The sequence below is a fragment of the Streptomyces sp. NBC_00273 genome (genome assembly GCF_036178145.1).
Classification (GTDB): Bacteria; Actinomycetota; Actinomycetes; order Streptomycetales; family Streptomycetaceae; genus Streptomyces.
On sequence record NZ_CP108067.1, the window covers coordinates 6,595,678 to 6,706,689 of the forward strand.

Annotated in this window: 115 protein-coding genes, 1 tRNA gene, 1 other RNA gene and 1 riboswitch (2 of these 118 cut by a window edge); of the genes, 55 read left to right on the top strand and 62 right to left on the bottom strand. The window is 71.8% G+C overall.

Annotation, left to right across the window (positions count from 1 at the left end):
- Positions 1-249: the 5' end (the start) of a TetR/AcrR family transcriptional regulator gene (locus OG386_RS29260; protein ID WP_405787112.1), read on the bottom strand. 417 nt of this gene lie to the left of the window's left edge; the window shows 249 of its 666 coding nt (coding positions 1-249); its start codon is at positions 247-249; its stop codon lies off the left edge, out of view.
- Between the two features lie 384 nt (positions 250-633).
- On the opposite strand from OG386_RS29260, the gene OG386_RS29265 reads away from it, so the two are divergent.
- Entirely contained in the window at positions 634-1,035 is a 402-nt protein-coding gene (locus OG386_RS29265) for a peptidase inhibitor family I36 protein (protein WP_327385638.1), read from the top strand.
- On the opposite strand, the gene OG386_RS29270 is transcribed toward OG386_RS29265, so the two are convergent.
- Both OG386_RS29270 and aceE read right to left on the bottom strand, forming a co-directional pair.
- Positions 1,016-1,810, bottom strand: coding sequence for a potassium channel family protein (locus tag OG386_RS29270; RefSeq protein WP_327385639.1), 795 nt, complete (start codon positions 1,808-1,810; stop codon positions 1,016-1,018). The genes OG386_RS29265 and OG386_RS29270 overlap by 20 nt on opposite strands.
- 82 nt (positions 1,811-1,892) lie before the next feature.
- On the bottom strand, positions 1,893-4,625 hold the full coding sequence (gene aceE / locus OG386_RS29275; protein WP_266596793.1) for a pyruvate dehydrogenase (acetyl-transferring), homodimeric type: 2,733 nt from the start codon (positions 4,623-4,625) through the stop codon (positions 1,893-1,895).
- 472 nt (positions 4,626-5,097) lie between these two features.
- Here aceE and OG386_RS29280 point away from each other — a divergent pair, with 472 nt between their 5' ends.
- The 6 genes from OG386_RS29280 (at position 5,098) to OG386_RS29305 (ending at position 9,669) form a co-directional block, all read left to right on the top strand.
- Complete coding sequence (locus OG386_RS29280) at positions 5,098-5,523, top strand: DUF3052 domain-containing protein (RefSeq protein WP_189736701.1); 426 nt, start codon at positions 5,098-5,100, stop codon at positions 5,521-5,523.
- Between the two features lie 161 nt (positions 5,524-5,684).
- The gene (locus tag OG386_RS29285) at positions 5,685-6,143 is read left to right on the top strand and encodes a peroxiredoxin (protein WP_328790580.1); all 459 of its coding nucleotides are present in this window, start codon (positions 5,685-5,687) and stop codon (positions 6,141-6,143) included.
- Between the two features lie 166 nt (positions 6,144-6,309).
- Positions 6,310-6,885, top strand: coding sequence for a TerD family protein (locus OG386_RS29290; protein WP_030009302.1), 576 nt, complete (start codon positions 6,310-6,312; stop codon positions 6,883-6,885).
- Between the two features lie 205 nt (positions 6,886-7,090).
- The gene (locus OG386_RS29295; protein WP_030715379.1) at positions 7,091-7,666 is read left to right on the top strand and encodes a TerD family protein; all 576 of its coding nucleotides are present in this window, start codon (positions 7,091-7,093) and stop codon (positions 7,664-7,666) included.
- A 25-nt stretch (positions 7,667-7,691) separates the two neighbouring features.
- Complete coding sequence (locus tag OG386_RS29300) at positions 7,692-8,807, top strand: DUF475 domain-containing protein (RefSeq protein ID WP_328790581.1); 1,116 nt, start codon at positions 7,692-7,694, stop codon at positions 8,805-8,807.
- A gap of 121 nt (positions 8,808-8,928) precedes the next feature.
- Positions 8,929-9,669 (top strand): TerD family protein, encoded by a 741-nt coding sequence (locus OG386_RS29305; protein WP_030009305.1) that lies wholly within the window; start codon positions 8,929-8,931, stop codon positions 9,667-9,669.
- Positions 9,670-9,730: 61 nt separating this feature from the next.
- Here OG386_RS29305 and OG386_RS29310 read toward each other — a convergent pair whose 3' ends face one another.
- A complete protein-coding gene (locus OG386_RS29310; RefSeq protein WP_328790582.1) occupies positions 9,731-10,489 on the bottom strand; it encodes a TerD family protein in 759 nt (252 codons plus the stop codon).
- 195 nt (positions 10,490-10,684) lie between these two features.
- Between OG386_RS29310 and OG386_RS29315 the strand changes: the two genes are divergently transcribed.
- Genes OG386_RS29315 through OG386_RS29330 form a run of 4 tightly spaced genes read left to right on the top strand, consistent with a single transcriptional unit; the run spans position 10,685 to position 15,934 of the window.
- Positions 10,685-11,851 carry an HpcH/HpaI aldolase/citrate lyase family protein gene (locus OG386_RS29315; RefSeq protein ID WP_328790583.1) on the top strand — a complete coding sequence of 389 codons (1,167 nt, stop codon included), beginning with the start codon at positions 10,685-10,687 and terminating at the stop codon, positions 11,849-11,851.
- A 41-nt stretch (positions 11,852-11,892) separates the two neighbouring features.
- Positions 11,893-14,451 (top strand): phosphoribosyltransferase, encoded by a 2,559-nt coding sequence (locus tag OG386_RS29320; protein WP_443053218.1) that lies wholly within the window; start codon positions 11,893-11,895, stop codon positions 14,449-14,451.
- Positions 14,448-15,278: an HAD family hydrolase gene (locus OG386_RS29325; RefSeq protein ID WP_327385647.1), complete on the top strand. Its 831-nt coding sequence runs from the start codon at positions 14,448-14,450 to the stop codon at positions 15,276-15,278. The genes OG386_RS29320 and OG386_RS29325 overlap by 4 nt, the downstream gene beginning before the upstream one ends.
- Positions 15,275-15,934, top strand: coding sequence for an O-methyltransferase (locus OG386_RS29330; protein WP_328790584.1), 660 nt, complete (start codon positions 15,275-15,277; stop codon positions 15,932-15,934). Before OG386_RS29325 ends, OG386_RS29330 begins: the two co-directional genes overlap by 4 nt.
- Before the next feature lie 16 nt (positions 15,935-15,950).
- Here the strand turns inward: OG386_RS29330 and OG386_RS29335 are convergent, their stop codons facing one another.
- The 3 genes from OG386_RS29335 to OG386_RS29345 form a co-directional block, all read right to left on the bottom strand.
- Entirely contained in the window at positions 15,951-16,163 is a 213-nt protein-coding gene (locus tag OG386_RS29335) for an FmdB family zinc ribbon protein (protein WP_094744670.1), read from the bottom strand.
- Positions 16,164-16,211: 48 nt separating this feature from the next.
- Positions 16,212-16,946 (bottom strand): DUF4383 domain-containing protein, encoded by a 735-nt coding sequence (locus tag OG386_RS29340; protein WP_405787100.1) that lies wholly within the window; start codon positions 16,944-16,946, stop codon positions 16,212-16,214.
- An 87-nt stretch (positions 16,947-17,033) separates the two neighbouring features.
- Positions 17,034-18,278 carry a hypothetical protein gene (locus OG386_RS29345; RefSeq protein WP_328790585.1) on the bottom strand — a complete coding sequence of 415 codons (1,245 nt, stop codon included), beginning with the start codon at positions 18,276-18,278 and terminating at the stop codon, positions 17,034-17,036.
- A gap of 105 nt (positions 18,279-18,383) precedes the next feature.
- Here OG386_RS29345 and OG386_RS29350 point away from each other — a divergent pair.
- Positions 18,384-18,458: transfer RNA gene (locus OG386_RS29350), tRNA-Val, on the top strand.
- A gap of 145 nt (positions 18,459-18,603) precedes the next feature.
- Here the strand turns inward: OG386_RS29350 and OG386_RS29355 are convergent.
- The gene (locus OG386_RS29355) at positions 18,604-18,729 is read right to left on the bottom strand and encodes a hypothetical protein (RefSeq protein WP_328793587.1); all 126 of its coding nucleotides are present in this window, start codon (positions 18,727-18,729) and stop codon (positions 18,604-18,606) included.
- A gap of 777 nt (positions 18,730-19,506) precedes the next feature.
- Here OG386_RS29355 and OG386_RS29360 point away from each other — a divergent pair.
- Together OG386_RS29360 and OG386_RS29365 are read left to right on the top strand one after the other, a co-directional pair.
- Positions 19,507-19,635, top strand: a complete 129-nt coding sequence (locus OG386_RS29360; protein WP_328790586.1) for a hypothetical protein — start codon at positions 19,507-19,509, stop codon at positions 19,633-19,635.
- 1,974 nt (positions 19,636-21,609) lie between these two features.
- Positions 21,610-21,786, top strand: coding sequence for an HGGxSTG domain-containing protein (locus tag OG386_RS29365; RefSeq protein WP_328790587.1), 177 nt, complete (start codon positions 21,610-21,612; stop codon positions 21,784-21,786).
- A gap of 192 nt (positions 21,787-21,978) precedes the next feature.
- Here the strand turns inward: OG386_RS29365 and OG386_RS46995 are convergent, their stop codons facing one another.
- Positions 21,979-22,647, bottom strand: a complete 669-nt coding sequence (locus OG386_RS46995) for a tyrosine-type recombinase/integrase (RefSeq protein ID WP_443053219.1) — start codon at positions 22,645-22,647, stop codon at positions 21,979-21,981.
- Here OG386_RS46995 and OG386_RS29375 point away from each other — a divergent pair.
- Together OG386_RS29375 and OG386_RS29385 are read left to right on the top strand one after the other, a co-directional pair.
- Positions 22,632-23,210, top strand: a complete 579-nt coding sequence (locus tag OG386_RS29375; protein WP_328790588.1) for a hypothetical protein — start codon at positions 22,632-22,634, stop codon at positions 23,208-23,210. The two genes, OG386_RS46995 and OG386_RS29375, sit on opposite strands and share 16 nt — an antisense overlap.
- A 403-nt stretch (positions 23,211-23,613) precedes the next feature.
- Entirely contained in the window at positions 23,614-24,054 is a 441-nt protein-coding gene (locus tag OG386_RS29385; protein WP_328790589.1) for a hypothetical protein, read from the top strand.
- A gap of 27 nt (positions 24,055-24,081) precedes the next feature.
- On the opposite strand, the gene OG386_RS29390 is transcribed toward OG386_RS29385, so the two are convergent.
- The 3 genes from OG386_RS29390 to OG386_RS29400 are packed head-to-tail and all read right to left on the bottom strand — an operon-like array spanning position 24,082 to position 25,703.
- A complete protein-coding gene (locus tag OG386_RS29390; RefSeq protein WP_328790590.1) occupies positions 24,082-24,498 on the bottom strand; it encodes an arsenate reductase ArsC in 417 nt (138 codons plus the stop codon).
- A 27-nt stretch (positions 24,499-24,525) separates the two neighbouring features.
- A complete protein-coding gene (locus OG386_RS29395) occupies positions 24,526-25,266 on the bottom strand; it encodes an MIP/aquaporin family protein (protein WP_328790591.1) in 741 nt (246 codons plus the stop codon).
- Positions 25,263-25,703: an ArsR/SmtB family transcription factor gene (locus OG386_RS29400; RefSeq protein WP_328793403.1), complete on the bottom strand. Its 441-nt coding sequence runs from the start codon at positions 25,701-25,703 to the stop codon at positions 25,263-25,265. The genes OG386_RS29395 and OG386_RS29400 overlap by 4 nt, the downstream gene beginning before the upstream one ends.
- Positions 25,704-25,814: 111 nt before the next feature.
- On the opposite strand from OG386_RS29400, the gene OG386_RS29405 reads away from it, so the two are divergent.
- Positions 25,815-26,282: an ArsI/CadI family heavy metal resistance metalloenzyme gene (locus OG386_RS29405; RefSeq protein ID WP_328790592.1), complete on the top strand. Its 468-nt coding sequence runs from the start codon at positions 25,815-25,817 to the stop codon at positions 26,280-26,282.
- A 153-nt stretch (positions 26,283-26,435) separates the two neighbouring features.
- Here OG386_RS29405 and OG386_RS47000 read toward each other — a convergent pair whose 3' ends face one another.
- Complete coding sequence (locus OG386_RS47000; protein ID WP_100661309.1) at positions 26,436-26,510, bottom strand: 50S ribosomal protein bL37; 75 nt, start codon at positions 26,508-26,510, stop codon at positions 26,436-26,438.
- Positions 26,511-26,636: 126 nt separating this feature from the next.
- On the opposite strand from OG386_RS47000, the gene OG386_RS29410 reads away from it, so the two are divergent.
- Both OG386_RS29410 and OG386_RS29415 read left to right on the top strand, forming a co-directional pair.
- Positions 26,637-27,302, top strand: coding sequence for a TRADD-N-associated membrane domain-containing protein (locus tag OG386_RS29410; protein ID WP_328790593.1), 666 nt, complete (start codon positions 26,637-26,639; stop codon positions 27,300-27,302).
- A 15-nt stretch (positions 27,303-27,317) separates the two neighbouring features.
- A complete protein-coding gene (locus tag OG386_RS29415) occupies positions 27,318-27,542 on the top strand; it encodes a DUF2277 domain-containing protein (RefSeq protein WP_030009517.1) in 225 nt (74 codons plus the stop codon).
- Positions 27,543-27,602: 60 nt separating this feature from the next.
- On the opposite strand, the gene OG386_RS29420 is transcribed toward OG386_RS29415, so the two are convergent.
- From OG386_RS29420 to OG386_RS29435, 4 genes are all read right to left on the bottom strand, one after another.
- Positions 27,603-28,127: a hypothetical protein gene (locus tag OG386_RS29420; RefSeq protein ID WP_328790594.1), complete on the bottom strand. Its 525-nt coding sequence runs from the start codon at positions 28,125-28,127 to the stop codon at positions 27,603-27,605.
- 173 nt (positions 28,128-28,300) lie between these two features.
- Positions 28,301-28,927 (bottom strand): DedA family protein, encoded by a 627-nt coding sequence (locus OG386_RS29425; protein ID WP_328790595.1) that lies wholly within the window; start codon positions 28,925-28,927, stop codon positions 28,301-28,303.
- A 247-nt stretch (positions 28,928-29,174) separates the two neighbouring features.
- On the bottom strand, positions 29,175-30,830 hold the full coding sequence (locus OG386_RS29430) for an alkaline phosphatase D family protein (protein ID WP_328790596.1): 1,656 nt from the start codon (positions 30,828-30,830) through the stop codon (positions 29,175-29,177).
- A gap of 95 nt (positions 30,831-30,925) precedes the next feature.
- On the bottom strand, positions 30,926-31,579 hold the full coding sequence (locus OG386_RS29435; RefSeq protein WP_328790597.1) for an HNH endonuclease family protein: 654 nt from the start codon (positions 31,577-31,579) through the stop codon (positions 30,926-30,928).
- A gap of 721 nt (positions 31,580-32,300) precedes the next feature.
- Between OG386_RS29435 and OG386_RS29440 the strand changes: the two genes are divergently transcribed.
- Together OG386_RS29440 and OG386_RS29445 are read left to right on the top strand one after the other, a co-directional pair.
- Positions 32,301-32,918 carry a TMEM165/GDT1 family protein gene (locus OG386_RS29440; protein ID WP_443053220.1) on the top strand — a complete coding sequence of 206 codons (618 nt, stop codon included), beginning with the start codon at positions 32,301-32,303 and terminating at the stop codon, positions 32,916-32,918.
- A gap of 185 nt (positions 32,919-33,103) precedes the next feature.
- Positions 33,104-33,631 (top strand): DinB family protein, encoded by a 528-nt coding sequence (locus OG386_RS29445; protein WP_328793404.1) that lies wholly within the window; start codon positions 33,104-33,106, stop codon positions 33,629-33,631.
- A 95-nt stretch (positions 33,632-33,726) separates the two neighbouring features.
- Here OG386_RS29445 and OG386_RS29450 read toward each other — a convergent pair whose 3' ends face one another.
- Positions 33,727-34,410, bottom strand: a complete 684-nt coding sequence (locus OG386_RS29450; RefSeq protein ID WP_328790599.1) for an HAD-IA family hydrolase — start codon at positions 34,408-34,410, stop codon at positions 33,727-33,729.
- 133 nt (positions 34,411-34,543) lie between these two features.
- The gene (locus OG386_RS29455; RefSeq protein WP_328790600.1) at positions 34,544-35,488 is read right to left on the bottom strand and encodes a peptidoglycan-binding domain-containing protein; all 945 of its coding nucleotides are present in this window, start codon (positions 35,486-35,488) and stop codon (positions 34,544-34,546) included.
- Between the two features lie 126 nt (positions 35,489-35,614).
- Between OG386_RS29455 and OG386_RS29460 the strand changes: the two genes are divergently transcribed.
- Positions 35,615-37,684 carry an MDR family MFS transporter gene (locus tag OG386_RS29460; RefSeq protein ID WP_328790601.1) on the top strand — a complete coding sequence of 690 codons (2,070 nt, stop codon included), beginning with the start codon at positions 35,615-35,617 and terminating at the stop codon, positions 37,682-37,684.
- 22 nt (positions 37,685-37,706) lie between these two features.
- Here OG386_RS29460 and OG386_RS29465 read toward each other — a convergent pair whose 3' ends face one another.
- The gene (locus tag OG386_RS29465; RefSeq protein ID WP_328788620.1) at positions 37,707-38,600 is read right to left on the bottom strand and encodes an IS982 family transposase; all 894 of its coding nucleotides are present in this window, start codon (positions 38,598-38,600) and stop codon (positions 37,707-37,709) included.
- A 113-nt stretch (positions 38,601-38,713) separates the two neighbouring features.
- The gene (locus tag OG386_RS29470; RefSeq protein WP_328790602.1) at positions 38,714-39,226 is read right to left on the bottom strand and encodes a GNAT family N-acetyltransferase; all 513 of its coding nucleotides are present in this window, start codon (positions 39,224-39,226) and stop codon (positions 38,714-38,716) included.
- Positions 39,227-39,333: 107 nt separating this feature from the next.
- Between OG386_RS29470 and OG386_RS29475 the strand changes: the two genes are divergently transcribed.
- Positions 39,334-39,729, top strand: coding sequence for a nuclear transport factor 2 family protein (locus OG386_RS29475; protein ID WP_328790603.1), 396 nt, complete (start codon positions 39,334-39,336; stop codon positions 39,727-39,729).
- A gap of 79 nt (positions 39,730-39,808) precedes the next feature.
- Here OG386_RS29475 and OG386_RS29480 read toward each other — a convergent pair whose 3' ends face one another.
- Positions 39,809-40,162, bottom strand: coding sequence for an antibiotic biosynthesis monooxygenase family protein (locus tag OG386_RS29480; RefSeq protein ID WP_328790604.1), 354 nt, complete (start codon positions 40,160-40,162; stop codon positions 39,809-39,811).
- 208 nt (positions 40,163-40,370) lie between these two features.
- Complete coding sequence (locus OG386_RS29485; RefSeq protein ID WP_328790605.1) at positions 40,371-40,574, bottom strand: antitoxin; 204 nt, start codon at positions 40,572-40,574, stop codon at positions 40,371-40,373.
- A 255-nt stretch (positions 40,575-40,829) separates the two neighbouring features.
- Here OG386_RS29485 and OG386_RS29490 point away from each other — a divergent pair, with 255 nt between their 5' ends.
- Positions 40,830-42,857 (top strand): bifunctional glycosyltransferase 87/phosphatase PAP2 family protein, encoded by a 2,028-nt coding sequence (locus tag OG386_RS29490; RefSeq protein WP_443053222.1) that lies wholly within the window; start codon positions 40,830-40,832, stop codon positions 42,855-42,857.
- 74 nt (positions 42,858-42,931) lie between these two features.
- Here OG386_RS29490 and OG386_RS29495 read toward each other — a convergent pair whose 3' ends face one another.
- A complete protein-coding gene (locus OG386_RS29495) occupies positions 42,932-43,873 on the bottom strand; it encodes a GlxA family transcriptional regulator (RefSeq protein ID WP_328790606.1) in 942 nt (313 codons plus the stop codon).
- Between the two features lie 107 nt (positions 43,874-43,980).
- Between OG386_RS29495 and OG386_RS29500 the strand changes: the two genes are divergently transcribed.
- The gene (locus OG386_RS29500) at positions 43,981-44,538 is read left to right on the top strand and encodes a PaaI family thioesterase (RefSeq protein ID WP_328790607.1); all 558 of its coding nucleotides are present in this window, start codon (positions 43,981-43,983) and stop codon (positions 44,536-44,538) included.
- Positions 44,539-44,970: 432 nt separating this feature from the next.
- On the opposite strand, the gene OG386_RS29505 is transcribed toward OG386_RS29500, so the two are convergent.
- Positions 44,971-46,215 (bottom strand): cytochrome P450, encoded by a 1,245-nt coding sequence (locus OG386_RS29505; RefSeq protein WP_328790608.1) that lies wholly within the window; start codon positions 46,213-46,215, stop codon positions 44,971-44,973.
- A gap of 242 nt (positions 46,216-46,457) precedes the next feature.
- On the opposite strand from OG386_RS29505, the gene OG386_RS29510 reads away from it, so the two are divergent.
- Complete coding sequence (locus OG386_RS29510; RefSeq protein ID WP_030390693.1) at positions 46,458-47,627, top strand: steroid 3-ketoacyl-CoA thiolase; 1,170 nt, start codon at positions 46,458-46,460, stop codon at positions 47,625-47,627.
- Between the two features lie 113 nt (positions 47,628-47,740).
- Here the strand turns inward: OG386_RS29510 and OG386_RS29515 are convergent, their stop codons facing one another.
- The 7 genes from OG386_RS29515 to OG386_RS29545 form a co-directional block, all read right to left on the bottom strand.
- Positions 47,741-48,145: a transglycosylase SLT domain-containing protein gene (locus tag OG386_RS29515; protein ID WP_327385712.1), complete on the bottom strand. Its 405-nt coding sequence runs from the start codon at positions 48,143-48,145 to the stop codon at positions 47,741-47,743.
- Positions 48,146-48,453: 308 nt separating this feature from the next.
- A complete protein-coding gene (locus OG386_RS29520) occupies positions 48,454-49,353 on the bottom strand; it encodes an ECF transporter S component (RefSeq protein ID WP_328790609.1) in 900 nt (299 codons plus the stop codon).
- Positions 49,350-51,146, bottom strand: coding sequence for an ABC transporter ATP-binding protein (locus OG386_RS29525; RefSeq protein WP_328790610.1), 1,797 nt, complete (start codon positions 51,144-51,146; stop codon positions 49,350-49,352). Before OG386_RS29525 ends, OG386_RS29520 begins: the two co-directional genes overlap by 4 nt.
- Positions 51,143-52,567, bottom strand: coding sequence for an energy-coupling factor transporter transmembrane component T (locus tag OG386_RS29530; protein WP_328790611.1), 1,425 nt, complete (start codon positions 52,565-52,567; stop codon positions 51,143-51,145). The genes OG386_RS29525 and OG386_RS29530 overlap by 4 nt, the downstream gene beginning before the upstream one ends.
- The gene (locus tag OG386_RS29535; protein WP_328790612.1) at positions 52,564-53,223 is read right to left on the bottom strand and encodes an SCO2322 family protein; all 660 of its coding nucleotides are present in this window, start codon (positions 53,221-53,223) and stop codon (positions 52,564-52,566) included. The genes OG386_RS29530 and OG386_RS29535 overlap by 4 nt, the downstream gene beginning before the upstream one ends.
- Complete coding sequence (locus OG386_RS29540; RefSeq protein ID WP_328790613.1) at positions 53,223-54,476, bottom strand: prenyltransferase/squalene oxidase repeat-containing protein; 1,254 nt, start codon at positions 54,474-54,476, stop codon at positions 53,223-53,225. The genes OG386_RS29535 and OG386_RS29540 overlap by 1 nt, the downstream gene beginning before the upstream one ends.
- Before the next feature lie 139 nt (positions 54,477-54,615).
- Positions 54,616-54,684, bottom strand: a riboswitch (cobalamin riboswitch).
- Between the two features lie 81 nt (positions 54,685-54,765).
- Complete coding sequence (locus OG386_RS29545) at positions 54,766-55,920, bottom strand: MBL fold metallo-hydrolase (RefSeq protein WP_328790614.1); 1,155 nt, start codon at positions 55,918-55,920, stop codon at positions 54,766-54,768.
- A 194-nt stretch (positions 55,921-56,114) separates the two neighbouring features.
- On the opposite strand from OG386_RS29545, the gene OG386_RS29550 reads away from it, so the two are divergent.
- Together OG386_RS29550 and OG386_RS29555 are read left to right on the top strand one after the other, a co-directional pair.
- Positions 56,115-57,593 carry an aldehyde dehydrogenase gene (locus OG386_RS29550; RefSeq protein WP_328790615.1) on the top strand — a complete coding sequence of 493 codons (1,479 nt, stop codon included), beginning with the start codon at positions 56,115-56,117 and terminating at the stop codon, positions 57,591-57,593.
- On the top strand, positions 57,593-57,826 hold the full coding sequence (locus OG386_RS29555; protein WP_328790616.1) for a ferredoxin: 234 nt from the start codon (positions 57,593-57,595) through the stop codon (positions 57,824-57,826). Before OG386_RS29550 ends, OG386_RS29555 begins: the two co-directional genes overlap by 1 nt.
- Positions 57,827-57,984: 158 nt before the next feature.
- On the opposite strand, the gene OG386_RS29560 is transcribed toward OG386_RS29555, so the two are convergent.
- Positions 57,985-59,445 (bottom strand): MFS transporter, encoded by a 1,461-nt coding sequence (locus tag OG386_RS29560; RefSeq protein WP_328790617.1) that lies wholly within the window; start codon positions 59,443-59,445, stop codon positions 57,985-57,987.
- 121 nt (positions 59,446-59,566) lie between these two features.
- Here OG386_RS29560 and OG386_RS29565 point away from each other — a divergent pair, with 121 nt between their 5' ends.
- Positions 59,567-59,992 carry a MarR family winged helix-turn-helix transcriptional regulator gene (locus OG386_RS29565; protein WP_328790618.1) on the top strand — a complete coding sequence of 142 codons (426 nt, stop codon included), beginning with the start codon at positions 59,567-59,569 and terminating at the stop codon, positions 59,990-59,992.
- A gap of 90 nt (positions 59,993-60,082) precedes the next feature.
- On the opposite strand, the gene OG386_RS29570 is transcribed toward OG386_RS29565, so the two are convergent.
- Positions 60,083-60,538 (bottom strand): winged helix-turn-helix transcriptional regulator, encoded by a 456-nt coding sequence (locus OG386_RS29570; protein ID WP_328790619.1) that lies wholly within the window; start codon positions 60,536-60,538, stop codon positions 60,083-60,085.
- Between the two features lie 96 nt (positions 60,539-60,634).
- Between OG386_RS29570 and OG386_RS29575 the strand changes: the two genes are divergently transcribed.
- Positions 60,635-61,486: an alpha/beta fold hydrolase gene (locus OG386_RS29575; protein ID WP_328790620.1), complete on the top strand. Its 852-nt coding sequence runs from the start codon at positions 60,635-60,637 to the stop codon at positions 61,484-61,486.
- Between the two features lie 39 nt (positions 61,487-61,525).
- Here OG386_RS29575 and OG386_RS29580 read toward each other — a convergent pair whose 3' ends face one another.
- Positions 61,526-62,149 (bottom strand): TetR family transcriptional regulator, encoded by a 624-nt coding sequence (locus OG386_RS29580; protein ID WP_030012830.1) that lies wholly within the window; start codon positions 62,147-62,149, stop codon positions 61,526-61,528.
- Positions 62,150-62,377: 228 nt separating this feature from the next.
- On the opposite strand from OG386_RS29580, the gene OG386_RS29585 reads away from it, so the two are divergent.
- The 3 genes from OG386_RS29585 to OG386_RS29595 all read left to right on the top strand — a co-directional run bounded on the left by OG386_RS29585 (position 62,378) and on the right by OG386_RS29595 (position 65,585).
- Complete coding sequence (locus OG386_RS29585) at positions 62,378-63,697, top strand: glycosyltransferase family 4 protein (RefSeq protein WP_328790621.1); 1,320 nt, start codon at positions 62,378-62,380, stop codon at positions 63,695-63,697.
- A gap of 74 nt (positions 63,698-63,771) precedes the next feature.
- Positions 63,772-64,506 (top strand): class I SAM-dependent methyltransferase, encoded by a 735-nt coding sequence (locus OG386_RS29590; RefSeq protein ID WP_030012203.1) that lies wholly within the window; start codon positions 63,772-63,774, stop codon positions 64,504-64,506.
- Positions 64,503-65,585, top strand: a complete 1,083-nt coding sequence (locus OG386_RS29595) for a prenyltransferase (RefSeq protein WP_328790622.1) — start codon at positions 64,503-64,505, stop codon at positions 65,583-65,585. Before OG386_RS29590 ends, OG386_RS29595 begins: the two co-directional genes overlap by 4 nt.
- Positions 65,586-65,598: 13 nt before the next feature.
- Here the strand turns inward: OG386_RS29595 and OG386_RS29600 are convergent, their stop codons facing one another.
- The gene (locus OG386_RS29600) at positions 65,599-65,901 is read right to left on the bottom strand and encodes a hypothetical protein (protein ID WP_328790623.1); all 303 of its coding nucleotides are present in this window, start codon (positions 65,899-65,901) and stop codon (positions 65,599-65,601) included.
- A 178-nt stretch (positions 65,902-66,079) separates the two neighbouring features.
- Between OG386_RS29600 and OG386_RS29605 the strand changes: the two genes are divergently transcribed.
- Together OG386_RS29605 and OG386_RS29610 are read left to right on the top strand one after the other, a co-directional pair.
- Positions 66,080-66,649, top strand: a complete 570-nt coding sequence (locus tag OG386_RS29605) for a hypothetical protein (RefSeq protein WP_328793407.1) — start codon at positions 66,080-66,082, stop codon at positions 66,647-66,649.
- A gap of 932 nt (positions 66,650-67,581) precedes the next feature.
- On the top strand, positions 67,582-67,968 hold the full coding sequence (locus tag OG386_RS29610) for a hypothetical protein (protein ID WP_328790624.1): 387 nt from the start codon (positions 67,582-67,584) through the stop codon (positions 67,966-67,968).
- A gap of 9 nt (positions 67,969-67,977) precedes the next feature.
- Here OG386_RS29610 and OG386_RS29615 read toward each other — a convergent pair whose 3' ends face one another.
- From OG386_RS29615 to OG386_RS29645, 7 genes are all read right to left on the bottom strand, one after another.
- Positions 67,978-68,988, bottom strand: a complete 1,011-nt coding sequence (locus OG386_RS29615; protein ID WP_328790625.1) for an LLM class F420-dependent oxidoreductase — start codon at positions 68,986-68,988, stop codon at positions 67,978-67,980.
- Positions 68,989-69,088: 100 nt separating this feature from the next.
- Complete coding sequence (locus OG386_RS29620) at positions 69,089-69,925, bottom strand: hypothetical protein (protein WP_328790626.1); 837 nt, start codon at positions 69,923-69,925, stop codon at positions 69,089-69,091.
- 153 nt (positions 69,926-70,078) lie between these two features.
- Complete coding sequence (locus OG386_RS29625; RefSeq protein ID WP_328790627.1) at positions 70,079-71,074, bottom strand: N-acetylmuramoyl-L-alanine amidase; 996 nt, start codon at positions 71,072-71,074, stop codon at positions 70,079-70,081.
- A 94-nt stretch (positions 71,075-71,168) separates the two neighbouring features.
- Positions 71,169-71,783, bottom strand: coding sequence for a hypothetical protein (locus OG386_RS29630; protein ID WP_328790628.1), 615 nt, complete (start codon positions 71,781-71,783; stop codon positions 71,169-71,171).
- A 161-nt stretch (positions 71,784-71,944) separates the two neighbouring features.
- Entirely contained in the window at positions 71,945-72,337 is a 393-nt protein-coding gene (locus OG386_RS29635) for a hypothetical protein (RefSeq protein WP_328790629.1), read from the bottom strand.
- 160 nt (positions 72,338-72,497) lie between these two features.
- Positions 72,498-73,139, bottom strand: a complete 642-nt coding sequence (locus OG386_RS29640) for a class I SAM-dependent methyltransferase (RefSeq protein WP_327385736.1) — start codon at positions 73,137-73,139, stop codon at positions 72,498-72,500.
- A 94-nt stretch (positions 73,140-73,233) separates the two neighbouring features.
- Positions 73,234-75,057, bottom strand: coding sequence for a serine/threonine-protein kinase (locus tag OG386_RS29645; RefSeq protein WP_328790630.1), 1,824 nt, complete (start codon positions 75,055-75,057; stop codon positions 73,234-73,236).
- Positions 75,058-75,264: 207 nt separating this feature from the next.
- On the opposite strand from OG386_RS29645, the gene OG386_RS29650 reads away from it, so the two are divergent.
- From OG386_RS29650 to OG386_RS29665, 4 genes are read left to right on the top strand one after another with little or no spacing between them, the layout of a single operon-like run.
- On the top strand, positions 75,265-76,113 hold the full coding sequence (locus OG386_RS29650) for a helix-turn-helix domain-containing protein (protein ID WP_328790631.1): 849 nt from the start codon (positions 75,265-75,267) through the stop codon (positions 76,111-76,113).
- On the top strand, positions 76,073-76,339 hold the full coding sequence (locus tag OG386_RS29655; RefSeq protein WP_328790632.1) for a DUF397 domain-containing protein: 267 nt from the start codon (positions 76,073-76,075) through the stop codon (positions 76,337-76,339). Before OG386_RS29650 ends, OG386_RS29655 begins: the two co-directional genes overlap by 41 nt.
- A gap of 34 nt (positions 76,340-76,373) precedes the next feature.
- Positions 76,374-77,972: a serine/threonine-protein kinase gene (locus OG386_RS29660; RefSeq protein WP_328790633.1), complete on the top strand. Its 1,599-nt coding sequence runs from the start codon at positions 76,374-76,376 to the stop codon at positions 77,970-77,972.
- A 46-nt stretch (positions 77,973-78,018) separates the two neighbouring features.
- A complete protein-coding gene (locus tag OG386_RS29665; protein ID WP_328790634.1) occupies positions 78,019-78,495 on the top strand; it encodes a hypothetical protein in 477 nt (158 codons plus the stop codon).
- A gap of 218 nt (positions 78,496-78,713) precedes the next feature.
- Here the strand turns inward: OG386_RS29665 and OG386_RS29670 are convergent, their stop codons facing one another.
- From OG386_RS29670 to OG386_RS29685, 4 genes are all read right to left on the bottom strand, one after another.
- On the bottom strand, positions 78,714-79,541 hold the full coding sequence (locus OG386_RS29670; RefSeq protein WP_328790635.1) for a hypothetical protein: 828 nt from the start codon (positions 79,539-79,541) through the stop codon (positions 78,714-78,716).
- A gap of 126 nt (positions 79,542-79,667) precedes the next feature.
- On the bottom strand, positions 79,668-80,027 hold the full coding sequence (locus tag OG386_RS29675) for a peptidase inhibitor family I36 protein (RefSeq protein WP_328790636.1): 360 nt from the start codon (positions 80,025-80,027) through the stop codon (positions 79,668-79,670).
- Between the two features lie 224 nt (positions 80,028-80,251).
- A complete protein-coding gene (locus tag OG386_RS29680) occupies positions 80,252-80,875 on the bottom strand; it encodes a histidine phosphatase family protein (RefSeq protein ID WP_328790637.1) in 624 nt (207 codons plus the stop codon).
- A gap of 117 nt (positions 80,876-80,992) precedes the next feature.
- Positions 80,993-81,730 carry a VOC family protein gene (locus OG386_RS29685; RefSeq protein ID WP_328790638.1) on the bottom strand — a complete coding sequence of 246 codons (738 nt, stop codon included), beginning with the start codon at positions 81,728-81,730 and terminating at the stop codon, positions 80,993-80,995.
- Between the two features lie 108 nt (positions 81,731-81,838).
- Between OG386_RS29685 and OG386_RS29690 the strand changes: the two genes are divergently transcribed.
- From OG386_RS29690 to OG386_RS29700, 3 genes are all read left to right on the top strand, one after another.
- Positions 81,839-83,971, top strand: a complete 2,133-nt coding sequence (locus OG386_RS29690; protein ID WP_328790639.1) for an acyl-CoA dehydrogenase — start codon at positions 81,839-81,841, stop codon at positions 83,969-83,971.
- A 12-nt stretch (positions 83,972-83,983) separates the two neighbouring features.
- Complete coding sequence (locus OG386_RS29695) at positions 83,984-85,171, top strand: lipid-transfer protein (protein ID WP_328790640.1); 1,188 nt, start codon at positions 83,984-83,986, stop codon at positions 85,169-85,171.
- A gap of 162 nt (positions 85,172-85,333) precedes the next feature.
- Complete coding sequence (locus OG386_RS29700; RefSeq protein WP_328790641.1) at positions 85,334-85,849, top strand: YcxB family protein; 516 nt, start codon at positions 85,334-85,336, stop codon at positions 85,847-85,849.
- A gap of 34 nt (positions 85,850-85,883) precedes the next feature.
- On the opposite strand, the gene OG386_RS29705 is transcribed toward OG386_RS29700, so the two are convergent.
- The 4 genes from OG386_RS29705 to OG386_RS29720 all read right to left on the bottom strand — a co-directional run bounded on the left by OG386_RS29705 (position 85,884) and on the right by OG386_RS29720 (position 87,812).
- The gene (locus tag OG386_RS29705; RefSeq protein ID WP_328790642.1) at positions 85,884-86,312 is read right to left on the bottom strand and encodes a hypothetical protein; all 429 of its coding nucleotides are present in this window, start codon (positions 86,310-86,312) and stop codon (positions 85,884-85,886) included.
- 161 nt (positions 86,313-86,473) lie between these two features.
- Complete coding sequence (locus tag OG386_RS29710; RefSeq protein WP_328790643.1) at positions 86,474-86,758, bottom strand: hypothetical protein; 285 nt, start codon at positions 86,756-86,758, stop codon at positions 86,474-86,476.
- Entirely contained in the window at positions 86,745-87,299 is a 555-nt protein-coding gene (locus OG386_RS29715; RefSeq protein ID WP_328790644.1) for an RNA polymerase sigma factor, read from the bottom strand. Before OG386_RS29715 ends, OG386_RS29710 begins: the two co-directional genes overlap by 14 nt.
- Before the next feature lie 159 nt (positions 87,300-87,458).
- Complete coding sequence (locus OG386_RS29720; protein WP_328793408.1) at positions 87,459-87,812, bottom strand: DNA-binding response regulator; 354 nt, start codon at positions 87,810-87,812, stop codon at positions 87,459-87,461.
- 253 nt (positions 87,813-88,065) lie between these two features.
- Between OG386_RS29720 and OG386_RS29725 the strand changes: the two genes are divergently transcribed.
- From OG386_RS29725 to OG386_RS29735, 3 genes are read left to right on the top strand one after another with little or no spacing between them, the layout of a single operon-like run.
- Entirely contained in the window at positions 88,066-88,920 is an 855-nt protein-coding gene (locus tag OG386_RS29725; RefSeq protein WP_328790645.1) for a MaoC/PaaZ C-terminal domain-containing protein, read from the top strand.
- Between the two features lie 59 nt (positions 88,921-88,979).
- Complete coding sequence (locus OG386_RS29730) at positions 88,980-90,056, top strand: Zn-dependent alcohol dehydrogenase (protein ID WP_328790646.1); 1,077 nt, start codon at positions 88,980-88,982, stop codon at positions 90,054-90,056.
- 24 nt (positions 90,057-90,080) lie between these two features.
- Positions 90,081-91,022 (top strand): 3-oxoacyl-ACP reductase, encoded by a 942-nt coding sequence (locus OG386_RS29735; RefSeq protein WP_327385754.1) that lies wholly within the window; start codon positions 90,081-90,083, stop codon positions 91,020-91,022.
- 27 nt (positions 91,023-91,049) lie between these two features.
- Here OG386_RS29735 and OG386_RS29740 read toward each other — a convergent pair whose 3' ends face one another.
- Positions 91,050-92,126: a hypothetical protein gene (locus OG386_RS29740; RefSeq protein WP_328790647.1), complete on the bottom strand. Its 1,077-nt coding sequence runs from the start codon at positions 92,124-92,126 to the stop codon at positions 91,050-91,052.
- Positions 92,127-92,397: 271 nt separating this feature from the next.
- On the opposite strand from OG386_RS29740, the gene OG386_RS29745 reads away from it, so the two are divergent.
- From OG386_RS29745 to OG386_RS29755, 3 genes are read left to right on the top strand one after another with little or no spacing between them, the layout of a single operon-like run.
- The gene (locus tag OG386_RS29745) at positions 92,398-93,258 is read left to right on the top strand and encodes a Nif3-like dinuclear metal center hexameric protein (protein ID WP_327385756.1); all 861 of its coding nucleotides are present in this window, start codon (positions 92,398-92,400) and stop codon (positions 93,256-93,258) included.
- Positions 93,255-93,998, top strand: coding sequence for a zinc ribbon domain-containing protein (locus OG386_RS29750; protein WP_328793409.1), 744 nt, complete (start codon positions 93,255-93,257; stop codon positions 93,996-93,998). The genes OG386_RS29745 and OG386_RS29750 overlap by 4 nt, the downstream gene beginning before the upstream one ends.
- Complete coding sequence (locus tag OG386_RS29755) at positions 93,998-95,326, top strand: bifunctional RNase H/acid phosphatase (protein WP_328790648.1); 1,329 nt, start codon at positions 93,998-94,000, stop codon at positions 95,324-95,326. Before OG386_RS29750 ends, OG386_RS29755 begins: the two co-directional genes overlap by 1 nt.
- An 8-nt stretch (positions 95,327-95,334) precedes the next feature.
- Here the strand turns inward: OG386_RS29755 and OG386_RS29760 are convergent, their stop codons facing one another.
- Both OG386_RS29760 and rnpB read right to left on the bottom strand, forming a co-directional pair.
- The gene (locus OG386_RS29760; RefSeq protein WP_328790649.1) at positions 95,335-95,682 is read right to left on the bottom strand and encodes a hypothetical protein; all 348 of its coding nucleotides are present in this window, start codon (positions 95,680-95,682) and stop codon (positions 95,335-95,337) included.
- Positions 95,683-95,820: 138 nt separating this feature from the next.
- Positions 95,821-96,222, bottom strand: an RNA gene (gene rnpB / locus OG386_RS29765) — RNase P RNA component class A.
- Positions 96,223-96,309: 87 nt separating this feature from the next.
- Here rnpB and OG386_RS29770 point away from each other — a divergent pair.
- Both OG386_RS29770 and OG386_RS29775 read left to right on the top strand, forming a co-directional pair.
- Positions 96,310-97,044, top strand: coding sequence for a MerR family transcriptional regulator (locus OG386_RS29770; RefSeq protein ID WP_328790650.1), 735 nt, complete (start codon positions 96,310-96,312; stop codon positions 97,042-97,044).
- Positions 97,041-97,874: a hypothetical protein gene (locus OG386_RS29775; protein WP_328790651.1), complete on the top strand. Its 834-nt coding sequence runs from the start codon at positions 97,041-97,043 to the stop codon at positions 97,872-97,874. The genes OG386_RS29770 and OG386_RS29775 overlap by 4 nt, the downstream gene beginning before the upstream one ends.
- Here the strand turns inward: OG386_RS29775 and OG386_RS29780 are convergent.
- Positions 97,871-99,313 (bottom strand): RNB domain-containing ribonuclease, encoded by a 1,443-nt coding sequence (locus tag OG386_RS29780; protein WP_328790652.1) that lies wholly within the window; start codon positions 99,311-99,313, stop codon positions 97,871-97,873. The genes OG386_RS29775 and OG386_RS29780 overlap by 4 nt on opposite strands.
- Positions 99,314-99,425: 112 nt before the next feature.
- Here OG386_RS29780 and yaaA point away from each other — a divergent pair, with 112 nt between their 5' ends.
- Complete coding sequence (gene yaaA, locus OG386_RS29785; protein WP_328790653.1) at positions 99,426-100,229, top strand: peroxide stress protein YaaA; 804 nt, start codon at positions 99,426-99,428, stop codon at positions 100,227-100,229.
- Between the two features lie 173 nt (positions 100,230-100,402).
- Here the strand turns inward: yaaA and OG386_RS29790 are convergent, their stop codons facing one another.
- Together OG386_RS29790 and OG386_RS29795 are read right to left on the bottom strand one after the other, a co-directional pair.
- The gene (locus OG386_RS29790; RefSeq protein WP_328790654.1) at positions 100,403-101,152 is read right to left on the bottom strand and encodes a bifunctional DNA primase/polymerase; all 750 of its coding nucleotides are present in this window, start codon (positions 101,150-101,152) and stop codon (positions 100,403-100,405) included.
- 236 nt (positions 101,153-101,388) lie between these two features.
- Positions 101,389-102,000 carry a TetR/AcrR family transcriptional regulator gene (locus OG386_RS29795; protein WP_328790655.1) on the bottom strand — a complete coding sequence of 204 codons (612 nt, stop codon included), beginning with the start codon at positions 101,998-102,000 and terminating at the stop codon, positions 101,389-101,391.
- Between the two features lie 95 nt (positions 102,001-102,095).
- Between OG386_RS29795 and ddaH the strand changes: the two genes are divergently transcribed.
- On the top strand, positions 102,096-102,953 hold the full coding sequence (gene ddaH, locus OG386_RS29800) for a dimethylargininase (RefSeq protein ID WP_443053322.1): 858 nt from the start codon (positions 102,096-102,098) through the stop codon (positions 102,951-102,953).
- A gap of 6 nt (positions 102,954-102,959) precedes the next feature.
- Here ddaH and OG386_RS29805 read toward each other — a convergent pair whose 3' ends face one another.
- Together OG386_RS29805 and OG386_RS29810 are read right to left on the bottom strand one after the other, a co-directional pair.
- Positions 102,960-103,958: a small ribosomal subunit Rsm22 family protein gene (locus OG386_RS29805; protein WP_328790657.1), complete on the bottom strand. Its 999-nt coding sequence runs from the start codon at positions 103,956-103,958 to the stop codon at positions 102,960-102,962.
- A gap of 67 nt (positions 103,959-104,025) precedes the next feature.
- Complete coding sequence (locus OG386_RS29810) at positions 104,026-105,348, bottom strand: Bcr/CflA family multidrug efflux MFS transporter (protein ID WP_328790658.1); 1,323 nt, start codon at positions 105,346-105,348, stop codon at positions 104,026-104,028.
- A 109-nt stretch (positions 105,349-105,457) separates the two neighbouring features.
- Here OG386_RS29810 and OG386_RS29815 point away from each other — a divergent pair, with 109 nt between their 5' ends.
- The 3 genes from OG386_RS29815 (at position 105,458) to OG386_RS29825 (ending at position 107,830) form a co-directional block, all read left to right on the top strand.
- Complete coding sequence (locus OG386_RS29815; RefSeq protein ID WP_328790659.1) at positions 105,458-106,219, top strand: SDR family oxidoreductase; 762 nt, start codon at positions 105,458-105,460, stop codon at positions 106,217-106,219.
- 65 nt (positions 106,220-106,284) lie between these two features.
- On the top strand, positions 106,285-107,148 hold the full coding sequence (locus OG386_RS29820; protein ID WP_328790660.1) for a PhzF family phenazine biosynthesis protein: 864 nt from the start codon (positions 106,285-106,287) through the stop codon (positions 107,146-107,148).
- A 118-nt stretch (positions 107,149-107,266) separates the two neighbouring features.
- A complete protein-coding gene (locus OG386_RS29825; protein ID WP_328790661.1) occupies positions 107,267-107,830 on the top strand; it encodes a GNAT family N-acetyltransferase in 564 nt (187 codons plus the stop codon).
- 57 nt (positions 107,831-107,887) lie between these two features.
- Here the strand turns inward: OG386_RS29825 and efeU are convergent, their stop codons facing one another.
- The 3 genes in view from efeU to efeO are tightly spaced (at most 32 nt apart) and all read right to left on the bottom strand, a layout consistent with a single transcriptional unit that may run on beyond the window.
- On the bottom strand, positions 107,888-108,745 hold the full coding sequence (efeU, locus tag OG386_RS29830; protein WP_328790662.1) for an iron uptake transporter permease EfeU: 858 nt from the start codon (positions 108,743-108,745) through the stop codon (positions 107,888-107,890).
- Between the two features lie 25 nt (positions 108,746-108,770).
- On the bottom strand, positions 108,771-110,072 hold the full coding sequence (efeB, locus tag OG386_RS29835) for an iron uptake transporter deferrochelatase/peroxidase subunit (protein WP_328790663.1): 1,302 nt from the start codon (positions 110,070-110,072) through the stop codon (positions 108,771-108,773).
- 32 nt (positions 110,073-110,104) lie between these two features.
- Positions 110,105-111,012, bottom strand: the 3' portion of a protein-coding gene (efeO, locus tag OG386_RS29840; protein WP_328790664.1) for an iron uptake system protein EfeO. 247 nt of this gene lie beyond the right edge of the window; 908 of the gene's 1,155 nt are visible here — the last part of the coding sequence; its start codon lies off the right edge, out of view; its stop codon occupies positions 110,105-110,107.

Sequence of the window (111,012 nt, forward strand, 5' to 3'; positions counted from 1 at the left end):
GACGAACCGCGACTCGACCAGCTCCTGGAGGGCGAAGACGACCTCCTCCTTGTTGGCGAAGTAGCGGAAGAAGGTGCGCTGGGACACGTTCACGGCGTCGGTGATCTCGTCGACGGTGGTGCGCTCGTACCCCTGGGACAGGAACAGCACGAGGGCGGCGCGCAGCAGCGCGTTCCGCGTGCGCCGTTTCTTGCGTTCGCGCAGTCCGGTCACCGGCGCGGCCGTCGGCGACCGCTCGTCGGTCAGCACCGCGGGGCTCCCTTCTGACGCCGAGTGGGCGGTCAGCGTACCGGTGACCGACGGGGTCGCGACTGCTGCGTTAAGCCGTTTGCGACGTGCCGTCCGAGGTCCTCCGCCGGCCGGTATGAGCGCCCGCGCACGACACGTTCGGGTGCGGGTCCGGCCGGCTCCACACCTCGGCCAGGGCGGTTGTGGGCCCGGCCCCGCGACTCCCGGAAGCGTCAACTCCGTACGTACGAAGGCCATGCCGACGGGTTCCGCCGGGGCTGTCGCCTATCCGGGTGGACCCGCCCCGGGCCTCTTCCGCCCGCCCGTCGCCGCAGGTCAGCGTGGTGTCGGCGGAGCTTTCGGAAACGGTCCGGGTGCCCGCCGTCCACAAGGAGTTGACCCGTCATGCGTACGTGTCGAAGCAATCGCGCCACCATCACGACCACCCTCGCCGCGACCGTCCTGGCCCTCACCGCCCTCCTCCCGAGTACGGCGACCACGGCGCACGCCGCGGGCCCGCCCACCCTCGGGGCCTGCGCGACCGGGCAGCTGTGCCTGTGGGCTAAACCGGAGTTCAAGGGAGCGCGGCAGACGCACGAGCTCAGCAACCTGGACGTCAACAGCTGCACCGCGCTGCCGGCCGGGACCAGCGCCCAGTCGCTCACCAACCGCACCGGGCGCCCGGTGACCACCTACCAGTCGGCCGAGTGCGCGGAGACGGGCGAGTTCCAGACCTATCCGGGTGACGGGGTCTGGCTGCCCCAGTCGCCCTACCAGGTGCGGGCGTTCAAGGTGTGGGAGAGGTAGCTTCCCGCTGCGCCGGGGCGTTCGGCGGGTCGGCCGCGGCCACCTCGGCCGTCGTGCCGCCCAGCCGGGCGACCTCGCCGCGCAGCGCCCGTACCTCGTCCTGCAGCTCCCGGATGGCCGCCAGCTGGAGCATGTCCGCCCGGTCGTCGCGTTCGAAGCGGGAGATGAACCACGCGGCGATGTTGGCGGTCACCACACCGAGCAGGGCGATCCCGGACAGCATCAGACCGACGGCCAGGACCCGGCCGAGGCCGGTGGTCGGCGAATGGTCCCCGTAGCCGACCGTCGTCATCGTGGTGAAGGACCACCACACGGCGTCGCCCAGGTTCTTGATGTTCCCGTCGGGGGCGTCCCGCTCCACGCTGAGCACCGCCAGCGAGCCGAACATCAGCAGCCCCACGACGGCACCGGCCACGTACGTCGTCAGCTGGATCTGCGGGGCCATCCGGGCCCGCCGGCCCACCAGCATCAAGGTGGCGACCAGCCGCAGCAGGCGCAGCGGCTGCACGAGCGGCAGCACCACGGCGGCCAGGTCCAGCCAGTGGGTCCGGACGAAGTGCTTGCGGTCCGCCGCGAGGGCCAGGCGGACCAGGTAGTCGACGGCGAAGGCGCCCCACACCACCCATTCGACGTGCGTGCAGGCCCGGTGCACCTCCGCGCGCGCGTCGGGGGCGACGATGGGCACGGCGTACGCCACGGCGAACGCCACGGCGAGCAGGAGCAGCGGGGTCTGGCTCCGCCGCTCCCACACCAGCTGGCGGGAGGGTTCCTTCATGCCGAGCATCGTAAGGAATCCATAAAGGTGGGCGGGCCCCGGCCGGAGCCGGGACCCGCCCACCACGCCTACCGCGCAGCGACTACGCGTCGCCGCCCGCCGCGCCCGGGTCCGCCGCCGTCACGTCCAGCAGCTGGTACCGGTCGACCGCCTGCTTCAGCACCGAGCGGTCGACCTTCCCCGCCCGGGCGAGCTCGGTGAGCGTCGCCAGGACCACCGACTGGGCGTCGATGTGGAAGAAGCGCCGCGCGGCACCACGGGTGTCCGCGAAGCCGAAGCCGTCCGCGCCCAGCGAGGTGTACGCGCCCGGCACCCACCGCGAGATCTGGTCCGGAACCGCCCGCATCCAGTCCGAGACCGCCACGAACGGCCCCTCCGCACCCGACAGCTTCCGCGTCACGTACGGGACGCGCTGCTCCTCCTCCGGGTGGAGCAGGTTGTGCTCCTCGACCTCGACCGCCTCGCGCCGCAGCTCGTTCCAGGAGGTCGCCGACCAGACGTCCGCCCGGACGCCCCAGTCGGCCGCCAGGATCCGCTGCGCCTCCAGCGCCCACGGCACCGCCACGCCCGAGGCCATCAGCTGCGCCCCGATCGTGCCCTCGGTGCCCTGCGACACCCGGTGGATGCCGCCCAGGATGCCGTCCACGTCGACGTCCGCCGGCTCGGCCGGGTGCTGGATCGGCTCGTTGTAGACGGTCAGGTAGTAGAAGACGTCCTCCGCCTCCGGGCCGTACATCCGCCGCAGACCGTCCTTGACGATGTGCGCGATCTCGTAGCCGTAGGCCGGGTCGTACGCCACGCAGCCCGGGTTCGTCGAGGCCAGCAGCTGCGAATGGCCGTCGGCGTGCTGGAGGCCCTCACCCGTGAGGGTGGTCCGTCCGGCGGTCGCACCGAGCACGAAACCGCGTGCGAGCTGGTCGGCCATCTGCCAGAACTGGTCACCCGTGCGCTGGAACCCGAACATCGAGTAGAAGACGTAGACCGGGATCAGCGGCTCGCCGTGCGTCGCGTACGCCGAACCCGCGGCGATCAGCGAGGCCGTGCAGCCCGCTTCCGAGATGCCGTCGTGCAGCATCTGGCCCGTCGGGGACTCCTTGTACGCGAGCAGCAGGTCGCGGTCGACCGCTTCGTACTGCTGGCCCAGCGGGTTGTAGATCTTGGCGCTCGGGAAGAAGGCGTCCATGCCGAAGGTGCGGTACTCGTCGGGCGCGATCAGCACGAAGCGCTTGCCGATCTCCTTGTCCCGCATCAGGTCCTTCAGGATGCGCACGAAGGCCATGGTCGTGGCGATCGACTGCTGCCCGGAGCCCTTCTTGGCGGCCGCGTACGTCTTGTCGTCCGGCAGCTGCAGCGGCTTCGCGCGCACCACGCGGGTCGGCACGTACCCGCCCAGCGCGCTGCGCTGGTCGTGCATGTACTGGATCTCGGGGGACTTCGGGCCCGGGTGGTAGTACGGCGGGGCCCCGCCCTCCAGCTGCGCGTCCGTGATCGGGATGTGCAGACGGTCGCGGAAGCGCTTGAGGTCGTCGACCGTCAGCTTCTTCATCTGGTGCGTCGCGTTGCGGCCCTCGAAGTTCGGGCCGAGCGTCCAGCCCTTGACCGTCTGGGCCAAGATCACCGTCGGCTGGCCCTTGTGGGCCTTGGCCGCCGCGTACGCCGCGTAGACCTTCTTGTGGTCGTGACCGCCGCGGCCCAGGTGCTGGATCTGCTGGTCGGACATGTTCTCGACCATCGAGCGCAGCCGCTGGTCGCCGCCGAAGAAGTGCTCGCGGATGTACGCGCCCGACTCGGTGGCGTACGTCTGGAACTGCCCGTCGGGGGTGGAGTTCATCTTGTTGACGAGGATGCCGTCGCGGTCCTGGGCCAGCAGCGGGTCCCACGAGCGGTCCCAGATCAGCTTGATGACGTTCCAGCCGGCGCCCCGGAAGATCGACTCCAACTCCTGGATGATCTTGCCGTTGCCGCGCACCGGGCCGTCGAGGCGCTGCAGGTTGCAGTTGACGACGAAGGTCAGGTTGTCCAGACCCTCGCGCGCCGCGATCGACAGCTGGCCCAGCGACTCCGGCTCGTCCATCTCGCCGTCGCCGAGATACGCCCAAACGTGGGACTTGGAGGTGTCGGCGATACCGCGCGCCTCCATGTACCGGTTCATCCGCGCCTGGTAGATCGCACCGAGCGGACCGAGGCCCATCGAGACGGTCGGGAACTCCCAGAAGTCCGGCATCAGCCGCGGGTGCGGGTAGCTCGAAAGGCCGTACGGGGCCTTCGACTTCTCCTGGCGGAACGAGTCGAGCTGCTGCTCGGTGAGTCGGTCCAGGAGGTAGGCGCGGGCGTAGATACCGGGGGAGGCGTGCCCCTGGAAGAAGATCTGGTCGCCGCCGTCGCCCTCGTCCTTGCCCCGGAAGAAGTGGTTGAAGCCCACGTCGTAGAGGGAGGCGGAGGAGGCGAACGTGGCGATGTGGCCGCCGACGCCGATCCCGGGACGCTGGGCGCGCGAGACCATGACGGCCGCGTTCCACCGGGTGGCGTTGAGGACCTTGCGCTCGATCTCCTCGTTGCCGGGGAAGAACGGCTCGTCCCGGGTGGCGATCGTGTTGACGTAGTCCGTGCTGCGCATCTCCGGCACGGCCACGCGCTTCTCGCGGGCCCGCTCGATCAGCCGCAGCATCAGGTAGCGGGCGCGTTCACGGCCCCGCTCGTCGACTGCGGCGTCGAGCGAGTCGAGCCACTCCTGGGTCTCCTCCGGATCGAAGTCCGGGACCTGACTCGGGAGGCCGCCAATGATGATCGGATTGCGATCGGGTGCGGAAGCCACGCTGTTCCTTCGCTGTCGGGGGGAGTCGTGCCTTGGGGGTTCGCCGCCTCCCATGCTCTTACGCCGGGCCGAAATCTTCATCTTTACCACCGGGTAATCCCTGGAAACCGCAGGGAACCCGGTGGAACCGGTGGGGGAAGGGTCGGCGGGGATCCGTAGCGAGTCGGGTCAAACCGCAACCTTGCATCCAAGTCGGGCGCTCGCTTCGTACGACCGTTCGTCCCTCAAACAGGTAGGAAAGTCCTCAAGCGTCGACGATGATGCCGAATGAGCTGGAATGGTGTGGGATGAATCACGAGAGGTGCACACGGGAAGGCTGAAAGTTGCGGCGAGACGGCCGCAATCGTCACCGTTTCGACGGTCTCGACGGCCGGGTACTTGCGCGATCCGCCGCGCCCGTGTGGACTACGCCCAATGCTGCGCGTACGCGCGCCGCCGAAGACATTCACCGAACATGAGCAGGAGGCACCCCGTGAGCGCGACCGCGGACCACGCGGAGAGCCTGGCCGCCCGGCTGGGTTTCCAGTCCGAACAGGTGGTCCAGGAGATCGGCTACGACGAAGACGTCGATCAGGAATTCCGTGACGCCGTCGAGAAGCTCGTCAGCGAGCTCGCCGACGAGGACTACGACGACGTCGCGGACGCGGTGCTGTTGTGGTTCCGCGACGAGGACGGCGACCTGACGGACGCCCTGGTCGACGCGACCGAGCTGGTCGAGGACGGCGCACTGATCCTGCTGCTGACCCCCAAGACGGGCCGTGACGGCTACGTCGAGGCCAGTGACATCAGCGAGGCCGCCGAGACGGCCGGCCTCTCCCTGGCCAAGGGCCTGCCCGTCGGCAAGGAGTGGACGTCCACCAAGCTGGTGACGCCGAAGGCGGCCAAGGCCAAGCGCTGAGCCGCAACCGCAGCCGAGCGGACACGCAACCGCACCCCGCCGACCAGGTGACCCCGGTCGGCGGGGTGCGTGCGTTCCGTGCCCGTGCCGCGATCAGGACCTAGTCTGTGACTCACCCGAACAGCCCAACGCGGGGATGCGGGAACGAAGGGATGCGAGAAATGGCGATCGAGGTCGGCGACAAGGCCCCGGACTTCGAGCTCAAGGACAACCACGGCCGGGCCGTTCGGCTCTCCGACTTCCGGGGCGAGAAGGCAGTGGTGCTGCTCTTCTACCCGTTCGCCTTCACCGGCGTCTGCACCGGCGAGCTGTGCGAGCTGCGCGACCAGCTCCCGCGCTTCCAGAACGACGACGTGCAGCTCCTCGCCGTCTCCAACGACTCCGTGCCCACCCTGCGGGTCTTCGGCGAGCAGGAGGGCCTGGAGTACCCGCTGCTGTCGGACTTCTGGCCGCACGGGCAGACCTCGCGCGCCTACGGCGTCTTCGACGAGGACAAGGGATGCGCGGTCCGCGGCACCTTCATCATCGACACGGACGGCATCGTGCGCTGGACTGTCGTCAACGGACTGCCCGACGCGCGTGACCTGAACGAGTACATCAAGGCGCTCGACAGTCTCTGAGCGCACGCGAGCGGGCCGTACACGCATTTTCCCTGCGAAAACCGCTTACAGGCGGGAACCCGTCACTAGGATCGAAACGTTGATCCGGTAGCTCCCCCGGTCACGACCGGGAGGGCCCCCTGCACGACGGGGCACCGCCCCACACACAGAACCCAATGGAGGACCCGTGGGAGTCAGCCTCAGCAAGGGCGGCAACGTCTCGCTGACCAAGGCCGCGCCTAACCTGACGGCGGTCATCGTCGGTCTGGGCTGGGATGCTCGCACCACCACCGGTGTCGACTTCGACCTCGACGCCAGCGCGATCCTGACCAGCGACCAGGGCAAGGTCACCAGCGACGCGAACTTCGTCTTCTTCAACAACCTCAAGAGCCCCGACGGCTCGGTGGAGCACACCGGTGACAACACCACCGGTGAGGGCGAGGGCGACGACGAGGCGATCAAGGTCAACCTGGCCGGCGTCCCGGCCGACGTCGCCAAGATCGTCTTCCCGGTCTCGATCTACGAGGCCGAGAGCCGTCAGCAGAGCTTCGGCCAGGTCCGCAACGCGTACATCCGCGTGGTGAACCAGGCCGACAACACCGAGCTCGCGCGTTACGACCTCTCCGAGGACGCCTCGACCGAGACCGCCATGGTCTTCGGCGAGCTGTACCGCAACGGTGCGGAGTGGAAGTTCCGCGCCATCGGCCAGGGCTACGCATCGGGCCTGCGCGGCATCGCGCAGGACTTCGGCGTCAACGTCTGAGCCCGAGAGCAGTTCGTCCGTCCGGCGCCGTGCACTGTGTGTACGGCGCCGGACCGGCTTTACCTGCGGACACCACCGCAGGCGGCACACCGCACCACCGGCTACACCGCACCGCCCGCACCACCGGCTACACCGCACCGCCCGCTGCACCGGCACATCGCCATACCGCCATACCGCCACACCGTCGTCCGGGGAGGACCACAACATGGGCGTCACACTCGCCAAGGGGGGCAATGTCTCACTCTCCAAGGCCGCACCGAACCTCACCAGGGTTCTGATCGGTCTCGGATGGGACGCGCGCTCGACCACGGGAGCCGACTTCGACCTCGACGCCAGCGCGCTGCTGTGCAACAGCGGCCGGGTGCTGGGGGACGAGTACTTCGTCTTCTACAACAACCTGAAGAGCCCCGACGGCTCCGTCGAACACACCGGGGACAACCTCACCGGCGAGGGTGAAGGCGACGACGAGTCGATCATCATCGACCTGACCAAGGTGCCGGCGGCCGTGGACAAGATCGTCTTCCCGGTCTCGATCCACGACGCGGACTCCCGCCGGCAGAGCTTCGGCCAGGTCAGCAACGCCTTCATCCGTGTCGTGAACCAGGCTGACGGACAGGAACTGGCCCGCTACGACCTGTCCGAGGACGCGTCCAGCGAAACCGCGATGATCTTCGGCGAGGTCTACCGGTACGGGGGTGAATGGAAGTTCCGTGCGGTGGGGCAGGGGTACGCGTCGGGGCTCCGAGGCATCGCTCTAGACTTCGGGGTCAACGTTTCGTAAAGCCGTACAAGACGATGGGGTGCCAGTGGTTCTGAAAACCTTCGGCTGGTCGTTCGCAATCACTGCGCTCGGTCTAGTCGCAGCGGTGTTCTACGGGGGGTGGCAGGCCTTCGGTATCGTCGCGATCCTGTCGGTCCTCGAGATCTCGCTGTCCTTCGACAACGCGGTGGTCAACGCCGGAATCCTGAAGAAGATGAATGCCTTCTGGCAGAAGATCTTCCTCACCGTCGGCGTCCTCATCGCGGTCTTCGGCATGCGCCTGGTCTTCCCCGTTGTGATCGTCGCGATCAGCGCCAAGATCGGCCCCATCGAGGCCGTCGACCTCGCCCTCTCCGACAAGGAGATGTACGAGCAGCTGGTGACGGACGCCCACCCGTCCATCGCCGCCTTCGGCGGCATGTTCCTGCTGATGATCTTCCTCGACTTCATCTTCGAGGACCGTGACATCAAGTGGCTCGCGTGGCTGGAGCGCCCGCTCGCCAAGCTCGGCAAGATCGACATGCTGTCCGCCTGCATCGCGCTGATCGTCCTGGTCATCGCCTCGATGACGGTCGGGGCCAATGCCCACCAGCACGGTGGCGTCCACGTGGACAAGGCGCAGACCGTCCTGATCTCCGGCGTCCTCGGCCTGATCACCTACATGATCGTCGGCGGTCTCTCCGGTTACTTCGAGAACAAGCTGGAGGAAGAGGAGGAAGCCGAGCACGAGGCCGAGGAAGAGGCCAAGCGGAGCGGCAAGCCCGTCTCGGCCGTCGCCATGGCCGGCAAGGCCGCCTTCTTCATGTTCCTCTACCTCGAAGTGCTCGACGCCTCCTTCTCCTTCGACGGGGTCATCGGCGCCTTCGCCATCACCAACGACATCGTGCTGATGGCCCTCGGCCTCGGCATCGGTGCCATGTACGTGCGTTCGCTGACGGTCTACCTGGTCCGCCAGGGCACCCTCGACGACTACGTCTACCTGGAGCACGGCGCGCACTACGCCATCGGCGCGCTCGCCGTGATCCTGCTCGTCACCATCCAGTACGAGATCAACGAGATCATCACCGGTCTCGTCGGCGTGCTGCTCATCGGATGGTCCTTCTGGTCCTCGGTGCGCCGCAACAAGCGCCTGGAACTGGAGGGTTCCACCGCCGAGGCATGACGGCGGCGGTAATGCGGAACGCTCCATTGCGGGGCGGTCCACCAGGTCCACGGACCCGGCGGGCCGCCCCGCTTCCGTAGGCTCAGGCCGATCAGGGGATCAGGGGACCAGGGGGTAGGGGATGGGCTTCTTCGACGGCATCATGGGCAGCCGGGCCGTGCAGTTCCAGTCGGGCAGTGCCTCGTCGAACGCGATCGAGCTGACCAAACGACATTCGACGGTGTCGCTCACCAAACAGGGGGCCGTCCACGGCAATCTGCGCGTGAACCTGTCCTGGCGCATGCGGACCTCGGACATCGGCGGCCGCTCCGGCCAGAGCGGCCAGCTGTTCCGGCATCCGTTCAAGCTGTTCAAGCCGGACATGGTGCAGGCGCACACCCAGGGCATGGTCAATGTCGACCTCGACATGGGCTGCCTGTACGAGTTGACGGACGGCACCCGCGGGGCCGTGCAGCCGCTGGGGAACCTGCTGGGCGACCTCAACGATCCGCCGTACGTCAAGCTCAGCGGGGACGACCGGTTCGGCTCGGCGTCGGGGGAGACCCTCTACGTCAACCTCGACCACGCCGACGAGATCAAGCGCCTGCTGGTCTTCGTCTACATCTACGACCAGACGCCGGCCTTTGACCGGACGCACGCCATGGTGACCCTCTACCCCGTCACGGGGCCGCGGATCGAGATCCCGCTGGACGAGCGGCACCCGCAGGCCCGGTCCTGCGCGGTCGTCTCCCTGGAGAAGGTCAAGGGCGAGCTCGTGGTGCGGCGCGAGGTGAAGTTCGTCTACGGGTTCCAGGCCGAGCTGGACCGGCTGTACGGCTGGGGGCTCCAGTGGGGGCGGGGCTACAAGAGCGCCAAGAACTGACCGGGGCCCCGGGACGGGTGACCGTCCTCGGGGCCCTCGGCGGCGTCGGCCGTCAGCTGCGTCAGCGGCGGATGAACTGCGGGCCCTGCACCGGCAGCCGGAACGACGGATCGCCGCCCGGACCCGGCACCGGGGCCGGGGAGACCGGCTGCGGGTACCCGTAGGCGGGCTGGACGGGCGGCGGGGCCTGCGTGGGCGGGGCCATCATCGCCGTCTGCTCGGAGGCGGGCCCGGAGGCAGGGCCGGCCGCGGGAGCCGCTTCGGACGCGGCCGCGTTCTCGTCGACCGAGATCCCGTGGTCGGTCGCGAGCCCCACCAGTCCGTCCGAGTAGCCCTCGCCGAGCGCCCGGAACTTCCACCCCTCGCCCCGCCGGTACAGCTCCCCGCAGATCAGCGCCGTCTCGGCGCCGGTCTCGGGCCGTACGTCGAAGTAGGCCAGCGGTTCGGAGCCGCCGGTCGCGGTGGCGTCGTAGAGGAGGATCCGCAGGTCGCTGACCCGGCGGAACGGGACGTCCTCGGCGGAGGCGACCACCAGGATCCGGTCCACCGTGGGCGTCACCGTGCGCAGGTCCGCCTGCACGGCATCGGTGATCGCGTCACCGATCTGCTTCTTGCCGAGTCGCCAGACGGCGCCCGAGGGGTGCCGGGGCTGGTTGTAGAAGACGAAGTCCTCGTCCGAACGCACCCGGCCGTCCGGGCCGACGAGCAGTGCCGAGGCGTCCACGTCCGGCACCTCGGGGCCGGCGGTCCAGCGCAGCACCGCCCGGACCGCCACGGGGGTCACCGGGATGTTCGAGCCCTTCTGCATCGCGTGCGTCATGCACGTCATCCTGCCCTCCCGGGGTGGACAGGGACAATGCGGCCCCCCGTAGGGCCTTGTCTCGAACGCGAGACCTGGGCATGGTGCAAGAGGGTTACCTGAACTTCATGTGCTTGAGGAACTCTTGACTCACGTTCGTACGTACTATTACCGGCCATGCCAGTTGGGCCGCCGAGGCAGTACGGGGGATAGCACATGCGTCACTTTGGGCACATATCGCCCACCGTCCGTAAGGACCTCTTCCACCAGGAACCGGCGGAATTCACCGGAGCCTCGCCCGCCCGCGTCCTCGCGGCGGCGCTGGGAGCCACGCTCTACAGCCCGGCCACCCGGCCCACGCTCGCGGCCGACATCCGCAAGCAGGCCGGCCGCGGGGTCGTCTCGATGGTCCTCTGCCTGGAGGATTCCATCAGCGACGGCGATGTCGCCGGAGCCGAGGAGAACCTCATCCGGCACTTCTGCGAGCTCGACGTCGACGGCGCGGAGCTCCCGCTGCTCTTCATCCGCGTCCGCACGCCCGAGCAGATACCCGACCTGGTGCGCCGGCTGGGCGGCTCCGTGCGGCGACTGGCCGGATTCGTACTCCCGAAGTTCGACGAGAACCGCGGGGTCGCCTTCCTCGAGGCCGTCGCCGACGCGGAGGCGGTCAGCGGACTGCCCCGCCTGTACGCCATGCCGGTCCTGGAGACCCCGGGCCTCCTCCACCTCGAAACCCGCGTCGAGGCCCTCGCCGGCATCTCCCGCACGGTCAACAGCCACCGCGAGCGCGTCCTGGCGCTGCGGCTGGGCGTGACCGACTTCTGCTCGGCCTACGGCCTGCGGCGCACGCCCGACATGACCGCCTACGACGTCCAGATCGTGGCGGGCGTCATCGCGGACGTCGTCAACGTCCTCAGTCGGGCCGACGGCACCGGCTTCACGGTGACCGGGCCCGTCTGGGAGTACTTCCGCAGCCAGCAGCGCCTCTTCAAGCCCCAGCTGCGCCGCAGCCCCTTCCTGGAGGAGGGCGTGGAGGAACTGCGCACCGCCCTGATCGAGCACGACCTGGACGGACTGCTGCGCGAGATCGAGCTGGACCGGGCCAACGGGCTGCTCGGCAAGACCTGCATCCACCCCGCCCACGTCACGCCCGTGCACGCGCTGTCAGTGGTCTCGCACGAGGAGTTCTGCGATGCGCAGGACATCCTGCGGCCCGAGCGTGGCGGCGGCGGCGTGATGCGTTCCGCCTACACGAACAAGATGAACGAGGTGAAGCCCCACCGGGCCTGGGCCGAGCGCACCATGCTGCGTGCCGAGGTCTTCGGGGTGGCGAAGGAGGAGGTCGGCTTCGTCGACCTGCTCACGGCCGGGCTCCAGGTGTGAACGCGCCCGCGCGGACGCAGGCCCAGGCCCAGGCGATGACGATGACGATGACGAAGAAAGGCAAGACGATCGAAGAGGTGTGGTCGGGTACCTGGGTCGCGGACCGGCTGGGCGTGGGCCTGGAGGACTCCGGTGACGGTCCGCGGCTGACGGAGCTGCTCGGACTGGCCCTGCGGCGCAACCCCAAGCGCGCACACCTGCTGGTCTCGCAGGTACTCGGCAAGCACGTCCCGCAGTCCCCGACCGTCGTCCACGCCGCCGGTTTCGACCTCGGCGCACGCGTACGGGCGCTGCTCGGCGAGGACGGCGCCGCGGCCGCCGTGGTCCTCGGCTACGCCGAGACCGCCACCGGCCTCGGCCACTGCGTGGCCGACGGCCTCGGCCCGGCCCCCTACCTGCACTCCACCCGTCGGCCCGTGCCGGGCGTGCGGGCGGCCGGCGGCTTCGAGGAGGCGCACTCGCACGCCACCTCGCACCTGCTGCTGCCCGAGGACCCGCAGCTGCTCGCCGGCAACGGGCCCCTGGTCCTCGTCGACGACGAGTTCTCCACCGGCAACACGGTCCTGAACACCATCCGCGACCTGCACGCCCGCCACCCCCGCTCGCACTACGTCGTCGTCGCCCTCGTCGACATGCGGTCGGCGGCCGACCGCGACCGGCTCACCGCCTTCGCCGCCGAGCTGGGCGCGCGCGTGGACCTGATCGCCCTCGCCTCGGGCACCGTCTCCCTCCCGGACGGCGTCCTGGCCAAGGGCCAGGCGCTGGTCGAGGAGTACGAGGCGCGCACCGCCGCGCCCGAGCGGGACCGGGGCGGCCCCGCCGACGCGGCGGACGCCCCGCGGCCGGTCACCCGCGTGGACCTGGACTGGCCGGCGGGCGTCCCCGACGGCGGCCGCCACGGCTTCACCGCGGCGCACCGCACCCGCCTGGAGGCGGCCCTGCCCGAGCTCGCGGGCCGGCTCGCCGCCGCGCTGGGCGAGAACCCCGGGCGGGTCCTCGTACTCGGCAACGAGGAGCTGATGTACGCGCCGCTGCGCCTCGCCAAAGCCCTGGAGGACGCGGGGGCGGCCCGCGAGGTCCGCTTCTCGACCACCACCCGCTCACCCGTGCTCGCCGTCGACGACCCCGGATACGCCATCCGCACCCGGCTGGTCTTCCCGGCCCACGACGCCCCGGCCGACGGCCCCGGCGACCGCTACGCCTACAACGTCCACAGCACGGACGGTGCCGGTTTCGACGCCGTCGTCGCCGTCGTGGACTCGGCCGGGGACACCCCCGAACTGCACACGGGACTGCTGGCGGCCCTCGCCCCGCACACCGGCCACGTCGTCCTGGCCGTCGTCCCGTCCTACACCCCCGACCGGCGGGAGCCGAAGCCGATCATGACCGAGCTGACCGAGCCGACCTCGCTGTCCGAGCTGACCGCGCTGTCCGACCCGACCGAGCTGTCCGACCCGACCCTGCGCGAGCCCCTGCGCGGCCCCGCCTTCTCCTCGTACGCCCCCGAGGACGTCGGCTGGCTGCTCCAGGACTTCTCCGACGTCGAGCTGGAGGCGCCGACGGAGGAGCGCGAGGAGGCGATACAGGCGGGCGGCGCACACTACGCCGAGTCCCTGCCCGTCGAGTACCAGCCGTCCCCCCAGTACCAGGAGCTGTACCAGAGCGCGCTGGCCGCCTCCGCCGTCCGCGTGGCCCGGGCCGTCGGCACGGTCACCGAGACCGTCCTCGCCGAGCGCTCCCCGTCCCCGGTCCTGGTCTCCCTGGCCCGAGCCGGCACCCCCGTCGGCGTACTGATGCGCCGCTGGGCCCGCGCCCGCCACGGGCTGGACCTGCCCCACTACGCCGTCTCCATCGTGCGCGGCCGCGGCATCGACGCCAACGCCCTGCGCTGGCTGGCCGCCCACCACGATCCGGCCGACGTCGTCTTCGTCGACGGCTGGACCGGCAAGGGCGCCATCACCCGCGAGCTGCGCGACGCCCTCGCCGAGTTCCCGGGCTTCGACCCGGAGATCGTCGTCCTCGCCGACCCCGGCTCCTGCGTGCCCACGTACGGCACCCGGGAGGACTTCCTGATCCCCTCCGCCTGCCTCAATTCCACCGTCTCCGGTCTCATCTCGCGTACGGTGCTGAGGTCCGACCTCGTCGGTCCCGCCGACTTCCACGGCGCGAAGTTCTACCGCGAGCTCGCCGGAGCCGACGTCTCCGTCGCATTCGTCGACACCGTCGCCGCCCACTTCGACGCGGTGGCCGACGCCGTCGACGAGGAGGTCAAGGAGCTGCTCGCGGCCGACCGGACCCCCACCTGGGAGGGCTGGGCGGCGGTCGAGCGGATCAGCGAGGAGTACGGCATCCACGACGTGAACCTCGTCAAGCCCGGCGTCGGCGAGACCACCCGCGTCCTGCTGCGCCGGGTGCCGTGGAAGATCCTGGCGCAGCGCGGCGCCGGGGCCGACCTGGACCACGTACGGCTGCTCGCCGAGCAGCGCGGTGTCCCGGTGGAAGAAGTCGACGGACTGCCCTACACGTGCGTAGGACTCATCCACCCCCGATTCACGCGCGGCGCCACGGGCGCCGACGGAAAGGCTGTGGCCTCGAAGTGACTGTCCTCGTAGCCAGTGATCTCGACCGTACGCTCATCTACTCGACGGCCGCCCTCGGCCTGACCATGCCCGATCCGGTGGCCCCGCGGCTGCTGTGCGTCGAGGTCCACGAGAGCAAGCCGCTGTCCTACATGACGGAGACGGCGGCGGGACTGCTGGCGGAGCTGACGGCCGACCCTTCGGTGGTCTTCGTCCCCACCACCACCCGGACCCGCAAGCAGTACCAGCGCATCCGCTTCCCCGGCCGCCCGGCCCCGTACGCCATCTGCGCCAACGGCGGGCAGCTGCTCGTCGACGGGGTACCGGACCGGGACTGGCGGCGGCAGGTCGCGGCGCGCCTGGCCGAGGAGTGCGCCCCCCTGGAGGAGGTGCACCAGCACCTGCTGGCCACGGCCGACCCGGTGTGGCTGCGCAAGGCGCGCCTGGCGGAGGACCTCTTCGCGTACCTCGTCGTCGAGCGGGCCCTGGTCCCGGACGAATGGCTCAAGTCCCTGACCCGGTGGGCCGAGGACCGCGGCTGGACGGTCTCCCTCCAGGGCCGGAAGATCTACGCGGTCCCGCGCCCGCTCACCAAGAGCGCGGCGATGCGCGAGGTCGCCCGACGTACGGGCGCATCCACCACCCTCGCGGCCGGCGACTCGCTGCTGGACGCGGACCTGCTGCTGGCGGCGGACGCGGCCTGGCGCCCGGGCCACGGCGAACTGGCCGACGCGGCCTGGACGGCGCCGACGGTGACCGCCCTGGCCACGGCGGGCGTCCTCGCGGGAGAGGAAATCGTGCGCGCATTCGCCCAGGAGGCGGCCCGACTGGGCAGACTGGACGCATGACCAAGGGCAACAGCACCAAGATCACGGACGAGCTCTACCGGTACATGCTCGACCACAACCCCCCGCTGGACCGGGTCCAGCGGGGGCTGGTGGCGACGACGTACACCAAATTCCCGGACGTGGCCGGGATGCAGTCGGCGGAGGAGCAGGGGCCGCTGCTGGCCTTCCTGGTGCGGCTGACGGGCGCCCGCCACATCGTGGAGGTCGGCACCTTCACCGGCTTCTCGGCCCTGTCGATGGCCCAGGCGCTGCCCGCCGACGGCCGCCTCATCGCCTGCGACGTCTCCGAGGAGTGGACGCGGTACGGCCAGCAGGCCTGGGAGGACGCGGGCGTCGCGGACCGCATCGAGCTGCGCATCGCACCGGCCCTGGAGACCCTGCGCGCGATGCCGACCGAACCGCACATCGACATGGCCTACGTGGACGCGGACAAGCAGAGCCAGATCTCCTACTGGGAGGAGCTCGTCCCGCGACTGCGCCCGGGCGGCCTGATCGTCACCGACAACACGCTGTTCCACGGCACGGTCCTCGACGAGTCGGCCACGGGCGCGGCGGCCGGCGTCCGCGCCTTCAACGACCACGTGTCGGCGGACCCGCGCATGGAATCCGTCCTGCTCGCCATCTCGGACGGCCTGACCCTGTCACGCAAGCGCTAGGCCGTCCTTCCCGGGATCAGCCGCAGCCGCCGCCACCACAGCAGCCGCCCCCGCCGCCCATCGCGGGCGCGGGAGCGCTGCTCGTGCCGCCCACGGCGACGGCTGACAACAGCTTCACGGTGTCGGAGTGCCCTGCCGGGCAGTCGGCGGGCGCGGAGGACTCGGCCATGGGCCGGCTGACCTCAAAGGTGTCGTCGCAGGTCCGGCAGCGGTAATCGTATCGAGGCATGCGCACAGGCTAAGCGCGGCCGACGCCCGGGCGCTACGTACGCCGCGGCTAGGGGCAGCGGCCGTGCATGACGGGGGTCGCGGGGGCCCGCCCCTGAACGCGCCGCGTCCGGTCCTCCCGGGCCGCCTGCTCGGGGTGGCGGGCCCGCCAGTACGGATTGTCGTGCGGCAGGGCGCTGCCCACCCGCCCGTACATCCCGAACCACATCAGCATCACGCCGACGACGAAACTGAACAGCACGTTCTGGATCTTGAAGGCCAGGAAGTTCAGCTCCGTGTCCAGCAGCGCGAGATTCACGAAGCCACTCGCGATGAACAGCACGCCCAGCACGATGTTCAGGGTCGAGGCGAAGGTGCCGCCCACCACCATCCCGTAGATCAGCAGCGCGCCGATGCAGATCGACAGGACACTCAGCGCCCCGTTGGTGTTCAGGGCGAGCACCGTGTCCCCGCCGGTGTCGAAGAACCCGATCTGATTGACAAGCCCCAGGATCCCGAACACCACCAGCAGCAGGCCCATCAGCCCCGCTCCGACCCGATACACCTGGCCGAGCTTGTGGTCGGTGGGCAGATGATCGTCGAGCTGCGCGTTGACGGGATGCAGCACGCGTGCCATGCGCCGCGAGACCGTGTCGGCGAAGCGCGGCGGGACGGGCGCGTTGGGATCGGGCTCGTGGGCGACGTAGGGCGCGTAGTGCTCGTGCGGCTCGGTGCACCCGTAGGCCGCGTGAGCCACGTAGGGCTCATGGGCCGCGGGAGGCTCGTGGGTGGTGTGGGCAGCCATGGTGCCCTCCTCTGTTCCGTTCCCGGCACCTCCCAGCATCCGCCGCGGACCGCCCAGAAACAACCGGGTGCCCGCCGGGGCAGTGGCCTAGGCGTGCCCGCGCTCGGCCCGGATCCCGCTCACCACCCGGTTCACGGCAGCCCGTACGTCCGCCATCTCCAGCAGGAACGCCCAGTAGTCCGGGTGCCGCCCCTCCAGTGCCGAAAGCGCCCGGGTCACCCGGGCCACCGCATCGTCCAGCGGCTGCGCGTGCCGCGGATCCGGCACACTGCGCCCCGCCATCGCCAGCCGCTGCGCGTCCCGGATCGCGAACCGGGTCCGCTCCACCTCCGCCTGCGGATCCCGCGCCACCGCCTCCAGCCGCGTCAGCCGGTCCTGCGCCGCCGACACCGCCTCGTCCGTCGCGTCCAGCGAGCCGCGGACCGCCTCGATCAGCGCCCCCACATCGGCCCAGCGCTGCTCGTCCCGGGCCCGGCCGGCCTCCAGCAGCTGCTCCTCGGCCCGCGCCACGTCCCGTACCGCCTGGTCCGGCACGTGCTGCAGGTCCTGCCAACAGGCCGCACTGAACCGCCGCCGCAGCTCACTGAGCACCGGATCCACCCGGTCCGCCCGGTTGCGCAACGCCTGTGCCCGCGTCCGCAGACTCACCAGCCGCCGGTCGATCTCCGCCGCCCGCTCGGGCAGCCGCGCCGCCTCGGCCCGTACGGCCTCCGCATCCCGCAGGATCCGGTCGGCGCGCTGCACCGTCTCCTGCACGCCGTGCTGGCCCGCGCCCTGGTTCAGCTTGGTCAGTTCCGGGCCGAGCGCCGCCAGCCGCGCCGCGAGGTCATCGGCCCGTATCCCCTTGGCCCGTACGGCGTCCAGCGCGTCACTCGCCCCGAGCAGCGCGGCCCTGGCCCGCTCCCGGGCCGGCGCCACCCGCGCGAGCTGTGTCTCGGCCTTGTCCAGCAGCGGCTGCAACCCCTGCGCGAACCGCTCCAGCTCCCCCTGGACCCGCACCAGCTCGTCCCGCGCCCGGGTCAGCTGCTCCCGCGCGCGCATGGCGACCGAGGCATCCAACTCGGCCCGGTCCAGGTCGTGCGCGTCGACCGCCTCGATGTAGACGTGACTGACCTCGTCGATCCGCCGCCCCAGCGCGGCGAACCCCTCGGTCGCCTGCCGCGCGGCGGGCGACCCGTCCGCCGCGGCGATCGTCTCGATCGAGATCCGCAGGTCCCGCTGCGCCGTGTCCAGCTCGTAGAACGCGGCCGCGGCGGCATCCTTCGCCGCCTGCGCATCCGCCCGCCGACTCTCGTCCCGCCCGCCGAACCACCGCCGGGATGCCGTCGTCACAATCCCTCTCCCGTACCGCGTCCGCCATGCCCCGGTCCATTCTCTCCCACGCGAACGGGTTTGCGTGGGGGGCGTGCGCGCCATGTAGGCTGTCCACTCATCCACGGGTGCGTAGCTCAGGGGTAGAGCGCTGCTCTTACAAAGCAGATGTCGGCGGTTCGAAACCGTCCGCGCCCACCAGCACGAAGGCCCCCAACCGATCATGGTTGGGGGCTTTCGCACGCCACATCGACGCCACATGACATCCACGATCGACATCCAAGGGGCGAGCCAGAGGTGGGCGCGTCGACACGGGCCCGCGGGCGTCTGCCGCGGCCCCTGCGTCTCATACGGCCTCGATGTCGTCGACGGCGGTTGAGATTTCCCGGCCGGACGGTCCTCGGATGTAGGAGAGTTCCACCCAGTGCTCGTGAAGCTCGGATGCCGACACGTTCTCGTTGACGACAGCCATCAACTCACCTTCGAGGCCCGAGACAATGTCTCGGACGCGCTTGCGGAGCAGGCGATGGGTGGCCTCTTGCGCACGGCCGGCCGACTGCCGGGCCTGAGTTGGGCCGGGCGCCGTACCCCCGCCGTCACGGATGACGGGTGCGTGAGGCGACCGCACCACCGGAAATGGGCGGACGGGGAGCAGCTGCTGCCGCGCCGTGGCCACGGCTGGTGTGGTCGCTCCGCGTCGGTACCGGTCTCGTCGTGGCTGATGAGCGCGTCGTCCAGGGGAGATCTGATGCAGGCCCTTCCCTGTCCGCGCTGATGGGGAAGGGCCTCCGGGCTATCGGCCCGCTGCTACAGACCCCGGTCCCTGTTCCAGCGGCTCACATGCATCGCGTAGAAGACGTTTCCGATGCCCGCTGTGAACATAAACAGCCAGAAATGGACGCCAAATGACTGCCGTCGACGCCTCATTCCTGCCCCACCGATGACTGCGGCAGCCGATGCCGCTGCGGAGCTGCTGTTGTTGATGATGATGGTAGGAGGCTGCCCGTAATAAGCCTGGGCAGGCTGTTGGTCTGGCGATGTCGTCATGCTGCGTTTACTCCTCGGTGCGCCACGTGTGCAAGAGAGCGAGACGCACCATAGATGCGCGTATGTGCTCACTGAGGTGAAACCACCCGTGTGTCACCCGGCCGGGGGTCCGAGAAGTCCCTCGCTCTCGGCCCCTCCCAGAACCGTGCAGGTCGGTGCCCATCAGGACAACGGCACCGACCTCGAAGGAGCACGCCATGGCGTGCACCGACCCCAGTGCGACAGCGGCATCATCCCCAACCCGCACTCCGACGACCCCGAGGGCCTCACCCTCTGCCCCACCTGTAACCGCGGCTACGATCCCCGCGACCACCACGACTACGCCGGCTGACCATCCCAGGGCCCCGGCGCGAGTCGGGGTCCGCAGGGCTGGCGGTACAGCAGCGGCGGATCGCCAACGCTCCTGGAGTAGTAGTACGGCTCCGGCGGTCGCTCAGACGCGGCAACCGTCACATGGCATGCGTGGCCGGGAGCGTTGCCCACTGTGGCCGGGACGGGTACCAAAAGACGGCCAGCGGCGAGGGAGGGGTGGCCTCTTGCGCAAGGCTGGCCGACTGTCAGGCCTGAGTTGGGCCGGGCGCCGTACCCCCGACGTCACGGATGACGGGAGCGTGAGGCGACCGCACCAACGCGGATGGGCTGGCGGGGGGAGCAGCTGCTGCCGCGGCGTGGTGCCGGCCGGTGTGGTCGCTCCGCGTCGGTACCAGCCTCGCTGTGGCCGATGAGCGTGTCGTCATGCTGGCTGGCGTGAGCCACTGAGGCTCCGTCGATCCCGTGGTCACGTGCCACTCTCGTTTGCTCTGCCACCCCAGGTGGGAGGGCCTCAGCCATAGGCTCTGACCTGGGCAGATGCGTGTCTCTATGGCATCCCTACAAGATTTCGCCCGCTGAGTCCACGAACGTTACCATTCACGCCAAAGTGCTCAATATCGCATGGTTTCGTTAACGCCAACGAGGCGCAGCGGATGGATTGCCAACCCAAAGGCAACTCATGCCGCCCCACGAACGGGAGCAGTCATGGTCGATCGAGACTTTCGTCGCGACCTCCTCTATCCGCTCATTGTGGCGCTAGCCACCGCAGCACTGACATGGGGCACGGGTGCGATTTCGGGCCATTCGGAGCATGTCGACATTGCTAGCGTCATTGCGTCGCAGATCGAGCTGGGGTGGATCCCGTGCGTGGGATGACGGGTCAGATGCCTCCACCGGTCGGCATTCATTGCCCGTGGGCTTGAGCAGATATGGCCACCATCGACCGAGTGGGAGTACCTCGGAGCGTGCTGTCGTACAGCAGCGAAATGCAGCAGCCACAGCAACCGACTACGGGCCGCAGCGCCCGTCAGACCCTTCCGGGCGGCCTGCATGACGGTCAACGCCCGATCTAGATAGTGTTACGGATCGGAAGGTCGGCCGTGCCAGACGCGTGCCAGGTACGGCGGGGAACAGCAGTCAACGGCGGGTGCCGGGGCGAGCCCTAAGGTCCTCCCTGGCACCCGTTTCGGCTGGTTACGAGCCGGATCGGGCGGGAAGATCGGTGATTCCCAAGCTCAGAGCGCACTGCCGCCCTCACGTAGGTCCTCTCGCATACGGAGGCGCAGTGCGGCAAGGGCGTCATCGTAGCCGCGGCGCCCCTCCAAGTAGGCCGGCTCGGTGACCAATACACCCTCCATCACGAGGTCGCGGAGGCGACGTAGCTGACGGAACGCACTTTCAGAGGCCTCTACGACCCGGGTAGGTGCTGTGATGGTCATCTGGTAGCGCAATCCGATACATGGTCCGAACGCTGCACGGGCGGTGGTGCGCCGCACAGGAAGAGGCATGTCCGGATCCCGAGCCACGTTGCCAGAGGTGTGACGGGCCTCAGAGAGGCATGCCAGGTACTCCCCATACAAGGTGCGACGCGTCTGGGTTTCACGGTCCAGTCGCTCTCGCTGCCATCGGCGCCTGTCGAGCAGCATGGCGGATCCGGTGGCGATCGCAGCGCCAACTATGGTGCTGATCAGGGTGACCCACTGCATGGGTCGACGGTATCCATGGCCGTGTGCACCCGACTAGGCATCCTTGAGGCAGAGTGGCAGCACGAAGTGGGCGGCCCAGCCTATTGCGGCCTATGCATGGACTGGCGTCGCTACGGATGGCACCCCTAGACCATCTGACCTGGTGATACGCGTGAGACACGCGCGCCCTGCGGAGCCGTGTGCCGGCGGTGCTCCTGTCCGCCTTGCCTGCGCCTTCCCACTGGTTCTCCTTGGCGAGACCATCCCGGGGTCCGATTGTCGATGACGCTGGAAGCAGGTGGGGGCGGATGACGCAGCCCAGGTGTGGGGCGCAGACAAGCAAGGGGCGGCCGTGTACCAAGCCCGCGATCATGAACAGCTCTCGGTGTCAGTTACACCAGGGCGGCTGGTCGAGCTATGGAGTGGCGCAGCGGAAGAAGAAGGAAGCCGAAGCCAAGATGCGGAAGCTTCGGAAGAGGAAGTGAGCCGGTGGGCGGCTTGCCTCTGACATCCACGGGTGACATCAACGGGGGTGGACACCGACAGTGCAGGGCGGTCGTGGAGAGGCGTCGCCGCCTGGGCTGAGTGGGCTATGGGCGAGGGCCGGGCGAGCTTACAAAGCAGATGTCGGCGGTTAGAAACCGTCCGCGCCCACCAGTACGAAGGCCCCCAACCGATCATGGTTGGGGGCCCTCGAAGTTCCAAGTGACGGCAGTGGCCCGCCCGGTCGGCGGCCGACGGTGCAGCATCCGGTTCACGTGCCGGATGTCCGCGCGCTGCGCGTCCTGGAAGAGGTGCGCGCACTTGTTCATCGTGACGGCGATCTGCGCGTGCCCGGGGATCTCCATCACGACCCGGGGCGGTACCCCAGCGGTGGTCAGCAAAGTGGCTGTCCCGTGCCGCACGTCGTGCAATCGGGCCACCCGATCGAGGGCGTCCTCGGTCGCCCGGGTGAAGGATCGGTACACGTTCCGCGGCTCTATGGGCCGACCGGTCCGGGTGGTGAACACATAGCCGGTCTTTTCCCGCGCGTAGGGACCCCTCGTGCATGGCGGCGCGAGGCCGGGTGTCACACAGGCGCGGCCCATTGGTGGACAGTTGAGCCCCTTCTGGCATCGGAGGCAGGCGTTTGCTCGTGCTTGCCGGCGGCCGCTCACCCGCCCCCGGAGCCGGGCGCTCCGCTTTCTCTCCCGCTGGATGCCGGACAACCGGCTTTGCTCGCCTATGGTTTGAAGTTGATCATCAGGCGGTGTGAGCAGCGAGGGGGCGCGAACGTGCGCGGATTGAAGGGCGTCATGGGGGCCGTCGGACTGGCTCTGCTGCTTGCGGGGTGGGCGGTGACGCATCGGAGCCGGAGTCGGAGCCGCTCGGCAAGGACACCGGGATCCGGTACGAGAAGTCCCAGGTGCCGACGGTCCAGAACATGACCTGTGACCGCAAGCGCGGCTCGATCCGGTACGGGCTCAACGCCCACAAGGACGATTCCCTGCCCGAGCACAAGGGGGAGAACGACTCCGAGGACTACGTCTGCCACGGGCCCGACCGGATCAGTCTCGCCGTCGAAGGGCGGACGGTAACGGCACCGCACATCGCGGCCGAGTACGACCTCTACGGAGCCGTTCCGGACCCGCTCAAGACCGTCAAGACCGTGTACACCGAATCCTTGGCGGAGGACCACGAACGCACCCTGGTCGGCGAGGCGGAGACGGTCACCACCAAGACGGCGGCGATCACCTGCCAGAAGAACGTCTTGGAGACCTTCCCCATGACCACGTGCCTGTGGGCGAACCACGGCGCGGTCGGCGCGGTCGACTTCTACCCGCCTGCCGGCCGGCACCCTGAGATCGCGGAAGCAGTCGCCCGGACCAAGGAACTCATCGCGACCGGCCTGGTCGAATCCCCGCGCTGACCTCGTGGGCCGGTCCTCGCCGCGCGGCCGCAGCGGCCGGGACGTCGCTCCAGCAGCCGGTCCACGTGCCCGCTGTCCGCGCGCCGCGCGTGCCCGAGGATCGCCATCAGGACCCGCGCGGCAACATGGGTACGGGCTCTGCGAGGACGGCCGGCTCCCGGCGAGCCGTCGTGCGGACAGCGGGACTTGGGGACTTCCGGGCGGCGGAGTCATCGAACTCGCCGGGTCCCCGGAGGCCGGTGTACGCCGCGAGGGCCGGCAAGGGGAGGGCGTCGACGTCGAGTGACCTCGCCCTCTGCACAGGCAGCGTCCATGGCCTGGCGACCTGCACCGGCCAAGCGGGCGCTGTTGTCTCGGCTGTTACCGGCCCGGCTTCCGCTGCGCGCCGCTCATTGGCACGTTCGTGAGCCTCCTGCGTGAGCGGCCGGAGCCGGAAGGTACGGGCACGGGCCCCGTGTACGGGGCCGGCCGCGCCGCGGTCGCCCTGTCCGTCGTCGCACTGGCGGTCTCGATGTTCTCGGGGGCGGGCGCGGAGGACGTCGACTACTCCGGTACCTGGACCACCCGCGAGCGCGACGTCATCCTCACGCTGAGCGGCTCGCCCGGCGGGCGGGGGAGCTACACCCTGAGGTCGGCAACGTGTTCGGAGGAAGCCGACTGGACCCTCGACCACCCGCAGATGTCGACGTCGGTCCAGGTCTGGCTGCTCCGGGGCAACGGGACCGCACGCTGCGTACCCGGCCCCGACAACGTCATGCTGCACGTTGCCGGCGGCACCGTGGCCAAGCCCGTCCTCAGTGCGGCCGGCCCGAACGGCGCCGTCTGGTTCCTCGCCCGGCAGTGACGGGAGGCGCGCCCCGTACGACGGCGCTCACGCCCGGACCTCGATGCCCAGCTCGGCGAGCAGGCCGCGGATTCGCTCCTCGATCGAGTCGCGGATCGGCCGGACCGCGTCCACGCCCTGGCCGGCGGGGTCGTCCAACGTCCAGTCGAGGTACCGCTTGCCCGGGAAGTAGGGGCACGCGTCGCCGCACCCCATGGTGATCACGACGTCGGACGTCTCAACCGCGCGGGCCGTCAGCATCTTGGGGGTTTCGGCGGAGATGTCGATGCCGACCTCGCGCATCGCCTCGACCACGGCCGGGTTCACGGCGTCGGCGGGGGCGGAACCGGCCGATCGGACGGCGACCCGGTCGCCGCCCAGGTGGGTGAGAAAGGCTGCGGCCATCTGGGACCGGCCCGCGTTGTGGACGCAGACGAACAGCACGGACGGGGCGGTGGTGGTCATGGTCGGGGCTTCCTGTGTGGAGGTGGATCAGCGGCCGGTGGCGGTGAGTTCGTGCTCACCGGTGGAGACGTGCGCGCGGTCCTTCGGTGCCGGGAAGCGGCCGAAGAGGGCGGCGAGGAGGAGGACGCCGAAGGCGGCGCCGAGGAACTGGGCGGCGACGAACGGCGGTACGGAGGCCGGGGCGATGCCTGCGAAAGAGTCGGAGAAGGCGCGCGCGACGGTCACGGCCGGGTTGGCGAAGCTGGTGGAGGAGGTGAACCAGTACGCCGCGCCGAGGTAGGACGCCACCACGAGCGGACCGAGTCGCTGCTGACCGGTGCGGGCCAGTCCGAGGGCGAGCAGGACCAGGCCGGCGGTCGCGACGACCTCGCCGAGCAAGAGGTGACCGGCTGACCGGTCGTGGGTGGAGAGCCGGGCGAGGGGTTCGCCGAACATCGCGTTGGCCAGGATCGCGCCGCTGACGCCTCCGACCATCTGCGCGGGTACGTACGCCGCCACGTCGCGCAGGTCGGGTCCGTCCTCGCCGCGGCGCCCCGCCCACCACGCGGCCAGGGTCACGGCCGGATTGAAGTGGGCGCCGGAGAGCGGGCCGAGCAGGGCGATCAGCACGCCGAGGCCGAAGACCGTCGCCAGGGAGTTGGCCAACAGTTGCAGGGCCACGTCGTCGGTCAGCTCGGTGGCCTGGATGCCGGAGCCGACCACGACCGCGACCAGGGCGGCCGTCCCGACCAGCTCGCCCAGTGCGCGACGCCGTAGGGGGGCGGTCATCGGGCCACTCCGGCCACTCCGGCCACACCCGCCACACCGGCAGCTCCGGCAGCTCCGCCAGTTCTGGCCGCTCCGGCCTCGTCGGTGGCCTGGAGGAGTGAGGAGAGCTGGGCGAGGGCGGCCGGTAGCACCCAGTAGTAGACCCAGGTGCCCCGTCGCTCCGAGCCCACCAGGCCCGCTTCCCTCAGCACCTTCAGGTGGTGGGAAATCGTCGGCTGCGAAACGTCGAACGGGCCGATGAGGTCGCAGACGCACGCCTCGCCGCCCTCGTGCGAGGCGATCAGCGAGAGCAGGCGCAGTCGTACCGGGTCCGACAGGGCCTTGAACATCCTCGCCAGAGCGGCGGCGGCCTCCTCGTCCAGCGGCTTGCGGACCATCGGCGAGCAGCATGCGGCCTGATCGTCCTGGCCGATCACGGGGAGCCCTGATTTCGACATCGACATCTGTCTATGTTGACAGTCATCTATTTCAGAGGCAACCTCGAAGGCATCAGCCTGTATCGATGAATGTCGAAACAGGATCGGATCGTGAAGATCAGGGAGACCGCCATGTCCCGTGTTCAGCTCGCCCTGCGCGTCGCCGACCTCGAAGGATCCATCGCCTTCTACTCGAAGCTCTTCGGCATCGAACCCGCGAAGATCCGCCCCGGATACGCGAACTTCGCCGTCGCCGAGCCGCCGCTCAAGCTCGTCCTGATCGAAGGGGAGGCCGGCGAGGAGACCCGACTCGACCACCTCGGTGTGGAGGTGGAGGCCACCGAACAGGTCACCGCAGCCACCACCCGGCTGAAGGACGCGGGGTTGGCGACCTTCGAAGAGAACGACACCTCGTGCTGCTACGCCGTCCAGGACAAGGTCTGGGTCACCGGCCCCGGCAAGGAGCCCTGGGAGGTCTACGTGGTGAAGGGAGACGCCGACGTCCTCGACAAGGGCGTCGAGGGTGCGCCGGACGCCTGCTGCACCGCCGGGACGCAGAACCTCGCCCCGGCCGCCGCCGGTTGCTCCTGCGGCGCCTGACGGGTCCGGCGCCTGACGGGTCCGGCGTCTGACGGGTCCCGGCGCCGCGCCGACGTGTGTCGGGGGTGCCTCCGTCCCCGTGTGCAGCGGAAGGGGGAGTGACCCGCGAAGACCCCCGGCCGGTCGCGGTCGGGGGTCTTTCGGGTGGTTCGCTCAGGCGTTGGGGCGCTTGCCGTGGTTCGCCTTCTTCTTCTTGCGGGCCCGACGCTTGTTGCCTCGCTTGGCCATGGTCGTGGTCTCCCTCGTAGGCGACTGGTTCATGCCTCGGTCAGTCTAGGTTCGGTGTGGTTCATCCGCATTTGGTGAGGTGGACGCTCTCTTGGCCGCCGGTTCGGGGCGTGGGATCGTCGGAGGATGGGCGAGCTCGCGTGGGGTGGGTTGGTCGTGGCTGCGGTCGCCGTGGCATTGGCGCTGATGGAGCGGTCCCTGGGGGCGGGCTTCGAACGGAAGCGGGACGAGGAGCGGGTGCGGCTGCTCGCGCACCTCGCCGAACCGGGCGAGGCGGAGGCCGAGGCCGAGGCCGACAGGCCGTCCGTCGTCGTGGCCGGCAGGGGGAAGTTCCAGGACGTCGGCGGGATCCCACATCCCGCGGCGCAGCTCGGCGACCGGCGGGACGACTTCACGCCGATCCTCGTGGAGTACTACGCCTACGGACTGACCCAGGCGCGGAGCAGCTTCGCGACCAGCCAGCGGTTCGCCGGGGTCGGCGCGGCGATCCTGCTCTTCGGGATCGGGCTGGCCGTCTGGAAGGCCGAGGGCGGCGGGGAGCTCTACCTGGGGATCGTCACGAGCTCGGCGGGACTGGTCACCACCCTGATCGGACAGCTCTTCCACCGGCGGGCCGACATCGCGCTCAAGCACATGGCCGACCAGACCGCCTCGCTGCGCGACGACCGGCGGGCCGCCGAGACGACCCAGCAGGCCATCGAACTGCTCGACACGGTCGAGGACCCGGGGCTCAGGGCCCGCCTACAAGCCGGTTTGATCATGAAACTTTCCGGGGCCGAGCTCCCCCGGTAGCGGGATAGTAGGGGTATGTGCCGTTCCATTAAGACCCTGCGCCCGCCCGCCATCCCCGAGAAGGCGACCGAGGACGAGATCCGCGCCGCCGCCCTGCAATACGTACGGAAGGTGTCCGGGTTCCGGGCGCCCGCCGCGCACAACCGCGAGGTGTTCGAGGCGGCCGTGGACGCCGTTGCCGAGGCCACCGCGGCGCTGCTCGACGGGGTGCACGTACGGGGGCAGGCCACCCCGGCGTGACCCGGCCGGTCGGACCCGGGCGGTCGGACCCGGTCGGATCCGGTCGGACCCGGTCGGCGCCTACGAGGCCGCCGCGCGGCGACGCATCACCCACACTCCGGCACCCAGCGCGCCCGCGGTGAGGGCGCTGCCCAAGGCGATCTGTCCGGGGCTCATCGAACCGATGCTGCCCCCCGTGCCACCGCGAGCCGCACCCGAGCTGACCTGCAGGGACAGGGTGACGCGCTCGCCACCGGGGCCGCCGCACTCGAAGACGACGCGGTGCGTGCCCGAGCTCGCGTTGCTGAAGACGGTGGCGCTCCCGATGAGGCTGGCGGCGGTCTGGCTGCCCGGGGTCAGCCGGGCCTCGCCGAAGGCGGTCGACGTCACCCTGGCGACCTGCGTTCCGCAGCCCGAGACGTTCAGCGCGACCCGCCCGCCCGGGGCGACGGCGGTGGGGGAGACGGTGGCGGAGGGGGCCGCGTACGCGAGGGTGGCGGGAGCGGCGGCAGCGACGATGAGGGTCGCGGCCGCAACGGTCATCAGGCGGCGGTGGGCCGTGGCGGGCGCGGTGGCAGGCGGTGCGGCGGGCGGTTTGGCGGGCATGGAGAGGACTCCTCGGCTCGTCGAAACGGCGCGGCCAGGCCACTGATGTGACGCGGATTCGGTTGCGCACCGTGCTGTGGACGCTAGGAGCCCAGCCCTGGGGCGGCGATCGGGGCCGGGTGAACGGGTGAGCCCACTGCTCCGCCCGGGGGAGCCGGGTCGCGCCGGACGGCCTACGCCGTCGCCGCGGCCGCTTCCGGTCGGCGCACCAGGAAGGCCGCCAGCGCGCCCGCGGCGAAGAGGGCGACGACGGACAGGGCGGTGCCGAGCCACTGGGTGCCCAGCCACTGCGTACCGAAGTAGCCGAGGGCCACGCTGTAACCGGCCCAGGCCATGCCCGCCAGGACCGACCAGGGCAGGAACTCCGCCACCTTGCGCTGGGTCTTGCCCGCACCCAAGGACACCACCGAGCGTCCCGCCGGGGCGAAGCGGGCGATGACCACCAGAGCGCCGCCACCGCGCGCCAGAGCCGTGCCGAGGCGCTCGTGGGCCCGGGTCAGCCGGCGGGAGCGGGCGATGGCCCGGTCCAACCGGGCTCCGCCGCGCCGGCCCAGCCGGTACGCGGCCATGTCACCCAACACCGAGGCGGTCGTGGCGATCACGAGCAGGAGCAGGATGTCCGGGACCTGTTCGGGTACCGGTACCGGGCCCGTTGCCCCGGCCGCCGCCGCAGCCGCCGCCGCGGTGATCACCAGAACTCCGCTCGGAAGGACAGGGAGGAAGACGTCGAGCACGATGGAGACCGCCACGAGGGCGTAGATCCATGGGCTCGCGGTCAGCGATCCCAGCGTCTCAAACAAAACGGGACTCCCCAGTCCGGTTGACGTGCTGCGACACGAAGCGCCGCGACGTCGCGGGGAGCGGCAGGAGCGGCCTGACAGCGAGACAGCGTACGCCCGGCGTTCGCGCCCCGGATGCCCGGGGCGCCTGCCCGGCACGACCGCCGGGAACCGACCCCTCCCGAGGGCACACCCCCGCCAAGGACGACCCCCGCACCGCCGCCACGCCAACTCCGCCGCCCCGCACCGCTAGGGCCTGCCACATCCCCTACTCCGCCGTGAGATCCCGGTCCAGCACCGTCACCAACACGGCCCCCTCGCGCTTCTTGCGCGCCTGGTCCAGTCGCAGCCGCGCCGTCCGCCCCGACAGAGCCAGCGTCATCAGCTGGTTCCCGAACCAGGGCCCACCCGTACGCCGCCAGTTCAGCGGCGGCCGCCCCGTCCGTCCGTGCAGGGAGAAGCCGCGCCCCAGCCACCGCCCCGTCCGGGACCAGCCCAGCCGGAAACCCCACTTCACCGCGGTATGGATGGAATTGTGAACCGGCGAGCACGTCAGCTGGAACACCCGTGCCGTACTCGGTATTCGAGGCTCGGCCACATACGCGTGATGCACGTCCCCGGACAGCACGCACACCGTCGCCGGCGCCCGCGGCCCCGTGCCCACTTCCTCGATCAGATCCGTCAGGGCCGCGAACGAAGCCGGGAACGCCGCCCAGTGCTCCAGATCGCTGCGCCGGCGCAGATCCTCCCCGATCCGCGCCCATCGCGGCCCCCGCTCCCCGCGGCACAGCGCGGCATTCCACGTCTCGGCATCGTGGATCAGGGGTGGCATCAGCCAGGGCAGCGAGGACCCGATCAACAGATGGTCGTAGCCACCGTGCCCGGCCAGTGCGTTTTCCCGCAGCCACTGCTGCTCCGCCGGATCGAGCATCGCCCGCCCGTCCTCGGCCAACACCCGTGCTGCCCGGGTGTCCACCATCAGCAGCCGCGTCCGGCCGAAGTCGCGCCGATAGCTCCAGCGCACCGTCCCCGGATCGGCATCCGCCGCGGACGCGAAGGCCTGGAGCACGTCCGTACCGTCGGGGGTCTGCCGTACCGCCCCGTACACCGCGTCGGCTTCCAGCTCGGCGGGGGAGAGGTTACCCAGGTGCTGGTACACCCAGTACGACATCAGCCCGCTCAGCACGCGCTCGCGCCACCACGGCGTCGCCCGCATCTCCGCCAGCCACGCCGCGCTCGTGTTCCAGTCGTCGATGACGTCGTGGTCGTCGAATATGTGCAGGCTGGGGACCGTCGACAGCAGCCAACGGATCTCCGGGTCGAGCCAGGACTCGTAGTAGAGCCGGGTGTACTCCTCGTAGTCCGCGACCTGGGCGCCCGGCGGCTCCCGCAGGTCCCGCCGGGCCGCGAGCCACTGCCGGGTCTCCCGGGACAGCGCGTCCGCGTACACCTGGTCGCCGAGGAGCAGCAGGACGTCCGGACGCACCGCCTCCGGGTCGGCGGCCAGCCGCGCCGCGAGGGTGTCCAGCGCGTCCGCGCCGTGCGGCCCGTGCCGGCCGGCGGGCGGCGCGGCCTGTCGGCAGGAACCGAAGGTCACGCGCAGCCCGGGCGAGGGCCGGCCGGGGCCCGTCACGGCCGGAGCGGTGATCGTGCTCGGCGGGAAACCGCTCTCCGGCAGCGGCCACACCGGCCGGCCGTCGAGCAGCACCTCGTACGTCGTGGTCGCGCCCGGGGTCAGGCCGGTCACCGGCACCAGTGCGTAGTGGTGACCGGCTATCTGGAACGTCGGCGCGCTGCCGCCCGCCCCGTCCGCGCACCGCACCTCGGCCGTGCACGGGCGGTCCGCCTCGACCCATATCGTGGCCGACCGGCCCGTGTCCCAGTCGACGTGGCGCAGCAGCGGCCCCAGACGCAGTCCGGCCATGCAACTCCCCCTCCTCCGTAGCCCCTTCGATCACGGTACGACGGGTGGGGGGAGCCACGCCTCCCCCTGGCGGGGGAAAGATCGGCCGGCTTGGGTCAGCAGCCGTTCAGGATGTTGACCAGGGCCGTCTTCTCGCCGGAGTCCATGCTCAGACCGTAGTACTGCTTCACGTTGACCCACATCCGTGCGTAGGTACAACGGTAGGACGTCCGCGAGGGCAGCCACTTGCCGGGGTCGAGGTCGCCCTTGGCCTGGTTGACGTTGTCGGTGACCGCGATGAGCTGCGGGCGCGTGAGGTCGTTGGCGAACTGCTGGCGCTTGCTCGTGGTCCAGGAATTGGCACCGGAACGCCAGGCCTCGGCGAGCGGGACGACGTGGTCGATGTCGAGGTCGGTGGCGACGGTCCAGGTGGCGCCGTCGTACTCGGAGTACCAGCTTCCGCTCACCGCGGCGCAGGAGGAGTTCTGGACGACATTGACGCCGTCGCGCTTGAGGACGGTCTCGCGGGTGTTGCAGCTGCCGGAGACGGTGCTCCAGTGCGGGAAGAGGTCGCGGCTGTAGCCGCTGGTGGACCCCTCGGTCTTCGGGGTGACCGTCGCCAGGTAGGCGCGGGCGGCCGCGGCGCTGATGGGTGCGGGCGGGGCGGCCTGGGCGGCCGGGGCGTTGAGGAGGGAGGTCAGTGCGGCCAGGGCGGCTGCTGACGCGAGCACGCCAATTCGACGCGCGTAGATGCTGGGTATGAGTGCCATGAGGGGCTCCCTGGGTGCGGGGGGTGTGGCCGTGCGGCCCCGGCGGGGCGTGGCCATCGTGGCGGCGCCGGGTATCGCAGGGATGGGCGCCAGGTGACAGCCTGGCGACATGAGCACGTCACATCAAGTCGCCAACGCACCTGATTTAAACGGAGTTTGATATTCCGGAGAGGGCGGAAGGGCTTGTGCGCCGCCCGGGGCGGACTCGCCTCGCCCTCCGGTCCTCCCGCCCTCCGGTCCTCCCGCCTCCCTGTCCTTCCTTTCGGCCGTCTGCCGGACTCGCCCGACCGTCTGCCGGCCAGCCCACTGACGCCCGCCGGTCCGATCGCGGCCCGCCGGTTCCGGCTACCGCCCGCCGGTCCGGCCGCCGCTCGCACCGCCTCGCACCGCCTCGCACCGGCCCGGACCTCGTGCCGCGCCCCGTCCTGCGTGGCGCCCCCGTCCTGAACCGTCCGGCCGGGACCAAAGGCCTATTCCGGCCCGTCGCGGGCGTCGCGTACTCTGTTCGGAGCAGAAGGGGAGTAGCTCTTCGCCGGACCGTCGACATACTGCTGGGTCACACCAGCCGGCGCCCGGAGGCAGGCCGCGGACAGCGGCAGGCCAGCGAGACCTTCGGCCGCAGTGTCCTGTTCAGCGCAGGTGCGTTTCGTACGCGCACGCGCAAGTCAGGGCGCCGCCGAGCCGAAGCGACTCCTGACACACCCCAGGTCTCTCGGTCCCGATGGCGCCCTGCCCGACCGATCGAGGTTTCACCCCCGTGTTCAGCTTCAGCATCACGGCGATCGCCTTCGGCGTCGTCTTCCTTGCCGAACTCCCCGACAAGACGGCCCTCGCCGGCCTGATGCTCGGCACGCGCTACCGCGCCTCCTACGTCTTCGCGGGCGTCGCCGCCGCCTTCGCCGTACACGTCTCACTCGCCATCGCCGCAGGCAGCGTCCTCACGCTGCTCCCGCACCGGCTCGTCCAGGCCGTCGTCGGCATCCTCTTCCTGCTGGGTGCGGCCATGCTGCTCCTGAAGAAGGACGACGGGGAGGAGGAGGTCAAGCCGCCCGCCGACCAGTCCTTCTGGAAGGTCTCCGGGGCGGGCTTCATGCTGATCCTGGTGGCGGAGTTCGGCGACCTGACCCAGATCATGACCGCCAACCTCGCCGCCCGGTACGACAACCCCGTCTCGGTCGGCATCGGCGCCGTGCTCGCCCTGTGGGCGGTCGCGGGCATCGGCATCCTGGGCGGGCGCACCCTGATGAAGTACGTGCCGCTGCGGCTGATCACCAAGATCGCGGCTGCCGTGATGGCCGCACTGGCCGCGTTCTCGCTCTACGAGGCGATCGCGGGCTGACGCGTCGCAGGCGCGGGCCGGCGGCGGCGGATATCTCCTTGCGGGGAAGGGACGTGCAGGTCACGCTCGTGCACGTGACAGACACCACCGCCTCCACCGCCTCCGCCGGCCCCGCCGTCGAGCCCGCATCCCGATCCGCGTCCGCGCCGGTGTCCGCCGAGGACCGGCAGTTCGGCTGGTCCAACATGTTCGTCCACCCCGACGAGGACACCCGGACCGACGGCGGGTTCCAGGGCGAGCGCGCCGTACTCGCCGGCTACCTGCGCGACCAGCGCCTGACGCTGGAGCTCAAGTGCGCGGGCCTCGACGCGGAGGCCATGGCGCGGCGCTCGGTGGAACCGTCCAACCTGTCCCTCCTGGGTCTCGTGCGCCACCTCGCGGGCGTCGAGCAGTACTGGTTCCGGCAGGTCATGGCGGGCCAGGAGATACGTCGGCACTACCGCACGGAGGAGGACCGCGTGGGGGAGTTCACCGGCGCGGTGGCCGACCCCGAGGTGGTTGCGGACGCGTGGGCCACCTGGCGCGCCGAAGTCGCCTTCGCGGAACAACTGGTCGCGGAGGCCGCCGACCTGGGCGTCACGGGTGACAGCGGACACGGCGACGAGCCGATGGAGCTCCGCGAGGTCCTGGTCCACATGATCGAGGAATACGCCCGCCACAACGGCCACGCGGACTTCCTACGGGAACGCATCGACGGGCGAGTGGGGCAGTGAGGGCGGGGGCGGGGTCGGGGTCGGGGGCGGGGACCCAGGTCCCGGCCCCGCCCGACCTGGCCTCGTAGGTCCCGCGGCGTCCTGTGGTTCGGGTGTTAGGCCGCCGGGTGGAGGGTGATGGTGATCGAGCCGTCCGGGGTGGTCGTGACGTGGAGTGCCGTCAGGTCCGGGACGTGGGCCGTCGGGGCGTGGGCGGCTGCGCGGGGGCCCACGCCGATCACGCGCATGCCCGCCGCCCGGCCCGCGGTGATGCCCGCGGCCGAGTCCTCGAAGACGATGCAGTCGGCCGGATCCACGCCCAGCGCGGCGGCGCCCATGAGGAAGCCCTCGGGGTCGGGCTTGCTGGCCTGGACGGACTCGGCCGTGACCCGTACCTCGGGCATCGGCAGGGCAGCGGCGGTCATCCGCGCCGTGGCCAGGGCGGTGTCGGCGGAGGTGACCAGGGCGTGCGGCAGCCCGTCGATCGCGGCCATGAACTCCGGGGCGCCCGGGACCGGGACCACTCCGTCGGTGTCGGCCGTTTCGCGGGCCAGCATCACCGCGTTCTCGGCGTGGTTGACCTCCATGGGGCGGTCCGGCAGGAGTACGGCCATGGTGGCGTAGCCCTGGCGGCCGTGGACCACCTTCATGGCCTCCTGCGGGTCCAGCCCGTGGGAGACCGCCCAGTCGCGCCAGCAGCGCTCGACCACCGCGTCGGAGTTGACGATCGTGCCGTCCATGTCCAGGAGCAGGGCCTTGGCGGTGAGGGCGACGGGTGCGGTGGTGGTGCTGGCCGGCATCGGGGGACTCCAGACGGGGCGGGAAAGAGAACAAGTGGTTCCGTCCACCGGTCAGGGAGTGAGGACGGAACCACTTTGTTCCCTCACGATACAAAACAAAGGGCAGTGCTCGCCACCAGCGGACATGTGACGCTCATCCCTCCAGGGCCTTGCGGGTCACCGGACCGTAGAAGCCCCACTCCTGATCGTCGATGCCCCTGTCGTACTGGAACTCCGACACGGCCTCCTCCACCCGCCAGTCGAACCGACCGTTGATCCGCCCCCGGTACAGGCCCTGCGCCGCCAGCAGCCGCTGGAGCTTCTCCACCTCCGAACCCGAATCCCCGTGCCGCAGGGTCGGGGCCTGCTTGGGCGGCGGACTGGCGGAGCGGCTCGCGCTCGGAGACGGGCTGGGGGACGGGGGCGCCGATGTGCGGGAGGCGCTCGGCGACGGGGACGGCGACGGCGACGCCGACTTCGAGGCGCTCGGTGACGGGGAGGCCGAGGGGGAATGGCTGCCCTTGCTCGGGGACGGGCTCGCGGAGGGCGCGGCGGGGGCGGCGCTCGTCACGGGCGTCGACGCCTTCGCGTCCAGCAGCACGGCCTCGTTGTTCTCGGTGGAACCCGGGAGCGCCCACACCGCCACGGCCGTCCCGCTGAGGGCGACCGCCGCCGCGGCGCCGATCAACAGGGCGAGTGGCTTGCGGGCGGCCGGGCCGGTTCGCTTCTCCGGGCCCCCGCCCCCGCCCCCACCCCTTCCCGCTTTGCTGTCGTGCGTGTGGCCTGCTGACGGGATCGTCCGGAGCCGGACCGTCTCGGCCGGGTGCGAGGCGTGCGCAGGTCCGGCAGGCCCCGCAGGCCACGGCCCGTCCTGCGGCGGCACGGGTATCCCGTACGCAGGGGTGTCGTCCGGCGCCGGCGCCGGCGGCTCCGGGGCCACCACGCCGGACACGGGTTGCGGGGCCACCGGGGTGTCCGGCTCGGCGGGGTCGGACAGCGTCACGTACGGGCGGATGCGCAGGGGGTTGAAACCCGCACCCGGCACGCACCCGCAGCCGGCGCCGGCGGCACCGCATTCTGGACAGTGCTGACGGCTCACTGGACTCCCTCCCTGGTTATTGCCTGCGATTATGCAGACCCGCAGGGGACCTCCCAACCGTCCGAGAGGCCATAACCGGACACACCGCTCAGGATGGAGATGTTGATCCGGCCCCAGGAGGTACCGATGGCCCAGGACGTGAGTGCGCAGGGCCCGGGCCCCGTTTTCGACCCGGAGAAGACCGGCCCCGCCGCCGAGCACGCCTCCCGCGACGTCCTCGTCTCCATCGGAGCCCTGCTGCTGGGCCTGCTGATCGCCGCCCTCGACCAGACCATCGTCTCCACCGCCCTGCCGACCATCGTCAGCGACCTCGGCGGCATGGCGCACCTGTCCTGGGTCGTCACCGCCTACATGCTCGCCTCCACCGCCGCCACCCCCCTGTGGGGCAAGCTCGGCGACCAGTACGGACGCAAGAAGCTCTTCCAGTACGCCATCGTCCTCTTCCTCATCGGGTCGGCGCTGTGCGGGATCGCCCAGGACATGCCCCAGCTCATCGGCTTCCGCGCCCTGCAAGGCTTGGGCGGCGGCGGACTGATCGTGCTGTCGATGGCGATCGTCGGCGACATCGTCCCGCCGCGCGAACGCGGCAAGTACCAAGGCCTCTTCGGTGCCGTCTTCGGCGCGACCAGCGTGCTGGGCCCGCTGCTGGGCGGCCTGTTCGTGGACAACCTGTCGTGGCGCTGGGTCTTCTACATCAACCTCCCGATCGGTCTCGTCGCGCTCGTCGTCATCGCTGCCGTCCTGCACATTCCGGCGCGCTCCTCGCAGCACACCATCGACTACCTCGGTACGTTCCTCATCGCCTGCGTCGCCACGTGTCTCGTGCTCGTCGCCTCCCTCGGCGGTACCTGGGGCTGGGGTTCGGCCCAGATCATCGGCGTCGCCGTCCTCGGCGCCGTACTGCTCGTCTGCTTCCTCCTCGTGGAGCGCAAGGCCGCCGAACCCGTCCTGCCGCTGGGTCTGTTCCGCATCCGCACCTTCACCCTCTGCTCGGCGATCAGCTTCGTCGTCGGCTTCGCGATGTTCGGCGCGATGGTCTACCTGCCGACCTTCCTCCAGATCGTCCAGGGCGTCTCACCGACCATGTCCGGCGTCCACATGCTGCCGATGGTGATCGGCATGCTGCTCACCTCCACCGTCTCCGGCCAGATCGTCAGCCGTACCGGCCGCTGGAAGGTCTTCCCGATCGCGGGCACGGCCGTGACCGCGCTCGGTCTGCTCCTCCTGCACCAGTTGCACCGCACCAGCTCCACCTGGGAGATGAGCGTCTACTTCTTCGTCTTCGGCGCCGGACTGGGCCTGGTCATGCAGGTGCTCGTCCTGGTGGTGCAGAACGCCGTCAGCTACGCCGACCTCGGCGTCGCCACCTCCGGTGCCACCTTCTTCCGCTCCATCGGCGCCTCCTTCGGCGTCGCCATCTTCGGCACGGTCTTCACCAACCAGCTCGATGACAAGCTGGCCGCCTCCCTCGCGGGAGTCACGCTGCCGGCCGGTGCCAGCGTCGCGCAGCTGGAGGCCGACCCGCGGGCCATCGGCGCACTCCCCGCCGAGCTCCAGCCGCAGGTGCTCGACGCCTACGCGACCGCCATCACCGACGTGTTCCTCTACGCGGTGCCGATCGTCCTGATCGCCTTCGTGATCGCCTGGTTCCTGAAGGAGGACAAGCTCCGCGGTTCGGTCACCGCCCCGGACGTGACGGAGACCCTGGCTTCCAACCCGGTCCAGCGCTCCTCCCACGACGAGGTCGCCCGTGCCCTGTCGGTCCTCGGCACCCGTGAGGGACGCCGACACGTCTACGAGAAGATCACCGAGAAGGCGGGTTACGACCTGCTGCCCGCCTCCAGCTGGCTGCTGCTGCGGATCAAGAGGTACGGCTCCGCGGAGCCCGCGGTGCTCGCCGAGCGCGTCAACGTGCCGCTGAAGGTCGTCACGGACGCCGCCCGCCAGATCGAGGAGCGCGGGCTCGCCGTCCGGGAAGGGCTGCCCCTGGTCCTGACCGGCCAGGGGCGCGCGTGCGCCACGAAGCTCGCGGAGGCACGGCAGGAGTCCCTCGCCGAGCTCCTCGGCGACTGGTGGGGTCCGGACCGTCCGACGGACCTGGTGAAACTGGTGCGGCAGATCAACATGGAGCTGTGCGGTTCCGACGCCGAGGAGCCCTACGACGCCCTGCCCCGCCGGGACCACGCCGCCCCCTAGACGAGTAAGTCCGAAGTGCTGGTCAGTGGTCGTAGGCGATCAGTGATCGTGCGACCGGTGTTTCGTTGGATCGGTTGTGCCAGATGGCTGCGGTGAGGGCGAGGATGCGTTGTCCGACGCGGGCCAGGACTCCGGCTGGGGTTCTGGCCCCGTGTCGTTCGAGGTCGAGCTGGCCTTTGAGGGTGTCGTTGACCGACTCGATGAGCTGCCGGATCGGCTTGAGGAGGTGCTCACCCGGCCGGGGCTTCTTGTTGCGGTAGCTGGGCCGCAGCAGGGTCAGGCCGTGGTCGGCCATGAAGGCGTCCAGGTGCTTGGAGACGTAGCCCTTGTCGCCGACGATCGTCTGCCCGGGATGGGTGGCCAGCAGGTCCTGGTCGCCTGTGAGTATGTCGGCCAGGACCTCGCGTTCGTCGGTTTTGGGGTTGGCCAGGGCCCAGGCGATTGGCAGGCCGCCGGGTGTGCAGAGCAGGTGCAGGCGCAGGCCCCAGAAGAACCGTGAGTGCGAGGGGCAGTAGGAGTAGGCGGCCAAGCCGGCGAGGTCGGATCGTTTGACGGTGGGTCGGGAGCGTGCACATTCGACGGGTGTGGAGTCCACGACCCATACGTCGTCGTGCCACAGGTCGGTGTCGCGGGCGAGGGTGCGGATGAAGCGGCTGAGCAGGGTGTTTGCGGCCCGTAAACGCTTGTTGTAGCCGGACTGTTCGGGCAGGTAGGGGAATTCGGCGGCTAGATGGGTGCGGGCGAACCGCAGCCAGCGTGCCTCGGAGACGAAGCCGAGCAGGGCCTGCATGACCGCGAGTGTCAACAGTTCGGCGTCCGTCAGCCTCGGCGGACGGCCTGTCCGCCGCGTTCCTGCCAGAGAGTCATCGATCCTCACGTACAGTGCAGTCGCGAGGGTCTCCAGGTTTGTCGTCACAAACGAACCAACGAGACCCTCGCTTCATGCGCCCGAAGACTTCGGACTTACTCGTCTAGGCCGCCGTGCTAGGCCGCCGGGCCGGTGCGCGGCTCGGTCGCCGGGACGCGGGCTCAGGCCAGGCGCTTCTCGAACCAGTGGTCTGCGTACGGGCCGGAGTTGTAAGCCGGTATTTCTGCATACCCGTGCCGCGCGTACAACGCCCGGGCCTCCACGAGGTCCGATCGGGTGTCCAGCCGGACCCGCTCGGCGCCGAGCGCACGGGCCTCAGCCTCCAGGACCTCCAGCAGGGCCGCCCCGCCGCCCGTTCCGCGGGCGCGCCGGTCGACGTACACCCTGGTGAGCTCGGCGGTCCGGGGGTCTATCAGTCGGATCCCGCCGCACGCCAGGGGCTCGCCGTCGAGTCTGCCGACGACGAACCGTCCCGTCGGTGGGGTCAGCCCGTCGTCCGGGAAGTCCACCAGTCCTTGGTCGATCTCGGCCTCGGTGACCTGCCGGTTCCAGTAACGGCCGGCGACCTCCGCGTAGTACGCGCGGCGCAGGGCGGTGGCGTCCCGGGTGGTGAAGGGTTCGGGGGTCACGGTCCACGACAGGGTGGGTGTGCGGTGTTCGCTGTGAGTGGTCATGGCGTCATTGTGGAGTTCGCGGCGGATCTCTCGCGTGGAATATCCACAAGGCCGGGCCGATGATAGGAAAAAGGACATTCCCTGCGTACCCGGAGGGTGGGAACGCCATGTCAGAGCATCCCGACTGTGCCCTGGTCCGCCGTGGCTACGAGGCTTTCGGCAGGGGCGACATGGAGACGATGAGCACGTTGCTGACGGCCGATGCCATCCACCACGTGCCGGGCAGCAACCCGCTGTCCGGGCATCACAAGGGGCGGGAGAACGTCCTGGACCTGTACCGCCGCCTCGGCGAGGAGACGAACGGCACCTTCCAAGTGGATCTGGAATCGGTGCTGGCGGACGGGCGGGGGCACGTGATGAGCTTCCACACGGTACGAGCCGACCGCGGTGACCGCGGCATCGAGATCCGCCAGGGGCTCTTCTTCACGATCATCGGGAACAAGATCACCGATGTCGACCAGTGCACCGCTGACATCGACGAGGAAGACGTCTTCTGGAGCTGAGGTTCCGCCGCGTCTCCGCCCGCCGTGCCGCGGGCCCGGGTCGGGCCGGCCCCGACCCGGGCCCGCGGCACGCATCGCGTCAGGCCTGCTTCGGCGCCGCCTGCTGCACGACCTCGAACGACCACACCGTCGAGGCGGAAGCCGCGGGCTTCGGCCGCTCGCCGCCGCCCTCGCCGCCCTGGCCTCCGCCCTGGCCGCCGCCCTGGTGGGCGGCCTTCATCGGGCCCTCCATCCACGCCTGGAAATCCTGCTCCGAACGCCAGCGCGTGTAGACCAGGTACTGGTCCGTGCCCTCCACCGGGCGCAGCAGCTCGAACCACTCGAACCCGTCCGAGTTCTCCACCATCCCGGCCCGGGAGGCGAAGCGCTGCTCCAGGATCTCCCGCTGCTCGGCGGGAACCGTCAGTACGTTGATCTTTACGACGCTAGGCACAGGACACCTCTCATGAAACACCGGCCAGGCCGTACGCCCGGCCTTGACGACATGCGTGCAGTGTCCTACACCCACCCCTCCGGAAGGCGCCGGCGATCCGGCCCGGCTCGTAACGGACCCCCGCCGCAGGGCCGTAGACGCGTGGACGACCAGACGCGCAGACGCAGGGGCCGCACCGCGGTGCGGCCCCTGCCTCGAAGCCGACGTCTCAGGTCTGGGGCGGCCTGCTCCCACCGGGCGCGGGCGGCTCCTTGCCGATCTGTTCGTTGAGCTTCTGCTGCGCCGTGTCGACCTGGCTCTGGTACTTGTTCCCGGTCTTCGCGTCGAAGGCGTCTCCGGCCTTCTCGACGCCTTGGCGGGCCTGGTCAGGGTGTCCCTTGATGAGGTCCTTGAGCTTGTCAAGCATGGACATGAGCCGTCCTCTCCACGGAATGCCTGTCCACCTCAGCTTCGCCACGAAGTCCGGTGTCCGCACCTGGAGGGCCCGCAGCTCCCCGGTCCGGCCGGTCGGGGAGAGGGCTTCGCAGGTCGGCGCGCGTGTCGGTCTTCGCGATGCCCGTGAGGGCCCTCCAACGCATCCCGCGGGGGATATCGTCGTGCGGGTAATGGAGCGCGGCAGCCAGGCGAAGTCAGGGTTGCGGTCAACAGGGCGGGAGGCCGGCGAGGCGTGGCTAACGCGGCAGAGCACAGCGGTGCGAACGGACATGCCGGAGTCATAGGCGGTCACGGCAGGCTCGGGGCGGCTCGGCTTCTTCTATGGGCGCTGGCCGGCGCACTCGCCGTCAGACAGGCCGCCTCCGTGCTGCGGGTGCCACCGGTCGAGTGGCTGAGCGGCTTCCACCTCCCCGGCAGCCTGCCCGGATCGGTCTACGACACCGGCCAGTTCTCCGACACCCCCTTCGCCGGACTGGTCCTCAAGCCGCTGGTCGGCCTGGCCGCCCCGTCGTTGGAGGTCGCCTGGACCCTCGTGACGCTGCTGTGCGTCGCCGCCATCGGGCTCGTCGCCGCCCGCGGCCTGCCCGACCCGGTGCCGCGGCGCACCGCGCTGCTCGCCGCACCCGTGCTCACGGCCCTGATGATGGTCTCGCTGCCCGTGCGCGAGGCCGCCTCACCCGGCCAGACCGCCGTCCTGCCCGTTCTGCTGGTGCTCCTCGCCGTGTTCCGCGTGCCCGGCGACCGGCCCGCCGGTTTCCTCGTCGGTCTCGCCGCCGCGCTCCAGCCCGCGCTGCTGCTGTTCGCCCCGCTGCTGTGGCTGACCGGACGCCGCCCCACCGCGCGGAGCGCCTCCGCGACCTTCGCCGGAGCCACCGCGCTGTCCTGGGCGGCCATGCCGCGCGACTCCTGGACGTACTGGGTCCAGCACCTGGCCGGTACCGGCCTCGGCGGAGCTCCCGACGGCCTCGCCAACCAGTCCGTGCACGGCGCGCTGCTGCGCTTCGGCCTGACCGGACCGCTCGAAATCCTGCTGTACGCCGCCCTCGCGTCCTCCATCGTCTGGATCGGCCTGCGCCGCGCGGTCCGCTACGCCCGCGACGGCCAGCTGCTGCTCGCCGTCGCCGTCACCGGCTGCGTGGCCGTCGCCGTGTCCCCGACCGGCTGGCGCCACCAGCTGCTGTGGGTGCTCCTCGCCGTCGCCGGCAAGGTGGGCAAGCGCGCCGCCGACCGGCCGGTGTGGCCGGTGGCCGTGGTCCTGGCCATGACCCTGCCGAGCACGATGCTGCTGCCGAACCTGGCCGCGCTGGCTCCCGTACGCGACAACGTGCTGCTGCTCGCCGCCGTGGCCGCGGCCTGCGCCGTACCGTTCCTGCCGCGCTCGTCGGCGTACTGGCGCGAGCCCGTACCCACCGACTACGGGCGGCCCGCGGCGGCCCGCTGGGCGCGGGTGCCGCTGATGCCGTTCTGGCGGCGGGTGCTGTCCCGCCCGAACCTGCTGCTGGAACTCCTGCTGATACGGGTGGGCTACTCGATCTACTCGCACATCCGGGCCGCCGCACCCACCAGCCGCAGCCTCGCGGAGGGCAACGGCAGCCAGATCCACGGGATCGAGCGCGCGCTGGGCATCGACATCGAACACGCCGTGAACCACGCCGTGGTGAACACGCCCTGGTTGGAGGCGTTCTTCAACTTCTACTACACCTCCTTCCACTTCGTGGTCCCGCTGACGATCCTGGGAGTCCTGTACTGGCGGCGCCCCGGCGACTACCGGTGGGCGCGGGCCTCGCTGGGGCTGGCCACGGTGTTGGCCCTCATAGGCTTTTGGCTCTACCCGCTCGCGCCGCCGCGCCTGATGCCCGGCCTCGGCTTCATCGACACCGTGCACGGGCCGCAGGACCTGGCCAACCCCTCGTACGGGGCCATGACCGCGATTTCCAACCAGTACGCGGCGATGCCCTCGCTGCACTTCGGCTGGTCGCTGTGGTGCGGGATCGTGATCGTGGTGCTGGCGCCGAAGGGCTGGCAGAAGCTGCTCGGGGCGCTGCACCCGCTGATCACGGTGTGCGCGATCGTGGCCACCGCCAACCACTGGGTGCTGGACGCCGTGGGCGGGGCCGTGGTCGTGTCCGCCGGCTTCGGGCTCGTGTACGCCCTGTCCGGGCCGCGGGGCCTGCACGTGAGCCTCCCGGCGCAGCAGCGCAGGGACGACGCGGAACGGGCGGCGTCCGCCGCCGCGCCCGTCGCGGGGTCGCGTTCCTAGGGCCGTCTCCTCTCGCCCCGGGGCGCGCCTCCGTGGGGGCCCACGGAACGCGTCCGCGTCCGCCGCCGTCGCGATCAGCCTCCGTCGCGCCGCCTGCGCAGCAGCGTGCGCAACGGTCCCGGGCTCTCGTACCCGACCCGCCGGGCGACCGCCGCCAGCGGCAGGTCCGTGGTGCGCAACAAGTGTTCGGCCTGCTCCACCCGCAAGTCCTGCACCAGCCCGACGGGCGTGCGGCCGAGCGTACGGGCGACCGCACGCTGGAGGGTGCGCTCGCTCACGCCGAGCTCCCGGGCCGCCTCCGCGATCGGCGCCGGTTCCGCGAGTCGGGTCCGCGCCCACTGCTCGAAGGCGGCGACGAGCGGGTCGTGGCGGGCCAGGGCGCTGGGGATGGCGTACGCCGCCTGTGAGGCGCGGTCGTCGACGACGAGGTAGTGCCGGACCAGATCCGCGAGGGCGGGGCTGCGCGTGCCGACGATCGACAGGGCCAGGTCGAGATGGCTGAACGCGGCGCCCGCCGTGGTGACCCCGCCGGAGCTGACGACCATCCGGGTCTCGTCGAGCGTGACCCGGCGGTAGCGGTCCCGGAAGAAGGGGGCCAGCCACCAACTGGTCGTCGCCCGCTGTCCGTCCAGCACCCCGGCCTCGGCCAACAGGAACGTCCCGGTGCAGGACGTGGCCAGCGGGGTGCCGCGCTCGAGGGCCTCGGTCAGGATCCGGCGGGCCGGGCGGTGCGCGGCCGACGCGACGGCCTCGACGAGGGCCTCCGGGCGGCGCTCCATCAGCGCGGGCACCACCAGCAGGTCCGCGTCCTCGGCCACGGCGGCCGGTTCGGTGTCGATGCGGTGGCCGAGCCCGGTGCGGACCCGGCGCCGCACGCCGACCGTGCGGATGTCGAAGGCGGGCGGCGGGGCTCCGGCCACCCGGCCGCGCAGCACGTCGGCGGTGTGCAGCACGTCCAGGACGGCGGAGATGCCCGAGTCGAAGACCCCGTCGAGGGCCAGTACGGCAACTTTCACCGCTCCACCGTAGCGTCGCCCGGTCCGGCAGGGGCTGTCGGAATCCGTACGGAGGCTGCCGGATCCGACACTCCCGATCTGCCCGGGCCGTGCCTAGGGTCGTTGCCATGACCACGTATGAGACCAGTGCCCCCGAGGCCGATGCCGATGCCGATGCCGTCGAGATCGGCGCCGCGCTCCGCAGCCGTACGCACACCTGGCAGCCGCGGCCGGAGATGACCCCGGAGATCCTCGGCATGAGCGGACTGGAGATCCTCCGGGCCAGCCTCAAGGGCGAACTGCCCGGCGCGTCGATGATGAGCACCCTGGGCTTCCGGCTCACCGAGGCCGCCGAGGGCGTCGCCGTCTTCGAGGGGGACCCGGGCGACCACCTGCTCAACCCCATGGGGACGGTGCACGGCGGCTTTCTGGCGACCCTGCTCGACTCGGCGCTCGGCTCGTCCGTGATGACCCTGCTCCCGGCCGGCACCGCCTACACCACGGTGCAGCTCGGGGTGCACATGATCCGGCCGGTCATGGCGGACACCCCCACCCTGCGGTGCGAGGGCACCGCCCTGCACGTGGGGCGGACCACCGCCACTGCGGAGGCGCGGGTCACGGGGACGCATGACGGGAAGCTCTACGCCCATGCGACTACGACGTGTGCGATCTTGCGCATGGGCTGACCGCGGCCATGTCCGGGCCGCGGTCAGCCCGGCCCAGGCCGAAGGGGCGCCGGGGCGCACATCGCCCCGGCGCCCCTTCGGCTGGATCGCCGCTGTTTGTCAGGATCACCCGGTTCGGGTCGGGCCGCCACTCGAACGGGTGCGGCGCCGTTGCGGGGGCGCTGCCCCCGAGCCCCCGCGCCTCAAACGCCGGCGGGGCTGAATGGGCGGGGCTCCGCCCCCGGCCCCGCGCCTCAAGCGCCGGCGGGCTGGAGGGGAAGCGGCGGGGCTGGAGGTGCTGGAAGAGCTGGAGGGGGAAGGGGCGCCTCAAGCGTCGGCGGGGCTGGGAGGGAGCCGGCTGGGGTGGGAGGGAGGCGGCCGGGGTGGAAGGGGGATGTGGGGCTGGGAGAACGGGGGGCCGCCGCGGGCCGCGCGGCTCAAGTGTTGGTGGGGCTAGGGGTGGGTGACGCGGAGTTCCTTGATGCCGTTGAGCCAGGCCGCGCGGAGGCGGCGTGGGGGTTCGGACGTCAGGTGGAGGTTCGGGAGGGCGTCGGCCAGGGCGTTGAAGATCAGGTCGATCTCCATCACGGCGAGGGACTTGCCGAGGCAGAAGTGCGGGCCGCCGCCGCCGAAGCCCAAGTGGGGGTTGGGGTCACGGGTGATGTCGAAGACGTCCGGGTTCGTGAAGACCTCGGGGTCGTGGTTGGCGGAGGAGTAGAACATCCCCACCCGGTCGCCCGCCTTGATCTTCGCGCCGCCCAGTTCGGTGTCCTGGGTGGCGGTGCGCTGGAAGGACACCACCGGGGTGGCCCAGCGGACGATCTCCTCGGCGGCCGTCGACGGCCGCGTCGCCTTGTAGAGCTCCCACTGCTCGGGATGGGTCAGGAAGGCGTGCATGCCGTGGCTGATGGCGTTGCGCGTGGTCTCGTTGCCCGCGACCGCCAGCAGCAGCACGAAGAAGCCGAACTCGTCGGAGCCGAGGTTGCCCTGGCCCTCGGCCGCCACCAGCTGCGTGACGATGTCCTTGGCCGGACATTCCTTGCGCTGGGCGGAGAGGTTCATCGCGTAACCGATGAGCTCCATCGCCGCGTTGGAGCCGACCTCCTCGGTGATCGCGTACTCCGGGTCGTCATAGGCGATCATCTTGTTCGACCAGTCGAAGATCTTCGCGCGGTCCTTCTGCGGTACGCCGATCAGTTCGGCGATGGCCTGAAGCGGGAGCTCGCACGCCACCTGCGTGACGAAGTCGAAGCTGCCGTCGGCCGCCGTGGCCACGGCCTCCTCGACGATCTTCCGGGCGCGGTCCCGCAGGGCCTCTTCCAGGCCGCGGATGGCCCGGGGGGTGAAGCCGCGCTGCACGATCTGGCGCACGCGGGTGTGTTCCGGCGGGTCCATGTTCAGCATGATCAGACGCTGGGCATCTATCGCATCACGCGGAATGTGCTCGTTGAAGCGGATGATCGCGGTGTTGGTCGTCGAGGAGAACAGTTCCGGGTGCGTGGAGACGTACTTGACGTCCGCGTGCCGGGTCACGGCCCAGTAGCCCTCGTCGTCGAAGCCGGTGACGCCCCGCCGCTGCGGGCACCACCACACGGGCGCGGTCTGCCGCAGCTGCGCGAACTCCGGGAAGGGGACGCGGCTCTGGAGCAGGTCTGGGTCGGTGGCGTCGAAGCCTTCGGGCAGTGCGGGGCAGGACATCGGGCAACTCCAAAGTCTGACGGACCATCAGAAGTTGGCTTGAAGGTAGTAACGAGTTCTAGAAGTGACAAGGGTCCTGGCGCCAACTGTTGCGTGTGGAATCCGTGCAGGCCGCGTGCAAGACCCTTGCGTGCCGGGGCCTCAGGTCATAAGACTGCGGGGAGAACTAGAACGCGTACTAGTTCGGGGCGGGGCGCCGGGACGGCCCGCCGTGCTGACGCAGTGCAGGAGAGGACGAGCTCATGGCCGCGGAACCCGTCATTGTCGAAGCCGTACGCACCCCCATCGGTAAGCGCGGGGGCGCTCTCGCCAACCTCCATCCCGCCTACCTGCTCGGTGAGACCTACCGCGAACTGCTGGCCCGTACCGGAATCCAGCCCGACTGCGTCGAGCAGATCGTCGGCGGAACCGTCACGCACGCCGGCGAACAGTCGATGAACCCCGCCCGCAACGCCTGGCTCGCGATGGGGCTCCCGTACGAGACCGCCGCGACCACGGTGGACTGCCAGTGCGGCAGCTCGCAGCAGGCTAACCACATGGTCGCCAACATGATCTCCGGCGGGGTCATGGACATCGGCATCGCCTGCGGCGTCGAGGCCATGAGCCGCGTGCCGCTCGGCTCCGGATCCAAGCACGGCCCGGGCAAGCCCTTCCCGGACGAGTGGAACGTCGACCTCCCCAACCAGTTCGAGGCCGCCGAGCGGATCGCCCGCCACCGGGGCCTGTCCCGCGAGGACGTCGACCGGCTCGGGCTCCTCTCCCAGGAGCGGGCCGCGGCCGCATGGGCCGAGGAACGGTTCAAGCGCGAGACCTTCGCCGTGCAGGTGCCGACGACCGAGGAGGAGCAGGCCGCCGGGCAGGGCATGTGGCGCCTGGTCGACCGGGACGAGGGGCTGCGGGACACGAGCATGGAGGCGCTGGCCCGGCTCAAGCCGGTCATGCCCACCGCCGTGCACACGGCGGGGAACTCCTCGCAGATATCCGACGGCGCCGCCGCCGTGATGTGGGCCTCGCGCAAGATGGCCCGCGCCCTCAAGCTCAAGCCGCGCGCCCGGATCGTCGCCCAGACGCTTGTCGGCGCCGACCCCCACTACCACCTCGACGGGCCGATCGACGCGACGCGGGCCGTGCTCGGCAAGGCCGGGATGTCGCTGCGGGACATCGACCTCGTCGAGATCAACGAGGCCTTCGCCTCCGTGGTCCTGTCCTGGGCGCAGGTCTTCGACCAGGACCTGGAGAAGGTCAACGTCAACGGCGGGGGCATCGCGCTCGGCCACCCCGTCGGCGCCACCGGCGCCCGGCTGATCACCACCGCGCTGCACGAGCTGGAGCGCCGTGACAAGGAGTTCGCGCTGATCACCATGTGCGCCGGGGGCGCGCTGGCGACCGGCACGATCATCCAGCGCCTGTGAGGCGCCGCTGAGACCCGTGGGATGGGATGCAGAAGGCCCCGGAGGCCGGACCTGGGGAGGCCGGCCACCGGGGCCTTCGTATGTCTTGCGTGCTGGTGCTGCCCGCTGGTGGCTCAGTACCAGTGGTTGGCGGACCAGAAGTTCCAGGCGCCGACCGGGCTGCCGTAGCGGTCGTTCATGTAGTCCAGGCCCCACTTGATCTGGGTGGCCGGGTTCGTCTTCCAGTCGGCGCCCGCGGAGGCCATCTTCGAGGCCGGCAGGGCCTGGGCCAGGCCGTACGCGCCGGAGGAGGGGTTGGTCGCGGTGTGGTTCCAACCGCTCTCGTGGGAGATGATCTTGTCGAAGGCGGCGAACTGGGCCGGGTCCTTGATCATCTGCTGCGCGATCGCCTTGGCGCTCGTCGGGGCCGCCTGGGCGGGGACCGTGGCGAGCATGGAGCCGGCGACACCGAGGGCGACGACGGTGCCCGCGAGGGCCTTCTTCGAGATGGCGATGCGGCGGATGATGGCGTTGGACACGGATGGGACCTTCCGACGGGGACAAGGGCGGTCGCGGGCACGTCGAAGACGTGCGTGAGCCACTCACGCGGTGGAGAGGGGTTCGGCGGCGGCGGGTGAAGTACCTGAAGTACCCCTGCCGCCTTGCGACTCATCCAGTTCTACAGACGCCCCGACGCCCTGGCAAAGGTCCCGCGTACTAGCGGTCCTCGCAGGAGGCGCTCCACCGACCCCTCGTAGGGGTCGGCCCCAGGGCTCAGGGGCCTCCTACCCGGGTTCGTATGTGACCCAGGTCCTATGGGGCGGGTCACCGGGGGAGGCCCCGAATGTCACCCTCCGCTGCCGTTCGTACCCTTCCTGAGGGCGGGTTCGCGCTCGATTCCGTCTCCGGGATCGAAAGAGACCGGGGCGTCGAACGCAGCTTTGCGGGTCGCCCGGCGCAGCGCCTTCAGCACGGTCGCCCCGAGGGTGAGGGTCAGTACGACCGTCAGCGTCGCCCGGCCCAGGTCCCAGCCCACCGAGGTCGCCAGGTAGTACGCGGCGAACCGCGCCAGGTTCGGGGCCAACGGCTCCCCCGCGTGGAAGGAGATGCCGTCGTTCATGCCCGGAATGATCGTCCAACCCTGCAGGTTCATGATCGCGCCGTACGCGAAGGCGCCCGCGAAGCCGTACGCGGCCAGCATCAGCAGCTCCGCCCGGCCCCGGATCTGCTCCGGGCCCGGCAGCAGCCCGGCCCCCAGCGCGAACCAGCCCATCGCCAGCATCTGGAACGGCATCCACGGCCCGACCCCGCCCGTCAGCAGGGCGGAGGCGAACATCGTCACCGAGCCCAGGACGAAGCCGAAGCCGGGACCGAGGACCCGCGCGCTCAGCACCATCAGGAAGAACATGGGCTCCAGCCCGGCCGTACCCGCGCCCAGCGGTCTCAGCGCCGCCCCGACGGCGGCGAGCACACCGAGCATCGCCACCGCCTTCGCGTCCATGCCGTTGTCGGCGATGGTCGCGACGACCACCGCCACCAGGAGCGGCAGGAGCGCGGCGAAGAGCCAGGGGGCGTCCTGCGCGTGGGCGAGGCCCGAGTCCTGGTCGGCGAGGAGCGGCCAGCCGAAGGCCGCGATGCCGATGAGGGTGACGAGGACCAGGGTGACGGCGGCGCGGGGGCCGATCCGGACGGGGCGGACAGGACGGGCAGGGCGAGCGCAATGGTCGGGGCGGTCGGGGCGGTTCACCGTGCCTCCGCCGCGTCGAGGGCCGCGGTCGCGTCCAGGGCCTCGGCGACCTGGCGCACGGTGAGCCAGGGGTCCGGGGCCAGGATCTTCGCCACCTGCGGCGCGAAGGCGGGCGAGGAGACGACGACCTCGGCGGTCGGACCGTCCGCGACGATCTCCCCGCCGGCCAGGATCACCACGCGGTGGGCCAGCTCGGCGGCGAGCTCCACGTCGTGGGTGGCCAGGACGATGGCGTGGCCGTCGGCGGCCAGCCCGCGCAGGATCTCGACCAGACGGACCTTGGCGGCGTAGTCCAGGCCGCGGGTGGGCTCGTCCAGGAGCAGCAGGGCGGGGCGGCCGGTGAGGACCAGGGCCAGGGCGAGGGCCAGGCGCTGGCCCTCGGAGAGATCGCGCGGGTGGATGTCGTCGCAGACGTCCGGAAGCAGCGCGGAGACGAGGTCCCGGCAGGTGCCGGGGGGCGCGGCGGCGTCGGAGTCGGCGGCGGCGCACTCGGCGGCGACCGTGTCGGCGTACAGGAGGTCGCGGGGTTCCTGCGGGACGAGGCCGACGCGGCGCACCATCTCGGGCGGTGCCGTGCGGTGGGGGGTGCGGCCGCCGACGGTCACCTCGCCGGTGGTGGGGGTGACCGTACCGACGAGGGCGGAGAGGAGGGTGGACTTGCCGGCGCCGTTGCGGCCCATGAGGGCGATGGTTTCGCCGGGGGCCACGGTGAGGGTGACGGCGTGCAGGGCCTGTACGCGGTCGCGGCGGACGGAGAGGTCGCGGACCGTGGCCGGGGCCGTTGCCCCGCGGGGGCCTTGGGCGGGGTCGGGGCTCGGCCCGCCGCGGCGGAGCAGGCGCGCGAGCAGGCCGGGGGCTTCGGCGACGGGGGCTCCGCCCCCGGACCCCCGCGCCTCAAACGCCGGCGGGGCTGGGATCGCCTCAAACGCCGGCGGGGCTGGGATCGCCTCAAACGCCGGCGGGGCTGGGATGGAAGCGGTGGCCAGGCGGGACCGAAGCGGAGCGGACTGGCGGCGGGCGTCGCGGATGGAGAGGGGGAGGGGGGACCAGCCCGCGAGGCGGCCCAGGGAGACGACCGGGGGGTGGACCGGGGAGACGGCCATGATCTCGGCCGGGGTGCCGATGACCGGGGCCGAGCCCGGCGACGGCAGGAGCAGGACCTGGTCGGCGTACTGGACGACCCGCTCCAGCCGGTGCTCCGCCATCAGCACGGTCGTGCCCAGGTCGTGGACCAGGCGCTGGAGGACCGCGAGGACCTCCTCCGCCGCCGCCGGGTCGAGCGCGGACGTCGGCTCGTCCAGCACCAGCACCTTCGGGTGCGGGGTGAGGACCGAGCCGATCGCGACCCGCTGCTGCTGGCCGCCGGACAGCGTCGCGATCGGCCGGTCGCGCAGCTCGTTCAGGCCCAGCAGGTCCAGGGTCTCCTCCACCCGGCGGCGCATCACCGCAGGCGGCAGGCCCAGCGACTCCATGCCGTAGGCCAGCTCGTCCTCGACCACGTCCGTCACGAAGTGCGCGAGGGGGTCCTGGCCGACCGTGCCGACCACGTCCGCGAGCTCGCGCGGCTCGTGGGTGCGGGTGTCCCGGCCGGCGACCGTGACCCGGCCGCGCAGGGTGCCGCCCGTGAAGTGCGGGACCAGTCCGGAGACCGCCCCCAGCAGGGTGGACTTGCCGACGCCCGACGGGCCGACCAGCAGCGTCAGCTCCCCCTCGGGGACCACCAGGTCGACGCCCTGGAGGGAGGGGGCGGGCGCGCCCTCGTAGGTGACCGACACCTGCTCGAAGCGGATCACTGCGACGCCTCCTTGGGCGGTACGGGTGCCACGAAGGCGGGCAGCAGGCCGATCAGGATCGCGGCCGCCGGCCACAGCGGGAGCGTGGGGGCCGCGAGCGGGACCACGCCCGGGTGTAGAGCCGCGGGGTCGACGGAAGCGGCGCGGATCAGCACGGCGGCCACGGTCGCGCCCGATCCGGCGACCAGCCAGGCGCGTGGCCCCCAGCGGTCGGGCCGGTAGCGGGTCCGCACCGACCGGCGTCCGCCCAGGCGCAGGCCCGCGACGGCCAGGGCCGCACCGACGCCGAGCACGGGCAGCCCGTACGCGGCGCCCTGCGCGGCGAGCAGGCCGTACGTGCCCGCGCACATGCCGATGAGGCCGCCGAGGGTGAGGGCGTTGGTGGTGTGCCGGACCGCCGGCGGGACCTCGGCCGTGCGGCCGTAGCCGCGCGCGTCCATCGACGCGGCGATGGCGACGGAGCGTTCCAGCGCGCCTTCCAGGACCGGCAGGCCGATCTGGAGGATGGCCTTCACCCCGCCCGTGGGCCGGCCGCGCAGCCGGCGGGCGGTCCGCAGGCGGGCGACGTCGGCGACCATGTTCGGCGCGAAGGTCATGGCGACGACGACGGCGACCCCGGCCTCGTACAGGGCGGCCGGGAGGGACTTCAGCAGCCGCGCCGGATTGGCGAGGGCGTTCGCGGCGCCGACGCACACCAGCAGGGTGGCCAGCTTCAGGCCGTCGTAGAAGGCGAAGACGAGCTGCTCGGCGGTGACGCGGCCGCCGAAGCGGATGCCCTGGGCCCAGGCCGGGAGCGGGACCTCCGGGAGGGTGAACAGGAGGTGCGAGCCGGGGATCGGGGAGCCGAGCAGCATGGAGAAGAGCAGGCGCAGGCCGATGACGAAGAGGCCGAGCTTGAGGAAGGCGCCGTAGGAACGGGCCCAGGGTGCGTCGGTGCGGCGCGCCGCGACCACGTACCCGGCGACGCCGATGAGCAGCCCGAGGAGGAGGGGGTTGGTGGTGCGGGAGGCGGCGGTGGCGAGGCCGAGGGCCCACAGCCACCAGGCCCCCGCGTGCAGGGCGGTGGCCCGGCCGGCCTGCGGGGGCTTCCACTTTTCGTACGTCGACCGGTGCGCGGGGACCTGCGCCGCGGCCGGGCTCCGGCGGGCCGGGGGCAGGTCGCCGGGTGCGGCTCCGGTGGGGGCGCGGTGGGCCTGCGGCCGCGCCCGGCGGGTACCGGTGCCGGTGGCCGTGGCCGTGGCCGTGCCCGTGCCCGTAGTGCGGGTCGTCCCGGCGGCCGGTTTGTCCTCGGCGGTGAGGGGCGTCCGGGTGGTTGGCGTGCGCTCATGGCCGGCACCGGGCTCGGTCCGGGGCGCGCCGGTGCCCGTGGTGGCCGGATCGGCGTCGTTGCCGGGGTGCGCCGCGGCGCCGTGGCCGGTCATCGCGAGCGGCGGCGGGACTGCCAGACGCCGGCCGCGGCCAGGACGGCCACCGCGGCGATGCCCGCGAGCAGGCCCGCGGACGGGCCCCCGCCGGACTCCGGAGCGGCGGACTGCGCCGGGGCCGGGGTCCCGGACGCGCTGTCGGCGACCTGGTCGCCGCAGCCCTGCTTCGGGTAGCCGGAGATCGCGCACAGCAGCGCCGCACCGTTGTAGCGCAGCGGCTTGGCGACCGAGGCCAGCGCCTCGGCCGTCGTGGCCTCGGGGGCCACCTGCGCGCAGGCCGTGCGCGGGGCGGCCTCCGGCGGCGCGTCGCCCGTCGGGGCGTCCGCCGGGACGCCGAAGTCGATGACGAGCGCCACCCGCTTGGTGCCCTCCGTCGGAGTGGTCGCCCCGCAGACGGTCTCGAAGTCGGCCGCCGCGCGCGGCTGGGCCGCCTGCGCCGCCGCGTCCTTGCTCACCGAGAAGCGGAAGCCCTGGACGGCGCCGTCCGCGGGGCGGGCCATCGAGGGGCCCTGGGTGGCGTAGGACCACTGACCGCCCGCCGAGCCGTCCCAGAACGACCAGTAGCGGTAGCCGGCCGCCAGCGCCGGGGAGGCGGCCAGCAGGGCCAGGGTGATCCCGAGGGCGAGGGCCACGGCGGGCAGGCGGCGGCGCATCAGGACTCGTTCTTCTTCCGGCGGCCGCTCAGCAGGATGCCGATGCCGACACCGGCCGCGGCGCATGAACCGACGATCCACCAGACGTTCTGGCCGCCGGAGGGCTCCTCCTCGTCGCCGTCCACCTTCGTCGCTTCCGTGTCCGCGCCCTGCGGGGCCGGGCCGGTCGCGTTCAACGCGGCGACGAGGTCGGTGCCGCCGAAGGACTTCGGGTCGTTGCCGGTCGCGTGCGTGGCGAGGACGAGGGTGCCCAGCGCGGCCGGGCTGCCCTTCGCCCACTCGGCGGAGTTGGTCTCCAGCCACTTCAGGGCGCCCGCCGCCGACTCCTTGTGGCCGGCGGCGGCCAGGGCCAGTACGGCGTCGACGGTGTTGCCGGTGTCGGGGGTGGGCTGGTCCGCGCCCGGGGTGACGGCCATGAGGTGGCCGTCCTTCTTGAGGGCCTCGGCCAGGTAGCCGGCCGCGCCCTGGGCGGCGGCCACCGGGTCGGCGGCGTTCGCGGCCGGGCAGGCCAGCGGGGCGGCGGGGGTGTTCTCGGCGGACGGGACGACGGCCGCGCCCTTGCCGAGGCCGGCCAGGGCGGCGGCGGCCGTGGCGTCGGCGTTGGCGAGGAGCTTGCCGTCGGCCGGCTGGTACGCGAAGGCGCCGCGGTCGGCGGCCGGCTCGGCGGTGCAGCCCAGCTGGAAGGGGAGCAGGCCCTCGTAGGCCGACTTGCCCGCCTTGGACTTGACCTCGGCCGGCTTCTCGCCCGCCACGGCCAGGGCGCTGATCACCACGGCGGTGGAGTTGGCGTCGCTGGGGGAGCCGGGGACGTAGCTCCAGCCGCCGTCCTCGTTCTGGACGGACTTCAGCCAGTCGACGCCCTTCTTGACCTCCGCGTCGTGGCCGCCGAGCGCCTTCATGGCCTGCAGGGCCGCCGCGGTGGCGTTGGTGTCGTACATCGTGTTCGCGTCGCACGCCACGGCCGGGTTCGGGCGGAAGGAGGCGAAGCCGCCGTTCTGGCACTGCTGGCCGACCAGCCAGGTCATGGCCTTGAGGGAGGGCTTGACGCCGACCGTGTGCTGGGCGAGCAGCGCGAAGGACTGCCGCCACACGCCGTCGTACGTGGGGTCGCCCTTGCCGTAGAGGCCGTCGGGGATGGCCGGGGGCGCGGAGGGGGAGGCGGGCGGCGCGGTGTCGGCGAGGGCTGCGGGGGCGGCGCCCACGCAGAGCACGGCGGAGGCGGCGAGCGCGGCTGCGCTGCGACGGACGTTCATAGGGGGGTGGTGCCTCTCGTACGGGGGAACCGGCAGCAGGCACGCACAGGCACCGGGCTCCGGCTCCGTTTACCTCGACGGTGCCGGCCGCCGGGGGCTCCGGCGGCACGAGCCGCGCACCTTCGGTACGGGGCATTCCGGCTCCCCGCCCGGGCGGTGCCGGGAGTGGTCACGGTTGCGGGTCAGCGCCGGAATTGCACCGGCTTCCCCCCGTACAGAGGTGTGGACGACAGGTTCACTCTACCGGCCCGTAACCGGCGGGCCCCGGGGCGCAGGGGCCGGGCGCCCCTTACACGGCCCGGTACGTCACCGGGTCCGTGCCCGGTACCGCCTCGGCGCGGCCCTGTTTGACCAGCCGCCGCACATGGGCCTCCGCTTCGGAGACGGCGATGTTGCGGGAGCCGTACGGGATCTGCGCCCAGGGCCGGTTCCACTCCATCCGCTCGGCCAGCCCCCACGGGGTCAGCGGCTCGGCCAGCAGCGCCAAGAGGCCCCTCAGTCGTTCCTCGTGGTGGTCGAGGAGCTCCCGTACGCGGCCGGGTGCGTCGGTGAAGGCGTGTTGGTGGGCGGGGAGCACCTCGGCGGGTCCGAGGCGGCCGATGCGTTCGAGGGAGTCGAGGTAGTCGCCGAGGGGGTCGGTGACGCGGGTGTCCTCCGGGGCCTCGTACAGGCCGATGTGGGGGGAGATCCCGGGCAGCAGGTGGTCCCCGGAGAAGAGGCGGCCGTTGCCGGGGAGGTTCGCCGGGTGCGCTTCCTCCAGGTGCAGGCAGACGTGGCCGGGGGTGTGGCCGGGGGTCCAGATCGCGCGCAGCCGGCGCCCGGCGAGGGGGAGCAGCTCGGCGGGGACGATCTCCCGGTCGGGGACGGCGGCGCGCAGGCCGGGCAGGGTCCGCATGCGGCCGCTCGCGCGGGCGGCGCGCAGCGGGGCGATGTGCTCCTCGGGGGCTCCGGCGGCGGCGAGTTTGGCGCTCATGTAGTCGAACCAGACGCCGGGTTCGGAGGCGCGGGTCCGTACGACGACCTCGGTGTCGGCGGCGTGCATGGCGATCCAGGCGCCGGAGGCCTCGCGGACCCGGCCGGAGAGGCCGTGGTGGTCGGGGTGGTGGTGGGTGATGACCACGCCGTGGATGTCGGTGACGGCGGTGCCGAGTGCGGCGAGGCCGGCGACGAGGGTGTCCCAGGAGGCGGGGTCGTCCCAGCCGGTGTCGATGAGGACGGGGCCGCGGTCGGTGTCGAGGACGTGGACGAGGGTGTGTCCGAGGGGGTTGTCGGGGATGGGGACCTTGATCCCCCGTACGCCGCCGCCGTGATCGGTGACGTGGGGGGCGTCGCCGGTGACCGGTGACGCGCCCTCCTCGACCGGCGACGTGTCCTCCGCGACCCGCGACGCGTCGCCCTCGACCCGTGGCGCGTCCTCCGTGACCTGTGGCGTGTCCTCCGTCATGCGCCCGCCCTCCCCTGTCGCCGCCCTCGGACGAGAACGTGTTCCAGTAGTAGCCCAAGTCGACCACTTTCCGGGCTCCCTGACTAGTCGTTCGATCTTCTCCGACGCACTGACGGAGGTTCAGTCCTGGCCGTGGACTCCTCTAACTAGAACTGGTATCAGTTCTGGAACCCAAGCCGCAGGAGGCCTCAGCCATGACCGAGCTCGTGGAACACGGAAAGCTGTTCATCGGCGGGGAGTGGACGGATCCGCTGGGCACCGACACGATCCGGATCGTCTCCCCCCACACCGAGCAGGTCATCGGCTCCGTCCCGCACGCCTCGAAGGCGGACGTCGACCGCGCCGTCGCCGTCGCACGCACGGCGTTCGACGAGGGGCCCTGGCCGCGGATGAGCCTGGACGAGCGGATCGCCGTCGTCTCCCGGATCAAGGACGCCATCGCCGTCCGGCACGAGGAGATAGCCCGCTCGATCAGCTCCCAGAACGGGTCCCCGTACTCCTGGAGCGTCCTCGCCCAGGCGCTCGGCCCGATGATGGTCTACGACGCCGCGATCACGGTCGCCCGGGCCTACCCGTACGAGGAGCACCGCCAGGGCGTGCTCGGCCCGATCCTGGTGCGCCGGGAGCCGGTGGGCGTGGTCGCCGCCGTCATCCCGTGGAACGTTCCGCAGTTCGTGGCGGCGGCCAAGCTGGCGCCGGCCCTCCTGACCGGCTCGACGGTGATCCTCAAGCCGTCGCCCGAAGCACCGCTCGACTCCTACATCCTCGCCGACATCGCACGCGAGGCCGGGCTCCCCGAGGGCGTGCTGTCGATCCTGCCCGCCGACCGGGAGGTCAGCGAGTACCTCGTCGGGCACCCCGGCATCGACAAGGTCGCCTTCACCGGCTCGGTCGCGGCCGGCAAGCGCGTGATGGAGGTCGCCGCGCGCAACCTCACCCGCGTCACCCTCGAACTCGGCGGCAAGTCGGCCGCCGTGGTCCTCCCGGACGCCGACGTGGAGACCGCGGTCGCCGGGATCGTGCCCGCGGCCTGGATGAACAACGGCCAGGCCTGCGTCGCCCAGACCCGCATCCTCGCTCCCCGCAGCCGGTACGAGGAGGTGGCCGAGGCCCTCGCGGCGGCGGCCGGCGCGCTGGTCGTCGGCGACCCGCTCGACCCGGCGACCCAGCTCGGCCCGCTCGTGGCCAAGCGGCAGCAGCAGCGCTCGCTGGACTACATCCGGATCGGGCAGGAGGAGGGCGCGAAGGTCCTGGCGGGCGGCGGCCGCCCGGCGGGCCTGGAGCAGGGCTGGTACGTGGAGCCCACCCTCTTCGGCGACGTCGACAACTCCATGCGGATCGCGCGCGAGGAGATCTTCGGCCCGGTGGTCTGCCTGATCCCGTACGGGGACGAGGCCGAGGCGGTACGGGTGGCCAACGACTCGGACTTCGGCCTCAGCGGCAGCGTCTGGACCGCCGACGTCGAGCGCGGCATCGACTTCGCCCGCCGGATCCGCACCGGCACCTTCAACGTGAACACCTTCAGCCTGGACATGCTGGGGCCGTTCGGCGGCTACAAGAACAGCGGTCTGGGACGGGAGTTCGGCCCGGAGGGCCTGAGCGAGTACCTGGAGCACAAGATGATCCACCTCCCGGCGACGTATTCATCGGGCGCCGCCGAGGCGGGTGCCTGATGGGTGACCGCTGGCAGGTCGAGGTGGACCGGGGGGTCTGCATCGGCTCGGGCATGTGCGTGAACCACGCCCCGGACGGCTTCGTCCTGGACACGGCGCGCCAGTCCCACCCGCGCACCGCCGAGTCGGACGCGAACGAGCCGATCCTCACGGCTGCGGAGGGCTGCCCGGTGGAAGCCATCATGATCACCCTGGCGACGACGGGCGAACCGGTCTTCCCGCCGGAGGAGTGACCGCGGACAGGGGACGGGACCCGGGCAGCCGGTGACCCGGCAGCCGGGGCCCGTTTCGCCGCCGGGGCCCGAGGGGCCGCCGGGGCCCGAGGCGGCCGGGCCGGCGGGGCGCACGAGCCTGCCGGGTGCCGCCGGGGCCACCGGTCCTGCGGTCGTCCTCAGACGTCGGCGCCTTCGGGAGCGCGGGTCAGCGACCGCAGCACGAGCGCGATCACGAGGGCGATGCCGGAGCACACGGTCAGGGCCAGGAAGCCGTTGCCGACACCCGCGGTGGTCGCGTCCGCGATCGAACCGCCGTCGTCGAGACGGCTGTCGACCGAGGTGGCGAGGACGGTGCCGATGACGGCGATGCCGAGGGCGGCGCCGGTCTCGTTGAAGGTGTTGAGCAGGCCGGAGCCGACACCGGACTCCGCCACCTTGACGTGCGAGGTGCCGATGCCGAAGAGCGGTACGAAGCAGGCGGGCAGACCGGCGCCGATGACGGCCAGCGCGACGACGGTGAGCGCGACGCCGTCGGTGCCGGTCGCCAGGATGCCCGTGCCGACCAGCTGCAGGGCCGCTCCGGCCGCGTACATTCCGCCCAGGCCCAGGGCATTGGCCAGCGACGGCGCGACCAGCGCGACCACGAGGGCGGCCAGGCCCATGGGGAGCAGTGCGAGGCCGGTGACGAAGGCGCTCATCTCGTGGACGCGCTGGAACTGGATGCTGGCCAGGAACGAGCTGCTGATCATCACGGCGGCCACCAGGAGCAGGCCGACGCTGGACAGCCAGTAGGTGGGCTTGCGCAACAGGTGCAGCGGGAGCAGCGGGTCGACCCGGCCGATCTCCATGAACGTGACCGCGGCGAGCAGGACCGCGGCGCCGCCGATGCTGATCCAGGCGTTCCGGTCGCCGAACCCCTCGTGCAGCCGGATCAGTCCGAAGGACAGGGCGGCGACTCCGGCGGTGGACACGATCGCCGACGGCAGCCGCAGCGTGCGGTCGCTGCTCGTGTCGAGGGCGGGCATGCTGCGCAGGGCGCCGATGCCGGCAGCGATGCTGATCGGGATGTTGATCAAGAAGGCCCAGCGCCAGCTGATCGTCGTGACGATCAGCCCGCCGAGCACCACGCCGATGGTCGCGCCGATCACGCCGAGGCCGCTCCAGGCGGTCAGTGCGATCTTGCGCTGCTCCTCGTCCTGGTAGACCTCCAAGACGATCGACAGGGCGGCCGCGGAGAGCAGTGCGGCCCCGGCGCCCTGGACGGCACGGCCTGCGACGAGCAGTTCCTGGTTGCCCGCGATGCCGCAGAGCACGGAGGCCACGGCGAAGACGGTGAGGCCGGCGAGGAAGGTGCGGCGGCGTCCGAGGACGTCGGAGACGCGGCCGCCGAAGAGCAGCAGGCTGCCGAGCACCAGGACGTACCCGCTGATCGTCCACTGCAAGGCCGTCTGACCGGCGGGCAGCTGGGCCCCGATCGAGGGCAGGGCCACGTTCACGACCGTCGAGTCCAGCATGACCATCAACTGGGCGACGCCGACCACCACCAGAGTGGTCCAGGCGGCCTTGCCGGGGGCCCGTGCGGGTGTTCCTGCCGCGTCCTGCTCGGCCGTCTCGGGCACCAGCGTCTGCTCGGTCACCACGTCTCCTTCATCTGCCGTCCGCGCTAAATGATTTATGCGCATGCATCGATTGAGCCCGGACAGTACATGTATGCGTATGCATCGACAAGGGGGCGGTGGCGAACCTACGATGAGGGACGTGACGAGGAACGTGACGGAAACAGCAGCTCTCACCGACCGTTGGGTCGCCGTGACCCGCGCCTGTGCGCAGATCAACCAGGCCGCCGAGCGCGTGCTGGCCGAGCGCCACGGCCTGTGTGCCAGCGCCTTCGAGATCATGGACGTGATGGCGCGGGCCGATGACTGGATCCGGGCGGGGGAGCTCAGTTCCCGCGCGTCCCGCAGCCAGCCGCAGGTCTCGCGTCTGGTGGCCCAGATGGTCGGCGCGGGCTACGTCGAGCGGAAGCCGTGCTCCAGCGATCGGCGGGGGTTCGACGTCCGGCTCACGGCGTCCGGCCGGGAGCTCTTCTTGCAGTCCGTCGTCACCATGGAGACGGTGCTGAGCGAGGTGGCCGAAAGCAGTGCAGAGGTGCGGGACGTCATGGGGCTGACCGCTGACCGCTGACCGGTGACCGGTGACCGGTGACCGCTGACTGTCGACCGGCGCCGCTGGCTGCTGACCGGCGCTCGTGCGGCCAGCGCGCCCGCGGCCGGCTCAGGGGCGGGGCGTACGGCCCGGGCGGCTCGTGATGTTCGTGGGGTCGAGGCGCGCTCCGCAGCGGTCGCAGAGCTGGTGGGTGTCGGGACCGCCGCCGCAGCCCGTGTGCTCGATGGTCACCGGGGGGCCGTCCGCCTCCGGGTAGTAGCGGTCGCCCCACTGCATCAGGTGGTTCAGGGCGGGCCACAGGGCCAGGCCCTTCTCCGTCAGGACGTAGTCGAAGCGCTCCGGCCGGGTCTGGTACGGGCGCCGCTCCAGCACGCCCTCGGCCTCCAGTCGGCGCAGCCGGTCGGTGAGGACGCTGCGGGTGATGCCGAGTTCGCCCTGGAGCGCGTCGAAGCGCCGGTGGCCCTGCAGGATGCTGCGCACGATCAGCAGCGACCAGCGTTCGCCGATCACCTCGAGGGCGCGGGCGATGGAACACACCTGGGTCTCGTAATCGCGGGCGAGCATGGGTCGAGCATACCTAGTGGGTCGCGTGAAGCGACTCTCCTGGGCTAGGGTCGGTCGAGTTAGTTGCTTCATCAGACTCACTGCAAGGGGAGCAGCATGTCCGCGTACCTGTCCGACTCGGCGGAGACCTCGTACGTCCAGGGCCCGACCACCCGCTTCGCCTACCGCCGGTTCGGCACCGGCCGCGGGGTGCCGCTGGTGCTGGCCCTGCGGTTCCGCGGGACCGTCGACCACTGGGACCCCGCCTTCCTGGAGGTCCTGGCGAGCGCGCGGGACGTCATCGTCTTCGACAACGCCGGCTGCGGCCTCTCCTCGGGCCGGACCCCGGACACCGTCGCCGCGATGGCCGACGGGGCCGTCGAGTTCATCGAGGCGCTGGGCCTGCCGCGGGTGGACCTGCTGGGCTGGTCGATGGGGGGCGCGGTCGTGCAGGCCGTCGCGCTGCGGCGCCCGGAGCTCGTCCGGCGGCTCGTCGTGGCCGCGAGCGGCCCCGGTGGCGTTCCCGGCACCCCGCCAGCACCGGACCGGGTGTGGGAAGTCGCGGGGAAGCCCGTCAACGACGACGAGGACTTCCTGTACCTCTTCTTCCCCGACGCCCCGGCCGCGCGCGCCGCCGGTCTGGCCTCGCTGCGCCGCCTCGACACCAGGCTCGGCGCGTCCGCGTCCGCCTCCGCCGTACGCCCCGAGAGCGTCGGGGCGCAGGCCGCCGCGCTGGGTCGGTGGGGGCGGGGGGAGGACGCCGCCTGGGAGCGGCTCGGGGAGATCGCGCACCCGGTGCTCGCGGCGGCCGGGGCCCATGACGTCATGGTCCACGCGTTCGCCACGTACGCCATGTCCCAGCGGCTGGCGGACTCGAAGGTCGTCATCTACGGGGACGCCGGTCACGGCTTCCTGTTCCAGCACCCCGAGGAGTTCGGGGGCGAGGTCCTCCGCTTCCTGGCGGGGTGAGGCGGGCGGCCGCCGCGGCCCGGCCCCGGAGCGGCGGCTTCAGGCCTTTTCCGGAGACGTCAGGTCGATCAGGCGGCACACCGTTTCGATGTCGATCTTGACTTGGGCGATCGATGCGCGGCCGGAAAGCCACGTGATCAGCGCCGAGTGCCAGGTGTGCTCGATGACCCGGACCGCCGAGAGCTGCTCCGCCGTCGGCGGCTTCTCGAGGCCCATCGCGTCCAGGATGATCGCCGTGGTCAGCCGGGACACCGTGTCGACCTCGGGGCTCACGCTCCGGTCCGCGAACGTCAGCGCCCGCACCATCGCGTCGGCCAGCTGCGGCTCCCGCTGGAGGGCGCGGAAGGCCCGCATCAGGGTCTCCGCGACCCGCGTCGCGGGATCGTCCCCGGCCGGCGGCCGCTTGCGCAGCGTGGTGTGCATGTGCTGCAGCTGGTCCTGCATGGTGGCGACCAACAGGTGCACCTTGGAGGGGAAGTAGCGGTAGAGCGTGCCCAGGGCCACCCCCGCCGCCTCCGCGACCTCGCGCATCTGTACGGCGTCGAATCCGCCCCGGCTGGCCAGCTGGGCGCTGGCGTGCAGGATCCGGCGGCGGCGGGCCTCCTGGCGCTCCGTCAGGGGAGGCGACGCCGGTGTGGTGACGGCCTTCACTTCCGCTGTCATGGCTCCCGTTCCGTGTCGTTCCGTGTCGTTGCGCGGGCTGAATCCGGGCTGGTCCGCGGCCAGCATGGCAGGCGCCGGAGCCGTGGCGCGAATCACCTGCTCCGCCTCTTACGGTGTAGTTTCCGGCCGGTAGATTCAATGGTCTTCGACGGATCAAGTCTGAAACTTGTTCTACATTATCCGAGCGGTTACGCTCCGGCGAAAGTTGCAGGGAGAAGGGGGCCGAGAGTGACCGCTGAGGCCATGGTGACGAGCCCTTTCGCGGGTTCCGCCGCCGACGGCGACCGCCCGCTGCGCATCGCACTCCTCACCTATAAGGGGAACCCGTTCTGCGGCGGCCAGGGCGTCTACGTCCGCCACCTCGCGCGCGAACTCGTACGACTGGGGCACTCCGTCGAGGTCATCGGCGCGCAGCCCTACCCCGTGCTCGACACGGGCGCCACGCTCACCGAGCTCCCGAGCCTGGACCTGTACCGCAGCCCGGACCCCTTCCGCACACCCAAGCGCGACGAGTACCGGGACTGGATCGACGCCCTCGAGGTCGCCACCATGTGGACCGGCGGCTTCCCCGAGCCGCTGACCTTCTCGCTGCGCGCCCGCCGTCACCTGGCCGCGCGCGCCGGTGACTTCGACGTCATCCACGACAACCAGACGCTCGGGTACGGCCTCCTCGCCGACCTCGGCGCCCCCCTGGTCACCACGATCCACCACCCCATCACCGTCGACCGGCGGCTCGACCTCGACGCCGCGCAGGGCTGGGTGAAGCGGGCCTCCGTGCGCCGCTGGTACGCCTTCACCCGCATGCAGGGCCGCGTCGCCCGCCGACTGCCGTCCGTGCTCACCGTCTCCGGCTCCTCCAAGCAGGAGATCGCCCAGCACCTGGGCGTCCGGGACGAGCGCATCCACGTCGTGCACATCGGCGCCGACACCGACCTGTGGTCGCCGGACCCGTCCGTCGCCGAGGTGCCCGGCCGCATCGTCACCACCTCCAGCGCCGACGTGCCGCTCAAGGGGCTCGTGTACCTCGTCGAGGCGCTCGCGAAGCTGCGCACCGAGCAGCCGGAGGCCCACCTCGTCGTCGTCGGCAAGCGCGCCGAGCAGGGTCCCGTCGCCCGCGCCATCGAGACGTACGGCCTCCAGGACGCGGTCCGCTTCGTCAAGGGCATCACCGACGCCGAGCTCGTCGACCTCGTCCGCAGCGCCCAGATCGCCTGCGTGCCCTCCCTCTACGAGGGCTTCTCGCTCCCGGCCGCCGAAGCCATGGCCACCGGCACCCCGCTCGTCGCCACCACCGGCGGCGCGATCCCCGAGGTCGCCGGACCCGACGGCGAGACCTGCCTCGCGGTGCCCCCGGGCGACGCGGGCGCGCTGGCCGGCGCACTGGGCCGGATGCTGGGCGATCCGCAGCTGCGGGCCCGCCTCGGCGCCGCCGGGCGCGAACGCGTCCTGACCCGGTTCACCTGGGCCGCGGCCGCCCGCGGCACCGTCGCGCACTACCGCGCCGCCATCGAGCAGGCCGCCGCCGGCCGCACCCGCCGGGCGCGCTGACCTTCTGCTCCTTCCGCTTCCTCCGCTTCCTCCCCATCCCCGAACAACCCCCGCGACCGCGAAGGCAGGACCCCGTGCTGACCGTCGATTTCTCCCGGTTCCCGCTCGCCGCAGGCGACCGCGTACTCGACCTGGGCTGCGGCGCAGGCCGGCACGCCTTCGAGTGCTACCGGAGAGGCGCCCAGGTGGTCGCCGTCGACCGCAACGGCGAGGAGATCCGCGAGGTCGCCAAGTGGTTCGCCGCGATGAAGGAGGCCGGTGAGGCCCCCGCCGGGGCCACCGCCACCGCCATGGAGGGCGACGCGCTCGCACTGCCCTTCCCCGACGACTCCTTCGACGTCGTCATCATCTCCGAGGTGATGGAGCACATCCACGACGACAAGGGCGTGCTCGCCGAAATGGTGCGCGTGCTCAAGCCCGGCGGGCGCATCGCCATCACCGTGCCGCGCTACGGCCCCGAGAAGATCTGCTGGGCGCTCTCCGACGCCTACCACGAGGTCGAGGGCGGCCACATCCGCATCTACAAGGCGGACGAGCTGCTCGGCAAGATGAAGGCCGCGGGCCTCAAGCCGTACGGCACCCACCACGCGCACGGGCTGCACTCCCCCTACTGGTGGCTCAAGTGCGCCTTCGGCGTCGACAACGACAAGGCACTGCCCGTCAAGGCGTACCACAAGCTCCTGGTCTGGGACATCATGAAGAAGCCGCTGGCCACGCGGCTCGCCGAGCAGGCCCTGAACCCGCTCATCGGCAAGAGCTTCGTGGCGTACGCGACCAAGCCCCACCTCCCCGTCAGCGCGGCCCAGTGAGCTCGCCGGGGCGCACCGAACACCTGGTCCTGGACGGCGTACTGACGGCCGAGGAGGCCGCCCTGACGGTGGCGGGGATCCTCGCCGCGCAGCGCGCCGACGGCGCCATACCGTGGTTCCGCGGGCACCACCTCGACCCGTGGGACCACACCGAGGCCGCGATGGCGCTCGACGCGGCCGGTGAACACGAGGCGGCCGAGCGGGCGTACGCGTGGCTGGCCCGGCACCAGAACCAGGACGGTTCCTGGTACGCGGCCTACGCCGACCGGCCCGACGGCGTGGACACCGCGGAGCCGCAGGACGCGAGCCGCGAGAGCAACTTCACCGCGTACATAGCCGTCGGCGTGTGGCACCACTACCTCTCCACCGGCGACGACACCTTCCTCGACCGCATGTGGCCGGCCGTCTACGCGGCCGTGGAGTGCGTCCTGACGCTCCAGCAGCCGGGCGGCGAGATCGGCTGGAAGCGGGAGGCGGACGGCACGGCCGTCACCGACGCCCTCCTCACCGGCTCCTCCTCCATCCACCAGGCGCTGCGCTGCGCGCTGGCCATCGCCGAGCACCGCGAGGAGCCGCAGCCCGACTGGGAGCTCGCGGCGGGCGCGCTGCGGCACGCCATCCGGCGCCACCCGGAGCGGTTCCTCGACAAGAACCACTACTCGATGGACTGGTACTACCCGGTCCTCGGCGGGGCCCTGACCGGCTCCGAGGCCAAGGCGCGCATCGACGGGCGCTGGGACGAGTTCGTCGTCCCGGACCTGGGCGTGCGCTGCGTGCTGCCGAACCCGTGGGTGACGGGCGGCGAATCCTGCGAGCTGGCCCTCGCGCTGTGGGCGACGGGGGAGTCGGACCGGGCGCTGGAGATCCTGCGCTCGATCACCCACCTGCGCGCGGACAACGGCATGTACTGGACGGGGTACGTCTTCCAGGACGAGGCCGTATGGCCGGTGGAGCAGACCACCTGGACGGCCGGGTCGCTGCTGCTCGCCGTCGCGGCGCTCGGCGGGGACGAGGCCACCACCGAGGTGTTCGGCGGGACCTCGCTCCCGGCCGGGCTGGAGCCCGACTGCTGCGGCTGACCCGGCGGCCGGCTCAGCGGCGGTAGAGCCAGCCGGCCACGGCGTGGCCGACGAGGAGGTAGGCGACGGCGGCGATGCCGTAGCCGACCACGACCTGGACCCATTCGCGGCTGAAGGTGAACAGGTCGTAGGACCAGGCCGCGAGCCAGGAGGCGACGTCGTGGACGAGGTCGACCAGGGCGTTGCCCTGGTTGGCCTCCAACAGGAAGAGCAGGATCCAGAGTCCGATGACGAAGGCGAGCACGTCCGCCACCAGTGCGACGGCGCGGCCTGCCTGACTGCTTCCCCGGGTGCGTACTCGTGTGTGAGTGCTCATGCGGCGCGTGTTGCCGCCCTGGGATGTCGTAAACCCGAACGGGTCCCCCCGGCTGGTGGAGCCGGGGGACCGGGGCGAGGCTGCGGGAGACGCCTCATTCCCGGAGGGAACCGTGCCCGTACCCACGACTGTCCGACTCCGCCGCGCCCTCACTGCGGTGGTCCTGTCCACCGCGCTGATGGTCGGCGCCACCGCATGCGGCAGTGGCGGTACCGGCCCGCGCGAGGAGCTCTCCGCCGCGTCGATGGGGGAGCTGGCCGCCCTCGCGGCGGCGGAGCCCGTCGCCGCCGAAGCCGACGAACTGGCCGCCGCGACGCCGTCGCCCAGCACGTCCGCGGAGAAGCAGAAGTTCGCCAAGACGCGCTTCGTCGCCAACGCGAGCCTGGCCGCCGGTGCGACGTACCAGTGGATCGTCAAGCCGTACCGCGCGGGCAAGTTCAAGAAGGGCGCCAAGGGCCGCACCTTCGCGCTGATCAAGGCGGGCCTCGCGGGCGCGTTCGCGTACAACCGGCTCAAGGCGGCGGCCGAGAACGCCAAGGGCGACCCGCTGCTGGCGAAGGCGGTGGCCCCGCTCACGGCGGGCATCGAGTCCCTCAAGGGCCTGGGCAGCAAGCTGCGCAAGGGGCAGGCGGGTGACGGTGACATCGACTCCTTCGACAGCGTCATCAACAGCGTGAAGGAAGCGGGCCAGAGCGCGGGCGCGGTGGTGACGGACAAGGTCCCGAGCGCGTCCCAACTGGGCAGCTAGCGTTTTCCGGGTCGGGTGGCTGCGGGTCCCCCTCCGGGGCCGGTTCGCCCGGTCATGCCGTTGCCCTGGTCGGGCGGGTGCGGGTCCCCCTCCGGGGCCGGTCCGTCCGGTCATGCCGTTGCCCTGGTCGGGCGGGTGCGGGTCCCCCTCCGGGGCCGGTTCGCCCGGTCATGCCGTTGCCCTGGTCGGGCGGGTGCGGGTCCCCCTCCGGGGCCGGTTCGCCCGGTCATGCCGTTGCCCTGGTCGGGCGGGTGCGGGTCCCCCTCCGGGGCCGGTTCGCCCGGTCATGCCGTTGCCCTGGTCGGGCGGGTGCGGGTCCCCCTCCGGGGCCGGTTCGCCCGGTCATGCCGTTGCCCTGGTCGGGCGGGTGCGGGTCCCCCTCCGGGGCCGGTTCGCCCGGTCATGCCGTTGCCCTGGCCGGGCGGGTGCGGGTTCAGTTCCGGGTGCGGGCCGGTGGCCGCGCCTCAAGCGCCGGCGGGGCTGGGTTTGGTCCCTTGACCGGGGGTGTGGTCCGTCGGGCGGAGCCGGTGGGTGGCTTCGGGTGGGGCGGTGCCCCTCCGGGGGCTCTCCTCGGCTCGCGCCAGGCGGCCGTGGTCCTGCCGTTCGGCCTGGGTTGCGCGCTCGTCCTGCGGGGAGCCCCCGGCGTGTCCCCACCCCCGCCGTCCCCGTACGAGGCGGGACGGCCGGGGGCGGGGACGGCGGGGGGTGTCCCCGCAGGCGACGCGGATCCACCACCGCCCCGCATCTCCACACCGCTGCGCTCCGCAAGCCGAGGAGATACCCGCCGCCGGGACCGCACCCCCATCTCCGATCCTGGCCGGGAACACCAAACCCAGCCCCGCCGGCGTTTGAGGCGCGGCCACCGGCCCGCACGCGGAACAGGACCCGCACCGCCCGGCTAGGGCAACGGCAACGGCTGTTTCAATGGGTGCGTGATCGAGATCGTGCTGGTCGTCCTCGGTGCCGTGGGAGCCGGGTGGCTGCTGCGGCGCAAGCATCGTGCGCGGACGGCCGCCGGGCCCGTGCCCGGGATTCCGTGCATGGTCCGGATCCCGGCCGGTGAGGGCCGCTGGCGGGCGGGCCGCGTGTACGGGGACCAGGGCGCGGCCCGGTGGGTTCCGCAGCGCGGGGAGCCCGTGGCGCTGCCCGGCGGGCGGGCCACCGGGATCCGGGTCCCCTCCGTGAAGGAGGGGATCTCCATCAACCCCGGCTCGCGGATCGTCACCTGCGCCTACGACGGCGGCGGGAGCATCGAGATCGCCGTCATGCCGTTCGACGTGCGGGAGCTGCTGGAGGCAGTACCGCAGGCCGAATCCTGACGGCCGAGCTCAGCCGTTGAGCTCCGCCAGGACGCGCAGGGTGTGGGGGTCCGGGGCCGTCAGGAGCAGGTCGGTCACCGGGCCCTTGCGCCAGAGGTCCAGGCGTTCCGCGATCCGTTCCCGGGGGCCGACGAGCGAGATCTCGTCGGCGAACTCGTCCGGTACGGCCAGGACCGCCTCCTCCTTGCGGCCCGCGAGGAACAGCTCCTGGATGCGGCGGGCCTCTTCCTCGTAGCCCATGCGGGCCATCAGGTCGGCGTGGAAGTTGCGGGCCGCGTGGCCCATGCCGCCGATGTAGAAGCCGAGCATCGCCTTGACCGGGAGCAGTCCCTGCGCGACGTCGTCGCAGACCTTGGCACGGGCCATCGGCGCGATCATGAAGCCCTCGGGGAGGTCGGTGAGGGAGGCCCGGTAGACGTCGGTGCGGGTCGGGGACCAGTACAGGGGGAGCCAGCCGTCCGCGATCCGGGTGGTCTGGGCGATGTTCTTCGGGCCCTCCGCGCCGAGCAGGACCGGCAGGTCCGCCCGCAGCGGGTGGGTGATGGGCTTCAGGGGTTTGCCGATGCCGGTGCCGTCCTCGCCGCGGTACGGATGGCTGTGGAAGCGGCCGTCCAGGGCGACCGGGCCCTCGCGGCGCAGCACCTGCCGGACGACGTCCACGTACTCGCGGGTGGCGGTGAGCGGTGAGGAGGGGAAGGGGCGCCCGTACCAGCCCTCGACGACCTGCGGTCCGGACAGGCCGAGGCCGAGCATCATCCGGCCGCCGGAGAGGTGGTCCAGGGTCAGGGCGTGCATGGCCGTGGCGGTCGGGGTGCGGGCGGCCATCTGCGCGATGGCCGTGCCGAGGCGGATCCGCGAGGTGTGCGCGGCGATCCAGGTCAGCGGGGTGAAGGCGTCAGAGCCCCAGGCTTCGGCGGTCCACACCGAGTGGTAGCCGAGGTTCTCGGCCTCGGTGGCGAGGTCGAGGTGGGCGGGGGAGGGGCCGCGGCCCCAGTAGCCGAGTGCGAGTCCGAGGCGCATGTACGGTCCCTCCAGAATCTGACGAGGCGTCAGGTGACTGTAGGGCAACGGCCCCCCGCCCGGAAGGGCGGGGGGCCGTCGGTGCGGGTCCGGGTGGCGGTCAGCCGCGCTGGATGCCCGAGGTGTCGTTCAGCACGCCGCGGCGGCCGTCCTGGGTCTGGGCGATCAGGGCGGCCGCGCCACGCTGCTCGACGGCCAGGTACCAGGTGCCCGGGGCGAGTTCGGCGATCGGGGTCGGGGAGCCGTCCTCCGCGAAGAGCGGACGGGCCACCGGCACCGCGAACCAGAACGGCGTGAAGTCCGCCGCCGGAGCCGGAGCCGGAGCCGGAGTGTGCGCGGAGTCCTGCGGACCGGGACCCGGGGTCGGGGTCGGGTTCGGCGTGCCGCCGTACGGCGGGACCGGCTGCGGCGTGGAACCGTACGGCGTCTGCTGCGCGCCCGGGTAGCCGTACCCGGCACCCGGCTGGGGCTGGCCCGGCTGTCCGCCGTACGGCGGGACGGCGGCGGGACGCGGCTCCGGAACGAGCTGGCCGGCGAGCGCCGGGATCTTCGCACCGGCGATGGCCACACCGGCCAGGGCCAGCGTGCCCAGGAAGGCGAGGATGGAGCCCGCGCCCAGGTCGAGCACGTCCGGGCAGGCGATGAGCGCCCACAGCGACGACCAGGCGGCGGAGACGGCGAGCACGGTGCCCCACGCCGTCAGCGGCAGGCCGGCCAGCTTGCGCTCGGGCTGGAAGCGGGAGGCGATCAGCAGGCCGGCGGCGATGAAGGCGAGCAGGAAGATGCTGGGGAGCGCCAGGTAGTTGGAGTCAAGGTCCCACACGCTCGGCCGGTCGATACCGGTCGCGGAGTAGAAATCGAGGAACGAGGCGATGAACAGCAGCGCCGCTGCTCCGATCACCACGCCGTCGCCTCGAGTGAGGGAGCGGATGTTCACGTCTTAGGTGTCCTTCTCGGTCTCGGTCGTCGTCTCGTGGTGCCGCGGTCGCAGAACGTGCCTGCAGCAGGGCGGGCGGGACCATGGTACGGAGGTTTCCGACGGCCGAGATGATCGGGGCGGCGGGTGGTCCCGCCGGACTCCCGAGGGGGACTACCCGCCGAGGAAGCCGACGATGCCGTCCGCGATGCCCTGAGCCGCCTTCTGCCGCCACTCCGGACTCGTCAGCTGCGCCGCGTCCTTGGCGTCACGCATGTTGCCGCATTCGATGAACACCTTGGGCTGAGTTGACAGGTTCAGTCCGCCGAGGTCGTCGCGGACGACCAAACCGGTACCGCTGCCGAGGTAGTTGGCGGGAGCGGAGCCGGTGGTGCGGGCGAAGTTGCCGGCGATCCGCTCGCCCAGCTCCCGGGACGGTCCGACGATCTTCGCGGTGTCCGCGGCGCCGCCCTTGACCTTGGCCGGGAGGATGACGTGGAAGCCGCGGTTGCCCGCCGAGACCCCGTCGGCATGGACGGACACGACGGCGTCGGCCTTCGCCTCGTTGCCGATGCGGGCGCGCTCGGTGATGCAGGGCCCCCACGGGCGGTCGGCCTGGTGGGTGAGGACCACCTTGGCCCCCTGGGCCTCCAGGGCGGTCCGCAGGCGCCGGGAGACGTCGAGGGTGAAGTCCGCCTCCTTGTAGCCGGCGTTGGTGGTGGTGCCGGTGGTGTCGCACTCCTTGCGGCCCGTGCCGATGTCGACCTGCTGGTCGATCTCGTCGGTGTGCTCGAAGTTCCCGGCGTTGTGGCCGGGGTCGACGACCACGGTCTTGCCGGTGAGCGGGCCCTTGGCGGGGGCCGGCGCGGGTGCGGCGGCGGTGGTGCTCTGACTGGCGCTGGGGCTCGTGCTCTCGCTGGGCGCGGAGCCAGGCTTCGCGTCCCGCTGGCCCGGCGACAGGGGCGCGTGCGAGGCGGACGCCGGCGTCGAGCGGGACGGCCCGTCGGACCCCGTCCCGGCGAACGCCTGGGTCAGGACCCAGCCCGCCAGAGTGGCCGGGGCGAGCGCGGCAACCCCGACGACGAGCGTGGCGCGTCGGGTGAACCAGGGCCGGTCCGGATCGATGGAGGAGCCGGACTCGGGGGGCGGGGGGCTGTTGTCGTTGCGCACGCCGCGATGCTAGACCCGCCTCCCGCCGCCCGTCCGGACCGTAGGCCATCCGAAGGCGTGGTGCGATGGTATGCCTGGCGTTCATCGGGACGGATCAGGCCCGGCCTTCACGCCCGCGCGCCGAGCGCACCCACGCCCACACCACGTGCCCCACGAGGGCCAGGGCGGTGAGGACGGAGATCACGCGAATCGTGCTCCAGGTCAGTTCGACGAACCTTCCCGCAGTGGCCGCTTCCATTTTCAGACGGGCGGTCGTCTCGACGTAGACGATGAGCGGAACGAGGAGACGGAACGAAAGTCCGCCGATTCCCGGGATCCGCGCCAGGTTCCCGAAGAGGCCCAACGGGGCGCCGAAAAAGAAAGCGGCAATTCCCCAGAAAAAGATTCCCGACGAGACGCCGTCCCCGACCATCCCGTCGCCCGTCATTCCGATGGGCGCGACGGGGCTCAGCCATTTGAGGAGGTAGTAGACGACCACGCCGACTGCCAATGCTGAAGATGCCAGGCAGGCGGACTCCACCTTCGATTTCCTGGTGTACCCGACGAGGAAGGCGAAGCACGCCCACGACCATCCTCCGGAGAACACGAGGTTCACCACGTGAAAGACCGGGCCGTCGAACTTGCCCGAGAGTGCACCGAGGACGCCGATCAGTGCACCCGCCCCGAGGGTCAGAAGCGCGGACATGGTGCGAGTGCGCAGAAAATTCACGTCGTGCTTCCCTGTCTGCGGGTCACCGATAGAAGGGGTCGGCCACCTTCTCTCTTGCTCGCCCGTGGAGGCCAGAGGTGATCATCTGCGAGTTCTGGCCTCCTGTGAAGTGATTTCTGACAGGTTGGCCTGATTCGGAATGGTCGGCGGCTCGGAGCGGCCTAGAAGGGCGGCCAGTCGGAACCCGGAGGCGGGGCGGGAGAGACCCTGTTGTCGTTCCGCATTTCGAGGGGCCAGCGCTCGTCGATGACCGTAACGGCCTCCTTGCACGCCTCGCAGGTATTCGGCCAGTGGGATTTCCACAGGTACGGCGAAGCGGTGAGGCCCTCGTGGGCGATACCGCACAGCGTCGCTCCGAAGCCCTCGGCGGAGTACGCGTACGCCACGTCGAACGCGTGGCCGACGTCCTCCGGGAGCTGCGGGGATTCCGCCAGCTCCCACCGTATGTAGCCGTACTGCGGCCGCAGTACCTCGCGCGGGTCGTATCCGAATTCGGTCCAGGCGTAGCACCAGGGGCAGAACCAGCGTTCCTTCACCGTCCTGTCCCACCGCATCCGCGGTTCACTCACCGGCATTCGGCGCATCTCATGGCCGCAGACATCACAGATCACACCGCATTCTGCCTGACCGTCGGCAGCCGCACGCGTCTGTCGTTGCGTGCGGTGCCGGGAGGCGCGATTCCGCCAAGGTCCGGCACGATCCGGCAGATACGGCTCAGATGCCGGCGCCCGTGCGCCGCAGCACGCGCAGCGAGTCGGTGACGGAGATCTCCTCGAAGGCGCCCGAGGCCAGGGCCCGCAGATAGATCCGGTACGGGGCCTGGCCGCCGTCGGCCGGGTCCGGGAAGACGTCGTGGATGACGAGCGTGCCGCCCTCCGCGACGTGCGGGGCCCAGCCCTCGTAGTCGCCGCTCGCGTGCTCGTCCGTGTGGCCGCCGTCGATGAAGACGAAGCCGAGCTTTCCGCCCCAGGCCGCCGCGACCTGCGGGGACCGGCCGACGATCGCGATCACGTGGTCCTCCAGCCCGGCCTTGTGCAGGGTCCGGCGGAAGGTCGGCAGGGTGTCCATCAGCCCGACCTCCGGGTCCACGACCGTCGGGTCGTGGTACTCCCAGCCCGGCTGCTGCTCCTCGCTGCCCCGGTGGTGGTCGACGGTGATCGCCGCCACGCCGGCCCCGCGGGCGGCATCGGCGAGCAGGATGGTGGAGCGGCCGCAGTACGTGCCGACCTCCAGCAGCGGCAGCCCGAGCGCCCCGGCCGCGGCGGCCGCCTCGTACAGGGCGAGGCCCTCGCGTACGGGCATGAACCCCTTGGCGGCCTCGAAGGCGGCGAGTGTCTCCGGCTTGGGGGTGGCCATGGTTCCTCCGGCGGTGATCGTGTGTGGCGGCCCATCGTGCCCTACCCGCTGGTAGGACGCTATGGCCGGGGTGTGCTCGTACGCCGCCGCCCGGTCAGCGGCCGAACAGTCGGGACAGGCCGCCCGCCCCGCCCGTCCCCTCGGCCCGCCGCTGCTCCCGTACGGCGCGCCGGAATTCCGCCCGGGTGTCCGAGACCTCCTGGGCCAGGTCCTGCATGCCGGGGAGGAAGGGGAGCCGGCGCAGCAACGGGTTCAGGTGCGCCAGGGCGGCCGCCGGATCGCCCGCCTCGCCGATGGTGCGGAGCACCCGGTGGGCCACTTCCGGATCGCCGCGCTCGGCGAGTTCGGCGAGGTTCGGGAAGAGCCGCCAGTACAGGAGCGCGGCGCCGGCGACGTCACCGACCAGCCAGGCGTCGTGGGCCAGCCTGCGCCGCACGTCCAGCAGGACGGGACTGTCGGCGGTCAGCGCCCATTCCAGGTCGGGCAGCAGCGGCCCCAGCCAGGCGCGCTCGCTCAGCGCGCGCTCCCGGCTGCGCGCGTCCCACTGGCCGTCGCGGGCGCGGGCGCCCCGGTGCATGGCCGACGCGAGGTGGTAGCGGGCGGTCAGCGTGACCAGGCCGTGCGTGCCGAACACCTGCGTCGCCTGCTCGACGAGCTCGCGCAACTCCTGCTCGTGCCGGCGGCCGTCCCCGGACCCGAAGGCCGCCGCCTCGCCGACCCAGGCGGCGCGCCCGGTGATCGTGTCCGGATGATCCAGGCCCAAGACCCGCACCATGCGCGGCAGCAGGCGTTCCAGATCGATCGTCCTGGACGGCCCGGCGACCCGCATCACGCGGTGGTAGGCGGCCCGCACCGTCAGGGCGTCCTGCGCGCCGAGCTCCTCGGTCAGGTCGTCGGTCAGCATGCGTAGCCGTTGCACGACGTCGGCCGGTTCGTCCTCCAGCAGCTGCGTCAGCCGGCGCTCCAGCATCGCGCGCACCGGATCGGCTGCCGCGGTGTGCACGGTCGGGGCGTACGACGGCGGGGGCGGGAAGGACGACACCGCCGGTGCGGGTGGCGACGCCTGCGGCTCGGCGGCCTCGCTCCGGGCGATCTCCGCCAGCCGCCGGGACACCTCGGCCGCGTCCGCGGGCCGGTCCGCCGGGTCCTTCGCGAGCAGCTCCAGCACGAGGGAGTCCAGCGCGGACGGCAGCTCCGCCCGCAGCGAACTCGGCGCGGGCGGTGCGGTCGTGAGGTGCTGGGCGAGCAGCTCGTGCATCTCGCGCGCGGCGAAGGGACGGCTGCCGGTCAGCAGTTCCGTCAGTACGCAGCCCAGGGCGTAGAGGTCGGCCCGCCCGTCGACGGGCACGCCGTTCGCCCCGCCGGTCCACCGCTCGGGAGCCATGTACGGGAAGGAGCCGATGATCATGCCGGTGGCCGTCAGCCCCGTCGTGGTGGTGACGGCGCCGCTGCCGCCCCCGGCCTTGGCGATGCCGAAGTCGAGCACCTTCGTCAGCCCGCCGTCGGTGACCATCACGTTGGCCGGCTTGACGTCCCGGTGGACGATGCCGGCGGCGTGGGCCGCCCCCAGCGCGTCCGCGATGCGCCCGGCCCACTCCAGGGCGTCCGCGAGCGGCGGTACGCCGGCTTCCAGCACCTCGGCCAGGCTGCGGCCGCGGAGCAGCTCCATGACGAGGTAGACGGCGTCGCGGCCCTCGCGCTCGGTGCGGCCGAAGTCGTGGATGATCGCGATGTTGGGGTGCGCGAGGTTCCCGGCGAGGCTGGCCTCCCGCTCGAAGCGGCGGGTGTCCTCCGGCGTCTGCGGATAGCCGATCTTGACGGCGACCTGGCGGCCCACCCGGCTGTCCTCGGACCGCCACACCTCGCCGAAGCCGCCCCGGCCGAGCAACTCGGCCAGCGCGTACCGGCCTTCGATCACTTCCCGCACCTGCCAGGCCCCCGTCACCACAAGATCAGTTCGGCAGAGCATTATCGCCGCACGTGAGTGAAGCGGCTGCCGACCGCTTCTGACCGACCGTGACCGATCGCGTGATTCGCATCACCTGTGCGCATCCGGCTGATTACGCTCGGCGACAGGGCGAAACGAACGCCGAACGCACAGCGTGAACTTGGGGGTGACCACCTCATGGTCAAGATCCGCGAGCTCGATCCCAGCGCCTCGCCGCTGGACTTCTACGGGTACGAACTGCGGCGCCTGAGGGAGCAGGCCGGCCTGAAGCAGGCGCAGTTGGGCGAGATCATCTTCTGTACGGGCTCCCTGATCGGCCAGATCGAGACGACGAAGCGCGTCCCGACCCGGGACTTCTCGGAGCGGGTGGACGCGGCCCTCAACACCGGCGGGGTGTTCTCGCGACTGGTGGGCCTGGTGCTGCGGAGCGTGCTGCCGACGTGGTTCCAGCCGTACGCGGAGATGGAGGCCCGGGCCTCGTACATCTCCACCTTCCAGGCGCAGTTGGTCTACGGGCTGCTGCAGACGCCCGCCTACGCGCGCGCCGTGCTCGGGGTGCGGACCGAGGGGGACCTCGACGCGAAGGTGGCCGCGCGGATGGACCGGCAGCGGATCCTCGACCGCGAAGACCCGCCACTGATGTGGGTGGTGATGAGCGAGGCCGTGCTGCACCAGGAGACCGGCGGCCGGGAGGTCATGCGGAACCAGCTCGCACACTTGCTGGCCCTGCAGAGGAGGGAGTGGGTGAAGGTGCAGATCCTGCCGTTCGAGGCGGGCGCCCATGCGGGGCAGATGGGCTCGTTCACCCTCCTGCGGTTCGACGATGACCCCGACATCGTCTACACCGAGGACTTCGTGCAGGGCCATATGACGGCCAATCCGCCCGCTCTCAGGGAGGGTTCGCTCCGATACGATCATCTGCAGGCAGCCGCCCTGTCCCTGGAGGACTCGGTGGCACGGATCGCCCGCGTAATGGAGGAGCGTTATGGACACCGTCCGGAACCTGACGGGCGCGCAGTGGCGTAAGTCTTCGTACAGCTCCGACACCGGCGGCGAGTGCGTCGAGTGCGCGCCGCTCGGTGACACCGGCTGGCTCAAAGCCTCGTACAGCGGGGACACCGGAGGCGAGTGCGTCGAGATCGCCGCTCAGCCCTGCCGCGTCGCCGTACGGGACTCCAAGAACCCCGAGGGTCCCGTATTCACCGTCCACCCCGCGGCGTTCGAGGCGTTCGTGAAGTCCCTCTCGGTATGATCCGCTCCCTGACGACGGGGAGGGAGTCGGGGGAATGGAGCGCGTAGGACCGGCCGGTCCGACGCACGTGGGGCCGTTCAAGGTGGCCGGCGTGCTCGGGCAGGGAGGCATGGGGCGGGTACTGCTGTGCGCGGGGCCTGACGGGCGGCTCGTCGCCGTCAAGCAGGTGCTCGCGCACTTCGCCGACGACGAGGACTTCCGGGCCCGTTTCCGGCGCGAGGTCGCGGCCTCGCGCAAGGTCTCCGGTGCCTACACGGCGGCCGTCATGGACGCCGACCCGGACGCGCCGACACCGTGGCTGGCCTCGGTGTTCGTGTCCGGGCCCTCGCTCGGGGACGTGGTCAGGGCGGACGGCGTGCTGGAGGAAGCCGTCGTCCACAGGCTGGCAGCGGGGCTCGCGTCGGCGCTCGCGGAGATCCACCGGGCGGGGCTGATCCACCGGGACCTCAAGCCCGACAACGTGCTCCTGACCGAGGACGGGGTACGCGTCATCGACCTCGGCATCGCGCGGGTCACCGAGGGCGAGGTCGAGGGCGACACCGGGCTGACGCGCACCGGCTGGGTGATCGGTTCGCCCTCCTTCATGTCGCCCGAGCAGGCCGAGAGCAAGCCGCTGACACCGGCGAGCGACGTGTTCTCGCTCGGATCGATGCTGGTCATGGCGTTCACCGGCAGCAGCCCCTTCGCCGGGACCTCGACCCTTCAGACGCTCTACGACGTGGTGCACTCCACCCCCGACCTGAGCGCGGTGCCCGACGGGCTGCGCGGGATCGTGGAGCGCTGCCTGGCCAAGGACCCGGCAGCCAGGCCCACCCCGGCGCAGCTGCTCGAACTCCTCGGGCCGGTCGCTCCGACAGGCCTGCAGTGGCCGCCCGCCGTGTACCGGATGCAGGCCGAGCAACGGGCGGAGATCGACCAGCTGCTGTCCGCCGACACGGCGACCGTGGTGGCGCCGCCGCCGGAACCGCTCCCCGTGCCGGAGTCCGTGCCGGAGCCCGAGCCCGAGCCGGATGAAGTGGTGGAGCGGGCGGCCGAGGTCTCGGAGTCCGCCCCGCCGGCCGAGCCGGCGCCGACCCCGCCCCGGCGGCGGTCGCGCACGGTGGCCCTGGTGGCCGCCGGAGTGCTGGTGGCGACGGGCGTCGGCGTGGCTGCGTACACCCTGGACCGGCGGGCGGCGGAAGGCTCCGGTCCCGCGGCCTACGCCGACGTACCGGCCTGCCAGAAGGCCACCCAGTACCTCCCCCTGACCGGGCGGGACGCCAAGGAGGACTCCCACAGCGCGAGCAAGACCGAGGTGCATACGACGTGCACCTGGTACGACTCGCTGGCCGGCCGGCGGACGGCGCTGGTCCGGTGGGACGTCAAGCGGGGCGGTGACGACGGCGCCAACGCGAAGCTCCAGCAGGCCGGTTTCGCCACGGACGCGTCCGGGGCGAAGCGGGTGAACAACCTCGGATTCGGCGACGGGGCGTACTGGGCGTCCCCCGGCAGTACCGAATGGACCTGCGCGCTCTCCGTCCGGCACGGCAACCTGGTCGTCTGGGTCGGCCTCTACCAGCCCGGGGGCTGCGAGCAGAAGGCCAAGGAGATCGCCAAAGCCGCGCTGAAGCCCGTGCCGGTCAAATCCGGCTGAGATACGTCCCGGTCCCGCACCGGATCGCCGAGAGAAGAGCCCTTCCATGTCCGCACACGGCGCGTCCGTGCTGGTCCGCTCCGACCCGCGCCGCCTCCTGTTCCTTGCCGTTCCCACCCTCCTCATCACGCTCACGGAGGGTTTCACCAGCCAGGGCAGGTTGCTGCCGAGGCCGGTCTGGTTCGTCTTCGGGGCCGTGGCAGGCGTCTTCTTCTTCGTCCTGTACTGGGCCCTCGCCGTCTCGGTGGCTGACGGGTGCGTCGCCGTGCGCCGGGGGCTCACCACACGGCGGATACCGCTGGCCGAGCTCGACAGCGTCGTCGTGGAGGACATGGGGCGCCAGGGGTATGTGATCCGCTGTCACCGGGCCGGCGAACCGGAGCTCAAGGTCCCGTTGACCGCCGTGATGCGGCCGGGTGACCACCAGCTGGTGATCGAGGCGATCCGCGCCGGGGTCCGGCCGGGTGTTCTGCGGAGCAGGCCGTGTTCGCCCCGTCGTCCTGCCGCACCGCACCATCCGTGACGCGTCCGAGCCGGATGTACGTGACGAACGCCTGGACGGCAAGTGCCGGAAGGACGGCGGGGAGGACCGAGTCCTGACGCCCGGTCCCGCACCGCCCATCGTCCGGAGCGCGCCGATCAACGCGGAGATCTCGGGTGCCCAGCCCGAGACGACGCGGCGCGAGCACCTGACGCACCAACGACGCCCCCTGACGTCGCGTGAGGTGCAAGCCCACCGGGCTACTGGCCGGTCGCCGCCTTCGCGGCGGACATGGTTTTCTGCTTGGCGAGCAGCGGCCCCGCCAAAGCGGCCGAATTGGACTCGATCAGGAACTGCTGGTACTCGCTTTCGGCGTCGGACCAGGCGCCGATCAGGTTCACCTTCTGCTTGCACAGGACGTCGGCGAGTGCCACGTCCTTCTCGCGGATCCCCGGAGTTTCGGCGCTGAATTCCTTGTCGTTGATCGCGGCGAGGGGGTCGGGGTAGGCGTGCCCGGACTCCTTCATGCAGTTCGACCACTCTTCGGTCGCTTTCACCACCGCAGGCGCCTTCTGTGACTTCTTGTAGCTCTCCATGTTGAGCTTTTGGGGAAGGTCCAGGGCGTCCTGCATTTCGGCCTCGTGGAGTTCCCTCCGGGCCTCTCCGATGCAGCCGCCTTCCGGTACGGGTGCGCCGTTGTACGTGGTCACCTCGCCCATGACGAGCGGCATGATCGCCGATGGGTAGTCTTCGGCCGGTCTTTTCACGTCTGGCACGTGATAGCCGTGCTGCTTCGCGAGCTCCGCATCGGCCAGGCCGTAGCGGCGCTCGTTCGTTTCGATATCGGTGCTTCCCAGGGCTTTGGGGGTGTATGGGGCGCCCAGTCCGGTGATGCACCGCTGCATGAGCGAATCGCGCCCCCGGGCGAGGGTGCCCGCGTCGACGGTGGTCAGCAGGTAGTCGTCCAGGGGCAGCTTGAGGGCCTTGCTGTCGGTGAGCTGGCGCGCCGCCGTCCGGCCCGGGGTTTCGCGGGGGCCGGTGGTGTCGGCCGAGCACGCGGACAGGAGCGGGAGCAGCAGTACCGCCATGCCGGCACACGCTCTGGCGGACGGGGTGGTTACGTTCACTGGATTCCTCTACGGGTGGCAAGGAAGGGTGCTCCGCAATCGCGATGGCGATTGCGGAGCACCCTTCCCCGGTTCAGGTGCCGATGCTCAGCAGATCCAGTCCCGGAGGGAAGCGTTGTTGTTGTACGTGTTCACGAGGTTCCGGGAGGTGTGAGCATGAACGGTGTCGTACGGGCCGGCGTAGTTCGAGTTGTAGTAGACCCGGTAGCACCAGTTCGAGGCGTTCTCGGTCGACGCGGCATTGTTCTTCACCGGCTGACCTTCACCGGTGGCCCATGTGGTGAATACTTCCCCGGCGAGATTGGGTACGTCGCTGTCGGTGAACCAGCGGGCACCGTTCTGGTTGGAGTTGTAGTAGAGACAGAAGAAGCCGGTCGGGCACGCGTATGCGCTGGCCGGGGTGGCCATTCCGATCGTGACACCAGCTGCGGCGACCAAGAGTGCCATGGTCCGCTTCATGCGCATGGTTCATCCCCCTACGTAGTGGTGCTCCTGCCGGCGCCAAATCGGGCGCGACGAAGGGGAGTTGCTTCCCGAATGCGGCACGCTCGGACCCAGCCCGGCCGTGTCCGTGCCGACTATAGTGAAAGGTCCATCTGCACTCAACAGCCTTTATGCGAGCCGGAGTTGGCGTGAAGTCGGCTCCGTGGGCCCTCTATGTGCGGGTGTATTCAGATATGCAACTCGGGCGGGAAGCCGGTCCAGCGCAGTTCGGCCGGCAGGTGCCGCATGTCGTTGGAGAAGAGGACGGAGGCGGGCCGGTCGGGCGCGTAGCGGATGACGGTCAGGGCGGCGTTGGAGTGGTTGAGCCCGAGCCAGCGCCACTTCGGCGCGTACATGGCCTCCCGGACGAGCCAGGCGACGAGGAAGTTGTGCGTGACGACCAGCTCGTGCCGGTCCTCCTCGCCGTCCACCGGCCCGGTGAACAGGTCCAGCGCCCGGCGGGCCAGGCCGGGTCCGTTCTCCCGCTCCTCGGCGCTGGCGCCGGCGAGGAAGCGGAGGAAGAGGTCGGCCGATTCCGCGGGGAGTTCATCCCGCTCCGGCATGTGGGGGACGTAGTCGCCCGCGACGTCCGAACGGTGCAGGGGGACGTCGGTCAGCTGGTCGGCGATCAGGCGCGCCGTCTGCTCGGCCCGGGGCAGCGGTCCGTGGTGGACCGCTGCCAGGGGGACGTCCCGCAGGCGCCGGCCGAGCAGGACGGCCTGTCGGCGGCCGTTCTCGGTGAGCTCGCTCTCGTCCGGTGACGCCTCGCCGTGCCGGGCGAGATAGAGGTATCGGGTGGCAGTGGCGGTCATTCCAAGCTCCTTCGAACCATCAATCGATCTTGTGCATTGATGGACGCCGCCCCCTCTGTGCGGGTTGCAGGAGCGGCGGTTCGTCAGGAGTCCGGGCGAGGTGGAACGACCTGGCGGTCAGCGAGGGGTGAGCAGGCAGAACTCGTTGCCCTCCGGGTCGGACAGGATCGTCCAGGAGATGGCGGACTGGTCGATGCCGGGGTCGGTGGCCCCCAGGGCGCGCAGTCGGGCCGCCTCTGCCGCGAGGTCGTCGCCGGGGTAGGGACAGACGTCGAGGTGGACGCGGTTCCACACGCTCTTGGTGTCGGGGGTGCGGAGGAACTCCAGGTAGGGGCCGACGCCCTTGGCGGACCGCATGGTCGCCTGCTCGTCGGTCACCTCGTGCAGCGTCCAGTCCATCGCCCCGTCCCAGAACCGGGCCATTGCGCGCGGGTCGGTGCAGTCGACCACCACCGCGGCGATCGGCCCGGTGTCCCGGTAGATCGGGCGGGGCTCCAGGACGCAGAACTCGTTGCCCTCCGGGTCGGCCATGACCGTCCAGGGGACGTCGCCCTGACCCACGTCGGCGAGCGTCGCGCCGAGGTCCTTCAGGCGCCCGACCAGCTCCTTCTGGTGCGCGGCCGAGGTGGTGGCCAGATCGAGGTGCACCCGGTTCTTGACCGTCTTGGGTTCCGGGCGGGCGATGATGTCGATGCAGACGGCCACGGGGTCGGGGTAGGAGAACCCCACCGGTTCGAGGTTGGTCACGCCGGGCCCCTCGCTGTCGACGCCCCAGCCGAGCGCCTCCGCCCAGAACCGGCCGAGCGCGGAGTCGTCCTGGGCCTTCATGTTGATCTGCACAAGTCGTGTTGCCATGCCGCAGATCCTAAAAGCCGACCCCGCCCGGGCCGGGGTCGGCTCCCGCTCCGAATCACCCTTCATCTGACCTTCCGTCAGATTGGAACGTGTTCTAGTCTGCCGCGCATGGGCATCGGAATCACGCAGGAGCAGCGCGAGTTGGCCGAGGCGGTGCGCGGTTGGATCGCGCGGGCCGTGCCTCCCGAGGAGGTCCGCAAGCTGCTCGACACCCCGCCGCAGACCGGGGCGCGCCCCGCCTACTGGGACGCGCTGACCGCACAGGGGCTGCTCGACCCGCACCTGGACGGCGGCACCCTGCTCGACCTGGCCGTCGTCGTCGAGGAGGCGGCCCGGGCCGCGCTGCCCGGGGCGTACCTGCCGAGCGCGCTGGCCTCCGTACTGCTGGAGCGGGCCGGCGCAGAGCCGCTCGAAGGCCGGGTCGGGGCGGTCGCGCTCGGGCCGGGGACCCTGACCGCCGTCGCCGTCGAGGGCGGCGGCCACCTGCTCGACGGACTCGCCCCGCCCGTCCTCGGCGCCGGGGAGGCCGACCTGGTGCTGCTCGCCGCCGAGGCCGCGGACGGCACCCGCTGGTTCGCCGTGGACGCCGCCGCGCTGGACATCCGTACGCACGACGGCGCCGACCCCACCCGCCCCACCGCCGAGGTGCGGGCGCGCGGGGTCGCCACCGGCCCGGACCGACGCCTCGCGCTGGACGCGGCCCTGGTCCGCGACCTGGCCTGCACGCTCTTCGCCGCCGACGCCTGCGGCACCGCCGCCTGGGCGCTGCACACGGCCGCCGAGTACGCGAAGGTGCGCGAGCAGTTCGGCCGGCCCATCGGCCAGTTCCAGGGCGTCAAGCACCTGTGCGCCGACATGCTGGTCCGACTGGAACAGGCCCGGGCACTGGCCTGGGACGCCGCGCAGGCGATGGACGAGCCCGCCGACGTGCGCTCACTGGTGGCCGCCCTCGCCGCCGGAACCGCCCTGGACGCCGCCTACTCCTGCGCCAAGGACTGCATCCAGCTCCTCGGCGGAATCGGCTTCACCTGGGAACACGACGCCCACATCTACCTGCGGCGAGCACTGGTCGCCCGCCAACTGCTGGGGCCCGGCGACGGGCACCGCGCACGGGCCGTGCGGTGCGCGGCGGACGGTGCGCGGCGCGAACTGCGCCTGGAACTGCCCGCGGAGGCCGAGACGTACCGCGCGAAGGCCCGTACCGTCATCGCGGACGCGCGCGGGCAGGGCCCGGCCGACGCCCGCCGGACCCTGGCCCCCACCGGCTACGCGGCCCCGTACCTGCCGCCGCCCTACGGCATCGGTGCGGGCCCCGTCGAGCAGCTCGTCGTCCAGCAGGAGCTGAGTGCGGCCGGCGTGAAGCTCGCCGACCTCGGGATCGCCACCTGGGTCGTGCCCTCGCTGCTCGCCTACGGGACGCCCGCCCAGCGGGAGGCCCACCTCCTGCCGACCCTGCGCGGCGACGTCACCTGGTGCCAGCTCTTCTCGGAGCCGGGCGCCGGCTCCGACCTGGCCTCGCTGCGGACCCGGGCGGAGCGCCGGGAGGACGGCTCCTGGAAGGTCAACGGCCAGAAGGTGTGGACGAGTTCCGCGCACAGCGCCGACTTCGGGATCCTGCTGGCCCGCACCGACCCGGACGCGCCCAAGCACAAGGGGCTCGGCTACTTCGTGGTCGACATGAAGAACACCCCCGGCATCGACGTCCGGCCACTGAAGGAGATCACCGGCGAGGCCCTCTTCAACGAGGTGTACTTCGACGACGTGCAGCTCCCGGCGGACGCGCTGGTCGGCGCGGCGGACGGCGGCTGGAAGGTGGCCCGCAACACCCTCGGCAACGAACGCGTCCACATGGCCGACCAGATGACCTTCGACACCGGCCTGGAGGCGCTCCTCGCGCGCGCCGCCGACCTCGACGGCACGTACCGGGCGCGGATCGGTGCACTCGCCGCCGAGGCGCACGCCCTGGCCTGCATCGGGCTGCGCACCACGCTCCAACAGGTGTCGGGACTGGAGCCGGGCGCGGGCGCTTCCGTACGCAAGCTCGTCCAGACCCCGCACCAGCAGCGGACCGCCGAGCTCGCGCTCGAACTGCTGGGACCGGCGGGCGCGGTGCGGGAGGGGGCGGGGGAGCGGGCGGTCCACGGAATGCTCATGTCCCGCTGCCTGACCATCGCCGGGGGCACCACGCAGGTCCAGCTCAACGTCGTTGCCGAGCGGATCCTCGGCCTACCCAGGGACTAGGAGTTGTCGGGCATGAAGTCGTACATCGTGGGCGTCGGCATGACGAAGTTCGAGAAGCCGGAGTCGCGGGACTGGCAGTACTGGGACATGGCGAAGGAGGCCGGAACGGCGGCGCTCGCGGACGCGGGCATCGGCTACGACCTGGTCGAGCAGGTCCCGGTGGGGTACTGCTTCCAGGCCTCCACGGCCGGCCAGCGGGCCGCGTACGAACTGGGGCTCTCCGGAGTGCCGGTCTACAACGTCAACAACAACTGCGCGACGGGATCGACGGCGCTGATGATGGCGCGGCAGTTCGTGCAGGGCGGGATCAGCGACTGCGTGCTGGCGCTGGGCTTCGAGAAGATGAAGCGCGGCGCGCTCGGGGGCGGGGCCGACGGAGGCGACTTCAAGACCTCGCCGGTGGCCCGGCACTACGGGATCATGGCCGCGGGCCACGGCTTCGAGATGTCCCCGCCCACGGCGCAGATCTTCGGCAACGCGGCGCGCGAGCACATGGAGCGGTACGGGACCACGGCCGCGCAGCTCGCGGCGGTCGGTGCGAAGAACCACCGGCACTCGGCGAACAACCCGAACGCGCAGTTCCAGGACGTGTACTCGATCGAGGAGATCCTGGCGGCGAAGGAGATCCACGCGCCGCTGACGAAGCTCCAGTGCTCGCCGACCTCGGACGGCGCGGCGGCGGCGCTGGTGGTGTCCGAGCGGTTCCTGGTGCGGCACGGGCTGCACGACAAGGCGGTGGAGATCGTCGGCCAGTCGATGACGACGGACACCGGAGCGTCGTTCGCCTCGGGCTCGTGCATCGACGTGGTCGGCAAGCCGATGACGGCGGCCGCGGCCCGGCAGGCGTACGAGGCCTCGGGGCTCGGCATCGAGGACGTGGACGTGGTGGAGCTGCACGACTGCTTCTCCATCAACGAACTGCTGACGTACGAGGCGCTGGGCATGTGCGAGGACGGCGCCGCGGGGAAGTTGGTGGAGTCGGGGGCGACCACGTACGGCGGGCGGTGGGTGGTGAACCCGTCCGGGGGGCTGATCTCCAAGGGGCACCCGCTGGGGGCGACGGGGCTGGCGCAGGCCGCGGAACTGGTGTGGCAGTTGCGCGGCGAGGCCGGTCCGCGGCAGGTCGCGGGGGCGGGGGTGGGGCTGGCGCACAACATCGGGCTGGGCGGGGCGGCGGTGGTGACGCTGCTGCGGAGGTAGCGGGCCGGGCGGGCCGCCGCTCCCGGGGCTCCGCCCCGGACCCCGCCGGGCGCTGCCCCCGGCCCCGCGCCTCAATCTCCCCCAGCCACCGCTGGGAGGTGCCCCCGGGCGGGGCCGAAAGGGCTCACGCGTCACGGGGGCGGAGCGCTAGGCTCCGCTCCCGTGAGCGAGATACGCGAGGTGTCCTTCAGTGCCACCGGCAGCCTGACCAGGGACGAGTACGACGAGGCCGCCAAGGCGGCGGGGCTGTTCCGGCGGGGCCGGGTCGTGGCCTCCCTCAGTACGGTCCTCCTCGCCGCGGCGAGCGTGAAGCTGTCGTCCGACGGTCTCACCGTGTACCCCGTCCCGCTCGGGATCGCGGTGGCGTACGGCCTCGTCGTGCTGCTGCTCCTGCCGCGGTGGGTGGTGGGCCGGGGCTTCCGCAGCGGCAGGGCCGCCGAGGAGAAGCGGGTCGTGGTGGACGGCACGGGCATCGAGGTGTTCCGCGGCGGGGAGTCGCAGCGGATCGTGTGGGACGAGATGCGCTACTACCACGAGACGCCCCGGCTGCACGTGTTCGTGGGCCACTCGCGCCGCAGGACGTGTCTCGTGGCGGTGCCCAAGCGGCTGTTCGCCGACCCGGGCGAGAGCGAGCTCCTCGCCGCCTTCGGGCACGCGCAGGCCGGCGACGGCTCGTAGCGCCCCCTGCCCGACCCCGCCCGGCCCGCCCCGGTCAGAGCTTCTGGATGTCCTTGTGCACCACGTCGGAGCCGGGGTGGTCGGCGGCCAGGCGCACCTTGAGCGGGTGGCCGACCGGAGCCTTGATGATGATGTCGGGGTTCTCCCCCAGGCCGGTGCCGTTGCAGGAGGGTTCGCTGGTCAGGTTGGTCCAGCCGTTCACGTTGTGCGGGTCGTTCCACGACACCCAGGCACAGTCGCGCTCGCCGCTGGTGATCGACACCGAGATGATCCTGACCGCGTTCGCCGCGCCGTCGACGCGCTCGTAGATCACCGTCCCGATGTTGTGGTGGAGGCCGTTGCCGACCTCCAGGTCGACCTGGAGGACCGGGCCGGCCGGGGTGTCGGCAGCGGCCGGGGCCGCGCCTCCCGCGAGGGTCGCGAGCACCAGTGCGGCGGTGGTGGACAGGGCGGACAAGCGCATGGTTTCTGCCTCCACGAAGCTGGGTTGAAGGGCTCCCATCCTGGTCCAGCGGGAGGGCGCGCGCTGCTGCGGAATCCGTCAATCGGTGGCCGGGACGGCGCGGTTGCGCCCGTGCCGGGCCGCCGCCCGGCCCCGCCGGGCGCGCTGCCCGACCCCGCGCCTCACACGCCGGCCGGGGTGGAACCGGCCGGCTTCAGTTCGCAGCGGCCGTCCGTGCACTCCCGTTGCAGTCGGCCCCGGGAGAGCGTCTGGGCCAGTCCGATCGCCCAGCACATCGGGCAGCCGCGCAGGGCCACCAGGCCGAGGGGTGCGAGGGCCAGGGTGATCGGTCCGTAGAGCGGGAGGAGGGCGAAGGCGCCGACCAGGGAGCCGATGCCGACCGCGCCGCGGAGCAGGTGCCGGGGCAGGGAAGAACTCGCGAAGTCGGGGCCGTCAGTGATCTTCATCGGTGCCTCCGGGAGCCGGGTACAGGGAGTGCCGCAGGGCCGCGCGGGCCCGGTGCAGCCGTGATTTCATCGCGGCGGGGCTGAGCCCGAGCGCGTCCGCCGCCATCCGCCCGCTGTAGCCCTGGACGTCCCGCATGATCAGGACCCGCCGCTGGTCGGCGGGGAGGGCGGCGATCGCCCGCGCCACCCGGGCGGCGTCCAGGTGCTCCAGTACCTCGTCCTCGGCCGACATCACGGCGGAGTCGGGCAGCGGGGCGCGTTCGCGCGGCACCAGTCGGGCCCGGCGCAGGCACTCGTTGCGGACGATGCGGAACATCCACGAGGCCAGGGCTCCGGAAGCGCGCAGCATGCCGATCTTCCGGTAGAGGATGATCAGGGCCTCCTGGGCCGCGTCCTCGGCGTCCTCGGGGGAGGCGCACAGCGAGTACGCGAACTTCCGCACGTTCGGGTGCGATCCGGAGACCAGCGCGGTGACGGCATCGAGGTCCCCGCCCTGCGCGGCGAGGATCAGCGGCTCGGCGGGCCAGGTCGACTCAGCCACGGGAGCGGCTCCGACGGCGCGCCACGAGGACGGTGCACGTGCAGAGCAGGAGCAGGACGACGGCGCCGACGGCGACAGCAGTGATCACGACAACCTCCAGGTCAGGTGCCGGCCTCTGCGCCGGCACATGCATAAGAGGCGTGGGAGCCGCGAAAGGATTCACCCCAGGGCGGGGTCCACCACAGTCTCGCCCATCGAGGCGCGCCGGACGCTGTCCGCCAGGTCCCCGACCGGGCCGTCCCGCAGCACCAGCCCCACCGCGCCCGCGGCGAGGGCGGCCTCCGCGAGGCCGGGGTGCGCCGAGCCCGTCAGGACGAGCACCCGGCACTCGGGGTCGTCGGCCAGCAGGGCGGTCACGGCCGTGAGCTCCTCCACGAGGGCCACCGCGGGCCGGGCCATGGGGTCCCGGACGACCTCGATGTCCGGCTGGAGGCCGAGCTGGAGCGCCAGGGCCGGATTCGGCGGCTCCAGCAGGACGCGCAGGGCGCGTCCCTCGCGGTGATCGACAGGCATTTCGTCCACGCGGGCAGGGTATTGCCCCGCCTCCCGACGGGCACGCAACACGCCCTGCACGCAGCGGATCTGACGTGAAGTCAAGAGTCTTCCCAAGTGTGGGGGCGTGCGTTATACATTCCCTCACCGGCCGGGCCTAGAACGCGTTCTAGAACCGGCCCCCGCATGCGACCTCGGTGCGGCCGACGGTGCGGACGGCCGTGCCGAGGTCTTCCAAGGCCCCGGTTCTCCAACGACAGGGAGCAGCATCCCCATGCCGATCGATGCCGCCAAGGCCCTCGCCGCCGACCCCCGCCTGGGGGACATCGGCTGGGACCACAAGGACATCCAGCTCTACCACCTCGGCCTCGGCGCGGGCCTGCCGGCCACCGACCCGGACGAGCTGCGCTACACCCTCGAATCCAAGCTCCACGTCCTGCCCAGCTTCGCGACCGTCGCCGGCGCCGGCATGGCCATGCTGGGCGGCCTCGCCGCACCCGGGATCGACGTCAACCTCGCCGCCGTCCTGCACGGCGGCCACTCCATCGAGCTGCACCGGCCCATCCCCGTCAAGGGGCGGGCCACCTCCCGCTCGAAGGTCGCCGCCGTCTACGACAAGGGCAAGGCGGCCGTGATCGTGCTGCGCTCGGAGGTCGCGGACGCCGACGGGCCGCTGTGGACGAGCGACGCGCAGATCTTCGTACGCGGGGAGGGCGGCTTCGGCGGTGAGCGCGGGCCCTCCGCCAAGGAGGAGCTCCCCGGGCGTGCGCCCGACCGTACCGAGGAGCGGCACATCCGTGAGGACCAGGCGCTCCTGTACCGCCTCTCCGGCGACTGGAACCCGCTGCACGCCGACCCCGAGTTCGCCAAGACGGCCGGCTTCGACCAGCCGATCCTGCACGGCCTGTGCTCGTACGGGATGACCCTCAAGGCCGTCGTCGACACGGCCCTGGGCGGGGACGTCTCCCGGGTCCGCGCCTACCGCACGCGCTTCGCCGGGATCGTTTACCCGGGCGAGACCCTGCGGATCCGGATGTGGCAGGAGCCCGGCCGGGTCCAGGTCTCGGTGACCGCCGCAGAACGCGACGACGCGCCGGTCCTCGCCGACACCGTCGTCGAACACGCCTAGGTCGGTGTCTCGCCCCGACGAGACACCCGCTCACGCCCGACCACACAAGGAGCCGCACCGTGCGCGCAGCACTGCAGAGCGAGATCGGCCAGGACAAGCTCGAGGTCGTCGACGACATGGAGGCCGTCGGCCTCGGCCCCGGCAAGGTGAAGATCCGGATCAAGGCCACCGGCCTGTGCCACTCGGACCTCTCCGCGATGAGCGGCGTCCTGCCGCAGCCCGCCCCCTTCGTCCCGGGCCACGAGGGCTCCGGGGTGATCTCCGACGTCGGTGACGGGGTCACCACCCTCAAGCAGGGCGACCGGGTCCTCGTCTGCTGGCTGCCGCCGTGCGGCCACTGTCCGTCCTGCAAGCGCGGCCAGGGCCACTTGTGCCTGGCGAGCCTGGTCAACGCGGGCACCCCCAACTTCCGCCGCGCCGGCGGTGACATCTTCGGCTTCGCCGCCACCGGCACCTTCGCCGAGGAGCTCGTGGTCGACGCCGCCTGCGCCGTCCCGATCCCCGACGACGTGCCCTTCGACATCGCCGCGCTCATCGGCTGCGGCGTCACCACCGGCCTCGGCGCCGCCATCAACACCGCCAAGGTGGAGGCCGGATCCTCGGTGGCCGTCATCGGCTGCGGCGGCGTCGGCATGTCCGTCATCCAGGGCGCCAAGGTCCAGGGCGCGGCCCAGGTCATCGCCGTCGACCCGGTGGAGTCGCGGCGCGAGGCGGCCCTGCGGTTCGGGGCCACCGAGGCGGTCGGGCCGGAGGCCTTCGACGACGCCAAGAATCGGATCACCGGCGGCGAGGGCTTCGACTACGTCTTCGAGGTGGTCGGCAAGTCCGCCACCGCGCAGACCGCCTACAAGATGACCCGCCGCGGCGGCAGCGTGGTGATCGTCGGCGCCGGCGCGCTGGACGACAACTTCCAGATCGACATGTTCTCGCTGTTCTTCGACGAGAAGAAGATCCTGCCGTCGATGTACGGCGGCGGGGACGTGCTCCGCTCCTACGAGCGCACCATCGCGCTGTGGCGGGCCGGCCGGGTGGACCTGGCGAGCCTGATCACGCACCGGGTGCAGCTCGCCGAGATCAACGACGCGCTCGACCAGATGCGTACGGGCGTCGCCCTGCGCACCTGCATCGAACTCTGACCCGCTCTGAGAGGAACGCTTCGGATGTCACTCCCACTTGAGGGGCTCTCCGCCATCGTCACGGGTGCGGGCCGAGGGCTCGGTCGGGCCGAGGCGATCGAGCTCGCGCGGCTCGGCGCGAGCGTGGTCGTCAACGACTTCGGCCAGCCGGGCCGGGACGGCAGCGGGGAGGCCTCGGCCGCCCCGGCGGAGGAGGTCGCCGCGGAGATCCGCGCCGCGGGCGGCCGGGCGGTGGCGCACCTGGGCGACGTGGCCGACTTCGAGCAGGCGCGGGAACTGGTCGAGCTGGCGGTGTCCAGCTTCGGGAAGCTGGACGTCCTGGTCAACAACGCGGGCATCCTGCGCGACCGGATGGTCTTCTCGATGTCGGAGGAGGAGTGGGACTCGGTGATCCGGGTCCACCTCAAGGGCCACTTCAACACCACCCACTTCGCGTCCGTGCACTGGCGCGAGCGCGCGAAGGCGGCGGGCGGCCCGGTCTACGGCCGGATCGTGAACACCTCCTCCGAGGCCTTCCTGGGCGGCTCGGCCGGCCAGCCGAACTACGCGGCGGCCAAGGGCGGCATCGTGGGCCTGACCACCTCGACCGCGCTGGCGCTCGCGAAGTACGGGGTGACGGCCAACGCCATCTGCCCGCGCGCCCGTACCCGGATGACCGAGGACGTCTTCGCCGGCTTCCAGGTCCCCGAGGAGGGCAAGCTGGACGCCCTCGCCCCCGAGCACGTCTCACCGCTCGTCGGGTACCTGGCCTCGCCCGCTTCCGCCGGGGCCAATGGCCAGCTGTTCGTCGTGCACGGCGGGATCGTGGTCGTCATGGAGCGCCCGAAGGTGGCCGCCAAGTTCGACACGGCCAAGGAGTCCTTCTCCTTCGAGGAGCTCGACGAGCTCCTGACCCCGCACTACGCGTCCCGCCCGGCGAACGAGACCTTCGCCGCGACGGAGGTGCTGGGCCTCAAGCACGCCTAGGAGGCCAGGGCCCTCCGCCCTCCGCCCCTATCGTCCGGCCAGCGGTGCCTGCTGGAGGGGGACCGGGCGGGGGGCGGTCGGCGCGGGCGGATCCACGACCACCGGCGGGGGCGGGGAGGCCGGGAGGTTCAAGCCGACGATCCCGCAGGGCACCTCGGGCGTCGCGTACGGGAGGTGCAGGCGGCCCTGCGGGCTCCACAGGCCGGTCCCGCCGAGCCAGCCCGCCGGGGCGCCGAGCCGGAAGACGCGCCGGTCGGCGGGGCGCCACAGGCCGATGTCGCCCTCGGGCAGCCGCAGCGCCACCCCGCAGGTCTCCGGCATCAGGGACTGGCCGGGCTGGGCCGCGAACGGGTACGCGTCCCCCAGCCGGGCCAGGCACTCCGGGAAGCGGACCGGCAGCGAGCTGCCCGACACCCCCCAGCCCAGGCGCGAGGTGCCCGGGGCGTCGGAGCGGATCAACAGCAGCCCGCTGTCCGGGTCGGCCAGCAGCAGCCGGTCGTCGCTGTCATCGGTGATCTGCAGCAGCGGGGACACCTCGGCGCGCCCCAGGTCCACGGCGACGGCCTTGGTGGTGCCGTCCAGCTCGCGGTCCAGGGCCAGCAGCCGGCCCGCCCGGTCCAGCCAGACCCCGCCCGAGCAGCGCCCCGGGATCCGGGCGACGGGCTGCGGCCCCGACGGGCCCCCGGCCACCTGCCAGACCGTGCTCACGGTGTCCTCCGCGGCCAGGACGAAGGCACCGGATCCGGCCGGACACGGCGGGAGCAGGCGGACCCGTACGCCCTCCCGCACGTCCACCCCGCCCAGCTGGAGCTCCCCGGTCCTCGGCCCGGCACCGGCCCCCGTCGGGTACAGCAGCGCGAAGGCGTGGCGCTCCGCCACCCGCCGGTGGATCAGCACCCGCCCGTCGGTCAGCGGCAGCACCTCGCTGTCCGCCTCCTCGGGCTGCGCGAGCGGCAGCGGTACCGCGTAGGGCTCGGGCCCGGCGAGGGTCCAGCGCTCCGCATAGAGGGCGTCGCCCTCCCCGGCCAGCCGGGCGGCGTACGACCCGTCCGCGGCGATGCTGAACGCGGCCGTGGTCGTCATTTCGATGGCACAGACGGTCATCCGTGGTCACCTCCGGGGGGGAAGCTAGTTTTCGGGGTTCCCGGCGAACAACACCACCAACAGCGCTTCACACATACGGGTGTCCGCTCGGCGATTCGCGCGTGCTGGACGAGGCGGTTGTGCTGCGCGGCCCGTTCCCGTGGCTCCGCGGGCCCGTGCCGGGGGCAGGTGCGCGTTGGAATCATCCCGTTTGTCCGACCCGGAGGGGTGGGGCCCCGTCCGACAGGGCTGGCCTGACCGGGACGGTCGCCCCGGACGGTAGCCTTGGCCCGTGCCCCGTCTCTCTGAAGTCATCGCCGCGCTGGACGCTCTCTGGCCCCCCTCGCGGGCCGAGCAGTGGGATGCCGTCGGAACCGTCTGCGGCGACCCGGACGCCGAGGTTACCCGGGTCCTGTTCGCAGTCGACCCCGTCCAGGAGATCGCCGACGAGGCGGTGAAGCTGGGCGCCGACCTGATCATCACCCACCACCCCCTCTACCTGCGGGGCACCACCACCGTCGAGGCCGGCACCTTCAAGGGCCGCGTCGTGCACACGCTGATCAAGAACGACATCGCGCTGCACGTCGCACACACCAACGCCGACACCGCCGACCCGGGAGTCTCCGACGCCCTCGCCGGCGCCCTCGGCCTGCGGATCACCGGCCCGCTGGTGGCGGACCCTAGCGACCCGGAAGGCCGCCGGGGCCTCGGCCGGATCTGCGAACTGGACCACCCCGAGACGCTGCGCGAGTTCGCCGCCCGCGCCGCGGCCTGGCTGCCGCCGACCGCCCAGGGCATCCGCGTGGCCGGCGACCCGGACGCGCTGGTCCGCCGCGTCGCCGTCAGCGGCGGCTCCGGCGACAGCCTCTTCGAGCAGGTCCGCGCCGCCGGGGTGGACGTCTTCCTGACCGCCGACCTGCGCCACCACCCGGTCTCCGAGGCCCGCGAGACGAGCCGCCCGCTCGCCCTCGTCGACGCCGCCCACTGGGCCACCGAGTGGCCCTGGTGCGAGCAGGCCGCAGCCCAGCTCGACGCGATCTCCGAGCGCCACGGCTGGGGTCTGCGCACCCACGTCTCGCGCACGGTCACCGACCCGTGGACGGCCCACGCGCCGTCCGTCACACCCCCTTCTATCTCTGGAGCCCCCAACTGAACGCCGAGCCCGCCGACCAGATCCGACTTCTCGACGTCCAGGCGCTGGACGTCCGGCTGTCTCAGCTCGCCCACAAGCGCAAGTCGCTGCCCGAGCACGCCGAGCTCGACTCGCTCACCAAGGACCTGGCGCAGCAGCGCGACCTGCTCGTCGCCGCCCAGACCCAGGCGAGCGACACCGCGCGCGAGCAGACCAAGGCGGAGCAGGACGTGGACCAGGTGCGCCAGCGCGCCGTCCGCGACCAGCAGCGGCTCGACTCGGGCGTGGGCATCTCGGCCCGGGACCTGGCGAACCTGCAGAGCGAGGTCGTCTCCCTCGCCAAGCGCCAGGGCGACCTGGAGGACGTGGTCCTGGAGGTCATGGAGCGTCTGGAGGGTGCGCAGGAGCGCGTCACCGGGCTGACCGAGCGCGTCTCCACCCTGGAGGCCAAGACCGCGGACGCCACCGCGCGCCGTGACGCGGCGACCTCCGAGATCGACACCGAGGTCGCGAAGGTCACCAAGGACCGCGAGGTCATCGTCACCTCCATGCCCGCCGACCTGATGGCGCTGTACGAGAAGATCCGCACCAAGCAGGGCGGGGTCGGCGCCGCGCGCCTCTACCAGCGCCGCTGCGAGGGCTGCCGGCTGGAGCTCGACATGGCCGAGGTCAACGAGATCAAGGCCGCGGCACGCGACCAGGTCGTCCGTCACGAGAACTGCGGCCGCATCCTGGTCCGTACGGCCGACTCGGGCATCTGATGCAGAGGCTTGCCCGGTTCGTCGTGGAGGCGGACGGCGGGTCCCGGGGCAACCCGGGGCCGGCCGGCTACGGCGCGGTGGTGCTCGACCCGGCGACCGGCGAGACGCTGGCCGAGCGCGCCGAGTACATCGGCGTCGCGACGAACAACGTGGCCGAGTACAAGGGCTTGATCGCCGGGCTCGCGGCGGCCCGTGACCTGGCGTCCGACGCGCAGGTCCTGGTCCGCATGGACTCGAAGCTGGTCGTCGAGCAGATGTCGGGCCGCTGGAAGATCAAGCACCCGGACATGAAGCCGCTCGCGGCCGAGGCCGCGCGGATCCTGCCGCGCGCGCAGGTGACGTACGAGTGGATCCCGCGCGAGCGGAACAAGCACGCGGACCGGCTCGCGAACGAGGCGATGGACGCGGGCAAGCGCGGCGAGCAGTGGGAGCCGTCGGCGTCCACGGCCGCCCTCGACCACGGCGCGGCGCGCGCCCTGGCCACCCCGCCGGCGCCGGCCGGCCCGCCGGGGGACGCGGCGAAGGGCGCCGCGGCCGTCCGCGCAGCCCTGGTCTCGGCCTCCGGAGCCGCGGCCACGGCCGCCCAGGAGGTCGCCGACTCCCTGTTCGCCGACGCCGAGGCCCTGGCGGACGCGATCGAGCCCTGCCTCGACGCCGATGCCCCGGCGGTCGCCGCGGGCAGCCACGGCTGGGGCCCGGACATGGGGGCGCCGGCCACCTTCGTGCTGCTGCGGCACGGCGAGACCGCCCTCACCCCGCAGAAGCGCTTCTCCGGCAGCGGCGGCAGCGACCCCGAACTGTCCCCGGCGGGCCTGCGGCAGGCCGCCGCGGTGGCCGAGGCGCTCGCCGCCCGCGGCACCATCCAGAGCGTCATCAGCTCCCCGCTGCGCCGCTGCCGCGAGACCGCCCAGGCGGTCGCGGACCGCCTCGGCCTCACCGTGACGGTCGAAGAGGGCCTGCGCGAGGTGGACTTCGGGGCGTGGGAGGGCCTGACCTTCGCCGAGGTCCAGCAGCGCTTCCCGGACGACCTCCAGGCCTGGCTGGACTCCCCGAAGGCGGCCCCCACGGGTGGCGGCGAGAGCTTCATGTCCGCCACCCGCCGGATCTCGGCCACCCGTGACCGCCTGCTGTCCGCCCACGCGGGCCGCACGGTCCTGCTGGTCACCCACGTGACCCCGGTCAAGATCCTGGTCCGCCTAGCCCTCGGCGCGCCGCCGGAAGCCCTGTTCCGCATGGAGCTCTCGGCGGCCTCCCTCTCGGCGGTGGCCTACTACGCGGACGGCAACGCCTCGGTCCGCCTCCTGAACGACACCTCCCACCTGCGGTAGACCCGCGCTCAGGGTGCGGGCTTGAAGGGGCCGAGGACCTCCACGGCCCGGCCCAGGGCGCGGCCGAGGTTGTGCGCCTCGGCCCGGGCGGACTGGACGGCGCCGCGCGCCTGCCCTGCGTACGGGCGGGGCGGCGCCCCGTCCGGTGCGGCCCAGTCGCCGGCGTCCCGCCGTCCGATGTGGACCTCCAGCTGGCGCAAGGCGTCTTCGAGACGGCGGGCGAGTTCGAGCAGGTTCCCGGTCACGGCAGCGATTTCGGCGGGGTTCGCGTAGGCATTGCGGGGGTCGGTGGTCGCTTCGGCGAGTTCGCGTATGCACGCGGCGGCCGAGGCCGCGCGGGCGGGGTGATCCGTCATGTTGGTGAGAGTGCCGCATCGGCCGGGCCCCCGGAAGGTACGGCGCACCGACTGCCGGGATCCGGTGGCGGGGCCGCCGCCGGGCGGGGCCGGGGCGGGGAGCCCACCGCCCCGAACGGGGAGCGGGAGCGGAAGCGGCAGACGAGCCGGCCTGTACGCCGGGTTCTGTCGCCCGGTGACCTCGCGGTCGCCGGGGAGACGGCCATCCATCTAGGACCGGTGTTGCCACCGGCCTCGTGCGGTCTACCCGCGAACTCGGGCGAGCAGCCCTCGAGCGTTCGCGCAGATCCGTCCGGGGACGGATCCTCTTGACCTTGCTCCGGGTGGGGTTTACCTAGCCGCCTGAGTCACCTCAGGCGCTGGTGGTCTCTTACACCACCGTTTCACCCTTACCGAGGGCCGAAGCCCCAGGCGGTCTGTTTTCTGTGGCACTGTCCCGCGGGTCACCCCGGGTGGCCGTTAGCCACCACCCTGCCCTGTGGAGCCCGGACGTTCCTCGGCGGGATCCGAGGATCCCGACGCGGCCGCCCGGCCGACTCGTCTGCCGTGGCGACCATGTTACCCGCGGCGACGGTCGCACTTGACCTCGCTTGACCTTGACGCAACGGCAGGGTTTCTACTGGGGGCATGCGGATCGGAGAGATCGCCGCGGTCGTCGGGCTCACCACCCGGGCCATCCGGCACTACCACCATGTCGGCCTGCTCCCGGAACCGGAGCGGCGCCCCAACGGCTACCGGGCCTACAGCCTCCGCGACGCCGTCCTGCTGGCCCGCGTACGCCGGCTCACCGAGCTCGGGCTCAGCCTCGACGAGGTGCGGGACGTCCTCGCGGACGACGCCGGGCGCGAACTCGCCGACGTCCTCACGGAACTCGACGCCGACCTCGCCCGGCAGGAGGCCGAGATCCAGGAGCGGCGGCGCCGCCTCGCCGTGCTCCTCGCCGCGGGGCCCGGAGAGGCCGAGCCGCTCTCGCCCGGGCTCGCCGCGCTGCTGGCGAAGGCGCCGCCGACCGACTCGCCGGCCGCCGCCAAGGACCGCGAACACCTGACCCTCCTCGATGCGACGGGCACCGGCGGCCAGGAGATGTACACGGCGCTCGAACCGCTGGCCGCCGATCCCGCCGTGCTCGCGCTGTACGTGCGCCTCGACGAGCTCGCCGACGCGCCCGTGGACGACCCGCGGATCCCGCCCCTGGCGGCGGAGCTGGTGGCGGCCGTCCCCGACGAGGTGTTCGCCGCGATCCCCACCGACGGGGTGGTCGTGACCGGGTTCAAGGAGGCGCTGCTCGCCGAGTACGCCCCCGCGCAGGCCGAAGTCGTCAGCCTCGTCATGGAGGCGTTCGTCGAGAGGGGGCGGGGATGACCCGCATACGGGCGGCACGGATCGCCGCCACCGCCGTCGTTCCGGCAGAGCTGGCGCTCGTGGTGTGCCTGGCGGCCGGGGTGCGCCTGCCCGGGTGGGCGCTCGCCGCCACCGAGGCGCTCCTCGTCGGCGTGCTGCTGCTGCTGGAGGCCCGGGTGCTGCACGGCCTCTACGCCGCCGAGCGGGCCCGCGGCGCCGACCGCCGGGCCGCCGGACGCGCGGCGGTCCGCGCCGTCGTCCCCGTACAGGTGCGACGGCTGGTGCTGCACGAACTGCGCGCCGTCTCCTCCCTCGGCCGGTGGGCCGTGCGCGGGAGGCACGGGGTGCGCCCCGCGGACCTCGCCGCCGCGTACACCGGACCGCAGACGGCCATGATGTACGGGATGCTCTTCGTGTCGGTGATCGAGACCATCGGCCTGGCCCTGCTCATCCCCTGGCCGACGGTGCACCGGATCGTGCTCTTGCTGGACGTGTACGGGATCCTGCTCGTCATCGCCCTGCACGCCGCGTGCGTCACCCGGCCGCACGTGGTCCGCCCCGACGGGTCCCTGCGGATCCGCTACGGGGCCCTGTTCGACCTGGCCGTACCCGCGGACGCGGTGGCCTCCGTACGGGTGGACCGGCGCTACCCCGAGGGCCGGCTGGTCACCCTGTCCGAGGACGGGGTGCTCGACCTGATCGTCGGCAGCCAGACCAGCGTCACCCTGGAACTGAACCGGCCGCTGCGCTTCACCCGCCCGCTCGGCGCCACGGGCGAGGCCCGGACCGTCCGCTTCCACGCCGACGACCCGCGCGCACTGGTCACCGCCCTGCGCCGGCAGCCCGCCTAGACGGACGCGAAGAGGATCTTCGACGTGCCCGGGTCGGCCTCCGTGAGGCGGACCCGGATCCGTTCGCCCAGGGGCAGGTCGAGCGCGGTGGACCGGACGCGGCCGACCACCGCCGGGTCCTCGAGGTGGACCGTGCCCACCAGCGGCTCCCCGTCCTTGACGTCGATGACCGTGGCCTCGAAGGTCTCCCCGACGCGGTCCTTCAGCACGGCGGCCTCGACCAGGTCCACGGACTCCCGTTCCACCGTGTTCGCCAGCCGCCCGCCCTCCGCCATCTCGTCCGGGAGCGCGGGGAGCGCCGCCACGACCCACTCCGGCGGTTCGGCCCCGGCCACCGCCGCCACGCACAGTTCGCCGGCGTACCGGTCGACGAGGCGGCGCAGCGGCGCCGTGCAGTGCGTGTACGGGGCCGCCACCGCGGAATGGATCGCCGGGTCGGGGCGCTCGCCGCCGGTGAACGCGGTGTAGCCCGCGCCGCGCAGCAGGGCCGTGCACTCCTGGAGGAAGGCGGCGTGGGCGGGGCGGTGCGGGTCGAGGGAGCGCACGAGTTCGGCGTACGGGACGTGGTGCGGCCAGTCGATCCGCAGGGCCTTCGCCGTACGCCGGAGCCGGCCGACCGCGCCGTCGGGGGCGCTGGGCAGCGTGCGCAGGATGCCGGTGCCGGTGGCCAGCATCAGATCGGCCGCGGCCATGCCGGTCATCAGGGAGAGCTGCGCGTTCCAGCCGTCGGCGGGCAGCGGGGCGCGATAGGCCAGGGAGTACGTGCCGTCGTGCGCGACGACCTCCTGCTCGGGCACGTTGAGGGAGATGCCGCCGCGGGCCTGTTCCAGGGCCTCGCGGAGCCGGCCGATGTCCTTCAGGAGGGCGAGCGGTTCCTCCGCCGTTCCGGTGTCGATGGCCTTCTGGACGCCTTCGTAGTCGAGCCTGGCCCGACTGCGGACCAGTGCGCGGCGGACGTCGACGGTCTCGACCCGACCGTCGGGGTCCAGGTCGAAGCGCCACACCAGGGCCGGGCGGACCTGGTCCGGCAGCAGGCTGGCCGCGCCCTCCGAGAGGACGGCCGGGTGCAGCGGGACCCTTCCGTCGGGGAAGTAGAGGGTGGTCACGCGCCGGTGGGCCTCGGCGTCGAGCGCGCCGCCGGGGGTGACGAACGCGGCGACGTCGGCGATGGCGTAGTGCACCCGGTAGCCGCCGCCGGAGCGCTTCGCCAGGTGCATGGCCTGGTCGAGGTCGACGGAGCCCGGCGGGTCGATCGTGAAGAAGGGGACGTCCGTACTGTCCAGGTCGGGGAGGCGGGGGTGCGCCGCCGCGTGCTCGGCCTCGGCGAGGACCGCGGCCGGGAACGCCCCGGGCACCTCCAGCGCGGTCCGCAGTTCACGCAGCGCGGCCCGCAGGGCAGCCCCGTCTGCGCCGGTCATGTGCATCTGACGGCGTGGCATGGACCGAGCCTATGGTCGGGCGGCCCGGACGGCGCGGCGAGCGGGGGCGGCGGACGTCTACCCTGGCTCGGGGGCCGCGCCCCCCGCGACGTCGTACCGAAGGAGAACCACCGTGCTCGTGCTGCTGCCGCCGTCCGAAGGAAAGGCCGCCGGCGGCTCCGGCGCACCCCTGAAGCCGGAGGCGCTGTCGCTGCCCGGTCTGGCCCCGGCCCGTGCGGTGGTGCTGGAGGAGCTGGTCGAGCTGTGCGCGGCGGACGAGACGAAGGCGCGCGAGGTGCTGGGCCTGAGCGAGGGCCTGCGCGGCGAGGTCGCGAAGAACGCGGAGCTGCGTACGGCGGGGGCCCGTCCGGCGGGCGAGGTCTACACGGGCGTGCTCTACGACGCTCTGGGCCTGGCCGACCTGCCCGCGGCGGCGCGGGCGACGGCCGAGGACGCGCTGCTCGTCTTCTCGGGGCTGTGGGGCGCGGTGCGGGTCACCGACGCGATCCCCTCGTACCGCTGCTCGATGGGGGTGAAGCTGCCCGCGCTGGGCGCGCTGGGCGCGTACTGGCGGGGGCCGATGGCGGAGGTCATGCCGGAGGCGGCCGGGGACGGGCTGGTGCTGGACCTGCGGTCGGCGGCGTACGGGGCCGCGTGGAAGCCGAAGGGCGAGGTGGCGGCGCGGACCGCGACCGTCCGGGTGCTGCACTCGCAGCTGGTGGACGGGGTGGAGAAGCGGTCGGTGGTGAGCCACTTCAACAAGGCGACGAAGGGGCGGCTGGTACGGGACCTGCTGCTGGCGGGGGCCGCGCCGGAGTCGCCCGCCGACCTGGTCACGGCCCTGCGGGACCTGGGCTACGTCGTCGAGGCCGAGGCCCCTGCGAAGGCGGGCAAGGCCTGGTCCCTCGACGTGGTCGTGACGCAGATCCACCACTGACGCGCCGTACCGGGGGCTCCGCCCCCGCACCCCCGCACCCCCGCGCCTCAAACGCCGGCGGGGCTGAATTTTTGGCTGAGCTGCGCCCGTACGTGCCGCCCGGTGGGCTGGATTGCCCGCAGGGCAATTTCAGCCCGCCGGCGATTGAGCCCCGAGGCCGGGCGGAGCCCGGGCTACTGGCCCAGGGGCCAGGCGACCGTGGCCGGGCTGCGGTCGGCGGCGCCCGCGTAGGTGGCGCAGGCGTCGGTGAGGGTTTCGAGGAGGGTGAGCGGGTCCGGCAGGGGGTGTTCCATGCCGCGGATCCAGGTCACCGACTGGTCACCGGGGAGGGCGGCCGGCGGGACCAGGACGTAGCTGCCGCGGCAGTGCCAGCGCAGGCCCGGGTGTTCGTCCATGGTTTCGGGGTGGCAGTCCAGTGCGCAGGGCCACCACTCGTCCTCGTCCTCGGGGGTACCGCGGGTGGCGGTGAAGAAGAGCATCCGGGCCTGGTCGCCGGTGCCGCCCGACTCGGCGACGGGGCCCACCTTGATGCCGGCGAGCAGGAGCCGGTCGAGGGCGTCGGTGCCGGCTTCCAGCGGGACGTCGAGCACGTCGTGGACCATGCCGGTCGCGGTGATGAAGTTGGCCTGGGGCTGGTTGCGCGCCCAGCGTTCGACCTGTGCGCGGTCGGTGGTCGACTGGGTCTGCCAGGCGAAGGAGACGGGGTGCCGTGCGGGCGTCGGACAGCCGATCCGGTCGCACGAACATCGGTATCCGGCGGGATGGGCGGCGGGGGCGAGCGGCAGGCCCGCGGCGGCGACGGCCAGGAGGAGCGCCTCGCGCTCCGCTCCCGGGTCCTCGGCGGTGGGTTTCTGCCGCCGGCGCAGCCACTGGGAAATCCTGCTCTGCTCGCCGCGTTTGACGCGGCCGGACTCAGACCCCATCTATCCCCTCACCTCACCGTATCCCCGGCGGACCACACCATGGTCCCACCATCCTGAGCCCCGGGTGACCGCTCTTGAGGACCGGGGGGTTGGAGATGCGCGACCGGAAACCCCCACATAACCATAGAATCAGGCCAAATGTTCTCGGCCGATCTTCGATTCCCTGCCCGCTAGCGGGCGGTGACGTTGGCCACCCCGCCTCAGGGGGTGTCTTGCCGATCAGGCCGGGCTCGCGGCTAGTCCGGCCTGATCGACAAGACACCCCCCAGCACCCGGTCCACGAGCGCGTCGGCGTACGCGTGCGTCAGGGGCGCGGTGCGCATCAGCCAGCGGTAGGTGAGCGGCCCGACGAGCATCTCGACGGTGAGGCGCAGGTCCGCGTCCGGCGCGAGCCGGCCGGCCTCCCGGGCCGCGCGCAACCGGTCCTCGTACAGGGCGAGCTGGGGCTCCAGAAGCTGTTCGGTGAAGCGGGCGCCGAGCTCGGGGTCGGTGGCCCCGGCCGCGGTCAGGGCACGCGTGGGGGCGTCGTACTTCTCGTCGTTGAACTGGTCGACGGTCGCCCGCAGGACGTACTTCAGGTCGGCGGCGAGGTCCCCGGTGTCGGGGAAGCCGGTCCACTCGGCCTCCGTCTCCGCGTCCCCGAAGAGGGCCAGCGAGGCGTCGAGGAGGACGGCGGCCTTCGACGGCCACCAGCGGTAGATGGTCTGCTTGCCGACGCCCGCACGGGCGGCGATGGCCTCGATGGTCAGCTTGTCGTAGCCGACCTCCCCGACGAGGGCGAGCGCGGCGTCGAGGATGGCGCGCCGGGAGCGGTCGCTGCGGCGGGTGGCGTCAGGGGTCTTGGGCATGGCCCGAAACTATCAAAGCGAGACGTCTCGTCTTTCCATAGGTTTGCGTAAACCACCCAATCAGTTCACTGTGCTGTCCAGGTGTTGGAGGGACGATTCTCTCCAGTACTCGTCCAGAGTCGTGTAGTCGTGAGGAGCCTTCTTTGCGCAGAGACGCCACACCCCGGCGCTACCTGATGTGCCCACCCGCACACTTCAAGGTCACGTACTCCATCAATCCGTGGATGGATCCCACGAAACCGGTGGACCTGCCCCTCGCACTGGCCCAGTGGGAAGACCTGAGGGACCGCTACCGCTCCCTCGGGCACGTCGTCGAGACCCTCGAGCCCGATCCCGAGCTGCCCGACATGGTCTTCGCGGCGAACGGGGCCCTCGTCGTCGACGGCCGGGTCCTCGGGGCCCGGTTCGCCTACCCGGAACGGGCCGCCGAAGCCGAGATCCACCTCGACTGGTTCCGTACCCACGGCTACCGAGACATCCACGAGCCGTCCCACGTCAACGAGGGCGAGGGGGACTTCGCGGTCACCGACCGCTACATCCTGGCCGGCCGGGGCTTCCGCTCCAGTCCGCTCTCGCACGACGAGGCCCAGGAGTTCTTCGGCCGCCCGGTCATCGGCCTCGACCTGGTGGACCCGCGCTACTACCACCTGGACACGGCGCTCAGCGTCCTCGACGGCGACGAGGTCATGTACTACCCGGACGCCTTCTCGCCCGGCAGCCAGGGAGTGCTCAGGCGGCTCTTCCCGGACGCCCTGATCGCCGACGGCCGGGACGCGGCAGCCCTCGGCCTGAACGCGGTCTCCGACGGCCTGCACGTCCTGCTCCCGCAGGCGGCGACCGGACTGTTGGAGCCGCTGCGGGACCGGGGGTTCGAACCGGTCCCGATGGATCTCGGCGAGCTGCTCAAGGGCGGCGGCAGCGTGAAGTGCTGCACCCAGGAGCTGCGGCCCTAGGGCCCGTTACGGCGCCGGGGGCCAGGCCTGGCCCCAGTCGGCGTCGCGGGCGGCCTTGTAGAGGTCGCCGTGGCGCTTGGTCACGTTGACCCGGTTCAGGCCTTCTCCCTCGGGGCCGCACAGCTCCAGCTGGACGAGCCCCTTCCGGATCTGCGGCTTCCGCGTGATCCGGGAGGCGGCCGGCTCCGTCGGGAAGCGGGTCGCGGCGACGTAGCTGAACTTCTCGTCCTCGTAGGGCAGCGAGCCGCCCTTGACCTTCCGGTGCAGGGAGGACCGGCTGACCCGCGCCGAGAAGTGGCACCAGTCCTTGCCGACCTCGATCGGACAGGTCCCGTCGTGCGGGCACGGGGCGGCGATCTGCAGCCCGGCCCCGATCAGCTGGTCACGGGCCTCGCGGATGCGCAGGTACCCCTCCGGCGTGCCCGGCTCGATCAGCACCACGGCCCGGCCGGCCCGGGCCGCCTCGGCGACGACGGCCGTGCGTGCCTGCGGGGTCAGTTCGCCGAGGACGTAGGACACCGTCACCAGGTCGGCCTCGGGGAGGCTCAGCCCCGAACCGATGACGGCCCGCCGCCACGCGGCCGCGCGCAGCACCTCGGAGGTCGAGGCGGCCGCCAGTTCCCGGCCGAGGGCCAGGGCCGGCTCCGCCCAGTCCAGCACCGTGGTCTCCCGCGGGCCGTCCCAGACGGCGTCCACCGCCCAGGTCGCGGCGCCCGTGCCGCCGCCCACGTCCACGTGCGAGCCCGGCGCCCAGTCGGGTGCCGCCTCGGCCAGCCCGTCGAGGGCGCTCCGGACGGCCTCGAAGGTGGCGGGCATCCGGTACGCCGCGTACGCGGCCACGTCGGAGCGGTCGCGCAGTACGGGCGCGTCGGTCGGGGTCTGCCCCCGGTAGCTGGCGATGAGCCGCTCGACGGCGGCCGCGGCCTGCTTCGGCGGGAGCCCGTCGAGCAGCCCGCCGAGCGTGCTGCGGAGGGTCTCGGCGGAGGTGGGGGCGGAGGCGTTCACCTGCGAAGTTTATGCCGCCGGTCCGGTGCGGCCCAATGACCGGGGGCTCCGCCCCGGACCCCGCGCCTCAATCGCCGGCGGGGCTGGAGTCGCAGGCGGGGCTGCTTTGCCAGGGGCGGCACAGGCCGAGGAAGGCGCTCAGGGCGAGCAGTGCGCACACCAGCTGGACCACGGCCATGGGCACGGCCGTGTCCTCGCCCGCGATACCCACCAGTGGCGACGCGATCGCGCCGACCAGGAAGGAGGAGGTGCCGAGCAGCGCCGAGGCCGATCCGGCCGCGTGCGGGGTCCGCATCAGCGCCTGCGCGTTGGTGTTCGGCAGCACGATGCCCATCGCCGACATGAGGACGAACAGCGCGGCGGCGATGGGGGTCAGCCCGACCTCGCCGAAGACGCCCGTAGCCATCAGCAGCAGGGACACCGCGGAGACCAGGACGATCGCGAGGCCGACGGCCAGCACCTTGTCCAGGCGCACCCGGCCGACCAGCAGCTTGCCGTTGATCTGGCCGACGAGGATCAGGCCGACGGAGTTCAGGCCGAAGAGCAGGGAGAAGGTCTGGGGCGAGGCCCCGTAGATCTCCTGCACGACGAAGGGGGAGGCGGAGATGTAGGAGAAGAGGACGGCGAAGGCGAAGCCGCCGGTCAGGGTGTAGCCGGCGAAGACGCGGTCGCCGAGCAGCCCGCGCATGGTCCGCAGCGCGGAGCCGACGCCGCCGGTGTGCCGCCGCTCGGGCGGCAGGGTCTCGCCGAGGCCGCGCCAGACCATCAGGGTCAAGGCCGTGCCGACGCCGGTGAGGACGACGAAGACGCCCCGCCAGTCGGCGAAGCGCAGCACCTGACCGCCTATGAGCGGCGCGACGATCGGGGCGGCCCCGGATATGAGCATCAGGGTGGAGAAGAAGCGGGCCATCTCGTCGCCGTCGTACAGGTCGCGCACGACGGCGCGCGCGATGACGACGCCGGCGGCCCCGGCCAGCCCCTGGAGCAGCCGGAAGGCGATCAGCAGCTCGGCGGTCGGGGCGAGGGCGCAGATCGCGGTGGCCAGGACGTAGACGACCATGCCGACGAGCAGCGGCCGGCGGCGGCCCCACTTGTCGCTCATCGGGCCGATGACGAGCTGGCCGAGGGCCATGCCGGCGAGGCAGGCGGTGAGGGTCAGCTGGATCGTCGCGGCGGGGCTGTGCAGGGCGTCGGTGACCTGCGGCAGGGCCGGCAGGTACATGTCCATGGACAGCGGGGGGAGGGCGGTGAGCCCCCCGAGCACGAAGGTGACGAGCAGGCTCGTACGGCGTGCGCGCGTCAGGGACGCGGTGGCGGTGGCGGTGCGGGCGGAGGGCGATTCGGGCGACGAGTCGTGCGAGGGTGCCGTCGCGGGGCCTCTCTCCGACATGCGGAACTCCAGTCTTCTCATCTGCTCTTATGCACCCCTGACCGCCCCATGTTCTCAGCAATCGGAACGTCCCGGGACCGGAGCGTGCTGTGACGTACCCTGCGGCCCCATGGACGAACCTACGAAGAAGATCGCCGTGGTGACCGGCGCCGGCTCCGGGATCGGCCGCTCCGTGGCCCTGACCCTGGCCGGCGCGGGCTGGGGCGTGGCCCTCGCCGGCCGCCGGGCCGAACCCCTGGAGGAGACCGCCGGCGCCGCCGGGCCCGACGCCGACGTGCTGTGCGTACGGGCCGACGTGAGCGACCCGGACGACGTGACTCGGCTGTTCGAGTCAGTGCGAGCCCGCTTCGGGCGCCTGGACCTGCTCTTCAACAACGCGGGCACCTTCGGACCGGGCGGGGTCCCGCTGGAGGACCTCACCTACGAGGCCTGGCGCTCGGTCGTCGACGTCAACCTCACCGGCGCCTTCCTGTGCGCGCAGGCCGCCTTCCGGCAGATGAAGCGGCAGGACCCGCAGGGCGGCCGCATCATCAACAACGGCTCCATCTCGGCGCACGTGCCGCGCCCCCACTCCATCGCCTACACCGCGACCAAGCACGCCATGACCGGCCTGACCAAGTCCCTGTCGCTGGACGGGCGACCGTACCGGATCGCCTGCGGCCAGATCGACATCGGCAACGCGGCGACCGAGATGACCGAGCGGATGCAGAGCGGCATCCTCCAGGCCAACGGGCAGCTGGCCGTGGAGCCGGTGATGGACGCCGCCGACGTGGCCCGCACGGTCCTGCACATGGCGGAGCTCCCGCTGGAGGCGAACGTGCAGTTCGCGACGGTGATGGCGACCTCGATGCCGTTCATCGGCCGCGGCTGAGCCACGCGGGATCCACCACCACAAACGCATTGCCAGGCCGTGGGGACGCGGCCGATCATGACCGCATGACCGACACCGAAGTACTGCGCTACACCGCCTTCTCCCACGACCCGGACGGCGGCAACCCCGCCGGGATCGTGCTCGACGCCGCCGGACTGGACGAGGGCGCCATGCTGGAGATCGCCGCCGGGCTGGGCTACAGCGAGTCGGCCTTCCTGACGGCCCCGCCCGAGGGGTTCGGTGGTGCGGAGGGCCGGTCCTTCACCGTGCGCTACTTCAGCCCGAAGGCGGAGGTCCCCTTCTGCGGCCACGCGACCGTGGCCACGGCCGTCGCGCTGGGGGAGCGGATCGGGCCGGGCGAACTCCTCTTCGCCACCCGGGCGGGGACGGTACCGGTGTCCGTCACCTCGGAGGACGGGCAGCTGCGGGCCACGCTCACCAGCGTCGAGCCGCACACCGAGGAGATCGGCGCGCCGGACCTCGCCGAAGCACTGGCCGCGCTGGACTGGTCCGAGGCCGACCTGGACCCGGCGTTCCCGCCCGCCATCGCCTACGCCGGGGCCCGGCACCTGGTGATCGGCGCCCGCACCCGGGCCCGGCTCGCCGACCTGGCCTACGACTTCGCCCGGCTGGAAGCCCTGATGCGGCGCCTGGACCTCACCACCGTCCAGCTCGTGCACCGGGCCGGCCCGACGGAGTTCCACGTGCGCGACCCCTTCCCGGTGGGCGGCGTGGTCGAGGACCCCGCCACGGGAGCGGCCGCGGCCGCCTTCGGCGCGTACGCCCGCGAGCGCGGCCTGGTCCCGGCGGACGCCGTGCTCACCCTCCACCAGGGAACGGACATGGGCCGCCCGGGGGTGCTCACGGTGGAACTGCGCGCCGGTGACCCCCGGGTCAGGGTGAGCGGCGAGGGCGTCCGCATCCCGTGAGCACGGTCCAGCCCCGCGAGGGGGCACCTCCCAGCGGTAGCCGGGGGAGTGTGAGCTGCGGGGGTCCGGGGACAGCGCCCCCGGCAACGGTGCTGCGCCCGAATCAGGCGGTGCGCCCGTGAGGGTGATCGGATACCCCGAGGCGGACCTGCCCGCAGGGCTGGCCCGGCAGGTCGCGGAGCTGGAGGCGAGGGCGTGGCCCGGCTCCACCCCCGGCCACGACCCGGCGCTCCGCCCGAGGACGATGCTGCTCGTGGACGCGGCCGGCACGGTGCCCGCCGCGCTGTCGCTGCTGTACAAGCCGATCCCGCTCGCGGACCGCACGTACCGGGCCGCCGGACTCAGCTCCGTGGTCGCCCTGCCGGAGCTGCGCGGCCGCGGGCTCGGCGGCCGGCTGGTCGCGGCGGCCCGCGCCGAGCTGGCGGCCGACCCGGCCGTGGACCTGGCGCTGTTCAGCTGCGACCGGCCCCTGGCGGCCTTCTACGAGGCGGCCGGCTTCGACGTGCTGCCCGGCACGGTCCTGGTGGGCGGGACCCCCGAGGATCCCCTGGCCACCGACGACCCCGGCTTCGACAAGGTGGTGCTCGCGGCCTTCTTCACGGACGACCCGGGCCGGGACCGCGCCGCCTTCACGGGCGTCCGCGTCCCGCTCCACCCCGGAAACACCGACAGGCTGTGGTGACGGGCCCGAGAGCCCCTCACCACAGCCTGCCGGCGGCGGCCGCCCGGCCGCCCGCCCTCAGGTGGCGGGCGTGGAGTCCGAGTCCGCGGGCCGCACCTTCGGCGCGGGCGCCGGGCGGCCGCGGTCGAGGAGGAACAGCGTCAGCACGGGGACCAGGTACAGCAGCCACACCGTGAGCTGGAGGACGGTCGGGTCGGGCTGGAAGTTGAAGACGCCCTTGAGCAGCGTCCCGTACCAGCTGTCCGGCGGGAGGGTGTCGCTGATGTCGAAGGCCTTGTTGCCCAGGCCGCCCAGGAAACGTGCCTCCTGGAGGTCGTGCACCCCGTACGCGAGCACGCCCGCGGCCACGACCACCAGCATGGCGCCGGTCCACCGGAAGAACTTCGCCAGATTGATCCTCAGGGCGCCGCGGTAGAACAGGTACCCCAGCACGAGCGCCGTGGCGATGCCCAGCAGCACCCCGATCAGCGGCGCCGAGGAACCCTCGCCGCTGGCCCGCACCGACGTCCACACGAACAGGGCCGTCTCCAGGCCCTCCCGGCCCACGGCCAGGAAGGCGGTGGCCACCAGCGCCCAGGTGCCCATGGCGAGCGCCGTGTCGAGCTTGCCCTGCAGATCGGCCTTCAGGTGCCGCGCGGTGCGCTTCATCCAGAAGACCATCCACGTCACCAGACCCACGGAAATGATCGACAGGGTGCCGCCGAGCAGCTCCTGCGCCTCGAAGGTCAGCTCCTGGGTGCCGAATTCGAGCATCGCGCCGAAGGTGAGGGAGAGCGCGCAGGCGATCGCGATGCCCAGCCACACGGGACGCAGGGCGTCCCGGCGCTCGGTCTTCACCAGGTACGCGACGAGGATGCAGACGACCAGGCTGGCCTCCAGACCCTCGCGCAGGCCGATCAGATAGTTGGCGAACACGGCGGTTGTTCCTCTCCGGCGGGGACTACGCGAACAGCGCCCGGCCCCACCAGTCGTCCTTGTCGCGGACGCCCGGCGGGACGGCGAAGACGGCCGAACCCACGTGCTGGATGTATTCGTTGAGCGCGTCGTTCTTCGACAGGTTGCGCTGGACCGGGATGAAGCCCTTGCGGATGTCGCGCTGGTAGGCGAGGAAGAACAGACCCGCGTCCAGGCGGCCCAGTCCGTCCGTGCCGTCGGTGAAGGAGTAGCCGCGGCGCAGGATCGTCGCACCGTCGTTGGTGTCCGGGTGCGCGAGGCGCACGTGCGCCTCCGGCTTCATCGCCTTCAGGAACGGCTCGTCGCGCTCCCTGGACTTGCCGACCGGGGCGCCCTCGCCCTTGTCACGGCCGAAGATGTCCTCCTGCTCCTGGAGCGAGGTGCGGTCCCAGGTCTCGATGTGCATCCGGATCCGGCGCGCCACCAGGTACGAGCCGCCGGTCAGCCAGTCGCTGCCGTCGCCCGCGCCGACCCACACGTGCTTGTCCAGGGCGGCCTTGTCGGTGCCGGAAATGTTCCGGGTGCCGTCCTTGAAGCCCATCATGTTGCGCGGGGTCTGCTCGTCGGGGGTGGTCGACGAGGTCTTGCCGAAGCCGAGCTGCGACCAGCGCATGGCGGTGCGGCCGAAGCCGATGCGGGCCAGCTGGCGGATCGCGTGCACGGCGACCTGCGGGTCGTCGGCGCAGGCCTGGACGCAGAGGTCGCCGCCGGAGCGGGCCGGGTCCAGGTTGTCGCCGGGGAACAGCTCCAGGTCCACCAGGGCCTCGGGGCGCTTGCCCTCCAGCCCGAACCGACCCTTGGCGAACAGGCCCGGCCCGAAGCCGATGGTCAGGGTGAGCCGGGAGGCCTTCAGGCCCAGCGCCTCGCCCGTGTCGTCCGGCGGGGCCTCCGGGAGGCCGCCGAAGCCGCCCTCACCGACCGGCAGACCGGCCGTCATCAGCCGGGCCGCCACCGTCCACTCCTTGAGGAGCTTGACCAGTTCCTCGCGGTCCTTCGTCTTCACGTCGAAGGCCGCGAAGTGCAGGCGGTCCTGCACTGCGCTCGCGATACCGGCCTGGTGCTCGCCGTGGAACGGCACGGACGCCCCGGAGGCCGCCGCCGACACCATGTCCGAGCTGCCGCCGAAGGCCGTCACCGCACCGCCGGCCGCGGCGGCGCCGAGCGCGAACCCGGCCCCGCCCCAGCCCAGCACCGCACGTCGTGAGGGCGCCGCGGCGGAAGCCGTCGCCGAACCGTCGCCGTCCTGCCGTGGCTGCGGCTGCTGTGCAGCCGAGTCTGACTCGGTCATCGTCTTCTCCCGCCCGCTTTCGTCTCTGCCGGTTACTTGGTGACCGCGGCGGCGAGCTTGGAGAGCGGCTCGGCGAGCGCGTTCACGGCGTCCGAGAGCTCCTTGCGCTCCGGCTCGCCGACCTTGTCGTACGAGGTGAACTCGTAGGTGGCCTGGTCGGCGCGGTACTTGTCCAGAAGGGTGTTCAGGGCCGCGAACTGGGTGTCGAGCTGCTTGACCAGCTCCGGGTCGTTCTTCGTAGCTATCGGCTTGAGCAGCTCGTACGCCTTCTGCGCACCCTCGACGTTGGCCTTGAAGTCGACCAGGTCGGTGTGCGAGTAGCGCTCCTCCTCACCGGTGACCTTTCCGGTGGCGACCTCGTCGAGGAGCTCCTTGGCGCCGTTGGCGATCGAGGTCGGGGTGATCTCCGCCTGGCCGACCTTCTTCTGCCAGTCGGTGAGGTCCGCGATCAGGGTGTCGGCGAGCTGCTTCTCCCGGTCGCCGATCTTGTTGTCGGCCCACAGGGCCTTCTCCAGGCGGTGCCAGCCGGTCCAGTCCTTCTCGACGTCCTGGCCGGCCTCCAGGCCGTCCTCGCGGACGTCCACCTTCGGGTCGATGTCGCCGAAGGACTCGGCGACCGGCTCGGTGCGCTCCCAGCCGATGCGCGAGCCGGCGTAGAGCTTCTTCGCGCCCTCGACGTCACCGGCCTTCACGGCGTCCGCGAAGGCCTGCGCCTTGGGGAGGGTCTCCTCGGCCTGGGTGACCACGTACGCGCGGTAGGCGGCGACCGCGGCGTCCATCTCGGGGCTGCGCTTCTCCTCGCCGCCGCCCTTGCCGGTGGCCTTGACCTTCTTGGAGATGCCGTCGCCCTTCATGCCGGGCTTGCAGACGATCTCGTAGTCGCCCGCCTTGATCTCGGCGGTGATGGAGGCCTTGGTGCCGGGGCCGATGTTCTCGCGCT

Coding starts and splice junctions, on each gene's coding strand:
- OG386_RS29265 (WP_327385638.1), top strand. CDS start 634: ATGCGTACGTGTCGAAGCAATCGCGCCACCATCACGACCACCCTCGCC.
- OG386_RS29270 (WP_327385639.1), bottom strand. CDS start 1,810: ATGAAGGAACCCTCCCGCCAGCTGGTGTGGGAGCGGCGGAGCCAGACC.
- OG386_RS29285 (WP_328790580.1), top strand. CDS start 5,685: ATGGCGATCGAGGTCGGCGACAAGGCCCCGGACTTCGAGCTCAAGGAC.
- OG386_RS29295 (WP_030715379.1), top strand. CDS start 7,091: ATGGGCGTCACACTCGCCAAGGGGGGCAATGTCTCACTCTCCAAGGCC.
- OG386_RS29305 (WP_030009305.1), top strand. CDS start 8,929: ATGGGCTTCTTCGACGGCATCATGGGCAGCCGGGCCGTGCAGTTCCAG.
- OG386_RS29310 (WP_328790582.1), bottom strand. CDS start 10,489: ATGACGCACGCGATGCAGAAGGGCTCGAACATCCCGGTGACCCCCGTG.
- OG386_RS29315 (WP_328790583.1), top strand. CDS start 10,685: ATGCGTCACTTTGGGCACATATCGCCCACCGTCCGTAAGGACCTCTTC.
- OG386_RS29320 (WP_443053218.1), top strand. CDS start 11,893: ATGACGATGACGAAGAAAGGCAAGACGATCGAAGAGGTGTGGTCGGGT.
- OG386_RS29330 (WP_328790584.1), top strand. CDS start 15,275: ATGACCAAGGGCAACAGCACCAAGATCACGGACGAGCTCTACCGGTAC.
- OG386_RS29335 (WP_094744670.1), bottom strand. CDS start 16,163: ATGCCTCGATACGATTACCGCTGCCGGACCTGCGACGACACCTTTGAG.
- OG386_RS29340 (WP_405787100.1), bottom strand. CDS start 16,946: ATGGCTGCCCACACCACCCACGAGCCTCCCGCGGCCCATGAGCCCTAC.
- OG386_RS29355 (WP_328793587.1), bottom strand. CDS start 18,729: ATGGCTGTCGTCAACGAGAACGTGTCGGCATCCGAGCTTCACGAGCAC.
- OG386_RS29365 (WP_328790587.1), top strand. CDS start 21,610: ATGACGCAGCCCAGGTGTGGGGCGCAGACAAGCAAGGGGCGGCCGTGT.
- OG386_RS46995 (WP_443053219.1), bottom strand. CDS start 22,647: ATGCGTCACCGCCCACCCCGCAAGCAGCAGAGCCAGTCCGACGGCCCC.
- OG386_RS29390 (WP_328790590.1), bottom strand. CDS start 24,498: ATGACCACCACCGCCCCGTCCGTGCTGTTCGTCTGCGTCCACAACGCG.
- OG386_RS29395 (WP_328790591.1), bottom strand. CDS start 25,266: ATGACCGCCCCCCTACGGCGTCGCGCACTGGGCGAGCTGGTCGGGACG.
- OG386_RS29400 (WP_328793403.1), bottom strand. CDS start 25,703: ATGTCGAAATCAGGGCTCCCCGTGATCGGCCAGGACGATCAGGCCGCA.
- OG386_RS29405 (WP_328790592.1), top strand. CDS start 25,815: ATGTCCCGTGTTCAGCTCGCCCTGCGCGTCGCCGACCTCGAAGGATCC.
- OG386_RS29410 (WP_328790593.1), top strand. CDS start 26,637: ATGGGCGAGCTCGCGTGGGGTGGGTTGGTCGTGGCTGCGGTCGCCGTG.
- OG386_RS29415 (WP_030009517.1), top strand. CDS start 27,318: ATGTGCCGTTCCATTAAGACCCTGCGCCCGCCCGCCATCCCCGAGAAG.
- OG386_RS29420 (WP_328790594.1), bottom strand. CDS start 28,127: ATGCCCGCCAAACCGCCCGCCGCACCGCCTGCCACCGCGCCCGCCACG.
- OG386_RS29430 (WP_328790596.1), bottom strand. CDS start 30,830: ATGGCCGGACTGCGTCTGGGGCCGCTGCTGCGCCACGTCGACTGGGAC.
- OG386_RS29435 (WP_328790597.1), bottom strand. CDS start 31,579: ATGGCACTCATACCCAGCATCTACGCGCGTCGAATTGGCGTGCTCGCG.
- OG386_RS29440 (WP_443053220.1), top strand. CDS start 32,301: ATGGCGCCCTGCCCGACCGATCGAGGTTTCACCCCCGTGTTCAGCTTC.
- OG386_RS29445 (WP_328793404.1), top strand. CDS start 33,104: ATGTTCGTCCACCCCGACGAGGACACCCGGACCGACGGCGGGTTCCAG.
- OG386_RS29450 (WP_328790599.1), bottom strand. CDS start 34,410: ATGCCGGCCAGCACCACCACCGCACCCGTCGCCCTCACCGCCAAGGCC.
- OG386_RS29460 (WP_328790601.1), top strand. CDS start 35,615: ATGGCCCAGGACGTGAGTGCGCAGGGCCCGGGCCCCGTTTTCGACCCG.
- OG386_RS29470 (WP_328790602.1), bottom strand. CDS start 39,226: ATGACCACTCACAGCGAACACCGCACACCCACCCTGTCGTGGACCGTG.
- OG386_RS29475 (WP_328790603.1), top strand. CDS start 39,334: ATGTCAGAGCATCCCGACTGTGCCCTGGTCCGCCGTGGCTACGAGGCT.
- OG386_RS29485 (WP_328790605.1), bottom strand. CDS start 40,574: ATGTCCATGCTTGACAAGCTCAAGGACCTCATCAAGGGACACCCTGAC.
- OG386_RS29500 (WP_328790607.1), top strand. CDS start 43,981: ATGACCACGTATGAGACCAGTGCCCCCGAGGCCGATGCCGATGCCGAT.
- OG386_RS29505 (WP_328790608.1), bottom strand. CDS start 46,215: ATGTCCTGCCCCGCACTGCCCGAAGGCTTCGACGCCACCGACCCAGAC.
- OG386_RS29510 (WP_030390693.1), top strand. CDS start 46,458: ATGGCCGCGGAACCCGTCATTGTCGAAGCCGTACGCACCCCCATCGGT.
- OG386_RS29530 (WP_328790611.1), bottom strand. CDS start 52,567: ATGACCGGCCACGGCGCCGCGGCGCACCCCGGCAACGACGCCGATCCG.
- OG386_RS29535 (WP_328790612.1), bottom strand. CDS start 53,223: ATGCGCCGCCGCCTGCCCGCCGTGGCCCTCGCCCTCGGGATCACCCTG.
- OG386_RS29540 (WP_328790613.1), bottom strand. CDS start 54,476: ATGAACGTCCGTCGCAGCGCAGCCGCGCTCGCCGCCTCCGCCGTGCTC.
- OG386_RS29545 (WP_328790614.1), bottom strand. CDS start 55,920: ATGACGGAGGACACGCCACAGGTCACGGAGGACGCGCCACGGGTCGAG.
- OG386_RS29550 (WP_328790615.1), top strand. CDS start 56,115: ATGACCGAGCTCGTGGAACACGGAAAGCTGTTCATCGGCGGGGAGTGG.
- OG386_RS29555 (WP_328790616.1), top strand. CDS start 57,593: ATGGGTGACCGCTGGCAGGTCGAGGTGGACCGGGGGGTCTGCATCGGC.
- OG386_RS29570 (WP_328790619.1), bottom strand. CDS start 60,538: ATGCTCGCCCGCGATTACGAGACCCAGGTGTGTTCCATCGCCCGCGCC.
- OG386_RS29575 (WP_328790620.1), top strand. CDS start 60,635: ATGTCCGCGTACCTGTCCGACTCGGCGGAGACCTCGTACGTCCAGGGC.
- OG386_RS29580 (WP_030012830.1), bottom strand. CDS start 62,149: ATGACAGCGGAAGTGAAGGCCGTCACCACACCGGCGTCGCCTCCCCTG.
- OG386_RS29600 (WP_328790623.1), bottom strand. CDS start 65,901: ATGAGCACTCACACACGAGTACGCACCCGGGGAAGCAGTCAGGCAGGC.
- OG386_RS29605 (WP_328793407.1), top strand. CDS start 66,080: ATGGTCGGCGCCACCGCATGCGGCAGTGGCGGTACCGGCCCGCGCGAG.
- OG386_RS29615 (WP_328790625.1), bottom strand. CDS start 68,988: ATGCGCCTCGGACTCGCACTCGGCTACTGGGGCCGCGGCCCCTCCCCC.
- OG386_RS29635 (WP_328790629.1), bottom strand. CDS start 72,337: ATGCGGTGGGACAGGACGGTGAAGGAACGCTGGTTCTGCCCCTGGTGC.
- OG386_RS29640 (WP_327385736.1), bottom strand. CDS start 73,139: ATGGCCACCCCCAAGCCGGAGACACTCGCCGCCTTCGAGGCCGCCAAG.
- OG386_RS29650 (WP_328790631.1), top strand. CDS start 75,265: ATGGTCAAGATCCGCGAGCTCGATCCCAGCGCCTCGCCGCTGGACTTC.
- OG386_RS29655 (WP_328790632.1), top strand. CDS start 76,073: ATGGACACCGTCCGGAACCTGACGGGCGCGCAGTGGCGTAAGTCTTCG.
- OG386_RS29660 (WP_328790633.1), top strand. CDS start 76,374: ATGGAGCGCGTAGGACCGGCCGGTCCGACGCACGTGGGGCCGTTCAAG.
- OG386_RS29665 (WP_328790634.1), top strand. CDS start 78,019: ATGTCCGCACACGGCGCGTCCGTGCTGGTCCGCTCCGACCCGCGCCGC.
- OG386_RS29670 (WP_328790635.1), bottom strand. CDS start 79,541: ATGGCGGTACTGCTGCTCCCGCTCCTGTCCGCGTGCTCGGCCGACACC.
- OG386_RS29675 (WP_328790636.1), bottom strand. CDS start 80,027: ATGGCACTCTTGGTCGCCGCAGCTGGTGTCACGATCGGAATGGCCACC.
- OG386_RS29680 (WP_328790637.1), bottom strand. CDS start 80,875: ATGACCGCCACTGCCACCCGATACCTCTATCTCGCCCGGCACGGCGAG.
- OG386_RS29685 (WP_328790638.1), bottom strand. CDS start 81,730: ATGGCAACACGACTTGTGCAGATCAACATGAAGGCCCAGGACGACTCC.
- OG386_RS29690 (WP_328790639.1), top strand. CDS start 81,839: ATGGGCATCGGAATCACGCAGGAGCAGCGCGAGTTGGCCGAGGCGGTG.
- OG386_RS29695 (WP_328790640.1), top strand. CDS start 83,984: ATGAAGTCGTACATCGTGGGCGTCGGCATGACGAAGTTCGAGAAGCCG.
- OG386_RS29705 (WP_328790642.1), bottom strand. CDS start 86,312: ATGCGCTTGTCCGCCCTGTCCACCACCGCCGCACTGGTGCTCGCGACC.
- OG386_RS29710 (WP_328790643.1), bottom strand. CDS start 86,758: ATGAAGATCACTGACGGCCCCGACTTCGCGAGTTCTTCCCTGCCCCGG.
- OG386_RS29720 (WP_328793408.1), bottom strand. CDS start 87,812: ATGCCTGTCGATCACCGCGAGGGACGCGCCCTGCGCGTCCTGCTGGAG.
- OG386_RS29725 (WP_328790645.1), top strand. CDS start 88,066: ATGCCGATCGATGCCGCCAAGGCCCTCGCCGCCGACCCCCGCCTGGGG.
- OG386_RS29735 (WP_327385754.1), top strand. CDS start 90,081: ATGTCACTCCCACTTGAGGGGCTCTCCGCCATCGTCACGGGTGCGGGC.
- OG386_RS29740 (WP_328790647.1), bottom strand. CDS start 92,126: ATGACCGTCTGTGCCATCGAAATGACGACCACGGCCGCGTTCAGCATC.
- OG386_RS29755 (WP_328790648.1), top strand. CDS start 93,998: ATGCAGAGGCTTGCCCGGTTCGTCGTGGAGGCGGACGGCGGGTCCCGG.
- OG386_RS29760 (WP_328790649.1), bottom strand. CDS start 95,682: ATGACGGATCACCCCGCCCGCGCGGCCTCGGCCGCCGCGTGCATACGC.
- OG386_RS29770 (WP_328790650.1), top strand. CDS start 96,310: ATGCGGATCGGAGAGATCGCCGCGGTCGTCGGGCTCACCACCCGGGCC.
- OG386_RS29775 (WP_328790651.1), top strand. CDS start 97,041: ATGACCCGCATACGGGCGGCACGGATCGCCGCCACCGCCGTCGTTCCG.
- OG386_RS29780 (WP_328790652.1), bottom strand. CDS start 99,313: ATGCCACGCCGTCAGATGCACATGACCGGCGCAGACGGGGCTGCCCTG.
- OG386_RS29790 (WP_328790654.1), bottom strand. CDS start 101,152: ATGGGGTCTGAGTCCGGCCGCGTCAAACGCGGCGAGCAGAGCAGGATT.
- OG386_RS29795 (WP_328790655.1), bottom strand. CDS start 102,000: ATGCCCAAGACCCCTGACGCCACCCGCCGCAGCGACCGCTCCCGGCGC.
- OG386_RS29810 (WP_328790658.1), bottom strand. CDS start 105,348: ATGTCGGAGAGAGGCCCCGCGACGGCACCCTCGCACGACTCGTCGCCC.
- OG386_RS29815 (WP_328790659.1), top strand. CDS start 105,458: ATGGACGAACCTACGAAGAAGATCGCCGTGGTGACCGGCGCCGGCTCC.
- OG386_RS29820 (WP_328790660.1), top strand. CDS start 106,285: ATGACCGACACCGAAGTACTGCGCTACACCGCCTTCTCCCACGACCCG.
- efeB (WP_328790663.1), bottom strand. CDS start 110,072: ATGACCGAGTCAGACTCGGCTGCACAGCAGCCGCAGCCACGGCAGGAC.